Consider the following 114,728-nt stretch of genomic DNA (forward strand, 5'->3'; position numbering starts at 1 on the left):
GGTCTTCGAGGCCGATCTGGAGGCGGACCATCGGGCCTGCGGCGTCGCGCTTTGTGACGCTGCGGTGGCGCTGCGGGTCGGCGGGGATGGCGAGGCTTTCGAAGCCGCCCCAGCTATAGCCTATGCCGAACAGCTGGAGTGCATCGATCAGGGCGGCGCGCGATGCCTCGTCGCCGCCGTTGAGGACGAACGAGAACAGGCCGCTGGAGCCCTTGAAGTCGCGCACGAACAGGTCGTGGCCGGGGCAGTCGGGAAGCGCGGGATGAAGCACCTGCGCGACTTCGGGACGGCCTTTGAGCCAGTTCGCGATCTGGAGCGCGCTCGACTGGTGCTGCGCGAGGCGCACCGCCATCGTCCGCAGCCCGCGGCTGCCAAGCCAGCAATCGTCGGGGCTGGCGACCTGGCCGAGCTGGAAACTCGTCTCGCGCAGTTTCTTGAAATGGCCGGACGCGGCGGTGACCGAGCCGAGCATGACGTCCGAATGGCCGACGACGTATTTGGTGCCAGCGAGGATCGTCAGGTCGACGCCGCGCTCGATCGCGGGGAAGAACAGCGGGGTCGCCCAGGTGTTGTCGAGCAGAGTGGTCACCCCCCTCGCCTTCGCCGCGGCGACGATCGCGGGGACGTCCTGCACCTCGAAGCTCAGCGATCCGGGGCTTTCCATGAAGATCGCCCGCGTGTTCTCGCCGATCAGGTCGGCGATGCCCGCGCCGATCATCGGGTCGTAATAGCGCGTGGTGATGCCGAACCGCTTGAGCAGGCCGCCCGCCATCCCGCGCGTCGGGTCGTAGGCGCTGTCGACCAGCAGCAATTCGTCGCCGGGGGACAGCACCGACAGCAACGCCGCCGCGATCGCCGCGACACCCGAGCAGTAGAGGAACGTGCCCTCCGCGCCGGGCTCGAGCGAGGTCAGCGCGTCGGCGAGGCTCCACTGCGTCGGCGTACCCTTGCGGCCGTAGAACAGCCGGTGATGCGTATCGCGCGTGGCGCTGTCGCGGAGATGGCCGACCGAATCGTAGAGGATCGTCGAGGCGCGCCAGACCGGCGGGCTGACGATACCTTGAGTCCATTCCGGGCGACGACCGGCGAGGACGACCTTGGTCGCGTCGCCGACCGGCTTGTTCGTGTCGCTCATGCCGTGCCTGTCGCCTTGAGTGTCGAGGGATCGCCGCCCCATTCGGACCAGCTGCCGTCGTACAGCGCTGCGTCGTTGCCGAGCAGGTGCGCGCCGAACGCCAGTACCGACGCGGTGATGCCGGAGCCGCAGGTCATCACGATCGGCTTCGCCAGGTCGATGCCCGCCTTGTCGAACTCGGCCTTCAGCGCGTCGCCGGTCTTCCACGTGCCGTCCGCGTTGAACACCGCCCCCTGCGGCAGGTTCTTCGAGCCCGGAATATGCCCCGGCGCGGTGCCCGGCCGCGGGTCTTCCTCCGCACCGGTGAAGCGCGACGCGGAGCGCGCGTCGAGCACCTGCTCCGCCCCGCTTTCAACGTTCGCCTTCATCTGGTCGAGATCGCGCACGCCTTTCAGGTCCGCCCAGGTCGTGAAGTGCCGATGCCGCGGCGTCTCTTTCCCCGTCGCGATCTCCCGCCCCTCGGCCTGCCACTTGGCGAACCCGCCGTCGAGAATCGCCACATTGTGCGCGCCGAACAGTCGCAACAACCACCACGCCCGCGCGGACGTGTGCCAGGGGGAGCTGTCGTACAGTACGATCCGGCTGCCATCGCCGAGCCCCAGCGTCTGCATCCGGCTCGCGAACTTCTCCGCCGACGGCAGCGTGTTAGGCAGGTCGCTGTCGGTATCACGCAACTCGCTGAGGTTCATGAACACCGCACCGGGGATGTGCGCCGCCTCATACTCCGCCGCCGCATCGCGCCCTTCCGCGTAGGTCGCATCGACAATCCTGAGATCGCTCGCGCCCAGTTCGTTCGCCAGCCATTCGGTGCTCACCAACGCGTCCATATGCGGCTCCTTGTGCTCGATCGGTCAGTAGCCAGCCGGGCCGCTCGCGTCGAGGGAGGCGAGGAACCCGGCCGCCTGCGCACGCGTCGCCTCGCGGTCCGCCTCCGACTGTTTCGCCCAGTTGCGATACGGCATCGCCAGCCGGTTGTTGCGGCCGAGCTTGTCCTCGTGCCGCGCGAGGAAATCCCAGTACAGCGCGTTGAACGGACAGGCATCGGGCCCGATCCGCTGCTTCACGTTGTACCGGCACGACCCGCAATAATCGGACATCCGATCGATATACGCGCCCGACGAGATATACGGCTTCGACCCCAACAAGCCGCCATCGCCGAACTGGCTCATCCCCAGCGTGTTAGGGAGTTCGACCCACTCGTACGCGTCAACATACACTTCAAGATACCATTGGTGCACCTTGGCTGGGTCCGCGCCGATCAACAGCGCGAAATTGCCCGTCACCATCAGCCGCTGGATGTGATGCGCGTGTGCCGTCTCCAGCGTCTGGCCGATCGCCTCGCGCAGGCAGTGCATGTCGGTCTCGCCGGTCCAGTACCAGCCGGGCAACTCGCGGTGATGATCGAGGAAGTTGCGCTCGACGTAATCCGGCCCCTCACGCCAGTAGATCCCGCGCATATATTCGCGCCAGCCGATGATCTGGCGAATGTACCCCTCGACCGCGTTGAGCGGCGCTCGACCGGCACGGTATTCCGCCTCCGCGCGCCGGCACAAATCGAGCGGATCGAGCAGCCCCGAATTGATGTACGGCGACAGGATCGAGTGCCACAGATGCCGCTCGCCGGTGAGCATCGCGTCCTCGTAATCCCCGAACTGCGCCAGCGCGTGGCGGAAGAAATTCGCCGCCTGCCGCTCCGCATCCTCCGCGGTCACGGCGTACTCAAATCCGTCGAGGCTCCCCGGATGATCCGCGAACCTTTCCGCCACCAGCGCCAGCACATCCTGCGTGATCGCGTCCGGCGCGAACACCAGCGGGCGCGGCATCAGCAGGTCGTTCTTGGCGGGCTTCCGGTTCTCCTTGTCGAAGTTCCAGCGATCGCCCTCGGGCTTGCCGGCGGCCATCAACAGCCCGGTGCGCGTCCGCATCTGGCGATAGAACCACTCCATCGTCAGCGTTTTCCGCTCCGCCGCCCAGGTCTCGAAATCGGCATGGCTGGCGAGGAAACGATCGTCGCTGCGGATCTCGACGGGGATGCCGAACAGCGTCTCCCAGCTTTCGAGCATCGCCATCACGCGCCACTCGCCGCCCTCGGTCACGACGATCCGCTCGGGGTTATGCCGCTCGATCGCGCGTGCGATCTCGCCGGTGAAGCTGCCCGCATTATCGGGGTCGTCGAGCTGCGTGTATTCGACCGTCCACCCGGCCTCGCGCAGCGCCTCGGCGTGGTGCCGCATCGCCGAGAGGATATACGCGATCTTGCGCTTGTGGTGGCGGACATAGGTCGTCTCCTCGTCGACCTCCATCATCAGCACGATCGTCGTCGCCGGATCGCAATCCCGCAACGAGGCGAGGTCGATCGTGAGCTGGTCGCCGAGGATCGGTACGAGTGTCGTCGTCATATCAGCACCCACTCCGTCACCCCGGACCTGTTCCGGGGTCCACCGTTCCGCACGCTCGCCGCCCGTGGAGTCCGCGGACGGGTGGATGCCGGAACGAGCCCGGCATGACGGAGGAAAGCATCAACCACTTTGCGGCATTCGAATCGCATCCTACATGGCGGCACATGACCGCTCCCCAGAACCCATTGCATCTCGGCCAGAACAGCGCCCTCCCCGCCTCTCCAGAAGAGGCCGTGCTCGATTATGTTCCGAACCCGCGGCCGGGCCGGACGTATCTGGTGCGGTTCGCGGCGCCCGAGTTCACGTCGCTGTGCCCCGTGACCGGCCAGCCCGACTTCGCGCACCTCGTGATCGACTATGTCCCCGGCGAGACGATCGTCGAATCCAAGTCGCTGAAACTGTTCCTGAGCAGCTTCCGCAACCATGCCGGGTTCCACGAGGATTGCACCGTCGGCATCGGCGAGCGCCTGTTCGACGAGATGAAACCGGTGTGGCTGCGCATCGGCGGCTATTGGTATCCGCGCGGCGGAATCCCGATCGACGTGTTCTGGCAATCGAGTGCACCGCCGCAAGATCTGTGGCTGCCGGATCAGGGTGTCGCCCCCTATCGCGGTCGTGGATGAGGGCCCAAGTCGACGACGCGAAATATCGATTTGATTTAGATTGATATTATTCCCGTGCTGCACTGCAGTATGTGATGAAACTTTATGCTACCTGAACCGTTCAAATGAATGCGCGACCGGGTTCTCCGAGAAGTGCGCGCTCAAACGAGGGACAGGGTATGGTGAAACCGGCGGACGGTGGGAATATCGCGCGACTGGCGCTGATCGGTAATTTCCTGCCGAGACAGTGCGGCATCGCCACCTTCACGACCGACGTTTTCACGGCCATGCGCGCGCGCTTCCCCGAGATCGCCGTCGACGTCTATGCGATGGACGATCACCCCGGCAAATACGACTACCCGGCCGAAGTCACCGGTACGATCCCCGAGCCCGAGCTGTCGGCCTATATCGACACCGCGCGGAAGATCGAAGCCAGTGGCGCGCAGGCGATTTGGCTCCAGCACGAATACGGCATCTTCGGCGGCCCGGCAGGCGAGCACATCCTAGCGCTGCTCGATCGCACCACGCTGCCCGTCATCGTCACGCTGCACACGATCCTCGAAAAGCCCAACGCCGATGAGCGCCGCGTGCTCGAAGGGCTGCTGCGTCGCGCCGCGCGCGTGATCGTCATGGCCGAGCGTGGCCGCGACATCCTCCAGCGTGTCTATGGTGCGAACTCGCGCCAGATCGTCATGATCCCGCACGGCGTGCCCGACCGCGATCTGCTCGATCCCGCCGTGCTGAAGGACAAGTTCGGCTGGGAAGGCCGGAAGGTTATGCTGACGTTCGGCCTGCTCGCGCCCAACAAGGGGATCGAGACGGTCATCAACGCGCTGCCCGCGGTGATCGCGAAGCATCCCGACCTGTTGTACGTCGTACTCGGCGCGACGCACCCGAACCTCGTCGCGTACGAGGGCGAGAAGTACCGCGACAAGCTGAAGGCGCTCGCCGCCGAGAAGGGTGTCGCCGACAACGTCTCGTTCGTCGATGCCTTCCTCGAGCATGGCGAACTGCTCGACTATCTCCAGGCGGCGGACGTCTATGTGACGCCGTACACCAACCCGGCGCAGATCACGTCGGGCACGCTCAGCTACGCGATCGGCGTCGGCAAGCCCGTCATCTCGACGCCGTACGTGCACGCGACCGAGATTCTCGCGGATGGCCACGGCGTGCTCGTCCCGTTCGGCGACGTCGATGCATTCGCACGCGAGATCGATGCGCTGATGTCGAACGACCGCGATCGCAACCGTCTGGCCGAGCGTGCCTATGCGCGCGGCCGCACGATGATCTGGCCGAAGCTCGCCGAGGCGATGATGACGGAGATCCGTGCGATCGTGGCGGCGCGCCCTTTTCGCCTCGCCAAGGTGCCAGCCCCGCTGAAGCAGCTGACGCCTGATTTCGCCGCAGTCGAGCGGATGAGCGATTCGACCGGTATGCTCCAGCATTCGATCTACTCGATCCCCGATCGTCGCCACGGCTACTGCATCGACGACAATTGCCGCGCGCTGATGCTGATGAGCGCGCTGCCCGACCTCGACGACGTCACCCGCGACAAGTGGATGACGATCTACGCGTCGTTCGTGCAATACGCCTGGAACCCGGACACGCGCCGGTTCCGCAACTTCATGAACTTCGATCGCACCTGGTGCGAGGATTCGGGGTCGGAAGATTCGAACGGTCGCACGCTCTGGTCGCTCGGCGTCACCGCGCGCGATGCGCAGGCCGCCAAGCATCGCGATTGGGCGACCGCGATGTTCGATTCCACCGCGTCGATGGCCTTGGAGCTCGGCAGTCTCCGCGCGCAGGCGTTCGCGATGCTCGGCGCGGCGGCGATGCTGGAGGCCAAGCCCGGTCACCAGCTGTCGCTGTCGATCCTCGAAGCCTTCCCCAAGGTCCATCTCGACCTGCTCGCCAAGGCGCGCCGTCCAGAGTGGCAGTGGTTCGAGATCGTGCTTGCCTACGACAATACGCGCCTTCCGCAGGCGCTGATCCGCGCAGGCCAGGCGCTCGGGCGTCAGGACCTGATCGACTGCGGCCTCGCCACGCTCGACTGGATCGTCGCGAAGCAGACCTCGCCCGAGGGCCGTTTCCGCGCGGTCGGTTCGGAGAGCTTCAACCGCCCCTATGCCGAGCCGTTGCAGTTCGACCAGCAGCCGCTGGAGGCGCAGGCGACCGTCGACGCATGTGCTGCAGCGTACGACGCGACCGGTGACGTGCGCTGGCGTGACGAAGCGTTGCGCGCCTATGGCTGGTTCCTCGGCGTCAACGACCTCGACCTGCCGCTTGCGAGCGTCGCGGACGGCGGTTGCTATGACGGCCTGATGCCGACCGGGCTCAACCGAAACCAGGGTGCCGAGTCGATTTTGGCGCTCCAACTCGCAAGTTGTGCCATTTCAGGGGTATCAAAGGCAGCGCAAAGCGTGGCAGGAGCGGCGCGCGTCGTCGCCTAGCCACGCTAGAGACAGCCTGACAGGCGACGGTGCGCTGAGTGGAACGACGCGGGGCACTGCTACGATGGATCTGTTCAACCACCAGCTGCGGCTGCACGCGGACCCTTCGCGTGTCGTCGTGCGGCCATTCCATATCGCCTGGGGCGGTCATGGCGGCGCACCGAGCCGCACCGAGCGGCTCGTCGGCGAAGTGCTGGAAATGTCGCCCGCACAGGCGCGCGCGCAGCTCGAGGTCGTGCTGAAGGATTTCGAGGCACGCCACTGGCAGACGCGGCGTGTGTTCATGACGCGCTACGACCAGATCGAGGACATGCTCGGGCTGAACGGCGCGGAGATCGGCGACGAGAAGCGCCAGCTGATCGGCGCGTATTTCTGCCACGAATACAGCTATGCCGCCGCCGCGCTGATGAACCCCAGCGCGGTGCCGCATTTCGACCAGTCGGGCATGCCGCCAGGCTCGATGCGGATTCTGATGAGCCTGCGGGCCGTCGGCGAGGGCCACATCTCGTCGGTCGCCTTCCGCGAGGGCATCATCACCTGCGAAAACCAGATGAAGCTCGCGCCCGAACCTCCGTTCGCGACCGCGACCGATGCGGTCGGCAGCGGCGAGGACGAGATGCCGATCGGCCCCGTCACCGTCTATCGCCACCGCGACAGCACGCTGAGCGGCACGGTGATCTTCCCGATCACGCAGGCGCAGTCGAAGGGCCTCGAGGATCTCCGCATCGTCCGCTTCCAGCACGAGGACGGCGACTACGAGTGGATCGGCACCTACACCGCGTATAACGGCTCGGTGATCCAGTCCGAACTGATGCGCACCCGCGATTTCCGCGCGTTCGACCTCGTGCCGATGACCGGCCCTGCCGCGCGGAACAAGGGCATGGCGCTGTTCCCACGGAAGGTGAACGGCCAGTACATGATGATCGGCCGGCAGGACGGCGAGAACCTGTTCCTGCTGAAATCCGACACGCTGACCGACTGGGACGACGGCGAAAAGATCCTGACGCCCGAATATCCGTGGGAGCTGGTGCAGATCGGCAATTGCGGCCCGCCGATCGAGCTCGACGAGGGCTGGCTGCTGCTCACCCACGGCGTCGGCGCGATGCGCAAATATTCGATCGGCGCGGTGCTGCTCGACAAGGACGATCCGTCGAAGGTGATCGGCCGGACGAGCCAGCCGATTCTGGCGGCGAAGGACCAGGACCGCGAGGGGTATGTGCCCAACGTCGTCTATAGCTGCGGTGCGCTGAAGCATGGCGACACGATCTTCATGCCGTACGGGATCGCCGACAGCTCGGTGGGCTTCGCGTTCGTGCCGATCAAGGACATGCTTGCGGCAATGAAGTGAAGGGGGCGTTCCACGGACGCCATCCTTCTCCCACGTGTAAGCACCAGCCCCGCGTAAGCACCACCCCGGCGAAAGCCGGGGCCCAATTGGGGGACGCAGATAACGGCGAACTGCGCTCCGTTACTCCCACCTTTCCAATTGGGCCCCGGCCTCCGCCGGGGTGGTAGAGTGGGCTAGGTCCTGACCCAATCTTGTTCTCCCGCGAAGGCGGGAGCCCAGTCTGGATCCCCGCCTTCGCGGGGAAACAAGCTTACCGCGAAGCCGCCATAGTCCGCCGGTACATCACCCAGGTCAGCACCGCGAACAGCAGCGTCCCGCCAACCAGCGCCACGCTCGCAAACCCGTCCCCAACGAGCGCCAACGGCGTCTCCTTGTTGGTCAGATACACGATCCCCGCAAAGCCAACGCCCCACAGCGACTCCCCGACGATCATCCCGGTAGCGGTCAGCACGCCCATCCGCTTCGCCAACTCAGGATCGCGAGCGCGGTCCGCCCAACGATCATACGCGAACCCCACAACCGCCCCGATCGTGACCGGCAACGTCACCGACATCGGCAGATACACACCGAGCCCGACCCCCAGCGGCGGCAACCGCAGCTTCCCTGCCTTGCCTAGCAACTCGTCGACCGCGATCACGACCACGCCAGTCAGCGCCCCATATCCGATCATCGCCCAGTTCAGATTGCCCCCCAGCACGCCCTTCGCCAGCGCCGAGATCAACGCCGCCTGAGGCGCCGCGAGCGCATTCGGCCCCGCCCCCGGCGCGCCCGCGAACCCGAGCGTGCTTCCCAGCAAGTTCAGCACCGGCGGCACGACGATCGACCCGAACACCACGCCGATCAGCAACGCGACCTGCTGCTTCCACGGCGTCGCGCCGACCAGCTGGCCCGTCTTCAGATCCTGCAGATTGTCGTTCGAGATCGTCGCAATCCCAAACACGATACCCGTCACGATCAACCCGTAGGCGACCAGCGCCTGCGTCGTCCCCGGCGCGACCGCGCGGCCGAACCACGACACCAGCAGGATCGACGCGGCGAGGATGGCGAGGATGCCGATCCCCGACACCGGCGAATTCGACGCGCCGATCAGCCCCGCCATGTACCCGCACACTGCCGCGATCACGAGACCGATAACGAGGATGAACACGAGGCTCCCCGCGATCAATCCGATCGCCGACGCCTCCAGCGGACCACCCTGAAGCACGGTCCACAACAGGATGCCGATCGGCACCAGCATCGCCAGCGAACCGATCCCGACGATCCCGATCGGAATGTCGCGCTCTTCGAGAGCCAGCACTTCGCCGCCACGCTTCGCCGCCGAAGCCGCCAACGCCGAGCGTACGCCACCCACGACGGGCCCGGCGATCTTCAACAATGTCCAGATCGCCGCGACCCCGATCACGCCTGCACCGAAGAAGCGGACGTCAGAGCGGAACACGGTGTTGGCGATCACTTCCGCGGTCCCGGTGACGCTGCCACCCGAGGTCAGGATCGGCAGCAGGACCCACCAGCCGATCACCACGCCCGCGAACATCGCCATGCCGACCGAGATACCGACCAGATGCCCGGCCCCCAGCAACGCGAACGACAGCCCGCCCGAGATCCCGGTCGCGCCCGCGCCGACGCGGAACCACGTCGCGGCCTCGGCGGCGGCGAGCTTGGTCTGCGTCAGGATCGCGAACCCGGCGGAGACGACCGCGTTGGCGACGATGATGCCGAGCCCGCGCGCGCTCTCCTCGCCACCTTCGCGGCTGCCGGCGCCGACCTTCAGCACTTCGGCAGCCGCGCGCCCCTCCGGATACGGCAGCACGGTGTCGACGACGAGCGCACGGCGCAGCGGCACCGAGAACAGCACGCCGAGCACGCCGCCGAACATCGTGATCGCCGCAGTGGTGAAGAACGGAAAGCCCTGCCACCAGCCGATCATCACCAGCCCCGGCAGCACGAAGATGATCGCCGCCAGCGTGCCGGCGGCGGACGCGATCGTCTGGACGATGTTGTTCTCGAGGATCGTCGAATCCTTGAACAACCGCAGCACCGCCATCGAGATCACCGCTGCCGGGATCGACGTCGCGAACGTCAGCCCGATCTTGAGCCCGAGATACACGTTGGCCGCGGTGAACAGCAGCGTGATGATCCCGCCGAGCACGATCCCGCGAAAGGTCAGTTCGCGCATGCTGGTCTCGGGGCCCGTGTCGGTTACGCCCCGCGTCGCGTCGGTCATCTGATGTGTCCTGAAAATTCAGGTTCCCGAATGCCGCGTAAGCTGTTGGAGCGCAACTACCGCCGCCCCCCCGTCCGTCATGCCGGGCTCGTTCCGGCATCCACCGTTCCACTTGATCGAGAGACGTGAGTTCGCGGAACGGTAGACCCCGGAACGAGTCCGGGGTGACGGAGGGCTGGGGAAGCCGATCGTGCATCAGAAGAATGTTCTCCCGCGAACGCGGGAGTCCAGACTGCGCTGCCGCCTTCGCGAGAGAACAAGGAAGAGCGAGCCCCCCTCCCCGAACCTACCGCGCCGCCATCCGCCGTGCGAAATGCACCTCGACCGCCCGAGTGACACTCTCCGCGATCCGGTGCCGCCCTTCTTCGCTGTCGAGAAACGCCGCATCCTGCGGGTTCGAGATATACCCCGTCTCGAACAGGATAGACGGCATGTCCGGCGCCTTCAGCACCATCAGCGACGCCATCCGGTGGAAGTTCGCCTTCAACGGCATCAACGGCCTGGCCTCGCGCCCGAGCAACCGCGCGAACGTCGCCGAGGCGTTCATCGTCTCGCGCTGCGTCAGGTCGATCAAGATCGACGACACGTCCGCAGGCGCCTCGCCGAGATTGACGCCCGAGATCACGTCCGCCTTGTTCTCGCGCGCCGCCAGCCGCGCGGCTTCCTTGTCCGACGCCACCTCGGACAACGTGTACGCCGTCGCGCCGGTCGCGTTCTCCGACCCAGTGCTGTCGCAATGGATCGAGATGAACAGATCGCCCTTCAACCGCCGAGCAACCCCATACCGCTCGCGCAAGATCAAATAGCGGTCGTCGTTCCGCGTCAGCGCCACGCGGACGCGCCCAGACGCCAGCAGCTCGTCGCGGATCGCCTTGGCGACCTTCAGCGTCACGTCCTTCTCGCGCAGGCCGTTAGGCCCGATCGCGCCGGGATCGACACCGCCATGCCCCGCATCGATCACCACCAGCGGCCGCGTATCGTCGCCCTGCACCCGCGGCAGTTTCATGCCCCGCGCCTTGGGCGGCACCGGCACCGACACCTTGTACTTAGGCCGCGACGCAGCCCCGAAATTGAACGGGAAGAAGTTCAGCGGCCCGGCGATGCCGGCTTCCGCGAACTGGTCGTAATCGACCGTGCGCAGCGCCAGCGTCAGCTCGCGGCCGTCGGAGTCGAACCCGCCGTCGGTGACGATCGCCGGCTCGGCCAGATCGAACACCATCCGCATCCCAGATCGCCCGCTGCGCATCTGCGTGACGCCGGTCACCAACCCGCGCCCGACAACCTCGCGCCCCGGCGTAGCGCCCGACACATCGACCGCGATCTGGCGCGGGCCGGTCAGCACGCGGCTGGCGGCATCGCCGACCGCCTCGTCGAAGCGGATGACGATCCGCCCGTCCCTGATCGCAACGCTCTGCACGGTCGCCGCCCAGGCGGGGACGCTCGCCAGCCAGCCGGCGATGAGGGCGATGACCGTCAACACCTCGCGTCCTTGCCGTGCGGCCCTGCCGCCGGTCCAGCGAAAACCCATGCTACACCCCTTTGATCGATACATCCGATCTCTGTGTGCGAGCGATAGCGCTTCGCATCACAAGACGCGGTTGCGCAGTGCGGTTAATTTGCCGTTTGCCACGTATTGGCCGGCAAGGCTCTGCCGCCCCGGCAAGTCTGCGCCTCGCTGCCCCTATTTCGAGCCGAAACGTCCACGAAAGCGACGGTTCCGGGGCTAGTTGCGAGATCGGGTATGCAGTGCTAGTCCTGTCGTACAGCCGTGTGTCGCCTGGATTTTACCAGCGACGCGCCGGTCTCGACGCCCGCCAGCGGATCCTCGCCGGCGCGGCAATTCAGGTTGACGCTCGAATGACGCATTCCCCCCGCCCCGCACTCCGACCGGCCTTCGCCGACGGACTCGCGGTCGTGCGGGCGCCGCAGGGAGAGTTCCCGCGGCATGCACTTCGCGCAGAGGCAGTTTCGCATACCATCCGCGAGTCCGGGCGTCCGTGCCCGACCGCACCACCATCAAGCGCGCGACGGCTGCCGACAGGCCCGGCGCGCGCGCGGAGAACCTATAATGACAACGCGCATGCTGATCGACGCACGCCACCGGGAAGAGACCCGGATCGCAGTCGTCAAGGGTAACCGGATCGAGGAATTCGATTTCGAGAGTGCCGAACGCAAGCAGCTCAAGGGCAATATCTACCTCGCCAAGGTCACGCGGGTCGAGCCGTCGCTCCAGGCGGCGTTCATCGATTACGGCGGCAATCGCCACGGCTTCCTCGCATTCAGCGAGATCCACCCCGATTACTACCAGATCCCCAAGGAAGATCGCGACGCGCTGCTCCGTGAGGAAGCCGAGCACGCCGCCGAGGAAGCCGCCCTGCGCGCCGACTACGACTCGGACGAAGACGAGGGTGACGACGAGGACGACATCGAGCGCTTCGAGGACGATGGCGGGGTAGATCCCGACGTCGCCGAAGAACTCGAGGGCGGCGAGTCCGGCGACGCCCCGCGACGGAAACGCAAGCCGAGCGCCGACGATGCCGCGGTCGAGGACCTGCGCGAGCGTCGCATGAACCTGCGCCGCCGCTACAAGATCCAGGACGTGATCCATCGCCGCCAGGTGCTGCTCGTCCAGGTCGTCAAGGAAGAGCGCGGCAACAAGGGCGCGGCGCTGACCACGTACCTTAGCCTCGCCGGTCGCTACTGCGTGCTGATGCCGAACACGTCGCACGGCGGCGGCATCTCGCGGAAGATCTCGAACGCGGGCGATCGCAAGCGCCTCAAGACGATCATGGCCGACATGCAGCTGCCGCCGTCGATGGGCTGCATCGTCCGCACCGCGGGCCTCCAGCGCTCGAAGGTCGAGATCAAGCGCGACTTCGATTACCTCGCCCGCCTCTGGGACGGCATCCGCGAAGCCACGCTCAAGGCGTCGGCCCCCGCGCTCGTCTACGGCGACAGCGACCTGATCAAGCGCGCGATCCGCGACATCTACAACAAGGAAATCGAAGAGGTCATCGTCGAGGGCGAGGACGGCTATCGCCAGGCGCGCGAGTTCATGCGCCTGCTGATGCCGACGCACGCCCGCCGCATCAAGCATTACGCCGACCCCGTGCCGCTGTTCCAGCGCGCCGGCGTCGAGGATCAGCTTGCCGCGATGTACCACCCCGTCGTCCAGCTGAAGTCGGGCGGCTACCTGGTCATCAACCCGACCGAGGCGCTCGTCTCGATCGACATCAACTCCGGCCGGTCGACGCGCGAGCATTCGATCGAGCAGACCGCGACCGCGACCAACCTCGAGGCCGCCCAGGAAATCGGCCGCCAGCTCCGCCTGCGCGACATGGCCGGGCTCGTCGTCATCGACTTCATCGACATGGATAACAATTCCAACGTCCGTAAGGTCGAGAAGGCGATGAAGGAGGCGCTCAAGAACGATCGCGCGCGCATCCAGATCGGCCGCATCTCGTCCTTCGGCCTCATGGAGATGAGCCGCCAGCGGCTGCGCACCGGCGTGCTCGAAGCGTCGACGCGCGCCTGCCCGCATTGCGAGGGCACCGGCCTCGTTCGTACCGCTTCGTCGTCGGGCATCTCCGCACTCCGCCTCATCGAGGACGAGGCCGCCCGCGGTCGCGGTTCGCTGCTCACCCTGCGCGCCAGCCAGGAAGCGGCGGTCTACATCCTCAACCGCAAGCGTGCCGACATCGCCGAGATCGAGGATCGTTACGGCGTGATCGTCGAGATCATCCCCGGCCAGGACGAGGAGGGCGCGCACATGACGGTCGAGGCCAGCGGCCCGCCGCCCGCGCACGCGCCGAAGTTCGTCCAGATCATCGAGGAAGACGAAGACGACCTCCCCGAGGAGATCGAGGACGAGATCGAGGAAGAAGAGGTCGAGGAGGCCGAAGCCGAGCAGCCGCGCCGTCGTGAAGCTCGCGAAGGCAATGGCGAGCAGCGTGCACCGCGTGAAAACGGTCGCGATGCGGATGGTGAAGGCGGCAAGAAGCGCCGCCGTCGTCGCGGTCGTCGCGGTCGTGCACGTCCCGGTGAGGAAGGTGCAGCAGAGGGCGTCAACGAGGACGGCACGTTCGAGGACGCCGACACCAACGTCGAGGAGATCGACGAGGTCGAGGGCGACATCGTCGAAGTCGGCGGTGGCGAAATGGTCTCGGCTGGTGCGCCATCCGAGCAGGCCAATGGCGCAGAGGGCGAAGGCCGTCGTCGTCGCGGTCGTCGGGGACGTCGTGGCGGTCGCCGTAACGAGCAGGGCGCCGAGAACGGCCAGTCGGTCGCCGTCAGCAGCGTCGACGACGCCCAGCTGATCGCCGAGGCGCCTGAGCCGGAAGCGTATGAGCCGGTCGAGTCGACCTATGCCGAGCCGCCTTACGAACCGGCGTTCGAACCAGTGGTCGAAGAAACCCCGGTCGCGGAAGTCGCCGAGGGTCCGAAGATGCGCCGTCGTCCACGTGCCCGTGCGGCAGCCGCAGCGGCGAACATCGCCGAGGCGGTCGCCGATGCAGCACCCAAGGCGCGCCGTGGCCGCAAGCCACGCGCGGTCGAGGCAGACGCCGAGACGGTTGCACCGGAGCCAGTGGTTCCGGCGCCGATCGCTCCGGAGCCCGTCGCGGCCGAGCCGGCCGCACCGAAGCCCGGTCGTCGTCGTCGCGAAGCGGTTGCAGAAGCAACGATGGAAGAGGTGAGCGCAACGCCCGCCGAGACCATCGAAGCCTCGGCGCCCAAGCCCAAGCGTGCACGTCGCAAGGCGTCGGACGCGGTGGTGGAAGCGCCAGCGGTTGAAGAGGCGGTCGTCGAGGAAGCCCCCGCCAAGGTCGCCAAGCCCCGCGGTCGTCCGCGGAAAGCAGCCGTGGTCGATGCCGGCGATGCCGCCCCGACCAGCGAGCCCCTCGCCGAGCCGATCGCAACCACCCCGCCCAAGGCCGAAGTCCAGCCCCAGGACGTCGCGACTTCTGACACCAACGACGGCGCTAACGACGACCCCGACGGCGCCCCCCGCCGCGGCTGGTGGCAGCGCACCTTCGGCTAACGCCGGAGCCTAGCCACGACGAACGGGCGCGACCGAAAGGCCGCGCCCGTTTTCGTTTGCGGGGTGGATCGCCCCTAAGATTGTACGGTGTCTGTCAGCAACCGACGCCCTACGGCGACAGCAAGAAATTTGTTTCCCCGCGAAGGCGGGGACCCAGACTGGGCACCCGCCTTCGCGGGTGAACACGACAGGAGGGCGGCCCTGGGTTTGTGTTCTAGCTCCTCTGATGATGCACGCCGAGCTCCCCCCACCAACCACCACCCCGGCGAAGGCCGGGGCCCAATTGGAAAGGTGGCAATAACGAAGCGCCACCCTCAGTTAGCCCGGTCCCCCAACTGGACCCCGGCCTCCGCCGGGGCGGTGCCCTGATAGCCAGGGAGGAAACCAATTGCCGGGGAAGTGGCCGACAGCCGGCGTAGCAACCCGCAATGCCCCTCTCAAACCCCTGTCCTACACACCCAAACCCTGCTCCCCTCCCCCAATGCCACCCACACTCCCAACCGACCGCAAAACAGCTCCCAGCGTCTGCACTTCCTGTACTTCACTCCACCGCACGCCCGACCGCACGACCATTGCCCCCCCGCCCCCAATCGACGATACCCCGTAATATGAAGCGCTTCGTAGCCGCCGCAGCCACCGCCCTCCTCCTCTGGACGACGCCCCTCCAGGCCCAGTCGATCCTCCGCGATGCCGAAACCGAAACCATGTTCGCGGAGATGTCGAACCCGCTGATCAAGGCGGCCGGCCTCTCGACGCGCGACGTGAAGGTCGTCCTCATCAACGACGAATCGATCAACGCGTTCGTCGCCGGCGGCCAGACCGTCTACGTCCACTCAGGGCTGATCCAGGCCGCCGACAACGCCAACGAAGTCCAGGGCGTCATCGCGCACGAGCTCGGCCACATCGCCGACGGCCATGTCGTCCTCGCCGACCGCGGCACCAAGCCGGCAATGGGCATGTACCTGCTCTCGATGGTCCTCGGCCTCGCCGCGATGGCAGCCGGCAGCGGCGAAGCAGGCGCCGGAATCATGGCGGCGGGCCAGCAGGCGGCGATGGGCAGCTACCTCTCGTTCAGCCGCGTCCAGGAATCGACCGCAGACGCGACCGGCGCCAAATTCCTCCGCGAGGCGAACGTCTCGGGCCGCGGCATGCTCAGCTTCTTCAAGAAATTGCAGCAGCAGGAATACCGCTTCGGCACCGCCAACATCGATCCCTTCATGCAATCGCATCCGCTCTCGGGCGAGCGCGTCGCGACGCTCACCGCCGACCTCCAAGCGTCGCCCGCCTGGGCCAACAAGCCCGACGCCGCGCTGGAGGAACGCTTCCGCCGCGTGAAGGCCAAGCTCGCCGGCTACGTCATGCCGGCCGACCAGACGCTGCAAGCCTACCCGCCCAGCAACCAGTCGATCTACGCCCACTACGCCCGCGCCTACGCGTATCACAAGGCCGGCTACCCCGACAAAGCCGACGCCGAAGCCAACGCACTGGTAAAGGCCGAGCCGACCGACCCGTATTTCCTCGAGATCAAGGGGCAGATCCTGCTCGAGGCGGGCAAGCCGACCGAGTCGCTCGTCCCCCTGCGCGAGGCCACCGAAGGCTCGCGCAACAACCCGCTGATCGCCACCACCTTCGGCCACGCGCTGATCGCGACCGAGAACAAGGCGAACTACCCCGAGGCGACTCGCGTGTTGCGCACCGCAGTCGGCCGCGACGACCAGAACCCGTTCGCCTGGATGCAGCTCGGCACGGTCTACGAACTGACCGGTGACACCGCGCGCGCCGCGCTCGCCACCGCCGAGCGCGCCAGCATGGGCGGCGACATGCGGACTGCCTCGGCGAGCGCACAATATGCGCTCGCGAACATCCCGGCGAACACCACCGACTGGATCCGCGCGCAGGATATCGCGATGGCCGCGCAGAACGAGATGGACGACAATCCCAAGCAGTATAAGCGCCGCAAATGAGCAAACTTACATTCCCGGCGATCGCTATTGCCGGCGCCGTCATCGGAGGCCTCGCGGTCTGGGGTTTCGACCGCCAGGGCGGCGGCGTAGAGCGCGCGCAGGTCGAATCCATCGTCCACGACTATGTGCTGGCGCACCCCGAGATCCTCCCCGAGGCGATGGAGAAACTGCGCGACCGCGAGTCGGGCAAGACCGTCACCGCCAACCGCGACGCGATCGTCACCCCGTTCGGCAGCGCCTGGGCCGGCAACCCCAAGGGCGACGTCACGCTCGTCGAGTATTTCGACTATAATTGCGGATATTGCCGCGCGAGCCTGCCGATGATCGCCAAGCTGATCGCCGCCGATCCGAAGGTGCGGGTCGTCTTCCGCGAACTCCCGATCCTCAGCGCCGAAAGCCGCATCGCCGCGCGCGCCAGCCTCGCCGCCGCACAACAGGGCAAGTTCGCCACCTTCCACGACGCGCTCTACGCCGGCGGCCCGGTCAGCGACACCTCGATCGCTGCGGCCGCGAGCAAGGCCGGGGTCGACACGACGCAGGCGAGCTTCACCAAGACCGCCGACGCCGAGATCGCCAAGAACATGGAAACAGCGGCCAAACTCGGCATGACTGGTACGCCAAGCTGGGTGGTAGGCGACCGCGTGTTGTCGGGGGCTCTGCCGCTTGAGGACCTCCAGAAAGCGGTAGCGGCAGCGCGCGCAAGCTAACCCCTCCCACTCCGTCACCCCGGACTGGTTCCGGGGGCCACCGTCCCGCAAACTCTCAGGCCGCTGATACGCGGAAGGGTGGATGCCGGAACAAGCCCGGCATGACGGGGTGGCTGACGGGAATGGGTTTGGCCGCCCCTATCATTACCCCCTCCCCACCCCCATCTTCCCCTCACAAAAAGGGGTGCCAATGACCGAACCGATCCTGTCCATCGCGGGCGTCACCAAGACCTACAAGAGCGGCACCACCGCCCTCCACCCCGTCGACCTAGACATCCAGAAAGGCGAGATCTTCGCGCTCCTCGGCCCCAACGGCGCGGGCAAGACGACGCTCATCAGCATCATCTGCGGCATCGTCACGCCGTCCGCCGGCACGATCAAGGTCGCCGGCTACGACGCGATCCGCGACTATAAGCAGGCGCGCAGTCGCATCGGCTTGGTGCCGCAGGAACTCAACGTCGACATGTTCGAGACGGTGCTCGCCACCGTCACCTTCAGCCGCCGCCTGTTCGGCCGCTCAGGCCACAGCGCGTACATCGAACAGGTGCTCCGAGACCTCTCGCTCTGGGACAAGCGCGACGCGAAGATCCGCGAACTTTCCGGCGGGATGAAGCGCCGCGTGCTGATCGCGAAGGCGCTCGCGCACGAACCCGAAATCCTGTTCCTCGACGAGCCCACCGCAGGCGTCGATGTCGCACTCCGCCGGGACATGTGGAAGCTCGTCCACCGCCTGCGCGAAGGCGGCACGACGATCATCCTGACGACGCACTACATCGAGGAAGCCGAGGAAATGGCCGACCGCGTCGGCGTCATCAACAAGGGCAAGCTGCTGCTGGTCGACGACAAGGCGTCGCTGATGAAGAAGCTCGGCAAGCGCGAACTCGACATCGCCCTCCAGGACCCGATGATGACGATCCCCACCGACCTCGCCGACTGGGATGTGTCGCTAGACGACGACGGCAAGCGCCTGCGCTACGTATTCGACGCACAGGCCGACCACACCGGCATCCCGTCGTTGCTGCGCAAACTCAGCGAACTCGGCATCGGCTTCAAGGACCTCGAAACCAGCAAATCGAGCCTCGAAGACATCTTCGTCGATCTCGTCGGAGAACGCGCATGACCCCCTCGCTGATCAATACCCACGGCATTTGGGCGATCTACCGCTTCGAAATGGCGCGCGCGCTGCGCACCCTGTGGCAGAGCCTCGTCACCCCCGTCCTCACCACCTCGCTGTATTTCATCGTCTTCGGCGGCGCGATCGGCAGCCGGATGCAGCAGGTCGGCGGCGTCGGTTACGGCAGCTTCATCGTCCCCGGCCTGATCATGCTTTCGCTGCTCACGCAGAGCATCTCGAACGCGTCGATCGGCATCTACTTCCCGAAGTTCACCGGCACCATCTACGAGCTGTTGTCGGCGCCCGTCTCGGCGATGGAGATGGTGATCGGCTATGTCGGCGCGGCGACCACCAAGTCGGTAATCCTCGGGCTGATCATCCTCGCGACCGCCTCGTTCTTCGTGCCGCTGCGGATCGAACACCCGTTCGCGATGATCGCGTTCCTGATCCTGACCGCAGTCGCGTTCAGCCTGTTCGGGTTCATCATCGGCGTCTGGGCGAACGGCTTCGAGCAGCTGAACTTCGTCCCCGCGCTGCTGATCACGCCGCTGACGTTCCTCGGTGGCGCGTTCTATTCGATCGACATGCTGCCCCAGCCCTGGCGCACGTTCAGCCTGTTCAACCCGGTTGTCTATCTGGTGAGCGGCTTCCGCTGGAGCTTCTTCGGCGTCGGCGACGTTGCGGTCGGGGTCAGCCTCGCGGTGACGGCGGGCTTCCTCGCGGTATGCCTGATCGCGATCGCGTGGATCTTCAAGACCGGCTGGCGGATGAAGAACTGATCGCGCTAACGACGACCAAGTCGGTAGTGTAAGTTCAGTCGCCCTTGTTCTCCCGCGAAGGCGGGAGCCCAGTCTGGGTCCCCGCCTTCGCGGGGAAACATGGGAGGTTGGTTCACCGCCCTAAACAAGTATCCCACCCCGGCGAAGGCCGGGGCCCAATTGGGGAACGACGGTAACTGAGCACCGCGCTTCGTTACTCCGAACTTCCCAATTGGGCCCCGGCCTTCGCCGGGGTGGTATTGGAAGATCAAGCCGTGCGATGCTCGCCCTTGACCCAGCGCACCGTCCCCGAAGACGCGCGCATCACCACGCTCTCGGTGGTCATCTTGCCCTTCTTCCGCTTCACGCCAGCCAGCAACGAGCCATCGGTAACCCCGGTCGCCGCAAAGATGCAGTCGCCCTTCGCCAGCTCGGACAGGTCGTACTGCTTGTCGAGATCGGTGATCCCCCACTTCGCAGCGCGTCCACGCTCGTCGTCGTTGCGGAACAGCAACCGGCCCTTGAACTGTCCGCCGACGCAGCGCAGCGCCGCGCACGCCAGCACGCCCTCAGGCGCGCCGCCGGAGCCCATGTACACGTCGACCGTGGTCTCGGGATCGGACGTCGCGATCACGCCGGCAACGTCGCCGTCCCCGATCAGCATGATCCCGCAGCCGACCTGCCGCAGCTCGGCGATCAGCGCCTCGTGACGCGGACGATCGAGCACGCACACGATCAGGTCGCGCGCCGGCACGCCCTTGGCGGCGGCGACGGCGTTGATGTTCTCGGTCGGCGTCTTGTCGAGATCGATGATGCCCTCCGGATAGCCCGGCCCGACCGCGATCTTGTCCATGTAGACGTCGGGCGCGTTGAGCAGCCCGCCCTCTTCGGCGATCGCCAGCACGGCGAGGCTGTTCGGCCCCGCGGTCGCGCAGATCGTCGTGCCTTCCAGGGGATCGAGCGCGATGTCGATCTTCGGGCCCTTGCCGATCGCCGAGCCGACCTTCTCGCCGATGAACAGCATCGGGGCCTCGTCGCGCTCGCCCTCGCCGATCACGACCGTGCCGTCCATATACAGCGAGTTGAGCGCCTCGCGCATCGCCTCGACCGCGGCCGCATCCGCCGCCTTCTCGTCGCCACGACCGACGAGCGTGGACGCGGCGATCGCCGCTGCTTCGGTCACTCGGACCATTTCGAGGACGAGAACGCGGTCGAGAACCTGGCTGGCGGCAGCGGTCAAAATATTTCTCCTCGGTATGTTTCGTCCCGGATAGGCAGCGGCCATCCGGTTGTCGACCCGGTCAGTCCCTCAGCAGGTCGTTGATCGAGGTCTTAGACCGCGTTTGCGCGTCGACCCGTTTGACGATCACGGCGCAATACAAGGACGGCTTGCCGTCTCCACCGCCGATCGAGCCCGGCACGACGACGGAATAGGGCGGCACTTCGCCCTTGAACACTTCGCCGGTCGCGCGATCGATGATCTTGGTCGAGGCGCCCAAATACACGCCCATCGACAGCACCGCGCCCTCGCCGACGCGGACGCCCTCGGCGACTTCCGCGCGCGCGCCGATGAAGGCGCCATCGCCGATGATGACGGGGTCGGCCTGCAACGGCTCGAGCACGCCGCCGATGCCGGCGCCGCCCGACAAGTGCACGTTCTTGCCGATCTGCGCGCACGACCCGACCGTCGCCCAGGCGTCGACCATCGTCCCCTCGCCGACATAGGCGCCGATGTTGACGAAGCTCGGCATCAGGATCGCGCCCTTGGCGATGAAGCTGCCGCGGCGAGCGACCGCGCCAGGAACGACGCGGATGCCAGCCGATCGAAACTCGGCTTCACCCCAGCTCGAGAACTTCGACGGCACCTTGTCGAACCCCGGGGATCCCGCCGAACCGCCGTCGATCACGACGTTGTCGTTGAGCCGGAACGAGAGCAGCACGGCCTTCTTCAGCCACTGGTTGACCTGCCAGCCATCAGCGGTCGGCTCGGCAACGCGCGCGGTCCCCGCGTCCAGCATAGCCAGCGCGGACTCGACGGCGTCGCGTACTTCGCCCTTGGTATCCAGGCCAAGGTTCGCGCGGTCGTCCCAGGCGGCGTCGATGATGGTCTGCAAGGTCATGATGTCTCCAGGATGGTTTCGAGCCATGGCGCAAGCACCGGCACGGTAAAATCGATGTGATCGCGCGCTGCGTCGGGCGACTGCTCGGAGCCGTTGTCGATCCAGACGGTCGTCATCCCGATCGCCTTGGCCGGCGTCAAATTGCGCGCCATGTCGTCGGCGAACAGCGACTCCCGCGGATCGATGTCGAACGCCGCGCAGAACCCTGCATAGGCAGAAGCATGCGGCTTCGGCATCAGGTTCATCGCGTGGATGTCGTGGATCGCCTCGAAGCTCTCGCCGAGCCCGAGCCGGTCGAGGATCTTGAGCGCATACGGCTTGTCGCCATTGGTAAAGACGAGTTTCCGCCCCGGCAGCTTGGCGATCGCGGCGACCAGCGGCGCGTCGTGCTCCAACACGTCCATCTCGATGTCGTGGACATGCGCCAGGAACGCGTGCGGATCGACGTGATGCTCGGCCATCAACCCCGACAGCGTCGTGCCGTGATTGTGGAAATACCCCTTCTGCACGCGCCGCGCCTCGTCATGCTCGAGCCCGAGCAGGTCCTGGATGAACCCGGTCATCCGCGCGTCAACCTGCGCGAACAGGTCCGCGCTCGCCGGGTACAGCGTGTTGTCGAGATCGAAGATCCAGTTGCGGACATGGTCGAGGCGGGGGTCAAGGCGGGCAAGCATCGGCCGGAACCTCTACGGACCGCCGCGCGCGGCGACAAGCGGGGTGCGACACTGCCGACCTTTATGGCCGATGTTTACGATCGCGTAAGGCTTTGCATTCCAGTATGTTACGGAAAATCACAAAAGGGCGGATGAATGCGCGGCACGAAGGCGGGGCTGCTGAGAACGGCGGCGGTGGCAAGTGGCCTGCTGCTCGCCGCCTGTGGAGGCGGCGGCGGTGGTGGCGTCAACAGCACGCCCGCCCCTCCCACGGTTTCCACCCCGACGCCGACACCGCTTCCGACACCAGCGCCCACCCCTGCTCCGACTCCCGCGCCGACCCCGACCCCGACCCCGTCCAGCAACGACACCAGCGAATATCGTGCGACCGTCGGCGCGGTCTCGATGAACGCGCTGGCCGCGTACAATGTCGGCGCGACCGGCAGGGGGATCGGAGTCGGCGTGATCGACAGCGGTATCGACCTGCAAAGTCAGGAATTCGGCACCCGAATCTCGTCGGCTTCGCAGGACGTCGCCGGCAATAGCTCGATCGACGACGAAGGCGGCCACGGCACTGCGGTCGCCTTCACGCTGGCGGGCCGGAGGAATGGCGCGGGCTCGCACGGCGTGGCGTTCGACGCGACGCTGATCGTCCTCCGCGCCGACCGCCCCGGGACTTGCGCCACCGCGAGCAAGGACGACGAGGATTCGGGCTGCAAGTTCGGCACCGACGCGATCACCCGCGGGCTCGATGCGGCCCGTACGGCCGGTGCGAAGGTCGTCAACATCTCGCTCGGCGGCTCCGAGATGCCGCAAAGCCTGAAGGATGCGATCGGCCGCGCGACTGCCGCCGGGCTGGTCGTCGTGATCGCGGCGGGCAATGACGGTTCGGTCAATCCCGACCCGTTCACCAACGTCGCAGGCGAAGCGCAGGGCCGCAACCAGGTGATCATTGCCGGCTCGGTCGGCGCAAGCGACGGAATATCCACCTTCAGCGACCGCGCGGGGACCGGCGCCGCGCACTTCTTAACCGCGGTCGGCGAAAGCGTCCGTGCGCCCGACGCGACCGATACCGCCTATCTGTGGTCGGGCACATCGTTTGCCGCGCCGCAGATTTCCGGCGCGGTCGCGTTGCTGGCACAGGCCTTCCCCAACCTCACCGGCGCACAGATCGTCGACATCCTGTTTCGCAGCGCGCGCGATGTCGGCGCCCCCGGAGTCGACGCGGTCTACGGCAATGGCGTGCTCGACCTGACGCGCGCGTTCCAGCCGCTCGGCGCGACGTCGATCGCGGGATCGAAGGCGGTCGTCTCGACGACCGGCAACGCCAGCTTGTCCGCGCCGATGGGCGACGCCGCGCAGGGTGAACTCGGCGCGGTCATCCTCGACGGCTATAGCCGCGCGTTCGCGATCGACCTCGCCAAGACGATCGCGCGTCGCAGCCCCGACCGCTCGCTCGGCGGCGCACTCCAGTCGCGATTTCGCACCGTGGCGCTGGCGCAAGGGGGGATGACCGTATCGATGACGCTCGCGCCGCGCGCCAACGGCGACGTCGCGCTCGATCGCACTTCGCTCTCCACCGCCGACGCGACCAGCGCGCGCGCGATCGCCGGAATGGTGACGCAGAAGCTCGGCAGCACATTGTCGTTCGGGTTCGGCTTCGCGCAAGGCTCGGGCGCGCTCAGCGCACAGCTCTCCGGCCAGTCCGAACCCGCCTTCCTGATCGCCAACACCGGCGGCCTTGGCTTCGATAACAACACGAAAGCCTCGAGCGCGATGCGGCAGAGCTTCGGCGGGTTCGGCTTCACCGCCGGAATCGAAAATGGCGATGTCCTGACGCAGCGCGACGGCGACTTCCGCCTGCGCGACCGCTGGCAGCGCTCGGGCTACAACCGCGCCTCGCTGACCGTCGACCGCCGCTTCGGCGCGCTCTCGACGATGGTCGCCGCCACCCGCATGGACGAGCGCGACACCGTCCTCGGCGCGCGCTTCGACGCGGCGCTCGGCGCGACCCGCGCGGCAACGTGGTTCGTGGATACCAAGGCGCGGTTCGATGCGGGGAGCGGCTGGAGCATCGGCGGATCGATGCGCCAGGGCTGGACCCGCGCGGCCGTCCGCGGCGGTCTCAGCGGCGACGGTCTCGTCCGCACCAACGCCTTCGCGGCCGACATCGGCAAGGACGGCGTGTTCGGCCACGACACGCTCGGCCTCCGCGTCGCGCAACCGTTGCGTGTGGCGCGCGGCGGGATCGACCTCGGGCTCCCGACCTATTTCGACTACGCCAGCAACACCGTCACCGACTGGACCACGCAACGCCTCAACCTCGCCCCGCAAGGCCGCGAGCTCGATGTCGAAATGCGCTACGGCGTGCCCGCGTTTGGTGGCGGCCTCGACACCAACCTGTTCTTCCGCCGCGACCCCGGCAACTTCGCGGCGCTCCCGAACGACTACGGCATGGCGATGCGCTACAGCCTGGGCTTCTGATCCCCCCGCCCCCCAATCCGTCATCCTGACGAAAGTCGGGACCCAGAGTTTCAAGCGCTGCCCTATCTGGCTCTGGGTCCTGACTTTCGTCAGGATGACGGACGTAACAGACCGGCGGGGCTGGATAAGCTACCGCTCGGTACCTATCTCTGCCGCATGACACGCTATTCCCTGCTCGATCTGGTCCCCGTCATCGAAGGCGGCACCGTCTCCCAATCGCTCGCCAACGCGGCCGACCTCGCGCGGCACGCCGAGAGCGTCGGGTTCCAGCGCTACTGGGTCGCCGAACATCACGGCATGACCGGCATCGCGTCCGCCGCAACCGCCGTCGTGATCGCGCACATCGCCGCCGCCACGAAGACCATCCGCGTCGGCTCGGGCGGCATCATGCTCCCCAACCATGCGCCGCTGACGATCGCCGAGCAGTTCGGCACGCTCGACGCGCTGTTCCCCGGCCGCATCGATCTCGGCCTCGGCCGCGCACCCGGTTCGGACCAGCGCGTCGCGCGCGCGATGCGCCGCACACTGGAAACCGACGCCAACGCGTTCCCGCAGGATGTCATGGAGCTCCAGAGCTACTTCGCCAACGACGGCCAGACCGGCATCGTCGCGACTCCGGGCGCAGGCTCGGACGTCGAGATGTGGATCCTAGGCTCCAGCACGTTCGGCGCTCAGTTGGCGGCGGCACTCGGCCTGCCCTACGCGTTCGCCTCGCACTTCGCGCCCGATGCGCTCGATGCCGCGCTCGCGATCTACCGCCGCGACTTCCGCCCGTCGGCACGCCTATCGAAGCCGCACGTCATGGCTGGCTTCAACGTGTTTGCGGCCGAGACCGACGCGGAAGCCGAACTGCTCGCCACCTCGCAGCAACAGTCGTTCGTGGCGTTGCGCACCGGCAACCCCGGCCAGATGAAGCCGCCCCTCGCCGGCTACCGCGAGTCGCTCGGCGCGCAGGGCAACCAGATCCTCGACCACGTGCTGCAATGCTCGGCAGTCGGCAGCCCGGCCAAGGTCGCGCGCGGCATCGCGGCATTCGTCGAGCGGACCGGCGTCGACGAGGTCATGGTGACCAGCGCGATCTACGACCACGAGGCCCGCAAGCGGAGTTTGTCGATCACGGCGGACGTGATGCAGGAACTGAAGATCGCTGCGTAAGTCGGCTGCCACCGTTCCCGCTTAAGACACCACCCCGGCGAAGGCCGGGGCCCAATTGGGGGATGGTGGTAACGGAGGGCAGCACGTCGTTACTGCGACCTCTCCTAATTGAACCCCGGCCTCCGCCGGGGTGGTGCACGCGGGAGGGTCGCGACCTACTCCCCCGCCCATTCCTTCAACAGCGTATACGCAATCGCATAAGGCGGCGGCGCCACGAACGGCCCCTCCTCCCCGCGTAACACCGCACGCACCATCTCGCGCGGTACCCACATCGCATCCTCGAGCTCGTTTACATCGAGCGTGATCGCATCGTCCTCCGCCTCCGCGACGCATGCCATCATCAGCGAAGACGGAAACGGCCAGGGCTGGCTCGCGACGTACCGCACCTTGCCCACCCGAACGCCCGACTCCTCAAGGATCTCGCGCGCAACCGCCTCCTCGATCGACTCGGCCGGCTCGACGAAACCGGCCAGCGCGGAATACCGCCCCGGCGGCCACCCCTTGCCGCGTCCGAGCAGCGCACGCCCGTCATGCTCGGCGATCATGATGACCACCGGATCGACCCGCGGGAAATGCTCGGTCCCGCAGTTCGGGCACTTCCGCGCCCACCCGGCGCGGAACACCTCGGTCGGCGATCCGCACTTCGCGCAGAAGCTATGACGCACATGCCAGTCGATCACACTGCGCGCGCCAGCGTACGTCGCCGCCTCACCGGGCGCGAGCGCGGCCAGCACCGCCATCAGCGCCGGCGAGCGCATCGCCGGCGCGTTGTCGACACGCATCCCGTTCAGCAGCGCCGCGAAATGCGGCCGACCACTTTCGTCGAGCCCGAGCAGGATCGGCTCGGCATCGTCCGGCATATCCGCCATCGACGTCCAGGCGAGATGTCCGTCGTCGGTCGTGCCGGGCAGCAGCCCGTCGAGCACCAGCAACCGAGCACGCCAGTCGCGCTGCGCCGCCGCCAGCCCCTCCGGGTCATGCCGGAGTGCATCCGACCGATCGAGCGTCCCGCCGGTAAATCCAGGTGCCTCCATCACGCTCATCGGCGCAACCTCGCCGCATCCTGGAGCAGCGCCGCGACCACCTGCTGGCGGAGTGGTATCCGGTCCGCCGGGAAATAGTTGACCATCACGTTGCCGCGCGAATGCTTCGACGGATCGACCCATGCGATCGTGCCCGCCGCACCACCCCAGGCATAGGTGCCCTTGCCCGGCCCGTTCGGCGTATCCGCGAGGACCACGGAACCGCCCGCGCCGAAGCCCATGTTGCTCCCCTGCGTCCCCCCGGTACCGCCGCCAACTCCGCCGAACACGACGCCCGCCGGCAACAGGTTCGACGTCGCCAGCGCGATCGTCTCGGGCTTCATCACGCGGACGCCGTCGAGCATGCCGCCGTCCTGGATCATGTGCAGGAACCGATCGTAATCGCGCGCCGACATCACGAGGCCGGCACCGCCATACGGAAAGCTCGGCTTCTGCAGGAACACCGACGTCGCAGCCGGATCGAGCGGCGTCCGCGTGTCACCGACGAACGCATAGTTGGTCGCGAGCCGCCCAACCTCACTCTGTGGCACCTGCCAGAAGCTCGACTTCATCTTGAGCGGATCGAACAGCCGCGTCTGCACGAACCGCTCGAAGCTCATGCCGCTGGCGACCTCGATCACGCGGCCCATCACGTCGAGCCCGATCGAATAGCTCCACTTGGTGCCGGGGTCCGCGATCAGCGGCAGCGTCGCGACGCGGTTGGCGAACTCCTCGAGCGATTTCGGCCGGACGGGCCGCATCTTGGTTTCCATCGCCGCGCTGACCGACAGCGGCAGGATCCCGAGCCGCTCGTATTCCTTGAGCAGCGGCCCCTTGGTAACGATCGTGTAGCCGAGCCCGGCGGTATGCGTCAGCAGGTTGCGGATCGTGATCGGCCGCGTCGCCGGGCGCGTGGCGAGCGACGTGTCGGGGCTGGTCGCGACCTTCATGTCCTTGAACGCCGGGATATATTTGCTGACCGGATCGTCGAGGTTGAGCTTGCCGTCCTCGACCAGCATCATCGCCGACATGCCGGTGATCGGCTTGGACATCGAATAGACGCGCCACAGCGAATCGGGGCCTGCCGCCGGAGCATTGGGGTCGTCGCTGATCTTGCCCGCCGACGGAAACAGCGTCGGACCATCACCAGCCCCGAACGCACCGACGATCCCCGGCATCTTGTTCTGCGCGACATAGCTGTCGAACAACGCGGACGTGGCAGGCAAAAGCGCATTGACCGGGATCGTCATCCGCGGCGTCGGCCGAGCCTGCGGTCTCATTTGCGGACGCGGTTGCGCCTGCTGGGCATAGGCCGTGGCGGCAGCCAATGCGGCAAGTCCGCCAGTCGAAATCCAGTGCATCAGTTTCATGCAGCTCTCCGTATGGTCTTGCCGGCCTTGGCGAAAACGGTCGGGAGGCCGGCGGTATCCAGCTTGTCGATCGGCCACCATTCGCTTGCCGTTGGAACGAGCGGTTGATGCGCCTCGACCGTCGCCACCGCAAGCGTCAGTTGCAGATCGAAATGCGTAAATCCGTGTGCGACGGTTGCGTCCAGCATCCGCCAATCCGCCTGCGCCGGTGCATCCTCGAAACCGGGCGCAACATTACCCCAAGGCCCGGTCGGAAACGCGCGCATCCCGCCGAGCAGACCCTTGTCCGGCCGCCGCACCAGCAACACCTGCCCGTCGCGCTCCAGCCAGAATATCGTCCCGTACCGCTGAGGCTTGGCCGCCTTCTTCGCCTTCACCGGCAACCGCTCGGGCGCGCCCTGCGCAAAACCTTCGCAAAACGCGCGGATCGGACACAGCAGGCACTTCGGCGCGCGCGTCGTGCAGATCCCCGACCCCAGATCCATCATCGCCTGCGCGAAATCACCCGCCCGAGCATCCGGCGTGATCGAATCCGCCGCCACCCGAATCGCCGGTCGCGCAGTCGGCAAGGGCGTCTGAATCGCGAACAGCCGCGCGACCACCCGCTCGACATTCGCGTCTACAACCACCGCCCGCTCGCCGAACGCGATCGCCGCCACCGCCGCCGCTGTATAAGCGCCGAGCCCAGGCAAAGCGCGCAGCTCCACCTCCGTCCGCGGAAATTCCCCGCCATGCTCCGCGACCACGGCTTTCGCCGCCTTCACGAGATTGCGCGCCCGAGCATAATACCCAAGCCCAGCCCAAGCCGCCATCACATCGGCGTCGTCCGCAGCTGCCAGACTCGCGAAATCCGGCCACCGCCTCGTCCACGCGAGGAACCGCGGCGTCACCGCGGCCACCGTCGTCTGCTGCAACATCACCTCGGACAACCACACCCGGTACGGATCGACCGCCTCGCCCGGCTTCGCGCGCCACGGCAGGTCGCGACGATGCGCGTCATACCAGTCGAGCAGGGCCCCGGAGACCGAAGAGCGCTTGGCGTTCACGCGTCGCCTATGGCATGGGTTCGCAGATGAGCAAGCCGCCCGTTTCTGTGCCTAAATCTGCGACGCCCAAGCCGGCGACGAAGCGCATTAAAGGCAGGACCGATCCCGACGCCCCGCGCGAGAACCGCTCGCGCGCGGTCGCCGAACTGCTGCCCGCGATCGGCGGCGCGGCATTCCGGCGATTCGGCTTCGTCCAGTCGTCGATCGTCAGCCGCTGGCCCGAGATCGTCGGCGCGAAACTGGCCGGCGCGAGCGTCCCCGAATCGATCCGCTTCCCGGTCGGCAAGAAGCAGGACGGCGTCCTCACCCTCACCGTCCGCGGCGCGCACGCCCCGATGATGCAGCACATCGCGCCCGAGATCATCGAGCGCGTCAACCGCTTCTTCGGCTATGCCGCGATCGTGAAGGTCGCGATCCGCCAAGGCGAGGTCGCCGCCCCCGTCCCGCGGAAGGCCCCGCCTTCGATCCGCCCGGTCCCCGTCGATCTCGGTATGAGCCTGAAGGGCATCGCCGATCCGGAACTGCGCGCCGTCCTCGAATCCCTCGCCGCCGGCGTCGCCTCGACGCACGGCCTTCCCAGGATCAACTGATGCGCGTCTTGCTTGCCGTCTTCGCCCTCTTCCTGCTGACCGGCGCCGCGCCCAAGCGAGACTGGTCGCAAACCGCGCGCATCCTCCCCTCGGGCGCCTACCTGATCGGCAACCCCGCCGCGCGCGTGAAGCTCGTCGAATACGCCAGCTACACCTGCTCGCACTGCGCCGACTTCTCGATGAAGTCCGAGCCCGTGCTAAAGCGCCAGATGATCGCGTCCGGCTCGACCAGCCTCGAAGTTCGCAGCTTCATCCGCGACCGGCTCGATCTGGCAGCAGCGATCCTCGCCCGCTGCACCGGCCCGAAAGGCTTCTCCGCTACCTCATCCGCGATCTTCGCCGCACAGCCGCAATGGCTCGAACGCGGGATCCAATACCAGCAGGGTAACGCCGCACGCCTGAACATGTACCCGGCGGCCGCACAGATTCGCGCCAACGCCGACGGCTCCGGCCTGACCGCGTTCGTCAAGGCACGCGGGCTGTCGGATGCGGCGATCAACGCATGCTTCGCCAACCAGCCCGAGATCGACCGCATCGTCAAGCTGACCGCCGACGCGCCGAAGGAGATCGATTCGACGCCGACCTTCTACCTCAACGGCAAGATCGTACCCCATGTCGGCTGGGAACAGCTCGAACCCGCGCTCCGCAAGGCCGGCGCCCGTTAATTCACGTGATCCACTGGAGTAACCCGATGAAGTTCCTGACCACGCTCGCCGTCCTGCCGCTCGCGCTCGCCGCCTGCTCGAAGAACGATTCGACCGGTAACGTCGACCAGCCCGCCGCCGCACCGGTAGCAGCCGCCGCAGCCCCCGCCGGCCAGAACTGGACCGAGACGGTCGTGAAGACCCCCGAGGGTTATCTGATGGGCAACCCGAACGCGCCGATCAAGCTCGTCGAATACGGCGCGCGCTCGTGCCCGACCTGCGGTGCGTTCGGTCGCGAAGCGTACAAGCCGCTGACCGAGAAGTACGTCTCGACCGGGAAAGTCAGCTTCGAATTCCGCGACTTCCTCGTCCACGGCGCCCCCGACGTGGCGCTGACCCTGCTCGGCCAGTGCGGCGGCGTCGCGCCGTTCTTCCCGATCCTCGAGCAAATGTACGGCAACCAGATCGCCTTCCTCGACAAGCTCCAGGCGATGACCCCCGACCAGCAGAAGGCGCTCGCCAACCAGCCGCCCACGGTCGTCGCGACCAAGCTCGCCGAGCAGATGGGCGCGATCGATTTCGTCAAGCAGCGCGGGATCCCGGAGGCGAAGGCGCGTGCTTGCCTCGCCGATCAGAAGCAGCTCGAAGTGATGGCCAAGCCGACCGAGAACGCGATGCAGGCCGGTACCGTGACTGGCACGCCGACGTTCCTGATCAACGACAAAAAGCTCGACCAGGTCGTGAGCTGGGATCAGATGGAGAAGGCGCTGAAGGCGGCTGGGGCGTAAGCTAACCGCTCCACAAGTAACTACCACCCCGGCTAACTACCACCCCGGCGAAGGCCGGGGCCCAATTGGGGGACGTTGCTAACGGAGATCAGCGCTTCGTTACCGCGACCTCTCCAATTGGGCCCCGGCCTTCGCCGGGGTGGAGGCAAGGGCGGTAAGCGTGCCCACGGGCAGCACCGCCTTCCTTGTTCTCCCGCGAAGGCGGGAGCCCAGTCTGGGTCCCCGCCTTCGCGGGGACACAAGGTGCAACGGCTCGGTATCAGAACAACATCGCTTACAGCCGGGGGGCGCAAGAATGCAGATCAAGCGCCTCCGCATCACCGGCTTCAAGAGCTTCGTCGACCCCGCCGATCTCCGCATCGAACCCGGCCTCACCGGCGTCGTAGGCCCGAACGGCTGCGGCAAGTCGAACCTGCTCGAAGCGCTCCGCTGGACGATGGGCGAGGCCAGCGCGAAATCCCTGCGCGGCGCCGGCATGGAAGACGTCATCTTCGCCGGCACCGCAACCCGCCCCCCGCGCGACTTCGCCGAAGTCTCGATCCTCGCAGAAATAGCCGGTGACGAACGCGAGATCGTCCGCCGGATCGAACGCGGCGCAGGCTCCGCCTACCGGATCGACGGCCGCGACGTCCGCGCAAAGGACGTCGGCCTGCTCTTCGCCGACGCCGCCACCGGCGCGCACTCCCCCGCGCTCGTCAGCCAGGGCAAGATCGGCGCGGTCATCGCCGCCAAACCCGCCGACCGCCGCGCGATGCTGGAGGAAGCCGCCGGGATCGCCGGCCTCCACGTCCGCCGCAAGGACGCCGAGGGGAAACTCCGCGCCACCGAAGCCAATCTCGCCAAGCTCGACGAGATCATTGCCGATCAGGACGCGCGCGCCGCCACGCTGAAACGCCAAGCCCGCGCCGCCGAACGCTACCGCCTCATCTCCGCGCAGATCCGCGTCGCCGAAGCGCGCACATTGTTCGCCCGCTGGCGCGAAGCCGCTACCGCCGCTGACGCCGCCAAGGCCGAAGCCACCGCCGCCGAAACCCGCGTCCACGCCACCACCGAAGCCGAACGCGCAGCCGCCGCAGACCAGCACCGCGCGATCGAAGCCGTCGCCACCGCCCGCACCGCAGCACTCGCCGCGCGCGACCTGGTCGGCGATCTCACCCACCGCCTCGCCGCGCTCAAAACCGAGAAGGCCAGCGTCGAGCGCAGGATCGCCGACCTGACCGACGCCCGCGCCCGGATCGCCGACGACCGCACGCGCGAAGGATCGCTCGCCAGCGACGCCGCCGCCGCGCTCGCCCGCCTCGCCGACGAGGCCAAGGCGCTCGACACCGCGATCGCAGACGCCACCGCCGCGATTCCCGATCTCGACGCCGCACTCGCCGAAACCGAACGCAGCGCCCGCGACGCCGAAGTCTCCCTCGCCCAGGCGCTCGCCACGCAAGCCCGAGACGCCGCCGAAGTCCGCGTCGCCAGCGCAGCCCTCGCCGCCGCCCGCACCCGCGCCGACCGCGCCGATCGCGATGCCGCCCAGATCGCCGCCGCTCTCCGCGCGCTCGGCGACCCCGCCCCGCTAGCCACAGAGCGCGAAACCGCCGCCGAAGCCCGACGCACCGCGACTGCAGCAACAGAATCCGCCCGCCACGCCATCACACAAGCAGACACCGACGAAGCCGCCGCGACCAGCGCGCGAGACGCCGCCGAAATCACCCGCGCCACCGCCCGCGCAGACCTCGCCGCGATCGACAGCGAAGTGACGGCGCTCACCAAGGCAACGCAGCGCAGCGGCCGCGACCGGCTGCTCGACCATGTCTCGGCCAGCACCGGCTACGAACGCGCACTCGCCGCAGCACTCGGCGACGATCTGGACACCAGCCTCGACGCATGGGCCGGCGCCGAGCCCCGCGAAGACGACCCCGCCCCGCCCGCCGACGCCGAACCGCTGGCAGAGCATGTCGACGCGCCCCCCGCCCTCACCCGCAGACTCGCGCAGGTCTTCGTCGTCGGCACCGATGGCCAGCAACACCTCGCCGTCGGTCAGCGCATCGTCACCCGAAACGGCCAACTCCGCCGCTGGGACGGCTTCACCGCAACCGGCACCGGCGCGGCCGCCGCCGAACGCCTCGTCCGCCGCAACCGCCTCGCCGCGCTCCACGCCGCCCGCCCCGCTGCGGCCGAAGCGCTGAACGACGCCGAACGAACCCGCGCCGCGATCGACGAGCGGATCGCCCAAGCTAGAGGCCAGTCGCAAACCGCCCGCGCCGCCCTGCAACGTGCCGAAACCGCCGCGCGCGACGCCGTTCGCCAGGAAGACCGCGCCGCCGCCGCGCTCGAACGCCTCGCCACCCAGCGCGCAGACCTCGACGTCCGCGCGCACCGCATCGCCGACGACGTCGCCGACGCGCACGCTGATCGCACCCGCGCCGAAGCCGCGATGGCCGCCGTCCCCGACGGCACCGCCAACGCGCGTCAGGTCGCCACGCTCCAATACGACGCCGAACGTGCCCGCGCCGCCGTCGCGCAGGCCCGCGCCGATCGCACGACGCTCGACCGCAGCATTGCCATCCACCGCGAACGCCTGTCCGCCGCCCAGGCCGACGCCCGAAGCTGGCGCGCGCGCGCGGGTGAAGCCGCCAAGCGCATCGCCGCCATGGACGCGCGCGAAACGACGCTGGGCGCCGACCTGGCCGCGATCGCCGCTCGCCCCGCCGCCCTCGACGCTGAAATCGAGACGCTTGACGCCGAACACCAAGACGCGCGCACAACCGCCGACGCGCTCCTCGCCACCGAACGCACGGCGGAAACCGCCGCCCGCACCGCCGACGACGCCCACCACGCCGCCACTGAAGCGCTCGCCGTCGCCCGCGAAGCCCGCGCCGGCGCGATCGCCCGCGTCGAAAACCACGAAGCGCGCCGCCTCGATCTCGGCCGCCTCTCGGGCGAGCGCTTCCAGTGCCCCGCGCCCGTCCTCCCCGAACGCCTCGGCTTCGCGGTCGCCGACGTCCGCGCGCCAGCCGAAGAGTCCGCCACGCACGACCGCCTCACCACCGACCGCGAGCGGATCGGCCCGGTCAACCTCGTCGCCGAAACCGAACTCGCCGAACTCGAAGAGTCCGCGCGGGGCAACGCGGTCGAGCGCGACGAACTCGGGCAAGCCGTCAACCGCCTGCGCGGCTCGATCGGCACGCTCAACCGCGAAGGTCGCCAGCGCCTGCTCGCTGCGTTCGAGGCGGTGAACGGCCATTTCCAACGCCTCTTCACCACGCTGTTTGACGGCGGCGCCGCGCACCTCGAACTGATCGATTCCGACGACCCACTCGAAGCCGGCCTCGAAATCATGGCGCAACCCCCCGGCAAACGCCTCCAGTCGCTCACCCTCCTGTCGGGCGGCGAACAGGCGCTGACCGCGGTCGCGCTGATCTTCGGCCTGTTCCTCACCAATCCCGCGCCGATCTGCGTCCTCGACGAAGTCGACGCGCCGCTCGACGATGCGAATATCGAGCGCTTCTGCGACCTGCTCGACCGCATGTCGCGCGACACAGACACGCGCTACCTCGTCGTCACGCACAACGCCGTCACGATGAGCCGCATGCACCGCCTGTTCGGCGTGACGATGATCGAACGCGGTGTCAGCCGCCTCGTCTCGGTCGACCTGCAAGCCGCGACCGGACTCATTGCAACGGCGTAGGGAGACAATCCCCGTTCGCGACGTTGACCCTTGATGTTCCTCGACGAATCCAGCATCTGGCCGCGCAAGGAGGACCTGCCTCCGCGCAAGCCCGTGTATCGTCACGAGAAGGCGCTCACCCGCCTGATCTTCGTCTATCTATTCCTGTTGCTGCTCCTGCCCGTGAGCCTCGGCGGCATGGTCGACCTGATCCGCTACGTGTTCGACTGACTGATCGCTGTCCTACACGCCCCGATCCTGACAGCGTTCCGACGCCTCGATCGTTAGACTTTCATACCCGAGAAAACGCCCCTGCGAAAACGCTCCCAGCGTCTGCACTTTCTATACTTCACTCTGCCGCCAAGACCGAGAACCGCCCCGCATCAGCGACATAGCAACAAGTTGATCTCCATCACTCGACACCCCTTTTCGCGGAACGTAAGACGAACGAATGGCCCAACTCGACACCCGCGAAAAGCTCGAGATCCTCGCCGATGCAGCCAAATACGACGCGTCCTGCGCGTCGTCCGGCACGACGAAGCGCAATTCGAAGGACGGCAAGGGGCTCGGCTCGACCGAAGGGATGGGCATCTGCCACGCCTATGCGCCCGACGGCCGCTGCATCTCGCTGCTGAAGATCCTGCTGACCAACAGCTGCATCTTCGACTGCCATTACTGCATCAACCGCAAGAGCTCGAACGTCCGCCGCGCCCGCTTCACGGCAAAGGAAGTCGTCGATCTAACCATCGCCTTCTATAAGCGCAATTATATCGAGGGCCTGTTCCTCTCCTCAGGCATCATCGCATCGTCGAACTACACGATGGAGCAGATGGTCGAGGTCGCGCGGTCGTTGCGCGAGGACCATCATTTCCGCGGCTACATCCACCTCAAGACGATCCCCGACGCCGATCCCGAACTCGTCCACCAGGCCGGGCTGTATGCGGACCGCGTCTCGATCAACGTCGAACTCCCGACTGCGAACGGCCTGAAGCGTCTCGCCCCCGAGAAAGACGGCGTCCGCATCGAGACCGCAATGGCCGAGGTGAAGGCCTCGATCATCGACGGCAAGGACGCCAAGGCCAAGTACAAGTCCGCGCCGAAGTTTGCCCCCGCCGGCCAGTCGACCCAGATGATCGTCGGTGCAGACGCCGCGACCGACGGCGACATCGTCCGGAAGGCGTCGACCCTGTACGACCGCTTCGGCCTTCGCCGCGTCTATTATTCCGCGTTCAGCCCGATCCCCGATGCGAGCGCCGTCCTCCCGTTGCAACGCCCGCCGCTGATGCGCGAGCACCGGCTGTACCAGTCCGACTGGCTGATGCGCTTCTACGAGTTCCAGCCGCACGAAGTCGTCGCTGCCGCCGACGACGCAACCGGGATGCTGCCGCTCGACATCGACCCCAAGCTAGCCTGGGCACTGAAGTTTCGCGGGTCGTTCCCAGTAGACGTCAATCGCGCCCCCCGCGAAATGCTTCTCCGAGTCCCCGGACTCGGCGTAAAGGCAGTCAACGGCATCCTAACCAGCCGCCGCTGGCGCTGCCTGCATTTGGCGGACATCGCCCGCTTGACCGTGTCAGTCGCCAAGCTCCGCCCCTTCATCATCGCCGAAGACTGGCGCCCGGTAGCTCTGGCGGACAAAGCCGAGCTCCGCCCCATCATCGCCCCAAAACCCAAGCAAATGGAAATGTTCGCGTGACGCCGACGCATTCCTCCCTGTGCTGGGGAAGATTATGCGCGTCGTAACCCTTTCCGAACCCGACGACTTTGACGGCTGGCGCGACGCCGCGCGTGGCCTGATCGCCGAAGACGTCCCCCCCGACGACGTCGTCTGGCAAGTCGGCGACGAGCCGGTCGACCTGTTCGCAACCGTGGCGGAACCCGCCCCTGCCCCGCCCCCCGGCGCGTTCTCCGTACCCCGCGCCTTCATAGACCTAGCCCGCAGCGCCATTCTCGGCAGCGACCCAGAGCGGTTCGCACTGCTCTACACGCTACTTTTCCGCCTCCGTCGCGAGCAGAAACTGATCGAGGACCGCGCCGATCCGCTCGTCCGCAGGCTCGACCGGATCGCCAAGGACGTCCGCCGCGACATCCACAAGATGCGCGCATTCCTCCGTTTTCGCGAGGTCGAGGAGGACGGCGGAACGCGCTTCGTCGCGTGGTTCGAACCCGACCACCACATCGTCCGCGCCAACGCAGCCTTTTTCGTCAACCGCTTCGCCAGCATGCGCTGGTCGATCCTGACGCCCGAAGTCTCGATCCACTGGGATGGCAAGGCGCTCAACGAAGGCCCCGGCGCGAGCAAGGCCGACGCCCCCGACGGCGACCCAACCGAGGAAGTCTGGAAGACCTATTACGCCAGCATCTTCAACCCGGCCCGCATGAAGATCGGCGCGATGCTGAAGGAGATGCCCAAGAAATACTGGAAGAACATGCCCGAAACTGCGCTGGTGCCGGGGCTACTGGCGGCCGCGCAGGCACGGGAGAGCGGGATGATCCAGCGCGCGCGCGACACGGTCGGCGGCAATAGCCAGATTGCATGGGAAGCGCTACGCGACGAGGCCGCCGGTTGCACCCGCTGCCCGCTCTACAAGCCCGCGACGCAAACCGTGTTCGGCGAAGGCCCAGTCGACGCCCCACTGATGTTCGTCGGCGAACAACCCGGCGACCAGGAGGACATCGCCGGCCGCCCGTTCGTCGGCCCCGCCGGCCAGATGTTCGATAAGGCGATGGCGGAAGCGGGCGTCGATCGCTCCCGCGCCTACGTCACCAACGCAGTAAAACACTTCAAATTCGAACAACGCGGCAAACGACGCATCCACGCCAAGCCCGGCGCTGGCGAGATCGACGCATGCCGCTGGTGGATCGAGCAGGAGCAGATGCTGATCAAGCCGAAGGTCACGGTGGCGCTAGGCGCCACCGCGGCCCGGTCGCTGTTCGGCAAGGTGATGACAATAGGACGGGAGCGTGGACGGGCGCTGCAGTTGCCCGACGGCGGCGAGGCGTGGATTACGGTGCATCCGAGTTACCTGCTGCGGCTGCCGGACCCAGCGCAGGCGGCGGAAGAATATGCGCGGTTCGTCGAAGATCTGCGAATTGTGGGGGGGCGGATCGGCTGATCTTCGGCGGCATATTGTACCAGTTTAATTTCTCCCGCCCGTCATCCTGACGAAAGTCAGGATCCAGTGCCACAACCGCTTTCCCCGTGACCCTGGATCCTGACTTTCGTCAGGATGACGGAGCAAGTAGAGGGGCGTCTCCGCTACTTACATCGCGTTCGGTTCTGGTCCCAATCGGCCAGCAGGATCGTCGAGCGCTTCGATCGCAGCCATGTCCTCGTCATCGAGCGTCAGATCCAACGCCGCGAAATTGTCCGCCAGATGTTCAACATCCGACGCCTTCGGGATGACCGAAAAGCCGTTCGCCAGATGCCACGCCAGGATGACCTGCGCCGCACTCCGACCATGCTTGTCCGCGATCCGAACGATCGCGCCGTCCTGCAACAATGTCTTGCCCTGCCCCAACGGACTCCAGCTCTGCGTCACGATGCCATGCGCTTCATGATAGGCGCACTGCTTGCGCTGCTGAAAATTCGGGTGGAGTTCGATCTGATTGACCGCCGGCGTCACGCCGGTCGCAGCGACAATCGCGTCGATGTGCTCGGGCAGGAAGTTCGAGACGCCGATCGACTTGGCCTTCCCGGCATCGCGCAGCGCGATCATCGCCTTCCACGCATCGACATACTCGTCCTGCTTCGGCACCGGCCAATGCATGAGGTACAGATCGACTGATTCGACACCGAGCAGCGCGAGGCTCTCGTCCATTGCCACTTCGGCATCACCCTGTCGGTCGTTCCAGAGCTTGGTCGTCAGGAACGCGTCAGAGCCCTTGTAGCCGTCACCGACGCCGCGTTCATTCTCGTAGATCGCGGCGGTGTCGACCAGCCGGAAGCCGATATCGAGCCCCGAGCGGACGATCGCCGCAGCCTGACTGTCGGGAATCTGCCACGTGCCCATGCCGAGCTGGGGCATCGTGCGGCCGTCGTTGAGTGTAAGATCTGTCATGCCGCAAACAGCGCACGACACGGCCGACGGTTCCGATTGGCTCTTCCCTTCCGCGCCCGGTTCGCGCAATCGACCGAGCCATGTTCGAAAAGATCCTGGCCGTGCTGGCCACCTTCACGATCGGCGTCATCTCGTCGGGTGGCTATGTCGGCATCGCGTTGCTCATGGCGATCGAGAGCGCGTGCATCCCGCTGCCGTCCGAGATCATCATGCCATTCGCCGGCTACCTCGTCTCGACCGGGCGCTTCGACCTGTATCTCGCCGCCACCGCGGGCGCGATCGGGTGCAACCTCGGCTCGATCGTTGCGTACGAGATCGGCAAGCGCGGGGGCCGGCCGATGGCGGAGCGTTGGGGCCGCTATCTGCTAATCGGACCGGGCGAGCTCGATGCGGCCGATCGGTTCTTCGCCCGCTGGGGCTCGATCGCCGTGCTGATCGGGCGCCTGCTGCCGGTGATCCGCTCGTTCATCGCCTTCCCCGCCGGCGTCGCGCGGATGAAGCTGGTGCCGTTCCACGTCTACACCTTCGTCGGGTCGTGGCCGTGGTGCTTCGGGCTGGCATGGGTCGGCATGAAGCTCGGCGATAAGTGGGACAGCGATCCGCGCGTGAAAGCTGCGTTCCACAGCGCCGACCTGCTGATCGGCGTGGTCCTGATCGCTCTCGTCGGCTTCTACATCTGGCACCGCGTGCGTGGTCTGAAGCGCCACCCTTAAGTCTCTCGAGGGTAACCGCAACGCTTCGCCAGCGCACGCAGATCGTCGTCGCGGGTCGGGGCGAGCGCCCGCACGCGACGCCGATAGCCCGCGACGATCTCGGCACCGGCTTTCTCCGGTGATCCGCTGTCGAACGGCGGTGCTGGATCATATTCGAGACCCAGCTGGACCGCCTTGGCATGCGCCTCGCCGCGGATCATCGCGGTCAGCGTCAGGGCGAAGTCGATCCCGGCTGTGACGCCGCCGCCGGTCACGCGGTTACGGTCGACCACGGTGCGCGCGTCGACCGGGATCGCGCCGAACAGCGGCAGCATGTCGCGCTGCGCCCAGTGGCACCCGGCACGATAGCCGTCGAGCAAGCCCGCCGCACCGAGGATCAGCGATCCGGTGCAGACGCTCGTCACCCACGTCGCCTCGGCCCCGACCGCCTGGACCCACGCCATCGCTTCGTCGTCGGCAATCACGTCGTTGGTTCCGAAGCCGCCTGGGACGCACAGGATGTCGGCGCGCGGGACATCGGCGAAGGTCGCGGTCGGCAGGATCGAGAAGCCGGCGTCGGTCGGGACCGGATCGAGCGTCTTCCAGACGAGATCGAGCCGAGCGTTGCCGAGCCGAGACAGGACCTGCGCGGGGCCGGTCAGGTCGAGCTGGGTCACGTTCGGGAACAGCAGGAAGGCGATGCTGAGCGGTTTAGTCATGCCATTGCGCCTTGCGATGGGCTCTCACGATCGAAAACCGCGACATCGCTCCGGATTGGCTTAACTCGCTGACAAACAACGCGAGTCCGGCACCGAGCAAGGAGCGCGCTCAACCGAAGTGCAGAAAGTGCAGACGCTGGTGCAGCATTTTCGTCGGCACCCGACGCACCGTAGGGGGCGGTTTTAGCGAACGCGCTTCGGATGGTTGCCGACGTCATTCGCGCATCATGCCATCCCCTCTGCCTGTAGGACAGTTACCTCGGGAACAGCGCGCGCGGGTATCAGGCGAACAGCCATGTCCCGAGCATGCGCCCGAACGGGAAGGTGAACACGCCCGCGATGAGCAACGCGCCGGTGACCATCCCGCGCACGCTGGTGCGGTGCCGTGCAAGGTCGTGCGCGCGTGCCGACCACCAGATGATCGGGACCTGGACGAGCGTAAAGATCGACAGGAGGTGGATGATGCCAAAGCCACCCGTGCTGGTCCGGATGCCGAACGAGGCGAGCGCGGTGGCGAGCATCGCGACGACCCAGATCGTGCCGAGCGCGCGGTGCGGACGGTCGCCGCGTTTGCGCAGGAGCATGAGGGGGGTCAGCGCGAGCGCGACGAGGATGGTGGCGAGGTGGAACCAGACGATCGTCGGGACCTCCGGCCAGTGCGGGCGGCCGCGGATCAGCGCGGTCATGACGGCGGCGAGGAGGAGGATCGCGGCGTAGGCGAGAAGCTTTTCGTAACCGTCGGCAGCGATCGGTCGCAGACGGGTTTTTCGTTTTCCGAGTGTTAGTGCCATTCGTGCCCCCTTGTATGTCCCAGGGGGACGGTACGGGGTGCGCAGCGCGGAAGCCAAGGGGCATTTGTGCCGCCGACCTCGCCAGGGTCAAAACGTGCCCCCCTCCCTGGAAGGGAGGGGTTGGGGGTGGGTTGGCCTGCTGGTGCCACTGACTGAGCCGCTTGCGGAACCCGACCCACCCCCTGCCCCTCCCTTCCAGGGAGGGGTGAGTAGCAGAACTGTTTCTCGAATTTCTTATGGGAGGACGGGGACTTCCGCTGCTCGCGTCTTGTTCTCCAGCCGCGATTCCCGCACCCGCTGGCCGAAGCAGCCAGTGGCGCCGCCTGCGCCGACCGCGGAGCAGCTGCCGATGGTGTTCACGCCTGACCCGGCGTCCATCGTGCCTTGGGCCTTGGTCGCCCAGCTGGCATTCTCGGGCGTGACGACGAACTCGCGGAGTTCCTTGGGGACGCGGTATTGCTCCTGCGCGCTGCGGCGGACGCAGACGACGATCTCTTCGCCGTTCTGGTTGGTCGGGCAGCGTTCGTTGCCGAACAGGGTGAGCACGCCGTTGACGGGCGCGCTGCGTGAGACTTCGCCAGGGGCAGAGATCGTGTTCGGCTTGCCGGTAGCGCCGGGCAACGCCGGGGCCAGCGTCGGCGCTTTGGCGGGCAGTTGTGCGAGCGTCGGCGGCGCGCGGCGCACGGGTTGCGACGTCTGCGCCACCGCAGGTCCGGCGACGAGCAACGCCGCCGCAAAAAGCATTTTCATACGCATCACTCCCACAATCCGTATTCTCATCTCAAACGTCGCATCTCAGATCCGCTTGGCGGTAGCGATCGCGACCTTGCAACCGAGCCGGATCGCCGCGCTCAGTACGGGATAACCCGGTGTTTCCTCGGCCCCAGCCGCAATCGCAGTCGCCTTGTGCTCGAGTTCCTCAGCCTGAAAATCGAGGATCGCTGCGGATAGCTCGGGATCGCTGGCGCCAAGCTGAACGAGCTGTTCCTCGTAATGCTTGTCGATCTCGGTCTCGACCGCGGCGGTGCACGCCATCGCCGCCCGCGGGCTGATCGCCGCGGTCACGGCGCCGAGCGCGAAGCCGGCGACTTTCCAGATCGGCTGCAGCACCGTCGGGCGCACGCGGCGATCGACGATCATCTTGTCGAAGAACGCGCGGTGCCGCTCTTCCTGCTGCGCCATGTGATGGATCGAGCGCGATGCCGGGTGACGATCGCCGAGCACGGCAAGCTGGCCCGCATAGATGCGGATCGCGCCGTATTCGCCGGCCTGGTCGACGCGGATCATCGAATCCGTCGCCCGCTTGGCGTCTCCTGGCTTCCAGCCGCTCATCTCGTCTTCCTCATGAGTGCGAATATGGTGAACGCACCGACGAGGGAAAAGATCGCGTTGAACCCGGCGAGCGAAATGCCGAGCAGCTTCCACTGCGGCGAATCGCAGCGCACCATCGGCGCGTTCATGATCGCGGCAAGACGCTCAGCGGCGGTGGTGCCGGCCATCGAGACGGTCGTCGTGCAGGCGGTGAAGCCGTTCCACCAATGATATTCGACACCAGCATGCGCGACGCCGATCAGTCCGCTGAGCCCGATCAGTACCCCGGCGATGATCACCAGCGATGCCCTGAGCGACCGTCCGGGAACGAAGAACGTCGCCCCCGCGATCAGCACGGCGGAATAATGCGGCCAGCGCTGCCAATGGCACATCTCGCACGGATACAGCCCGCCGAGATATTGCGAGCCGAGCGCACCGAGCAGCAGGAACGCTGGCAGCAGGAGCGCGATAGCGCGCGCGATCTCTTCGTTCTTGGTCATGCCCAACCCGCGACGCACGCTCACTTGGTGGCGGCCTTGGCAGCGTCGGAATCAGGCTTGATCGGGCGCGGCTTGGTCGCGGCGGCAACCTGGGTCGGGCCGCCGAGACGCGCGACGGTCTTCAGCGCGTAATAGAGCTGGAAATCGTCGATGCCCTGCTTCTTCAACTGCTCGGGCGTCTGCGAGAAGCGCGGGTCCGTCTTGGTATCCTCCTCCAGCACCGCGTTGTCGGCCTTCACCTCGTTGATCAGATGTTTCCGGAGGTCTGCCTCGCGGAACACCGGGCGCGACTTGTAGTCGGGATCGGTGAGCTGCGGCACCTTGATGTCGGGCTCGATCCCGCCCTCCTGCACCGATCGGCCGGACGGCGTGAAGTAGCGCGCGGTGGTCAGGCGGAGCGCGGTCTGGGGTCCGAGCGGGAGCACGGTCTGGACCGAGCCCTTGCCGAAGCTGCGCTCACCCATGATCAGCGCGCGGTGATGATCCTGAAGCGCGCCGGCGACGATCTCGGACGCGGACGCGGTGCCGGGATCGGTGAGAACGACGACCGGCAGGCCGTGCGCGTCGTCGCCGGGCTTGGCGTAATAGCGCTCGATATCGGTCTTCTCGCGGCCACGCTGCGAGACGATCTCGCCGTGATCGAGGAATGCGTCGCTGACCTCGATCGCCTGAGTCAGCAAGCCACCGCCATTCTCGCGAAGGTCGACGACATAGCCGAGCGGACGATGGCCAAGCGATTTGTCGATCGCCATGATCGCCGCGCGGGTGTCGGCGCCGGTGTTCTCGCTGAAGGTGTTGATGTTGATATAGCCGACGTCGCCGCGGACTTCCCACTTCACCGGCTTCTGGACGATGATCTCGCGCATCATCGTCACGTCGAGCGGCTTGTCGCGGCCCGGGCGGACGAGGCCCAATGTGATCTTGCTGCCGGGCTTGCCGCGCATCTTGCCGACCGCCTCGTCGAGCGAATCGCCGTAGATCAGCTTGCCGTCGATATGCGTGATGTAGTCGCCGGACTTCACACCCGCACGGGCGGCGGGGGAGTCTTCCTGCGGCGAAACGACCTTGATCGCGCCGTCTTCCATCTGGACGGTCAGGCCGAGGCCGCCGTAATTGCCCTCCGTCATGATCCGAAGGTTTTCGTAGTCGAGCGCGTCGACATATGAGCTGTGCGGATCGAGGCTGGCGAGCATGCCCTGGATCGCGCCCTTGATCAGCGTCTTGTCATCGACCTTGTCGACATAGTCCGCCTTCACGCGGTTGAACACGTCGAGGAACTGGTCGAACTCGCGGTACGTGTCGGTGTCGACCGCGGCCATCGCCGAGGTGGCGAGCGGGATCAGCGTCAGTGCGCCGACGATGGCGGTCGCGGTAAGCAACGGGGTACGCAGTATAGGACGAGGCATCGATGGTCCTGCAACCTGAGAAAAGACGTGTCGTACGGTCGTGACGGCGTAGCGTAGCGGAACGCTGGCGGCAACGCGCGGAGCAAAGCGGGGCCGGGGTTAATGGCGGCTGACTGGGGGTTTGGTCGTTAACGATCGCGTATTGGATCGATCCTCCCCCGCAAGGGGGAGGTGGCGCCGAAGGTGACGGAGGGGGAGGACACGGAACAGCGGTTGCCTCTTCCTCCCCCTCCGTCCGGCAAGCGCCGGCCACCTCCCCCTGGCGGGGGAGGATTGAAACCAGGCGCCCATCGGGTTGGCCGATCAGCGCGATCCTATCAACGCGGCGACGTCGACCGGCCGCCCGCGGCGGCGAAGTTCGACGGTGATGCGGGGGTCTTCGCTGGGAGCGGTGCCGATCGTTGTGCCCATCGTGACGCGGTTGCCGGGTTTTGCGATCGTTGAGGCAAGGCCGGTGACCAGGGTGGTCCAACCGTCGGCGTGGTCGATGATGACGATCGTGCCGTAGTCGCGGAAACGACGTGCGTAGCGGACCGTGCCGGCGGCGGGGGCGACGACGCGCGCGCGCGGGGCGGTGGCAAAGGTCAGGCCGCGCGATCGGACGCCGGAGTCCGAAACTTCGTCGAAGCCGGTGACGAGCCTGCCCGCTACCGGCGTACGGTACACGCCGCGCAAGGGCGCCGGGCGCGTGGTGCCGGGCGCGATCGGGCGGGGGATCGGACCGGCGAGCGCGATCAGGCTGGCTGCGGTCGCCTTGGCATTGGTGGTGGCGGCCATGCCATCGACGAGATCGCGCGCGCGTTCGCCGAGTGCCAGCGCGCGGTCGGACTCGCTGAGCGCACCGCGGCCGAGCGACCGGCTGCGCTGGCGATGGCGTGCCTCCAGGGTGGCCAGCGCGATGCGGTCGCTCTCCAGGCGCGCGCGGCCGTCGGACAGCGCCTTGGCGGCGAGCGTGGCGCTGGTCTGCAGGCGACGCGTTTCGGCGAGTTCGGTGCGGACGGCTTCGGTGCGCTGGCGGACGACGGGGAGCGCGCTGCCGAGCACCGCGCGGACGTGGACGAGGTCGTCGACCGATCCCGGCTGCGCGACTGCGACGATCGTCGGGCGGCGGGCGAGGGATTCCAACGCTGCGAGGAGCCGGGCGACAGGGGCTTGCGCGCGGCCGAGCTTGGCGCGTTGATCGGACAGCAGGCGCTCGACCAGCGTTACGCGCGCACTAGCAGTGGCCAGGTTCGCTTCGGCGGCGGTCACGCGGGCGGCGAGCGCCTGCTCTTCACGGCGCGCCTTGTCGGCAGCGTTGCGCTCCTGCGTGGCAGCAGCGGCGAGCTTGGCGGCGCGGGCGGCGGCGAGTGCGGCGTCGCGTTTCGCCGCGACCAGGCGTTGCTGCTCGGTCGCCAACTCGGGCGCGTCAGTCTGTGCGGTTACGCCCGCAGCCGCGAACAGCGCCGCGATCGCGAGAACGCCCCCTACCCTCATGCATCACCCTTCGCGGTGATAGGGGTGGTTGGCAAGGATGCTGGTGGCGCGGAAGAGTTGTTCGGCGAGCATCGCGCGGGCGAGCAGATGCGGCCAGGTCGCGCGGCCGAACGAAAAGAGCAGGTCCGCCTCGTCGCGCGCCGCATCGTCGAAGCCGTCGGCGGCGCCGATCATGAACCGCGCCTCACGCACGCCGTCGTCGCGCCATCGCTCGAGCTTTTGCGCGAACTGCGTCGACGACAGCGTCTCACCCTTTTCGTCGAGCAGGATGCGTTTGGTCTGGTCGCCGACGAGCGGGATCTTGCCGCCGGTGTCGGGGAGCTCGCTGACCTTGGTCGGCCAGACGATCCGCTTCAGATAGCGGTCGACGAGATCGGCCTCGGGCGAGCGTCCGATCCGACCGCGGGCGACGATGTGGAGCAGCACCGCCGCCTCGAAGTCGGTTTAGTCTTCGTCGGTGAAGGTCGGCAAGGGTGGCGGCGCGGGTGCGTCGCCGAATGCCCACATCCGCTCCAGATTGTAGAAGCTGCGGACTTCGGGGCGGAACAGGTGGACGATGACGTCGGTCGCGTCGATCAACACCCAGTCAGCCGTGGGGAGCCCCTCGATCTTCACCGGGCGCTTGAACTCGGCCTTGATCCGCTCGGCCAGCTTCTGCGCCATCGAGGCGACCTGGCGGGTCGAACGACCGCTGGCGATCACCATGTAATCGGCGATGCTGGTCTTGCCCGCGAGCGGGATCGAGATGGTCTCGACCGCCTGGTCGTCGTCGAGCGACGCGAGGATCAGGCGATGCAGCGCCTCAACCTCTTCGGGGTCGGTCGCGCGAGGGGCAGTAGGGGAAGTGGCCAAGTCAGCTCCTGGGTAAGACTACCGGGTCAGCAACTTGCTGAACCCAGTCGGGATTTTTGGCGCGCAGGCCGGTTGCGGAGGTCGGGTCGGGTCGGAAGCGCAACAGCACGAGGGCCGGCAATCTCCACGTCGTCCAGCTCTTCGCATGGTCTGTGCGCCGTTGGAAGCGCCGCAGCCAACCCATCGCGGGGGCCGCGAGGGCGCGCCCGTCATATCCCGGACGCGCGATTACCGCAATCGGAACCTCGCGGGCGATCTGCCGCCAGTTCTTCCAGCGGTGAAAGTCGGCGAGATTGTCCGCGCCCATCAGCCAGATGAAGCGGATTTTGGGGTACCGCCGCTTGAGCTTGCGGATCGTGTCGAGCGTGTAGCGGGTATGCAGCCGCGCCTCGATATCGGTCGCGCGGATCGGCGCACGACGAGCCATGCGTCGCGCCGAGGCGAAGCGCGCGGGGAGCGGCGCCATGTCGTTGGCCGCATCCTTGAGCGGGTTGCCGGGGGACACCAGCCACCACGCCTCGTCGAGTGCAAGCGCGTCGATCGCCGCAAGCGTGATGCCGCGGTGGCCGCGGTGCGCAGGATTGAACGACCCGCCGAGAATGCCGACGTGGGTCAAACCTCGGCAGGACAAGAGCGGATGCTGGAAAGCCGAGGCGCGCAAGACATCGACCGACGGTATGACCGGATTCGTCGGTTATCAACATGGCAGCGCGCCTGGCGCCTCAGTTGCAGGGGAACCGCTTCGCGAGCACTCGCGCGTACCCGTCCTTTAGCGGGCGCTTCTGATCGGCGGCGGGGAGCTGCGACAGGCCATCGAGCATGTCCATGATGCCGACGCTCTCGCCCTCCGGCACGCACGCGATCGGCGGCTTACCCGCGGCGGCGCGCGCGGCGCGATCCGCCTTCAACTGCGTGGTCGCCGCCTTTGCTTCCGCCTTGAGCACCGGCAGGTCGGGCGACATCAACGCCATCGGCCCCTGATCGCGGAGCGCATTGGCGCGCGCGAGAAAGGTCTGGACGGTCATCGCCGCATTTGCCGGGACGGCGGCCGCTACGATCGTCGCGGCGGCGATCAGAGCCACAGGAAATGATTTGGGCAGATACGACATGGGCAGCCTTTCCGGAGAACGACTGCCCATACACATCAATGGCTTACGCCTCGATGAACCGATCAGGCCCCAAGCGGCGACGGCGTACCGAACGGACCGTTCGGGCGACGCGTCTTGGGGATCGACGTCCCCGCACGTGGCACGGTCGATGCCTTCGCACCTGGATCAGGACGATCGATGTCCTCACCCGCGATCAACTGCTTGATCTCGTCGCCGGTCAGCGTCTCGAACTCGAGCAACGCGCCGGCCACAGTGTGGAGCTGATCGACGTGATCGCTCAACACCTGCTTGGCGCGGTCGAGACCACCTTCGACGATCCGCTTGATCTCGTCGTCGATCAGCTGCGCGGTCTGGTTGGACATACGCGACGGACGGCTCGACGAGTATCCGAGGAACGACTCACCCTCGGGCTCGCCATATTCGAGCGGACCAACCTTGTCCGACATGCCCCAGCGCGTGACCATGTCGCGCGCCAGACCCGTGGCGTATTGGATGTCGCCCGAGGCTCCGCTCGACACCTTGTCGTAGCCGAAGATGACTTCCTCGGCGACGCGACCGCCCATCGAGACCGCGAGGTTCGCGTACATCTTGTCACGGTGATAGCTGTACGAGTCGCGCTCGGGCAGACGCATGACCATGCCCAGCGCCCGACCGCGCGGGATGATCGTCGCCTTGTGGATCGGATCCGACGCCGCCTCGTGCATCGCAACGACGGCATGACCGGCCTCGTGATACGCGGTCATCCGCTTCTCGTCGTCGGTCATGACCATGCTGCGACGCTCTGCGCCCATCATGACCTTGTCCTTGGCCTCCTCGAACTCGGCCATCGCCACCAAGCGCTTGCCCTTGCGCGCGGCATGCAGTGCAGCCTCGTTAACGAGGTTCGCGAGATCGGCACCCGAGAACCCAGGCGTACCACGAGCGATGACTCGCGCGTCGACATCGGGTGCGAGCGGCACCTTCTTCATGTGGACTTCGAGGATCTTTATGCGGCCCTCGATGTCCGGACGCGGCACGGTGACCTGGCGATCGAAACGGCCCGGCCGCAGCAGCGCCGGATCGAGCACGTCGGGACGGTTGGTCGCGGCGATGATGATGATGCCTTCGTTCGCCTCGAAGCCGTCCATCTCGACCAGCAGCTGGTTCAGCGTCTGCTCGCGCTCGTCGTTACCGTTGCCGAGGCCTGCGCCACGGTGACGACCGACCGCATCGATTTCGTCGATGAAGACGATGCACGGCGCGGACTTCTTGGCCTGCTCGAACATGTCGCGGACACGGCTCGCACCGACGCCGACGAACATCTCTACGAAGTCGGAGCCCGAGATCGTGAAGAACGGCACGCCGGCCTCACCCGCGATCGCGCGGGCGAGCAGCGTCTTGCCGGTACCCGGCGAACCGACCAGCAAGGCACCCTTGGGGATCTTGCCGCCGAGACGCGCGAACTTGGTCGGATCCTTCAGGAACTCGACGATTTCTTCGAGCTCTTCGCGAGCCTCGTCGATGCCAGCGACATCCTGGAAGGTGACCTTGCCCTCCTTCTGAGTCAGCATTTTCGCGCGGCTCTTGCCGAAGCCCATCGCGCCGGAGCCCGAATTCTTCTGCATCTGCTTCAGCACGAAGAACGCGATGCCAAGGAACAGCAGGAACGGCAGCGACTGATACAGGAGCAGCGCCAGCATCGACGGGCCCTCTTCGGGCTTCGCGCTGATGGCAACGCCCTTCTCGCGCAGCTTCGGCACGAGCGTCGAGTCTTGGATGGGGTACGACTTGAACTTCTCGCCCGACGACAACGTGCCCGAGATCATGTCGCGCGAGATGTTAACGTCCTTGACGGTGCCCTCGTCGACCTTGTCGAGGAACGCTGAATACGCGATCGTGTTGCCGCCCGACGTGGCCGTACGGCCGTCGAACATGGTCACGAACAGCGCCAGCGCGAGCAGGATGCCGACCCAGATCAACAGGCTCTTCATCCAAGGATTGCCGCCGCCGCCATTGTCAGGACCGCCGTTGCCGGGGCCCTGGGGCTTCTGCCCGCGGTTCTCGTTGTCGTTCATGGGTGCACGATACCTTTCAGCGCACAAGATAAGCGCGCGCAGGTTAATGGCAATGGAACAACGCGCGACTTGCGTTGATCAGTGTGAACGGGCGGTCATGTTACCGGACGCAGAGGCTCTGGTTTGGCCGTGAACGCAGGTTAGTCAAGAACGCGGCGGGGCGGTGCTTCGCGGAACCGCCAGACATCGCCGCGGACGCTGGCGATGATGCCGGCCTGAGTCGTGCGCTTGCCGGTCGTGAGCGAGTCGAGCAGCTTTTCGATGTTGGCGGCCTCGGTCCATTCGGGCGCGACGATGCCCGCCTCGGTGCGGACCGTGCCGATCGCGCGGCGGGCAAGACGGCGGAGAATTTCGCGTGGCAGATTCTCGACCGCGAGCTTGACCTCGCCACCGCCGACCTTGGCGCGTTCGGTCCAGACCCAGTCGACCATCGCGCGGACGTCGGTGTCGGTCTCGGCCAGCGCGGCGGCGGCGCGCGCGAGATTCGGCGTGCCGAGCCATTCGTTCTCCCCGAGCAACCGGCGGAACCGCGTGCGATCATGGCGATCGTCATGGTTCGAGGGATCGTCCAGGAACGGCACCTCGGCACGACGGACGATCGCGCGGAGTTCGGCGCGGCGCCAGTCGAGCAATGGACGAATCACGATGACGCCGTTGACGTGGGTGCGCGCCCGCACGCCGGCGAGACCGGCCAGACCCGAACCGCGCGCCGCCCGCATCAGGAAGGTCTCGGCCTGATCGTCGGCGTGATGTCCGGTGACGAGAGCCCCCGCCCCGATCGCGCGAGCGTGCTCCGTCAGCAGCGCATAGCGCGTGGTGCGGGCTTGCGCCTGGATGCTGGCACCGGTGATCGGTTCGCTTGGCGCGAGCGTGGCGTGAGAAATGCCGAGCGTCGCGCAATACGCGGCGACCATCGCGGATTCCTCGACCGCTTCGGGGCGGAGGCGGTGGTCGATGCTGGCGACCGTGAAGCCGGGGGGGAGCGATTCGTGCGCAAGCGTCAGCATCGCCATGCTGTCGGGGCCGCCGGATACCGCGAACAGCGGGTTGGCGATGTCGCTGGCGAGCCGCGCGAAGTCGGCGGCGAACCGGCGTCCTTCTTCGGTCATGCGGCAGGGGCCCTGACCGTCGAGCGGCCACCACCCCGGCGGAGGTCGGGGCCCAATTGGCGAGCGGTAATGACTGAGCGCAGCCCGCCGTTACGCTGGCCTTCCCAACTAGGCCCCGGCCTCCGCCGGGGTAGTGCTGGTGTGCGACGTGAAGTCACGAACAGGGAATCTCGCACACGCATCGAGGGATCGCTTACTTGCACTTCGCCGCGCTGCGTCCGGCAGCGACCTGCCCCTTCATCGCCGCGGCCATCTTGGCGCCGTAGACGTCGTTCAGTTCGTCATAAACCTTGCACGCATCGGCAGGCTTGTTGAGCTTGGTCAGCGCCTGCCCCAGATACAGCAGGCTGTCGGGCGCGCGTTCGCCATCGGGCATCTTCTTGTAATTGTCGTAGAACGCCATCGACGCGAGGCTCGGCTTGCCCTCGTCGAGATACGACCGGCCGAGCAGATTCTGCGCATAGCTGGCGCGCTTGCTCTTGGGATAGTCCGCGACGACCTTCTTCAACTGCGCCTCGGCCTGCGGGTATTGCTTGGCCGCCCACAGGCGATAGCCGTACATATAGTCGTCTTCCGCAGCGTCGCCGGTGGACGGCTTCTCGACCGAGACCTTGGCCGGTGTCGGCGCAGTCGCGCCTGGCTTGGCCGCCGTATCGGGCCGCGGTGTCGGGCGCGAGGGACCGCCGTTCGACGCGTCGTCAGGCTCGATCGGACCGCCCGCCGCGATCGTCGCGGGGCCGGTTTCGAGTGCTTTCAGCCGCGCATCGTTGGTGCGCCGATAGCTGTCGAACGCATCCTGCAACTGGCGCACGCGGTTCTGGTTCTGCTCGATCTGCTCGGTGAGCGAGGTCATCTGCTGTTCGAGCGAGGTAACGCGCTGCGTCACATCGATGATCGCGCTGTTCACGGGCGAGCCCGGACCGGGGCCCTGTTCGCCTTGCGGCGCGCGGACCTCGGGCTGGAGCATCTGGCCTGCGCCACCGGGAAACACCTTGCGCTGCACCGCGCGCATCTCGCTCTCGAGCTTGCCGACGCGGCCCTCGACGTTCTGCGCCTGCGCGGTCGCCGGCAACAGAGCCGCGAGGCAGACGCCGACCAGAATTGACTTACGCATGGGCCACGCCCCCCGGTGAATTGGTTAATCGTCCGGGTATAGCTACACTACCCCTCCTGTCGCCAGCCTTAAGACCCTGGCGATGCCTGCCGTTGCTCACGGGTTCGTGGTGGCCCGCGCGGGGGTCTCAGCCGAGTCGAGGTTCGCGCGCTGCGTTTCGCTGAGCGGACGGCGGGGCGTATTCGGGCGACGTGAGCGCGACCGCTCGGTGGTCGCGGACGAGGCCGTTGGCGTGGCCTGTGGCTCGGGTGTTCCCGCGATCCGCGCGGCGATCGCCGTCGCACCGACGGGAACGTCCTTGATCGCACGCTCGCCGGTACCGAGCGCCGGCGCCGCGGCGCCGTTGAGCGTCACCGCCAGCTTATCGGCACGACCGATGTTGATCTTCGGGTCCTTCGCATCGCGCGGCACATCGAACTTCTCGCCCGGCTTCATCGTCCCCAGGTACAGCGTCTTGTTATCGGCGTCGTAGACCCGCATCCAGACCTCGTCCGAAGCGGTCAGCGTCACCTGCCCGTTCGCCGGGCGCGGCGCGGCGGGCACCGACTGCGCGGTCTTCGCTGCGGGCGCGGCCGGAACCTGCGCGACGGATACGTCGGCGGGCGACGTCCGCGATCCGCGGAACATGTCGGTACCGTACCAGAGGCCAACCAGCACGAGCACGGCGATCGCGATCCCGAGCGCGACGATCGTGATCCCGCGCGACGGCACGCGCGACGGGTCGGTCATCTCATACGGTTCGTATTCGGGCGTCCGGCGACCGAGCTTGGCGACGTCTTCGCGGACCATCTGCGCGATCGGCACCTCGTCGACGCCGACCGCGCGCGCATAGGCGCGCGCGAAACCGATCGCATAGGTCGCGGACGGCAAGACGCTATAGTCCGAAGCCTCGATCGCCTCGAGATGGCGGAGCGGTACGCGGGTCCGCGTCGCGATATCGGCAACGCTCAACGCCTGCGCCTCGCGTGCGGTACGAAGAATGTCGCCAGCACGCTCGGTCGGAGCGGGCACAGCGTTCTGGCCGGGTTCGACCTCGTCCATTCTTATCTCCGAAACCGGGCTCTCAAAGCGTCGCCCGCTATGGTTTCCGTTTCTACGACGGTCCGTGTCCTGTCAACGCGCAGCCGGCAGGCAAACGCGGTTCAGGTGAGTTCGACGCCGTTTTCCACCGCCCATGCGGTCAGCGCGGCGCGCATGTCGCGCGGCGGGTTGGCGAGCAGCGCTGTTATGACCGGCGCCAACGCCGACCGATCGAGCGAGCGCGTCATCGCCTTGATCGGGCCGACCGCGGCCGGCGTGATCGACAACCGCTCGATCCCGAGACCGATCAACGCCATCGCTTCCAGCGGCAACCCGCCCATCTCGCCGCAGACCGCCAGGTCGACGCCCGCCGCACGAACCGGCGCGATAAGCCGGGCGATGAAGCGCAGGATCGACGGGCTGAGCCAGTCGTAACGCTCGGCAAGCTTGGGGTTCGCGCGATCGGCGGCGAACAGGAACTGCGTCAGATCGTTGGTGCCGATCGACAGGAAATCGATGTTCGGCAGCAGGATGTCGAGCATCTCGGCAAGCGCCGGCACCTCGAGCATCGCACCATAGCGGATCGCGAGCGGCATCTTTCGGCCGCGGCCCTCGAGCCAGTGACGTTGCGCCTCGAACAGTGCGCGCGCCTCGTCGAACTCCCACGGCTCGCTGACCATCGGGAACATCACGTTGAGCGTGCGACCCGCCGCGGCTTCCAGGAGCGCGCGGGCCTGCACCTTCATCAACCCGTCGCGCTCCAGGCCGAGACGCAGCGCGCGCCAGCCCATCGCCGGATTCTCCTCGTCCGCATCGTGCTTGTTGAGATACGGCAACGCCTTGTCGCCGCCGATATCGACGGTGCGGAAGATCACGGGACGATCACCCGCCGCATCTAGCACTTCGCGGTAGAGCCGCTGCTGGCGCTCGCGCTGCGGCAGCGTGGCGGAGACGAGGAACTGGAACTCGGTGCGGAACAGGCCGATGCCGTCCGCGCCGGTGATGTCGAGCGCGGCCACGTCGTCGCGCAGGCCGGCGTTGACCATCAGCGTCAGCCGGTGGCCGTCCTTGGTGATCGGGGGCACGTCGCGCAGCGCCGCGAACGCCGCCTTGCGCTTCTGCCGCATCGCGAGCCGCGCCTCGAACGCCTCCTCCATCGCCGCCGACGGCCGCGCGAAGACGTTGCTCTCGGCGCTGTCGAGCAACAGCATGTCGCCTTCCGCCACGAGCCTGCGGATATCGCGGACGCGGCCGAGCACGGGTACGCCCATCGCGCGCGCGACGATCGTGACGTGCGCGGTGAGCGAACCTTCCTCGAGGATCACGCCCTTCAATCGCCGCTTGTCGTATTCCAGCAGTTCGGCGGGGCCGAGATTGCGCGCGATGAGGATGGTGTCCTGGCGCAGGCCCATCTGCGCAGCGGTGCCCATCTGGCCCGAGACGATGCGAAGCAGCCGGTTCGACAGGTCCTCCAGATCGTGCATCCGGTCGGCGAGCAGCGGATCGTCGATCTGGCGCATGCGCTGACGGGTGCGTTGCTGGACGCGTTCGATCGCCGCCTCGGCGGTCAGGCCGGAGTCGATCGCTTCGTTGATGCGCCGCGCCCAACCCTCGTCATAGGCGAACATCTTGTAGGTCTGGAGCACTTCGACATGCTCGCCGCCGACGCCGAATTCGGCATCGCGCGTCATCCGGTCGATGCCTTCGCGCATCTTGTCGAACGCGGCGTAGACGCGGTGGCGCTCGGCGTCGGTGTCCTCGGCGACGGTGTGCTCGATATGGATGCGCGGCTGGTGATAGACCGCGTAGCCCGCGCCCATGCCGTCGACCAGCTTCTGGCCGGGGATCCGCATCGCCGCGGTCGACTGCGGCCGGTCCGCGCCGCCGCCGGTGGTGTCGATCAGCCCGGCGTTGGCGATCAGTTCGGACAGCACCATCGCGACCGTCTGCAACGCCTCGATCTCGACGTCGGCATATTTGCGACGATCGGTGTGCTGGACGGCCAGCACCCCCACCGAGCGCTCGCGGCGGATGATCGGCACGCCCGCAAAACTGTGGAAGCGGTCCTCGCCGGTCTCGGGCTTGTAGGCGAAATCGGGGTGGCTGGCGGCTTCGTCGAGGTTGAGCACCTCGATGTCCTCGGCGATCGTCCCGACCAGCCCCTCGCCCATCGCCAGCTTGGTGACGTGGACCGCGGCCTGATCGAGGCCACGCGTGGCGAACAGTTCGAGCACGCCTTCGCGCAGGAGGTAGATCGAGCACACCTCGCTATCGATCGCGGTGGCGATGATGCCGACGACCGAATTGAGCTTGGCTTGCGCGGACGTGCGCGACGCCATCACGTCGTGAAGGCTGGTGAGGATTTCGCGGGCGGAGGCGGCGGCCGAAAGGGGCATTCGGGTTGGCTATCAGATGAAGCGCTTGGGTGCCACGCAACAAAAGCAGTGTCGCACCCAAGTTCGATCGATCTCTGGGTGTGGTTTCTTACAAGTGTTTGTGAATGGCGACTTCTCCCCTCCCTGAAAGGGAGGGGTTGGGGGTGGGTCGGCCAGTTTAGCCCCCGAGGTCTGGAATGTGCGGACGCCGACCCACCCCCTGCCCCTCCCTTCCAGGGAGGGGGGAGAAGTCAGGTGTCGAACAAGCCGTCCTGGCTGCCGGTGGGTGGGTTGAGGCCCAGATGTTTCCAGCCGCCCGCGTTCAGGAACCGCCCGCGAGCGGTGCGCGCGATCAGGCCGAGCTGGATCAGATACGGCTCGATCACTTCTTCGATCGTGTCGCGCGGTTCGCTCAGCCCTGCGGCAAGAGTCTCCACGCCGACCGGGCCGCCGCGGTAGATGTCGGCGATCATCATCAGATAACGCCGATCCATCGCGTCGAGCCCGAGCGAATCAACCTCCAGCCGGTTCAGCGCCGCATCCGCCGCCCGCGCGTCGACCGTCTCGTGTCCCGCGACATTGGCGAAATCGCGCACCCGGCGGAGCAGCCGGCCGGCGATACGCGGCGTTCCGCGGGCACGGCGCGCAATCTCCATCGCGCCGTCCTTGGCAATGCCCAGGCCGAGCAACCCTGCCGCTCGCGTGACGACGCGCTCGAGTTCCTCGACGGTGTAGAATTGCAGCCGCAACGGGATGCCGAAGCGATCCCTCAACGGCGTCGTCAGCAGGCCTTGCCGCGTGGTCGCGCCGATCAGCGTGAACCGCGGCAGGTCGATCCGCACCGATCGCGCGGATGGCCCCTCGCCGATCATCAGGTCGAGCGCACGATCCTCCATCGCCGGGTACAGCACTTCCTCGACCGCGGGCTGCAACCGGTGGATCTCGTCGATGAACAGCACGTCGCCATCCTCGAGATTGGTCAGCAGCGCGGCGAGATCGCCCGACTTGGCGATGACCGGCCCCGAGGTGGCACGAAACCCCACCCCCATCTCGCGCGCGACGATCTGCGCGAGCGTGGTCTTGCCGAGCCCCGGCGGCCCGAAGAACAGCACGTGATCGAGCGCATCACCGCGCGATTTCGCCGCCTGGATAAAGATCCGCAGATTCTCGCGGGCGGCCTTCTGCCCGACGAATTCGTCGAGCGTCTTGGGGCGCAGCGCGGCGTCGATGTCTTCGGGGCGCTTGGCGGCAGTCAGGATGCGGTCGTCTGTCACCGCGCCGACCCCTCACATAGCACTGCGCCGCTCTGCGGGCCGTCGCCGTCCAGACCCTTGTCGATGATAGAATAATCCCAGTTTGCGCCGACAGCGACGAGCGGAGGTGCGGTAGCGAAATCAACGACGATAATACGTGGCATGGTCACCTTGCCGCCTCTACGAACTCTTCGCGGCTTACATGCGCCTGTCGCAAAATGCCGGCCATCGTGCCTTTTTTAAGCGGATCGTGGATCGGTACGACGCAGCCGACTGTGCCGCGGCGCAGGATCACGTGACTACCGCGTTGCCGTATCTGCTCGAACCCGAGCCGTTCCAGCCGCTTGATCATTTCAGCGCCGGAAAGAACAGGAAGCTCAGGCATGTTCGGCGACGGTGAAGCTCGTCACCAAAGGCGCGCCGACTATCCGCATCGGAAAGACGTCGAGGTAGAGTTCGACCGCCTCGCGCAGATTGCCGATCGCCTCCTCCACCGTTTCGCCCTGGCTGGTCGTGCCGGTTTCCGGATTATAGGCGACGAACCCGCCTTCCTCCGCAACGGTAAGAACAGCAGTGACCTGCATGGCACATTCCTTCTTGAACGATCCGGCTCTACCGCGACGCCTTGCGCAGCGCCAGTCGGACTAACGCGTCGAGCGTGGCGTCCGTCCCCAGTTCCTCTTCCGCCGCGGCGACGGCGGTGGAGGCTTCGGCGGGGCGGAACCCGAGGTTGAGCAGTGCCGACACCGCATCCGCGCCGGCGCCGACGACAGGCGCCGCGGTGGTGCCGCCTGGCCCGAGCACGATACCGCCGGTCTTGTCCTTCAATTCCATGACGATGCGCTGCGCGAGCTTGGGTCCGACACCATTGGCGCGCGCGACCATCGCCTTGTCGCCGCTGGCGATCGCGCGCGACAGATCATTGGGTTCGAGCGCGGACAGGATCGCCAGCGCAACGCGTGCGCCGACACCCTGCACGCCCGTCAGCAATCGGAACCAGTCGCGTTCGGACCCGCTCGAAAACCCGACGAGACGGATCGAATCCTCCGACACGAGCATCTCGGTGAAGACGGTCGCCGCCTCGCCGATCGGGCCGAGTGTCGACAGCGTCCGCGCGGAGGCGCCGACCAGATAACCGACTCCGCCGACGTCGATCACCGCATGATCGATACCGGTCGAGTCCAGACGTCCTTTGAGATGCGCGATCATGATCGATGGCGGTAGAACAATGCCGCGGGCGCGTCATCCCGGCAAAACAAGACCGTCATGACCGGTTCGATCGCCTCACCCTCGCAATTGGCTCGCCGCGGGTTCGCTGGCCTGGGAACGCGATGCCGTGGACGGCGCGGGCTTGTGCACACCGTGGAGCGCCTGGGTAGGCGCACCGATGACCGCGGCGCGCGCGCGCAGGCTCGCCTTCAGGAACACCGTCTCCGATGCGACGAACCGCCGCGGCGTCGTGCCGAGAAACGTGCCGGCATCGCGCAGAAAGTGCGAGGCATCGAAATAGCTGCTGTCGATCTTCGAATAATCGTTCAGCCCCGCATCGGTGATCAACCGGATGAACGATCGCAGGAACCGCGCTCGCCGCAGCAGCAGCTTCGGCGGCATCCCGAAATAGCGCGTCGCCATCCGCCTGAGTTCGTGCGTCGGGATATCGAGCCGATCGGCGACATCCTTCATCTCGATCACGCCGTCGGTCACGGTGAGCGCACCGAACGCGCGGATCAGGTCTTCGCGCGGGTGGGGTCGCCGGAACAGCGAGGGAAGGATGGAATCGAGCAGCGGCTTGATCTTGGCGTCGTCGTCCAGCAGGTCCAGCCCGTCGGCCAATCTGGTCGATATGGCGGGCCCCGCCACGCCAGCGAGCGGTACGACGCGGTTATGGAAATCGCCCGCCGATCGCACCGTCATCCGTGCCCATCCGAGCGCGCTCAAGCCGATACCGACGGCGATGCCACCGTGCGTCTCGGTGCGGAACGCCCTGCTGGTCGGACCATAGAGACTCGCGCGATCGAGCGGGCCGAAGCGGTGGTTGCCGATCGACACGTCGAGAGGGCCGGCGTCGACGAGCACCGAGATCATCGCCGGTGCAGGCAGATACCAATTGATCATCGGTGCGCGGTCGACATTGCTATAGATCGCGTAGCCGGTCACCAACTCCGCCAGCGCCGGATCGGGAAGGTCGTAGCGCATGCGCATGCCGGGTGGCATCGCAAAGGCCTCGATGGGCACGGCCGGGCTATTGGTGCCCCCGCGCACGTGATCTACGAGCATCATTCCCCCTGAACGGCGTAGCAAAGTTTCTTTTCGGCACCGAAAACCCACGGCGATTGAACCGCGGCAGCCGAACCCCGCACGATCCTTAGCCCATCGTTACGCGGCAGTGCGAGCTTTATTCAAGTTAAACGGGGCGGGCTACTGTAGCGACGATCCATACAACACGCGCAGCCCTGCAAGGCAGCGGCCCGATCGAAAGGACGTGAACGCGGATCCGAGCTGCCATCTCGGGCAGGAACGGGCAGGTCAGAGGCCGAAGCCGCTCCGTCGCGACATCGCCGCCGCGCTGGCGACATGATGCGCATGCGTGATCGCTACCGCCAGCGCGTCGGCGGCATCGGGGCCGGCGAGTTTCGCGCCCGGCAGCAGTACCGCCATCATCGCCTGGATCTGTTTCTTGTCCGCGCCACCGGTGCCGACGACGCCTTTCTTGACGGTCGAGGGATGATATTCGCCGATATGCAGCCCGGCGCCGGCCGCAGCGAGCAGCACGACGCCGCGCGCCTGGCCGAGCTTCAGCGTCGACTGTGCGTTGGTGTTGCCGAGCACCTCCTCGACCGCCGCGCCGTCGGGGCGTTCGGTGCGGATGACGTCGATCAGCGCATTGTACAGCGCGGTGAGGCGGCGGGGGAGCGCCATCGACGGATCGGTCTTGATCTGGCCGTTGGCAATATGGCTCAGGCGGTTGCCATCGGCGCGAATGACGCCCCAGCCGGTGGTGCCGAGGCCGGGGTCGAGTCCGAGGATGATCATGAGAAGAAAGAAGATTGGTTCGCGCGGAGGCGCGGAGGCGCGGAGGTGGTGCGTTCCTGGCGATCGTCTCGCGTCAGCGGGACTTTCGATTCTCCGGGCCGGCCGACAGAAATGAGGCCGCTGGCGCGGAGGACGTAGCCACGAAGCGCCACTCTCCGCGCCTCCGCGCCTCCGCGCGAACAAACCTTCTTCATCTCAACCCAAGGTCTCCATGATCTCGTCGGAGATCTCGTAATTGCCCCACACCGTCTGCACGTCGTCGTCGTCGTCGAGCGCGTCGATCAGCTTGAACAGCGTCGCCGCATCGTCAGCACCGACCGCGACCATCACCTGCGGGCGCCAGGCGAGCTTTGCGCCTTCGGCCTCGCCGAGCTTCGCTTCCAGAGCCTTGGCCACCTCGTGCAGGTCGCCCTGCGCGGTCCAGACCTCATGGCCGTCCTCGCTCGACGTGACGTCCTCGGCGCCCGCTTCGAGCGCGGCTTCGAACACCGTGTCGGCATCGCCCGCGCTTGCCGGATACGAGATCAGCCCGACGCGGTCGAACGCGTGGCTGACCGAACCGCCCGCGCCCAGATTGCCGCCGTTCTTGCCGACCGCGACGCGCACGTTGGTCGCGGTGCGGTTGCGGTTGTCGGTCAGCGCCTCGATGATCAGCGACACGCCGCCGGGACCGAAGCCCTCGTACCGGATCTCTTCGTAATTCTCCGCATCCCCGCGGCTCGCCTTGTCGATCGAGCGCTGGATGTTCTCCTTCGGCAGCGACGCCGCCTTGGCCGCATTGACCGCCGCACGCAGGCGCGGGTTCATGTCGACATCCGGCAGGCCCATCTTGGCCGCGACCGTGATTTCCCGGCTGAGCTTGCTGAACGCCGACGAGCGCTTCTTGTCCTGCGCGCCCTTGCGGTACATGATATTCTTGTATTTGGAATGGCCTGCCATCGGTGCCTCTAATAGCCTGATGCGGTGGCTTTAGGACGGTGAGGCCGTTTTCGCCAGAGCGTCGATCTTCTGCTCGATCGCGTCGAGCCGCGCGAGCACCAGGTGATCAATCTTGTGATGCACGCGCAGGATATCGAGTTCGGCGCGCAGATTGGTCTCGTAGTCGAGACTGGCCGCGAGGCGGTCCTTTGCCGATTGCCGGTTCTGGCTCATCATGATCACCGGCGCCTGGATCGCCGCCACGGTCGAGAGCAGCAGGTTGAGGAAGATGTAGGGATACGGATCGAACGCGCGGCCGAAATGCGCGAGGATGTCCGAATTCAGCAGCATCCAGCCGATCAGCACCGCGCTGAACGCAATGATGAACCCCCACGACCCGCCGATCGCCGCGACGCGGTCCGACAGTCGCTCGCCGAAGGTGGCGCGCTCGTCGGACACGTCGGCGGCATCGCGACTGACGGTGGTCCCCGCCTCGATCCCGGCGAGGACGCGACGCTCCTCTTCGTCGAGATCGCTTGGCGCCTTGCCGAGCAGTCGCTGCGAGAGATCGGCGAGCGGGGAGGATTTCGTGGCCATGTTTGCGCCCTAGCCCGGAATGCGGATTATGCCAGCGCGCAAAGCCGGCGTTGCGACCGAACTCACAAAGACTCCTTGCTCCCACACGCCCGCACCTGCCAAACGCGCGGCATGACGGTTAGCGTGAATATGGGCACCGACGGCAATGGTACTGCCGTCGGCGTCGACCTGGAGGAACTACTCGCCACCCGCCTGTTGGTGCAGGGCAATTCGGGCTCGGGAAAATCGCATCTGCTGCGCCGCTTGCTCGAGCGATCGGCGGGGCATGTCCAGCAGATCGTGATCGATCCGGAGGGCGATTTCGTGACGCTCGCGGGGCCGCACGGTCATGTCGTGATCGAAGCCGGCGACTATAGCGAACGCGAAATCTCGCGCATCGCGACGCGGTTGCGCGAACACCGGACGTCCGCGGTGCTCAGCCTCGAAGGCCTCGAGGTCGAGGGCCAGATGCGTTGCGCCGCGTCGTTCCTCTCCGCGCTGTTCGATGCGCCGCGCGAGCATTGGTACCCGGTGCTGGTGGTGGTCGACGAAGCGCAGATGTTCGCGCCCGTCACCGGCGGCGAAGTCTCGGAAGAGGTCCGCCGGGCGTCGCTGGCGGCGATGACCAACCTGATGTGCCGTGGCCGTAAACGCGGCCTCGCCGGGGTGATCGCGACGCAGCGTCTCGCCAAGCTTGCTAAGAACGTCGCGGCGGAAGCGTCGAACTTCCTGATGGGCCGCACCTTCCTCGACATCGACATGGCGCGCGCGGCGGATCTGCTCGGGATGGAGCGACGCCAGGCCGAAGCGATTCGCGATCTCCAGCGCGGCACGTTCATGGCGCTCGGGCCGGCGGTGTCGCGCCGGCCGATCACGGTGAAGATCGGCGACGTCGCGACCTCCGCGCGCAGCGGCAGCCCAAAGCTCACCCCCCTCCCCAGCGCCGCGCCCATGGACCTTCAGGACCTGTTGTCCGAGCCGGTGGTCGACGCGCCCGAACTCGGCCTGATGTTCGATTCGCGCCCGCGTCGCGTGCCGGCGGAAGAACTGCTCGACGGCATCGCCCGCCCGCCCGAGCCTCGCACCGCCGCACCGCCGCCGCCCGAGAAGACCGACGACGAGGTCGAGGCGGTCTACGCCGACGTGTTCCGCGCGATCGTCGAGGATCCGGAATCGACGCTGCGCCCGCCATCTGTGCTGTTCCAAGACTTCCAGGTGCGGTGCCGGATGGGCGGTCTCGCCAAGCCGCCGCTCGACCTGCCAGGTTTCGTGCGGCGGCTGAGTTGCGCACGCGCCGGCATCTTCGACATGACCGACGAGGCTTGGACCGCCGCGCTCGACGTGGCGAGCGGGCTGCCCGACGACATGCTCGGTGCGTTCTTGCTGGTCGCGCGTGCTGCTCGGGAAGGCGAGCCGTGTCCGTCGGACGCGCGCATTGCGGCCACGTACGGTACGAGTTCGCTGGGTCGGGTGAAGCGTCTGATCGGCTATATAGAAAGCCGCGAACTGATCGTCTGCCGCACCGATCTCGCCGGCAAACGCTCGATCACGATCCCCGGGCTGGGCTGGACGACGCTGCCGGCGGAAGCGGCCTAGCGGATCGGCGTGAACTGCGCCGACACGAAGCGCCACTCCTTGCCGATCCGCCGCGCGACGAAGCCGGCGCGCAGCGCGCGTGACTGTGGCTGGCCGTCCTTGCCGGGTACCGCATAAGCGATCCGCATCGTGACGACACCGATCGTGCCAGCAGGGCGCGCGACGGTTTCGGTGATCGTCATCGGCGGCGCGGGCTTCTTCTTGTCGGGCGCATAGAACCCGATCACGCGCTCGCGGGAATCGACCTCGCCGACGGGCGACACTTCCTGGTATTCGGGCGCCATCATCGCGATCATCGCCGCCTGGTCGAACCGGTTGCGGACCTGGACGAACGCCTCCGCCCGCTGAGCGAGGTTGTGCGCATCGGTCTCGACCGATTGCGCCGCAACGGGAGCACTGACCAATGCCGCCGCAATTCCCAGAAATACCCGCATGCTTGCCCCCGGTGCAATGTTGCATAACGGCAATACACCTAAGCTTGAGGTGCGGCAATGAAGCTGCGAGTTGTCGAACCTAGAATGCGAAAGCGATGGCGAGACCTGCGACGACGCCGACTTGTACCATCGCGATCAGTTGAAGCCGGCCGACGAACGGTTGCTTCCGTGTCTTGTGCCGGTAGCGATTCCGCGCCCAGAACGCACCGGGGCTACCGCCGAGCGCCGCGAACCAAAGCAAGCGGGACTCCGGAATCCGCAACGCGACGGTCGACGATCGCCGTTTGTCGATCGCGAACGCAGCGACGGTGATCATGTTGATGATCAGGAACAGGACGGATACCGCGAAGATCGGGAGAAACATTCTCTACCGGTACATCGAGCGGTTTAACGCGGTGCCCCCTCGCGACCCGACACCATATCGGGGGAGGCACCGCGCGAGATCAGAATCCTCAGATCATCCCCAACGCCTGGAGATACACTTCGAGGATCGCTTCCTCCTCCTGATATTCTTCCTTCTTCTTCTTCCGGATCGACAGGATCTTGCGGATCGCCTTGGGGTCGTACCCGCGGCCCTTGGCTTCGGCCATCACGTCCTTGATGTCGTCCGAGATACCCTTCTTCTCTTCTTCGAGACGCTCGGCGCGCTCGATCAGCAGGCGCAGTTCGTCCGCTGCGACCGCGCCGCCGCCCATGCCGTGTTGCCGTTCGTCAGACATCGAAAATTCCCCACTCGCCAGCGCCCACGCGCCGGTCAAAAGCCAATCAAGATACAAGCCCGCACCGGTGATCGTCGTCCGGAGACGTCCTGAATCATGCCGAATTGGGTGCGGGCCCGCGTCTAGGCGTTTACCGTGTTAGGCTCAATCGCCTGAATCAGACGGCCCCGTTTTTGGGCGCGTTCTTTGCAACGCTCGCCTTCATCCGTTCGAGCTGCTCGGGTGTCGCGTCGCCCTGATGATGCGCCTTCCATTCCGCATACGGCATTCCGTACACCGTCTCGCGTGCCGCATCCTTCGACAGGCCGCCCGCTTCCTCGACCCAGTCGGACAGGCAGTTGCGACAGAAACCGGCCAAACCCATCAGGTCTACGTTCTGCGCGTCCTCGCGGTGTCGGAGGTGGCGGATCAGGCGACGAAAGGCCTGTGCCGCCACGGCATCGTCGAGCGTATCAAGCGAGCCGGTTTCGGGGTTCATTACTGTGCTCCGTGGTTGATCCCGCGGAGATAGGGTTTAAGGCCCATCGCGGCAAAGATCTCCCCCAGGAAACGCCGAGGAAAACGCACCGCATGACCAAGGCCATCGCACCCCGTTCGCGGAAAGTCCGCATCCTCGCGACGCTAGGCCCTGCCAGCAGCACGCCCGAGATGATCGCGACGCTGTTCCGCACCGGCGCCGACGCGTTCCGAATCAACATGAGCCACGGCGACCAGCAGTCGAAGATCGCCGTGATCCAGGCGATTCGCGCGCTAGAGAAGGAATTTGGTCGGCCGTCGACGATCCTCGCCGATCTTCAGGGGCCGAAGCTGCGCGTCGGCAAGTTCGAAGGCGGCCGCACGGTACTCGAAACCGGCTCGACCTTCCTGCTCGATCGCGACCCGACGCCGGGCGACGCGACGCGTGTCGAACTGCCGCACGACGAGATTTTCGCGGCGATCGAGCCGGGCGCGCGCCTGCTGCTCGACGACGGCAAGCTAGTCCTTCGCGTCGTGTCGCATAGCCCGCGAGAGATCACGACGCGGGTCGAGGTCGGCGGCGCGTTGTCGAACAGCAAGGGTCTGAACGTCCCCGACGTCGTGCTGCCGATGGCGGCGCTGACCGAGAAGGATCGCAGCGATCTCGACTTCGCGGTCGACCAGGGCGTCGACTGGATCGCGCTGTCGTTTGTCCAGCGCCCGGAAGATCTGTGGGAAGCGCGGAAACTGATCGGCGGCAAGGCGGCGCTGATGGCGAAGATCGAGAAGCCCGCGGCGATCGAGCGGCTCGAGGAGATCGTCGAGGCGTGCGACGGCGTGATGGTCGCCCGCGGCGATCTCGGCGTCGAGCTGCCGCCGCAGCAGGTGCCGCCGCTGCAGAAGCGCATCGTCGAGGTCTCCCGCCGGATGGGCCGCCCGGTGGTGGTCGCGACGCAGATGCTCGAATCGATGATCACGTCGCCCTCCCCGACGCGGGCGGAAGTGTCGGACGTCGCGACGGCCGTGTATGACGGCGCCGACGCGATCATGCTGTCGGCGGAGAGCGCGGCAGGCGCGTGGCCGGTCGAGTCCGTCGCGATGATGGATGCGATCGGCGTGTCGGTCGAGTCCGATCCCGAGCATGGCGACCGCATGCACTTCACCGTGATGAAGCCCGATCCGACGACCGCGGATGCGCTCGCCGAGGCCGCGAAGACCATCGCCGCGACGGTGTCGGCGGTGGCGATCATCTGCTTCACGACGTCGGGCTCGACTGCGCGCCGAATCGCACGCGAGCGGCCTTCGGTGCCGCTACTGGTGCTGACGCCGAGCCAGGAGACCGCGCGCCGGCTCGGACTGCTGTGGGGGACGCATGCGGTCCACACGCGCGACGTCGAATCGTTCGAGGACATGGTCGCGAAGTCGAAGCGGATGGCATTGCGGCATGGGATGGCGAAGGCGGGCGACCGGGTGATCGTGCTCGCGGGCGTGCCGTTCCGGACGCCTGGGTCGACCAACGTGCTGCATGTGGTTCGGATTGTTGGCGATGAGCTCAAGGGGCATCATTCGCAGGTTTGAGCTTTGGGGGCGGTGGGGGCGACGAGCCAAGGTGCGGCTCCCCCTTCTCCTCCCCTCCCTGGAAGGGAGGGGTCGGGGGTGGGTCGGCTTCACACGGTCCAACGCTAGTGGCCTAAACCGGCCAACCCACCCCCAGCCCCTCCCTTCCAGGGAGGGGAGCAAAGTGGATAGCGGCGTTGGTTTGCCCCTTGTCGTGAAGCTGCGGCGGTAGGTGTTTCTCTCGAATTGGGCTCGCGTCGGTAGCCCGATCTTCCGTGCGGTTTTGACGGCCGAACACCCTAATTGCGGCACCACCAAGCGCCCGCGCCCCAACCCGTCATGTCGGGCTAGTTCCGGCATCCCCCCGTGCCGCAGGCCAACCGCGTTGGATCGTGCGGGACGGTGGGCCCCGGCGTCCGCCGGGGTGACGGGAGGGGGTTTGAGCCTCTTGGGTGTTCTGTGATGACTCTCGGTTCGGTACGAAGCCCGCCGTCCAAGGCTCGTGTCGAACCGCGCCATCCTGGGCGACAGACGGCGCGCAACCGGACAGATTTTCCGGCACGCCAATGGAGCGAAGAACTGTTCCCCAATCGCCACCACCCCGGCGAAGGCCGGGGCCCAATTGGGGGACGGTAACGGCAATGCGCTCCGCTCCGTTACGACCACCTTTCCAGTTAGACCCCGGCCTCCGCCGGGGCGGAGCCTTATCGCGCTGAAGCATGACCCGAATGCGTGTCGATCTTCAGCATAGTGCCCCGCAGATAGGCGTCACCGCAATGGCGCGTCACAACCCGATCTAGGCTAGCGCTCCGCGCGGGAATACGCGATGCCGCGCATGACGGACCGCACGGGAGGGCGCACGGATGACACTACGCGAGAAGATCGGTTGGGGCGCACTCGCGCTCCTCGCAGCCTGCGCGCTCGCGGTCGTCGCGTTCGAGCGCGGCGAGCATGTCAACGCGCTGTGGATCGTGACCGCCGCCGTCTCCGTCCAGCTAATCGCGTACCGGTTCTACGCGCGGTATATCGCGCGGCATGTGATGCAGCTCGATCCGTCGCGCGCCACGCCAGCCCTGCGCCGCGCCGACGGCCTTGATTACGTCGCGACCGACCGCAATGTCCTGTTCGGTCACCACTTCGCCGCCATCGCCGGTGCTGGTCCGCTCGTCGGCCCTGTGCTTGCCGCGCAGATGGGTTACCTCCCCGGCACTCTCTGGATCCTCGCCGGCGTCGTGCTGGCCGGCGCGGTGCAGGACTTCATGATCCTGTTCATCTCGATGCGGCGCGACGGGCGGTCGCTCGGTGAGCTGATCCGGATGGAGATGGGCGCAGTCCCCGGCGTGATCGCGCTGATCGGTGCATTCGCGATCATGGTCATCATCCTCGCCGTGCTCGCGCTGATCGTGGTGCGCGCGCTCGCCGGCAGCCCGTGGGGGCTGTTCACCGTCGCCGCGACGATCCCGCTCGCGTTCCTGATGGGCATCTACACGCGCTGGATCCGGCCCGGAAAGGTGGGCGAAGTCTCCGTTCTCGGCGTCATCGGGCTGCTCGCCGCGATCGTCTATGGCGGCACCGTAGCCGCCTCGCCGACGCTCGCGCCGCTGTTCACGCTGACGCCGGTGCAGCTCTGCGTGCTGATGGTCGGCTATGGCGCGGTTGCCTCCGTCCTCCCCGTTTGGCTGCTGCTCGCACCACGTGACTATCTGTCGACCTTCCTCAAGATCGGCGCGATCGTCGCGCTCGCGATCGGCATCGCGGTCGTCGCGCCGCCGTTGCGGATGCCTGCGCTCACCCCGTTCATCGACGGTAGCGGCCCGGTCTGGTCGGGCGGGCTGTTCCCGTTCCTGTTCATCACCATCGCGTGCGGCGCTGTGTCGGGCTTCCATGCGCTGATCGCCAGCGGCACCACGCCCAAGCTGATCGCCAGCGAAGGCGATGCGCAGTTCATCGGCTATGGCGCGATGCTGATGGAAAGCTTCGTCGCGATCATGGCGCTGGTCGGGGCGTCGATCCTCGATCCCGGCGTGTATTTCGCGATGAACAGCCCGGCGGCGGTGGTCGGTACCGACTTCGCGTCGGCTGCGACAGCGGTCACCGCGATGGGCTTCCCGATCACGCCCGAACTGCTCGCGCAGACCGCGAAGGACGTCGGCGAGACCACGATCGTCAGCCGCACGGGCGGCGCGCCGACGCTGGCGGTGGCGATGTCGGAGATCTTCAGCCACCTCGTCGGCGGGCAGGCGATGAAGGCGTTCTGGTATCACTTCGCGATCCTGTTCGAGGCGCTGTTCATCCTGACGGCGGTCGATGCGGGGACGCGTGCCGGGCGGTTCATGCTGCAGGACCTGATCGGGCTCGCGGTGCCGTCGTTCCGCAATGCCTCGGCGATCGTGCCGGGGCTGATCGCGACCGCGCTCTGCGTGATCGCCTGGGGCTTCTTCCTGTACCAGGGCGTTACCGACCCCTTGGGCGGCGTGAACACGCTGTGGCCGCTGTTTGGCATCTCGAACCAGATGCTGGCGGCGGTTGCGCTCGTGCTGGCGACGGTGGTGCTGTTCCGGATGAAGCGCCAGCGTTATGCGTGGGTGACGATCCTGCCCGCCGCATGGCTGTGCCTGTGCACGATCACCGCCGGGCTGATGAAGCTGTTCGCGAGCGATCCGAAGGTCGGCTTCCTCGCACATGCGTCGAAGTTCGCCAATGCGGCGGCGCGGGGGGAACTGCTCGCGCCGGCCAAGACGATGGCGGAGATGGAGCGGATCGTGCTCAACGACCGGATCGATGCGGGGCTGTGCGCGCTGTTCCTGGCGGTGGTGCTGTCGATCGTCTTCTTCGGGATCCGTACCTGTCTCGCGGCGCTGAAGATCGACCGACCGACGGTGACCGAAGTCCCGCCTCAGCTGGTGGCTGCGGAATGATCCGCGCGCTCTACGCAAAGGCACGCGAGACCGCGCTGCTGATGGTCGGCGTGCCGTCCTATGCTGCGTATTGTCAGCACATGGCCGAGCGCCATCCCGACCACGCGCCAATGGACGAACGCACGTTCTTCCGCGATCGGCAGGAGGCGCGATACGGCAGCAAGGGCGGGGGACGCTGCTGTTGACCGATGTGGTTTCCACCGTCGCGCGATTGCGGAGCGCGACGGCAGCGGATCACGACGCGGTCGATGCGGGGTTCGGGCGCTACGACCTGACCGATGCGGACGACTACCGCGCGTTCCTGATCGCGCACGCGAAGGCCTTGCCCGCGGTCGAGGCTTGGCTGACCGCTATTCCGGGGCTGGCGACGGTTCGGTCGCGCGGGACAGAGCTTGCCGCGGACCTCGCCGCGCTGGGCGAAGACATGCCCGCGCCGATGGCGTTCGACGTCCCGGCGAGCGCTGCCGCCGGGTGGGGTGCGATGTATGTGGTCGAAGGGTCGCGGCTCGGTGGTGTCATGCTGTCGCGGTCGGTCCCCGAAGGGATGCCGTCCGCGTATCTCGGCGCTAAACATCTGTCGGGCGAGTGGCGCGCATTGCTGACCGCGATCGACGGCGAGACCGCCGACGAGGCCTGGGTCGAGCAGGCCATCGTCGGCGCCAAGGCGGCGTTCGACCTGTATCGGCGCGCGCCGGCTTGATCTCCCTGAGCTCCCTGGCATCCCTAGCCCCCTGATCTCAGCGCAGGAGTTTCGGCGCTTCCTTGCGAATCATGTCCTGCACCTTGCTCGCGAACAGGCCGAGGATGCCGGGCAGGTCGACGACCGCGTGGACGTTGGTCTCGAACACGGTGACCGCGCTGGCGATCGTCTGGCCCATCGCCTTGACGGTGAAGTGCAGCGTGTCGCCGTCCCAGCGGTGATCGGTCACCGAGCCGCCGGGAATGTTCGCGCCGATCTTGTCGATGCTGCCGTCGAGCCGCGCGCGAACCGCCGCCTTGCCGAGCTGATGGGGTACGTCGACGGTGATGGGAGTGCCCATGTGCGTTCCTTAAGTCGCGAAAATCATGTCGTCGTTGGCGAACGCCTTGAACTCCAGCGCGTTGCCCGACGGGTCGAGAAAGAACATCGTCGCCTGCTCGCCGGGCTCGCCCTTGAAGCGGATGTACGGCGCGATCCCGAACCGGACGCCGGCGGCGGTGACGCGTTCGGACAGCGCGGTCCAGTCGTCCATCGTCAGGACGACACCGAAGTGCGGGACCGGGACGGCGTGGCCGTCGACCGCGTTCTCGACCGCGATGGGTTTTGCGGCGGGGTCGAGGTGCGCAACGATCTGGTGGCCGAACAGGTCGAAGTCGATCCACTGGTCGCTGGAGCGGCCTTCGCGACAGCCGAGGGTCGCGCCGTAGAAGGTGCGCGCGGCGGCGAGGTCGTGGACCGGGAAGGCGAGGTGGAAGGGGCGTAGGGTCATAGAGGGAAGATAGGTTGGGATGGAAGGTTCGTCGACCCGGAGGATTGTGTGGGTGCTTTCACTCACCGGGACGGTGGCCCTTCCTTGTTCTCCCGCGAAGGCGGGAGCCCAGTCTGGGTCCCCGCCTTCGCGGGGAAACAAGTATTGGTGAGGATGGCCTTCCCCCACCCCAAACCACCCCGGCGAAGGCCGGGGCCCAATTGGGGGATGTCGCTAATGCAGGGAAGCGCTTCGTTACGACTACCTTTCCAATTGGGCCCCGGCCTTCGCCGGGGTGGTGCTAGACGTCGTTGGGGGCGCTCTTCATGCCGCCACCCCATCACACCGAAAACATTGCCCCCCCTTCCCCGCCACGGCATAGCGCGAGCGTGAACCGTTACCCTGCCCTCGCCTGCCTCGTGCTCGGTGCGCTCGCCGCGACCGGGTTCGCCCCGCTCGATCTCTGGCCGCTGACTCTCGTCGCCTTCGCGCTATGGATGAAGCTCGTCCACGATGCGCCGACCCAGCGCGGTGCACTATGGCGCGGGTGGGTGTTCGGGGTCGGACATTTCACCGTCAACAACAACTGGTTCAAGCACGCGTTCGACTTCCAGGATGCGATGCCGCCGGTGCTCGGCTATTTCGCCGCGGTCGGCCTGGCGCTGTATCTCGCGCTGTTCCCGATGCTCGCCGCAGGGCTGGCCTGGCGGACCGCACGTCGCCCCGGCACGCCAGACGCGACGTTCGTGCTCGTCTTCGCCGCGGCCTGGATCGCGACCGAATGGCTCCGCGCGACGCTGTTCACCGGCTATGCCTGGGATCCGCTGAGCGTCGTCTGGCTCCCCGCGATCGGCATCGCGCGGCTGTCCGCCTGGATCGGCACCTACGCGCTGTCCGGCGTGACCATATTGGCGGCAGGCGCGCTGCTGATGCTCGCGGTACGTCGCTGGACCCTCCCCGCCATCGCCATTCCAGCCCTCAGTCTCGCGGCGCTGTCCGCGCTCTGGACCAATGCACCGCCCCCCGCCCCCGGCACGCCGCTGGTCCGCGTGGTCCAGCCCGACATCGGCCAGGAAGACCGGAGCGAAACCGACGGCGAACGTGTCCTTACAGCGCTCGAAAAGCTGAGCGGCCAGGGCGGCGCCACCCCGCGTCTCGTGGTCTGGCCGGAGGGCGTGGTCCGCGATTATGTCGAGGATGGCTACCCGTTCTACGCCTATGGCTGGTCGAGCCCGCTCTACCTGCGCCGCCGGATGGCAAGACTGCTGGGTCCCCGGGATATTCTGCTGATCGGCGGCACCGCGCTGGAGTTCAACGCCAGGGATCAAATCTCCGGCGCGGCCAATTCGGTGTTCGCCCTCGACGCGCAAGCCCGGCTCCGTGGCCGCTACGACAAGGCGCACCTCGTGCCATATGGCGAATATCTGCCGATGCCGTGGCTGCTGAAGCCACTCGGCCTCGCCCGCCTCGTGCCCGGCGATATCGACTTCACCTCGGGCAAGGGGCCTGCGAACCTGACGCTGCCCGGCTTCGGTTCGATCGGCATACAGATCTGCTACGAGATCATCTTTTCGGGCGACGTGGTCGATCGCACGCACCGCCCGCGGATCCTGTTCAACCCGTCAAACGACGCGTGGTTCGGCAAATGGGGGCCGCCGCAGCATCTCGCACAAGCCCGGATGCGCGCGATCGAGGAGGGCCTGCCGATCCTCCGCGCGACCCCGACCGGGATCTCGGCGATCATTGCCGCCGATGGCCGCCTCGTCGCGACCGTCCCACACGAGACCGCCGGCGCGATCGAGCAGCCGATGCCGTCCGCTTTGCCCCCGACCCTGTTCTCGCGCGTCGGCAATGCGATGGCGGCGATCGTTGCCGTGCTCATGCTCGTCATCGCTGGGGTTGTCCGCTCGCGAGCAAGCGCGGTTGCCCTGCGCCCTCGCCAGCGCTAGAAGGACATATAAAGCTTTCCTTATATGTCGCTCCCCGGCGCTTTGCCGGCGAGCCTTTGCGAAGAGGTTTCATGCGCAAGTCCTTTCTCTTCACCTCCGAATCGGTCTCCGAAGGCCATCCCGACAAGGTCGCCGACCAGATCAGCGACACGATCGTCGATCTGTTCCTCGCCAAGGATCCCCAGGCACGCATCGCTTGCGAGACGCTGACGACCACGCAGCTCGTCGTCCTCGCCGGTGAAATCCGTGGCAAGGGTATCTACGAGAACGACCAGTGGGCCGATGGCGTACTCGACGAGATCGAGGCGGCTGTCCGCAACACCGTCAAGGAAATCGGCTACGAGCAGTCGGGCTTCCACTGGGAGACGTTCCGCTTCGAGAACAACCTCCACGGCCAGTCCGCGCACATCGCGATGGGCGTCGACGAGAGCGGCAACAAGGACGAGGGCGCCGGCGACCAAGGCATCATGTTCGGCTATGCGACCGACGAAACCCCCGGCCTGATGCCCGCGACGCTGTATTACAGCCACAAGATCCTCGCCAAGATGGCCGAAGATCGTCACTCGGGCGCCGCGCCGTTCCTCGAGCCCGACGCCAAGAGCCAGGTCACGCTGTCGTACGAGAACGAAGTGCCGGTCGGCGCGACCGCACTGGTCGTCTCGACGCAACACGCACCGGGCTATTGCGAGAAGGGCGACAACGCTGATCCCGCCAAGTACGCCGTGCTGCGCGACTACGTCATGGGCGTGTTCCAGGACGTGCTGCCCGACGGCTTCATCACCGACGAGACCGCGATCTACATCAACCCGACCGGCCAGTTCGAGATCGGTGGCCCCGATGGCGACGCCGGTGTGACCGGGCGCAAGATCATCGTCGACACCTACGGCGGCGCTGCCCCGCATGGCGGCGGCGCGTTCTCGGGCAAGGATCCGACGAAGGTCGATCGTTCGGCAGCCTATGTCGCCCGCTATCTGGCGAAGAACGTCGTTGCGGCCGGCCTCGCGCGTCGCTGCACGATCCAGCTGAGCTACGCGATCGGCATCGCCGAGCCGCTGTCGGTCTATGTCGACACGCATGGCACCGGCACCGTTGACGAAGCCAAGCTCGAGGCGGTCCTGCCGAAGCTCGTTCGCCTGACGCCCAAGGGCATCCGCGAGCACCTCAAGCTCAACGCGCCGATCTACAAGAAGACGGCGGCGTACGGTCACTTCGGTCGCGAGCCGCAGGGCGACACGTTCACCTGGGAAAAGACCGATCTGGTCGATGCGCTGAAGGCTGCCGTCGCCTGATAACGACGCCTTTGATGATATGAAAAAGCCTCCCGCGGATCGGTCCGCGGGAGGCTTTTTTTTGTTCACTCGGTCATCCTGACGAAAGTCAGGATCCAGGGTAACAGGCGGCGTCCATCATGGCTCTGGATCCTGACTTTCGTCAGGATGACGGGAGGGGTTGGTTCGCACCGCGGAAATTGAGCCTTACTAGTCCCTCTCCCCGCCGGGGAGAGGGAGGGAGGAGCCGCTTGGCGACGGAAGGGAGAGGGGCGTTGGGGAGAGGGTCGGAGCCTCACTCCCCCTCACCCTCCCACCCGGCTTCGCCGTGCGAGCCCCTCCCTCTCCCCGAGGGGAGAGGGGTCATCAAGGGCGAGGCACGTACCAACCCATTTTTCGATACGCCGCTTCGAAGAGCTCAGCGGCTACTCAGGACGAACGGCGTCGGTAACCTGAGCATGCCGCTGCTCGGTGAGGATCTGCCACGCGGTCAGGAACAACGCCGCGACCAACGGACCGACGACGATGCCGCTGATCCCGACCGCTTCGATTCCGCCGAGCGTCGACACCAGCACGATATAATCCGGAATCCCGGTGTCCCGCCCGACCAGGATCGGGCGCAGGATGTTGTCGGCCAGACCGATCACCACGACGCCAGATACGACAACCACCACGCCCTGCCAGATCGCGCCGGTCGCCAGCAGATAGACCGCGACCGGGACCCAGACGAGCGCGGGGCCCAACGCCGGCAGCAGCGACGTCAGCGCCATCAACAGCCCCCACAGCAGCGCGGCCGGCACCCCGACGATCCAGAACGTCACCGCGCCGAGTGCGCCCTGGGCGAGACCGACGATCACCGATCCCTTGATCGTCGCGCGCACCACCGCGACGAACTTGTCGACCAGTTTCACCGCCACCGAATGCTCGAACGGCAGCGCACGGCGGATCGCGGGTCCCACCTTGTCGCCGTCGCGCAACAGGAAGAACGTCACGTACAGCCCGATCCCGAACGACAGCACGAACGCGGCCGCGTTGCGACCGATCGACAGCGCCTGCCCAGCGATCGAGCGGACGCTGTTGCCGAGAATGGTCGACACGCGCGACTGTGCCTGTTCGAAGCTGTTGAGCCCGGCCTTGTCGAGCGCACCCTGGATCCGGCGCGGCAACGCGTCGTGGATCTGCTGGAAATACGCGCCGAAGTTGATCTGGCCGCTTTGCAGCCTGGCATAGACCGAGGCGGACTGGTCGATCATCAGGCTGCCGATGATCAGCGTCGGCACGATCACCGCGACGAAGATGATCAGCAGCGTCATCGCCGCCGCGAGATTGCGGCGGCCCGGCCAGCGCTTGAGCAGCCACTGGTACAGTGACTGGAACAGGATCGCCGCCAACCCGCTCCACAGCAGGGCCACCGCGAACGACGACACGACCACGCATAGAGCAATCGTGATCGCCACCAGGAAGACGATGAAGCCCCCCGATTCCAGTCGACGCCTGTCGATCATTGCCGTGTCCCCTTCATCGTATCGACCGGACGCATCCGGTCATTCAAAACGTCAAAACCGCCCCCCGGTGGGTACCGGGAGGCGGCCATGACGTCGGCGCCGATACGCGCCTAGTGGATCAACGGAGCTTTTCGCTGCCGTTGATCAGGGCATCCTTCTGCGCCTGCGGCATCGCCTGCGCGTTCACGTCGGCATCGTCGATCGCGTCCGACTGGCGATCGCCGTCCTTGCGAACAGCCTTGGCCTGATCCTCGAGATTGTCGGCAGCGGCGTCGAGCGCGTCGGCGCGGTTGTCGGCGGCCTTCTCGACCTGGCTGCCGAGCTTGTCGTCACCCTTGCCGCCGCAGGCGGCGAGCGGAAGTGCGATGGCGGCGATCATCGTGGCGATGGCGAGTTTCTTCATGATGCGGATTTCCCTGTTATGACGAGATCGCAAACCGTCACGGGCTCGTAACGGTTCCGCGGGAAGCCGCGTACTGTAGAAAAAAGTCGGGCTAATCAGGCTTTAACCACCGGTGCGTCGAGAACCACTGGCGCGCCGAGCAAAGGCAGCTTTTCCGCGGCGACGCTTTCGATCACCGGTGCGACCCGGTCGAACACCGCGCTGACCATCGCCTCGGCGATCCATCCGACCGCCGCACCGACGACCAGATCGGACAGATAATGCTTCCCGTTCACCGGTTGCGCCGCTGCGACTGCGCCGGAAATCAATGCCGCCGGACCGCCCGCGCCGGTAATGTCGCGCGACGCGGCACGCGCGACCGCAACCGCACCCGCGGTGTGGCCCGAGGGAAACGACGTCTGTTCGTGCTCATCGCTCTTGCCCGGTTCGAACCGCGCCTTGCCGTCCTCGATCGCCTTTTCGGGGCGTGTGCGATCGATCGACGCCTTGATCGCCGACTTGACGAAGGTTGCCGCCGCGTGTGCCGCCAGCATGCGAACGCCCCCGCGTATCACCTCCGGCCTGCGCGCGATCAGGCCGATCACGACCGTGCCGATCGACGTCGCCACGAGCTGCGGCTGGTCGCCGATCTCGGCGAGGAACCCGGTCGCCTTGACCAGCGGTTCGTCGCGGTGCTCGGCGGCCTTGTGCGTCGCGTCGCGGTCCACTTTCTCGACAGCCTTTGCGGCTTGCTTGGTCTTGCCCATCACGTCTCGCCCTGTCCGTCCATCTCGCCGCGCACCTGTGCATGCGCTAGCAAGGCGAACAACCCCGCACCGCCCAGCAAGTTGCCGAGCACCGCGGGCAGGATCAATGCGCCCAACGCCTGCCAGACGCCGACATTGCCGGAGAACAGCAGCAGGAACGCCTCGTCCGAACCGACGATCGAATGGCTGAATCCGCCGATCGCAACGACATAGGTGATCGCGAAGATCACCATGAACGCCTGTTGCCGCGCGTTGGGCAGCGACCAGGCGAGGATCGCGATCATGAACCCGGCAGGAATCGCGTTGACGAACGTCGCCCAAGCCGAAAGCTCGGTGATCCGCATCGACACCTCGATCATCGCGCCGCGCAATTCGCTGTTGCCGAGCACCCCTGCCGCGATCGCACCGCCGGTAATCGCCGTCCCGATCAGATTGGCGAGGAGCACCACGCCCCACAGCCGCAGCGTCCGCTTCAGCGCCCAGCCCGATGGCTTCGTCACCAGCGGCAGCATCGCGCTGATCGTGCTCTCGGTGAACAACTGCATCCGCCCGAGGATCACGACGAGAAAGCCAATCGGATAGCCGAGCGACACGATGATCGTCCGCCACGGCGTCTCGGGCAGTGCCTGATGCAGCGCGCCCTCCGCAATCAGCGAACTGGAGATCGCCATGCCCGCGGCAAGCCCCGAGAAGAACAGCGACGACACCGGGCGGTCGAGTTCCTCCTCGCCCGCCTCGCGCACGGCCTTGTGCAGGTCCTGCGCATCGGCGGCCTTGAGGTCCTCGACGTCTTCGCCGGGCGGATTGGAAGCGTTGTCGACCATTACGAGCGTGCAACGGTTCGCGTCATGCTTTGCTCCGACGCAATCGCCCGCTAGGGCACGCGCGATGAACGATCCTTCTGTTATCCGCCGCCTCTATGGCCGTCGCCAGGGCCACAAGCTGCGTCTCGGGCAGGCTGCGCTCGTCGAGGAAACGCTTGCCGACCTGTCGGTGCCCGAAGAGGGTCCGATCGATGCGATGACCCTGTTCGGCGAAGACCGCCCTCTTCACGTCGAGATCGGCTTCGGTGCGGGCGAGCATCTGGCGGGACAGGCCGCGATGAACCCGGACGTCGGCTTCATCGGCTGCGAGCCGTTCCTCAACGGTGTCGTCGGCGCGCTGACGCACATCCGCGACGGCGGACTGACCAACGTCCGGTTGCACATGGGCGATGCGCTCGAGGTGATCGAGCGCCTGCCCGATACGAGCCTCGACCGGCTGTATCTTCTCCATCCCGATCCGTGGCGGAAGGCACGCCACGCCAAGCGCCGCATGGTCAATCACGGCCCGCTCGACACGATCGCCGCCAAGCTGAAGCCGGGCGCGGAATTCCGGCTCGGCACCGACGACCCGACCTATTGCCGGTGGTCGATGATGATCATGAACGCCCGCCGCGATTTCGAATGGCAGGCAAACACCCCGCACGACTTCCTGACTCGTCCCGACGACTGGCCCGAGACGCGGTACGAGCGGAAAGCGCGGCGGCAGGGGCACGAGGTCTGGTATTATCGCTACCTGCGGGTGTGATCCGCGCGGGCGCTAGCTGCGGGTGTGATGCCCGCTGCGGCGCCAGAGCCAACCGAACGCGCGACCGGCGAGCGAGGGTAACCCCGGCCTGAGCAGCAGCCAGTCGCGGATCGGGGCGTCGACCCGCGCGCCGATCACGCGCTTGTAGCCGCTGTCGCCCGCCCCCCAGTCGATCCGGCGCGTGCCACGCGCGAGCGCGGCGGCGATATTGCGCCAGTAGAGAAGCTTGCCGGGCGAATGCTTGGCGAAGCGCGGATCATAGCTGTTCGCGATCGCATACAACAGGTCGCCGGTGTCGATGTCGAACGAGAAGGCGGCGGGCTTGCCATCGACGCCGAGCAGCGCCGCGCGGAACATCGCGGCCAGGACCGGGTCGGCGACGGCGGCCTGCCAGAAGGCGAGGTGACCGTCGCGCGTGAATTTCATGCCCGTGCGATCGGTTGCATGCGCGATCCAGCTGCTCTCCTCGATCGTGCCGAGCGCTTCGAACGCGGCAGGCCAATCGCCGCCCGACAGGAACCGCCACTCGAGCGCACCATGGTCGGCAAGATGTTTTTCGTGGAAGCGGTTCTTGCGCTGCGTCGAACGGCGCGGCCAGGGCTTCCCATCGACGACCGGGTGGAGATCCAGCGACCAGCTCTCGCCGATCGGGCGATCGATCACCACCCAGCCGTTTGCGCGGGCGGTGGCGATCAGCGCGGTGGCGGCGAAATCATCGTCATAGACCGGGCCGATGCGCAGGCCGTTGATGTGCGCGGACAGCGTCGACAGCGCGGTCTTCAGCGCGGCGTCGCCATGTTCGAGCGCGAGGCCGAAGCTGCGGAACGGCCAGTAGCATCCGGGGATCGCCGCGATCCCCAACGCGGGCGGGCCACGCGGGACGAACGGCAGCGTCAGCACCGGCGCATCGTCCTGTTCGACGACCAGCGTGCGGGCCTGCCCGCCATAGGCGGCGAGCGCGGCGGCGTACCAGCCGAAGCGGAGGAAGCGATGGCTCGGCGCGCCTCGTTCCGCCACGCTGTCGATCGCGGCGGCCAGCCCCTCGACCACGTCGCTGCGCACGATCGGCGGCAGCCGGACGAAGTCGGCCAGAAGCATCGGCTTGGACATTCGCCGTCGATACCGCGGAGAAGGTTACGATTGCATGCTCTTTTGCGGCCGGCCCTTTTGCAATCGGCGACGTTCCCCAGCATGGTGGCCGTCATGCCGACGATCCCCGCCATTTCGACCATCGCCCAGACGATCCAGCTCTCGCTCGCGCCCGTGTTCATGCTCGCGGGCATCGGCCAGTTGCTCAACGTGCTGGCCGGGCGGCTGTCCCGCGTGATCGACCGCGCGCGAAAACTGGAGCAGCTGCACCCCAATTTCTCGGCCGCCGATCGGACCCGCTACGGCTGGGAACTGCGGTTGCTCGACCGTCGGATGACGATCATCAACGCGGCGCTGTTCCTGGCGGTGTCAAGCGCGATCATGACCTGCGTGCTGATCGCGCTGCTGTTCATCGCCGAACTCGCCAAGCTTCATTTCGGTACGGCGGTCGCGCTCTGTTTCATTCTCGCGATGATCCTGCTGATCGCGGCCTTGGTCTCCTTCATCTTCGAGGTCAGAATGTCGTTGAGAGCCTTCCGGATCCGGCCTGAATTGCTGAAGGACCTGTTGTGATCGAGAAACGCATATTGCAGGCGGTGATCGCGGTCGCGTGCCTGTTGCCGCTGATCGTCGGCGGCCAAGGCGTGCTGCACGGGCCGGCCCCGTTCGGGCATCTGAGCGATGTGCCGCGCGATCTGGACAGCCATTTCCGGTATATCTCGGGGATCTTTTTTGCGACCGGGTTGGGGTTTTTGAGCTGCATTCCGCATATCGAGCGCAAGGGGCCGCGGTTTCGGCTGCTTGGCGGGTTGATCTTCGTCGGAGGCGTATCGCGCGGGATCTCGCTGATCGCGGTGGGCGTGCCGTCGCAGGGGCACGTGCTCGGGCTGGTGATGGAGACGGTGGTCGTGCCGTTGCTGATGCTCTGGCAGTGGAATTTCGCGAAGCGGGCTATCGGTTCGCCGTCATCGTGACGAAAGTCAGGATCCAGGGTCACGCAGTACGGACCGCCTGGCTCTGGATCCTGACTTTCGTCAGGATGACGGAACGTGTGCGGCATCGCGGTCTGGCGGCCAACAGACTAACCGGGTCATACTAGCGGGAAGCCTCCATCCCTGCGCCTACATCGGCGGTCGGCAGATACCGTGGCGCGACCCGCACCTTCGCCCGTTGTTCGTACACATAGCCCGCGCCCAGCACCGCCGCGTCGCCATACTTCGTCGCGATGAACGACAGCCCGACGGGCAACCCGCGGACCAGCCCCATGGGCACGGTCAGGTTCGGATAGCCCGCCACCGCCGGCAGTCCGCTCGAGCTCGGCCCGCCGTACTGATCGCCGTACACAGGCTCGCTCAGCCACGCGGGGCCATAGGTCGGCTCGACCAGTAATGTAGCGCCCGCCGCCTTGAGCATCGCGTCGACCCCCTCCGCACCCGCGAGCCGCAGCGATTTGGCGCGCGCTGCCTTGTACGCCGGATCGTTCAACCCCTTGGTCTTCGCCGCAGCCTCGAACGTCTCCTGCGCGAAGAAGGGCATTTCGGTCGCCGCGTTGGCAGTGTTGAACGCGATGACCTGATCGAGCGTCCGCGTGCCGACCGCCGCTGGCGTGGTCGCGAGATAGGTGTCGAGGTCGGCCTTCAACTCGGTCTGGAGCACCAGCAGTTCCGCCTCGCCAAGCCCGTCGAGCTTGGGCTGCTTGACCTCGACCAGCACCGCGCCCGCAGCCTTCAGCACATCAAGCGAGGCCTGGTATTTCGCGGCAAGGTCCGCGGTCATCTCCGGCCGGATCACGCCGATGCGCAGACCCGACAGCGCGCTGGTCGACAGCCCGGCCGCATAGTCGCGCTTGTAAGCCCCTGCCCCCGCGGTCGCGGCATCGGCAGGATCGGCCGCGATCATCGCCGAGAACAGCGTCGCGACGTCACGGACGCTGCGCGCCATCGGTCCCGGCGTATCCTGGCTGTGACTGATCGGGACGACATGCGTGCGGCTCACGAGGCCCAGCGTCGGCTTCAACCCAACCAGCCCGTTGAGCGACGACGGACACACCACCGAGCCATCGGTCTCCGTGCCGATCGCCGCCGCCGCGAAGCTCGCCGCGACCGCCGCGCCCGACCCGCTCGACGATCCGCACGCAGTACGGTCGAGCGCGTAAGGGTTGCGCACCAGCCCGCCGACCGCGCTCCAGCCGCTCATCGACCGGGTCGAGCGGATGTTCGCCCATTCGCTGAGGTTGGTCTTCCCCAGGATCACCGCCCCCGCCGCGCGAAGCTGCGCGACCACGGGCGCATCGCGGCGCGTCAGATTGTCCTTCAGCGCGAGGCTGCCGGCCGTGGTCGGCATCGCGTCCGCGGTCTCGACATTGTCCTTGATCAGCACCGGCACGCCGTGGAGCGGACCACGGATGCGCCCGGCCTTGCGTTCGGCGTCGAGCGCCTTGGCCTGCGCAAGTGCATCGGGGTTGAGCGCGATAACGGCGCGGAGAGTCGGGCCCTTGCGGTCCATCGCCGCGATCCGCGCGAGATAGGCGCGGACGAGATCGACGCTGCTCGCCTTGCCCGCGGTCATCATCGCCTGGAGCTGGTCGATCGACTGTTCCTCGACCGCGACCGTCTTGGCGCTCGCGACGGCTGGAATGGAGCTTGCGAGCAATAGGCCGATGATAAACTTACGCATTTTGCGAATCCCCTTTGGCGCGAGGCTATCGGGGTTGCGGGCCTGCGCCAAGCGGTCTGAACGATGCTCGACACGATGCGTTACGGATCGGCAACGGATAGGGGAATGGCGTGCGTCTCGTGTTGAAGATCGTCGGGGGCATCGTGCTGCTGGCGGTCGTGGCCGTCGCGCTGGCGGTGACGATCGTCCCACGCTTCCTCGACCGCATTTACTATCGTGGGCCCGCGAGTGGCCATTTCGACGGCGCGCACTTCGCCAATCCCGACAACGACGCCGACACGCAGCAGATCCAGCCGGCCGGCGGGGGGCGTGCGAGCTTCTTCTGGCGCTATTTCACCGGCTGCGATGGGCGGCCTGCGTGGCCGACATCGGTCGCGGTAAACCGCATCGCGCCGCCCGCCCGCGTCGAGGGCGAGCGGATGGTCGTGACGTGGGTCGGCCATGCCAGCGTGTTGATCCAGACGCAGGGTCTCAACATCCTCACCGATCCGGTCTGGGCGGAGAAGGCCGGGCCGCTCGGCACGGGTCCGCGTCGTGTCGCCGAGCCGGGGATCGCGTTCGATGCGCTGCCCAGGATCGACGTCGTGCTGGTCAGCCACAATCACTACGACCATCTCGACAAGGCGACGCTGAAGCGGCTGTGGGAGCGCGATCGGCCGCGCATCGTCACGAGCTTGGGCAACGACAGCGTGATCGGCCAGACCGGGGCGCAGGCGACTGCGCTCGACTGGGGGCAGCGGGTGGCGATCAAGCCGGGCGTCGACGTCGTCGTGACGCGCAACCATCATTGGGGCAGCCGGTGGTTCACCGATCGCAATCGTGCCTTGTGGTCGAGCTTCGTCGTCACGCTACCGGGCGGGAACGTGTTCTTTGCGGGCGATACCGGGATGGGCGACGGCCAATGGCCGGTCGAGGCGGCGGCGCTGGGGCCGATCCGGCTGGCGCTGATCCCGATCGGTGCGTTCCGGTTCGTTGACGGGCAGATGGAGTCGGGCAGCCATATCGGGCCGGTCGATGCGGTCGAGGTCTATCGCCGACTGGGCGCGGCGCACGCGATCCCGATTCACTGGGGGACGTTCCGGTTGTCGTTCGAGGGGTATGATACCCCGCCGAAACTGCTGGCGGCGGCGATGCGGTGCACGGGGCAGACTGGGTTCGCGCCCGTGGCGATCGGGCGGCCGACGGAGGTTGCGGGGTATGTGAAGCCGGTGACGGTAACGCCGATGGCTCGGGCGGCCTTGTTGCAGTGCCTCGATACGCCGGTGGTGCGGGACCTGCGCTAAATTCTCCGTCACCCCGAAGCTGTTCGTCGGGTATCCCCTGCGACCAAGTAAGCCTGTTTCCCCGCGAAGGCGGGGACCCAGACTGGGCTCCCGCCTTCGCGGGAGAACAACGATAGAGAAAAGTGACGCCGGCCACACGTCCGACCACCCCGGCGAAGGCCGGGGCCCAATTGGGGAAGGCTGTTAATGGTGGACAGCCCCTCGTTACTGCCACCTTTCCAATTGGGCCCCGGCCTTCGCCGGGGAGGTGTACCCGCTCGGACGCGATAGGCGGCGAACACAGCCCGTCCCTCACCCCATCTTGAACACGCAAAGCTTGTTGCCGTCCGGATCACGGAAATACGCGCCGTAGAACCCCATCTGCTCAGGCCCTCGCGACCCCGGACCACCCTCGTCCGCGCCGCCCAGTTCGATCGCCTTGGCGTAAACCTGATCTACCTGCTCGCGCGAATCCGCCGCCAGCGCGACCATCGTGCCGTTGCCTGCGGTCGCCGCCGCGCCGTCATAGGGCCTGCCGATCACCAGCATCGGCTTGTCCGCACCCGCGCCATAGAAGGTCAGCTTCCGCTCATCTGACATCTGCATGAGCCGCTTGCCGCCAACCGTCGCGAACAGCGCGTCGTAGAACGCCAGCGCCGAGTCGATGTCGTTGGTGCCGAGCGTCGCGTAACCGATCATGTGTCTCTCCTGTTTGGTGGAGAGGCCTATCGGCCCGTTCAGCAACGGAGACAATCCATCCGCATGCTGCCATCCACCCAAACCGTCATCCTCGACTTGATCCAGGAGCCAGAGCCACGATCGAAACCGCATGGGGCTCTGGATCCTGACTTTCGTCAGGATGACGGACCGTCAGCCGACGAAAGCGCGCTCGATCACGAACGTACCCGGCTTCGAATTCGCGCCCTCCTCGAAGCCATTCGCCTCGAGCATCACCGCGAACTCCTTGATCATCTCGGTCGAGCCACACAGCATCGCGCGGTCGGTCTCGGGGTTGAGCTTCTGCTCGCCGCGGACCGGGTGGCCGAACAGCGACGCATCCTCGATCAGCGCACCGATCCGCCGCGTGGTGCGGAACGGCTCGCGCGTCACGGTCGGGATATAGTGGAACTGCGTCTGCGCCTCTTCGGCGATCAGCGGATCCTCCGCCAGCAGCCCAACCATCTCGTCGTGATAGGCGAGATCGCTCACGCGCCGCACGCTGTGCACGACGATCACCTGCTCGTACGCCGCATACACATCGGGATCGCGCATCAGGCTGAGGAACGGCGCGAGGCCGGTGCCGGTCGAGAACATGAATAGCCGCTTCCCCGGCAGCAGCGCGTCGAGCACCAGCGTACCCGTCGGCTTCTTGCCGAGATACACCTCGTCGCCCGGCTGGATCAGCTGGAGCTTCGAGGTCAGCGGGCCGTCCTCGACCTTGATCGACAGGAACTCGAGCTCCTCCGAATAATGCGGGGACGCGATCGAATAGGCGCGCATGATCGGCTTGCCGCCCTCCTGCGGAAGACCGATCATCACGAACTCGCCCGAGCGGAAGCGGAAAGTGGATGGCCGCTCGATCGCGAAGCTGAACAGATGTTCGTTCCAGTGACGCACCCACAGCACCTTGGCGTTGAGGAACGCGGGGGTCTCGGGGATCAGCGCGGGCGCGCGGGTTGCTTCGACGGTCGGGGCGGTCATGCGTCTATTCCTTGGCCTGCGCGCGGGCGCTGGCGGATCGATGGCTTGCGAGACGGTCGCATTATGGGCGCGAGCCGGACGGGTCAACAACAGCTAAACTTGGCATCGGCCAAACAGGTCCCGTGGCCGTTGCCGACTCAGGCCATGTTCCCCATATTCCCCCTCGATGGCCATTCAGATCCGCACCAGTCTCGCCGAGCCCGAAACCGGCGAAAGCTTCGTCCCGCACCGCCCGACCGCGCGCCCCGACAAGGTCGAGGGCGGCAAGCGGTTCAACCTCGTCAGCGAATACGAACCCGCGGGCGACCAGCCGACCGCGATCGCCGAACTCGTCTCCGCGATCGGCGACGGCGAGAAGGACCAGGTGCTGCTCGGCGTCACCGGCTCGGGCAAGACCTTCACAATGGCCAGCGTCATCAACCGCGTCCAGCGACCCGCGCTGATCCTTGCGCCGAACAAGATCCTGGCCGCACAGCTGTACGGCGAGATGAAGTCCTTCTTTCCCGACAATGCGGTCGAATATTTCGTTAGCTATTACGATTATTACCAGCCCGAAGCGTATGTCGCGCGCTCCGACACGTACATCGAGAAGGAATCCTCGACCAACGAGTCGATCGACCGGATGCGGCATTCCGCCACCCGCGCGCTGCTCGAACGCGACGACGTCATCATCGTCGCGTCGGTGTCCTGCCTGTACGGCATCGGCTCGGTCGAGACCTATTCGGCGATGATCTTCGACTTGAAGAAGGGCACGACGGTCGACCAGCGCGAGATCGTGCGGAAACTCGTCGCGCTCCAGTACAAGCGCAACGACGCGGCGTTCCAGCGCGGCAATTTCCGCGTGAAGGGCGACACACTCGAGATCTTCCCGTCGCATTACGAGGACAGTGCGTGGCGCATCTCGTTCTTCGGCGACGATATCGAGGAGATCATCGAGTTCGATCCGCTGACCGGCAAGAAGGTCGCGTCGCTGAACTCGGTTCGGGTGTATGCAAACTCGCATTACGTGACCCCCGGTCCGACGCTCAAACAGGCGGGCGAGGCGATCAAGCATGAGCTGGCCGAGCGGTTGAAGGAGCTGGTGCTGGAGGGCAAGCTGCTGGAGGCGCAGCGCCTCGAGCAGCGCACCAACTTCGATCTGGAGATGATCGCCGCGACGGGCTCCTGCGCGGGGATCGAGAATTACAGCCGCTTCCTGACCGGACGCATGCCCGGCGAGCCGCCACCCACATTGTTCGAATATCTCCCCGACAACGCATTGCTCTTCGTCGACGAGAGCCACGTCACGATCGGCCAGATCAATGGCATGTCGCGCGGCGATCACCGGCGTAAATTAACGCTCGCCGAATACGGCTTCCGCCTGCCGAGCGCGATCGACAACCGCCCGCTGCGCTTCAACGAATGGGACGCGATGCGGCCGCCGACGACCTATGTCTCGGCGACTCCCGGCAGTTGGGAGATGGAACAGACCGGCGGCGTGTTCGCCGAGCAGGTCATCCGCCCGACCGGGCTGATCGATCCCCCCGTCGAGATCAAGCCGGTCGAGGAGCAGGTCCAGGACCTGATCGTCGAGGTCGGCAAGACCACGGCGCTCGGCTACCGCACGCTGGTCACCACGCTAACCAAGCGGATGGCGGAGGACTTGACGGAATACATGCACGAGGCGGGCATCAAGGTCCGCTACATGCACAGCGACGTCGAGACGCTGGAACGCATCGAACTTATCAGAGATCTCCGTCTGGGCGTGTACGACGTGCTGATCGGCATCAACCTGTTGCGCGAAGGGCTCGATATTCCCGAATGTGGACTGGTCGCGATCCTCGATGCGGACAAGGAGGGCTTCCTGCGCTCCGAGACATCACTGATCCAGACGATCGGTCGCGCGGCACGCAACGTCGATGGCCGCGTGATCCTGTACGCCGACCGCGTCACCGGATCGATGGAGCGCGCGATGAACGAGACGTCGCGTCGCCGCGAGAAACAGGTCGCGTACAACGCCGAGCACGGCATCACCCCGACGACGATCCGCCGCAACATCGGCGACATCATCGCGCACGTCGCGAGCCAGGATCAGGTGACGATCCCGATCGACGAGGACCGCCCGCACATGGTCGGCCACAACCTGCGCGCGTACATCGAGGACCTCGAAAAGCAGATGCGCAAGGCTGCGTCGGATCTGGAGTTCGAGACCGCCGGGCGCCTGCGCGACGAAATCCGACAGCTGGAGAACGAGGAACTGGGCCTGCCGGTCGACCAGCAGAAGGCGCCGGTCATGGGCCGCTCTAACGAGGGCAAGCCGGGCACGCGGAAGACACGCTACGGCAAGAGCCAGAAGATGCGGATGGGGGGCTCGCGGTCGCGATAATCGGTCGAACTTCGGTCGCCCCGCCCCTTGGCGTCCGCCCGGATCCACGGTAGCGTCGCTGATCCGGCGGGGGCCGGGTTCTGGGGAGTAACGATTATCGCTACCATCAAAGCCGTCACGCGTTCGCGCGGCGCATCGCGTCCGTGGGCAGCAGTTGCCGCGATCACGGCGCCGATCGCGGCCTTACTGCTGACGGCCTGTGGCGGTAGCGATTCGGCAAGTTCGCCGACCGTTCCGCCCACGGCCCCGACGCCGCCCCCCGCTCCTGTGAACGCGCCCCCGGTCTTCACATCGGCCAATGCCGTGAGCGTAGTCGAGAATACGACGGCCATCGTCTATCAGGCTGCTGCAACCGATCCCGAGGGCGCCCCGGTCGCCTACGCGATCAGCGGCGGCGCGGATGCCGCGAAATTCACGCTGAACGGAACCGGCCAGCTCGGCTTTGTGGCACCGCCGAATTTCGAACTGCCGACCGACCTCGACGGAAACAACGTCTATCTGGTCCAGCTGACCGCAAGCGACGGTCAGGCAACCAGCACGATCGCACTCCAGGTCACCGTGACGAACAGCAAGGAGGGGATCGCCGTCCATCGTGTCGCGACCGGTTTCATCCACCCTGTCGCGATCGCCAGCCTGAGTGCGACGCGGATGCTGGTCGTGGAACGATCCGGCGCGATTTACGATTTGAACCCGCAGACCGGTGCGCGGACGTTGTTCTATCAGGTCGCCAATGTCGGAACCGGCGACCGCGGGGTGATCGCACTGGCGGTTGCACCGACGTTTGCCACCACCGGTATCTTCCACGTGATGTTCACGAACCCCAACGGATTCCTGATCGTTCAGCGCTATCTCCGCAACCAGGCGGGGCCGACTGTCCCGGATAATAGCGGTCCGCTGCTGGCAGTGTCCGCACCCCAATATCCCGGCGGGGGTTGGCTGGGCTACGACGCCGGCAACCTGATCATCGCGACGGGCGATGCCGGTGGCGCCGGCGACCCGGCTGGCAGCGCGCAGGACTCATCGTCAAGATTGGGGAAGATCCTTCGCGTGACGAACAATCCGGATCCCTATGCCGGAGCCTCTCCGCAGTTCTTCCTGGTTTCGGCGATTGCGAAAGGCCTGCGAAATCCGAACGGCGGCGCGTATTACAGCGGTGGCCTGCTGATCGCCGACAGCGGACAGGATGTCGCCGAGGAGGTCGACTTCCTGGCGCTCGGCGCACCCGTGACGAATTTCGGCTGGCCGTTCAAGGAAGGGACCAAGATCGTCCGCGGCACCCCTCCGGCCGACGTCGTAGACCCTTCGATCCAATATCCGCACACCGGCGGCACGCACTTCGGCCAAGCGATCGTGGGCGGATTCGTCGGCTCGCCAACGATCGCCTCGCTATCGGGCGTCTATGTTTTCGCCGATCGCAACGGCGCCCTGTTCACGACGCCCGCCGATCCACTGCGCCGTGCCGGGACGATCGAGGGGCCGATGCTAGAGCGGCGCAACGAGGATTTTGCGCCGGATCAGGGCACGATCGATCGCCCGGTTTCGTTTGGCGTGGCCAGCGATGGTCAGGCCTATATCGTCGACGACGATGGCGAAATCTTCAGCATCGACCAAGGCTAGCGCAAGGCTCAGCCGACGACGAGGTCTTCGCTGCTCGACCCGTAATAGCTCGCGACGCGGTCCGCATAGGCCTGGTCGAACACCGGTGCATTGTTCGCCCAGCTTGGGCCGCCTTCGAGGACGCGCTTGTCGATCGTTACGACGTAGAGGTCGCGGACGGCGTCGAACTGGAGCAGCGAGAACGGCAGCGGGTAGAAGCTCTTGCCCATGCCGAGGAAGCCGCCGAGGCTGAGCACGGCGTGGGTGACGCGGCCGGTGCCCTTGTGGACCATGAACGCGTGGACCGAACCGACATTGTCGCCGTCGCGGCTCTCGACCTTCATCGTGCCGGAGATGTTCGACTGGACGAGCAGCTGGGTCGGCGTCTGGGCGGCGGTATCGGACATGGACGTTCTCCTGATTTCTTCCGTCGCTGAACCGGTATCACCGTGCGGCGGTTCCCGGCTAGCGCGCTTCGTCGTACTTGAGCGACCGCCGGTCGTGCCGCATAGCGATGTGATGCGCATCCCGTCTCCTTCCCTCGTCGGCTTTCGATCGCTTGCCAACCCCCGCGTCCTGGCGCGTCTTGCCGGTCTGGCGGCGCTCGCGTCGATCGCCGGCTGTGTCCCGCCGCCGCGGGCCGAAGCGCCGCCGCCTCCGCCGCGCACTGTGGCGGCCCCGCCCGCGCCGACGCCGCGCCCGGTACCGATCGCCGCTGATTGGCGCGACTGGCCGTATTCACCGGGGACATGGGTGTATCGCCGCGATGCGCGCGGTTCGATCGCACTGTTCGGGCCGGCCAATGCCGATGCGTCGCTGACGCTACGCTGCGACACGGCGGCGCGCGCGATCTATCTGTCGCGCGCGGGAAGCATGGCGACGCCGCTGACGATCCGCACGTCGAGCGTGACGCGCGCGGTGTCGGTCCAGCCGACCGGGGGCACGCCGCCCTATGTCGCGGCCGCGCTGATGCCGAACGATTCGTTGCTGGAGGCGATGGGGTTCAGTCGCGGACGGTTCGTTGTCCAGCAGCCCGGCCTGCCGCCGCTCGTCGTGCCCGCCTGGGCCGAGATAGAGCGGGTCACCGAGGATTGCCGCGGCTGATTTCGATCGAGTCAGCGGGTGGCTGGCAGTCGCACAGGATTGCCCGAAAACTTCCGTAAAACAAGGCTTGTATCGCAGGCGCGGTCGGCACACATTGGCGTTGCGGTCAGGCTTGGCCGCGTTGTTTCAACAAGCGAAAGGAGGTGATCCGATGTCTCATGGTTCAGCAGTGAGTTCGGTTCGGTTCGTTCGGGGGACGCACCGCTAAGTCCGCCGGTCCGCGTGGGGAGTATCCTCTCCCAGTCAACACGTGGTCCATAGGATAGGCGGTACGCATGGTCCTCCGGGCTGGAGCTCTCCGGCCGCTGACCATGTCAGGAGGTTGTCGGGTCGTCGGGAGACGATCCGGCAGCCTCTTTTCGTTTGTGGGGTGTCGGGGTGGCGGTGGTCGACCCAGTTGCCGTCTACGACGACATTGCGTAGGCTGACGATGTCCACCGTCGTCGAAGTCAGCCCGGCCCTCATAGCTGACCATGTTGGTAGGAGCAGGCTGAGCGGGTGACTTGCTTCTTCGCTGTGCCAGCTACTTCTTGTGTTCCGCCTCAAGGTAAGGACCTGGAAAGTAAGCTTGCGTCAGACGACGGTGAAGCAGCCTGGGGGAAACAATGCGTGCCAACTCCTCCACCGTCATCCTGACGAAAGTCAGGATCCAGGGTCGCATGGGCCGTACCTGATTACTCTGGATCCTGACTTTCGTCAGGATGACGTGAAGTAGCCAGGGCTAAGAGCGCCGCCAATGCACTCTCTCGATCCGCCATGCGGCTTGCGACCGTCCCCCCTTATCCGCCCCCTACAGGAACGACTTCGCCCGATTGAGGACGATGCTGCACATCCGCGTCTTCACCTGCCCGCCGAGATCGTCGAGCGAAAACGCCTGTCCGTTCGGCGCCTGCACTTCGCCGTCTTGCCCGGCGGCATAGCCCGGCGACGTCTGCACACCCTGTCGTCCGGTCAGTCGCTGGAGGATCGATTGCGCGCCGGTCGCCGGGGCTTTCGTGGTGCTGCCCGCTCGCGGTGCATTCCGCCCACCGGTCAGCGCGCCAAGCGCACCACCCTGCCCGAGCAGATTGTTCTTCAGGCAATAGCCGAGCAGGCCGGCGGCGTTCCCGGCACCGATCGATCCGACGCTCGGCAACGCACCACCGAGCAGGCCACCCAGGCCGCCAAGTCCACCCAGACCGCCAAGACCGTTTTGCGTCGACGCCGATTCCGGTGCGCTGGTCTGGGCCGATGCGGAAGTCGCGAGGGCGAAGGCTGCGACGAGGGCGATTGCGGTCTTGGGCATGATGAGCGTGCTCCGATGAGGTCGTATCACCAACAGGACTGGCCGGGGTGCGTTCCGGGCTCGGCTTCGTTCAGCCGCCCGTGAAGAACGCGTCGACCGATCCGCGCCTGGCGCCCAACGCCGCCGCGACCCGTCGGCGGGCATCGTAATATACCAGTGCCGGCGCGGCCGGATCGGTCCTGCGAAGGCGTGCGGCCTCCGCGTCCGTCAGGCTGCTCTCGCGCGCAACATGATCCGCATACCCCTCCTGCTGCCAGGTCGGGAGCATCGCGCTACGTACTTCGCCAAGATGATTGGCGATCATGATGTGCGTCGTCTCGTGCGCAATCCCGCCGGACAGCGTGCGAATGCCGCCGACCGCACGATCGTTCGTCACGCGGTCGGCGGCGACGTCGCTGCAGTTGAAGACGATCGCCGAACTGAAGGGCCGGCGGAACGCGAAGGCGCCCGGCGACTGGATCGCCAAAAGGCGCCACCGCCAGCCACCGTCCGTCAGGAACAGCGACCGATCGAGCGGCCCGGTGTAGATCGGGCTGGCGCGCAGCAACCCTTCCGCGCGCGCCAGTTCGCTGGCGATACGCGGATCGATCGGACGCTCGGCATAGACGGTGACGGTGCCGACGTGCTGCTTATACGGAAACGCGAGCAACTGCGGCGCGTAGACAACCGCGACGGCAAGCAGAAGGAAGACGGTCACGATCCATCGGACGGGCCCCCGCCCCCTTCTGCCTGCGCGCATCGTCATGCCGGCGTCAGCAACCCCTCACGCGCGATCTTCTCACGCCAGACCAAAGGTGCGAGCTGGTGGACGTTCTCGCCTGCAGAATCGACCGCGACGGTCACCGGGAAGTCGCTGACCTCGAATTCGTAGATCGCTTCCATGCCAAGATCGGCGAAGCCGACTACCTTCGAGCCCTTGATCGCGCGGGCGACCAGATACGCCGCACCGCCGACCGCCATCAGATACGCGGACTTGGCCTCGGCGATCGCCTTGGTCGCATCGCCCCCACGCTCCGCCTTGCCGACCATCGCCAGCAGGCCCTGATCGAGCATCATCCGCGTGAACTTGTCCATCCGCGTCGCCGTGGTGGGGCCGGCAGGTCCGACAACTTCCTCGCCGACCGGATCGACCGGCCCGACATAATAGATCACGCGACCCTTGAAATCGACCGGCAGGGGCTCGCCCGCGTCTAGCATGTCCTTGATCCGCTTGTGCGCCGCGTCGCGCCCGGTCAGCATCTTGCCGTTGAGCAGCAGGCGGTCGCCATGCTTCCACGTCTGCACGACTTCGGGCGTCAGCGTGTCGAGATCGACGCGGATCGCGGCCTTGTCGGGTGTCCAGTTGACGTCGGGCCATTCCTCCAGCTTCGGCGCTTCCAGATACACCGGACCCGAGCCGTCGAGCACGAAATGCGCGTGGCGCGTGGCGGCGCAGTTGGGGATCATCGCCACCGGCTTCGACGCGGCGTGGGTCGGCCAGTCGAAGATCTTCACGTCGAGGATGGTGGACAGCCCGCCCAGCCCCTGCGCGCCGATGCCGAGCGCGTTGACCTTGTCATAGATCTCGATCCGCAGCGCCTCGATGTCGTTCTTCGGGCCGCGCGCCTTCAGCTGCGCCATGTCGATCGAGCCCATCAGCGACTGCTTGGCGAGGATCATCGACTTCTCGGCGGTGCCGCCGATGCCGATCCCGAGCATGCCGGGTGGGCACCAGCCGGCGCCCATCTGCGGGATCATCTCGAGCACCCAGTCGACGATCGAGTCGGATGGATTCATCATCTTGAACTTCGACTTGTTCTCGCTGCCGCCGCCCTTCGCCGCGACGTCGATCGAGACGGTGTTGCCGGGCACCATCTCGACATGCATCACGCTCGGTGTGTTGTCCTTGGTGTTGCGCCGGGTGAAGGCGGGGTCGGCGAGGATCGACGCACGCAGCTTGTTCTCGGGGTTGAGATACGCCTTCCGCACGCCCTCATCGACGACCTCCTGCAAGGAGCGGGTCGAGTCGAGGCGGCAATCCTGGCCCCATTTGACGAAGATCGTGACGATCCCGGTGTCCTGGCAGATCGGGCGGTGGCCCTCCGCGCACATCCGGCTGTTCGTGAGGATCTGCGCGATCGCATCCTTGGCGGCGGGGCTCTGCTCGGCCTCGTACGCGACGCCCAGTGCGCGGATGTAATCCATCGGGTGGTAGTAGCTGATGAACTGGAGTGCGTCGGCGACGCTTTCGATCAGGTCGGCTTCGGTGATGACGGTCATGCAGCGCCTTTAAGATACGGATATACGCGCATCTTAACGGCGTTCGCGACGCGAAGGAAGCACGCGGGCTCCGCTCATATCCCATCTCGTAGATAGGGTATTGCGCGCGATGTCGGTCCCTTGTAGCCTTTGCTACCGAAACACCCTGTTGCACACAGCAACACGACGCTCGGCCCGGATCAACACGGAGATTATCCATGAAGAAGATCGTATTCGTACCGATACTTGCAGTCCTCGGCCTTGGCCTCGCTGCCTGCAACAAGACCGCAGATACGGCCAACACGAGCTCGGTCGAGACGAACACGGTGGTCGAAGAGTCGGATGCAAACTTCTCTGCGGTCGATGGCATCGATACCGCTAATGATACCGATCTCGGCAATGCCGAGCTGTCGAATGGTACGACGAACGCCCAATAATCGCGTAAGTCAGCGAGCGAAGCAATACGACTGCTGATTTATTTGGGAGTTTAGCAATATTACTCCCCCGCCTCGGGGGAGTTTTAGTCGTTTTACAAACAGGGCAACGAACAGATTTATCCTTTACTTGCCTGTTTGTAATCTTGTCTTGTTTTTAAGGCGGCTCGTCGCCGATCAATAGTTCAGCGTATTCCTATCACGGCGATGTGGATTACAAAGTCGCAACGTCAAGGCGAAGTGAAGCTCCCTGGACGGACCCTCGGCGGCTCGGCGGATCTCCCGCCGAGCCGCTTTTTTGGTCGTCGGTCGCGCTCGGCGCTGCAACACGCATACGCTGGCGACAGACTTACAGTATGAAACGAGAACGGGCTGGAATGACCCTGCGATCATTCCAGCCCGCTTTCATTGCCAGCGCCCCTGCATGACTGCCGGGGCACATCCTGCATCGGTGCGATTACATCGGTGGCGTCAAGCCATCCTTGCCGACGGCGACCGACCTGGCGCCCTTGGCGTCCGCCGAGATGATCGCGAACAGCTTCTGGCCCTTGGCGAGGACGGTGCGCTCGGCCGGCTCGAACCGGACGATCGGCGTGCCGACGGGAACGACGACTTGGGCCTTGCCACCCTTGTACGAGATGCTCAGCTTGGTCTCGCCGGGCTTGCCTGCGCCGCCGGTAACGGTGCCATTGGTCATGCCGCTCTGCTGCGCGACCGTGCCGTTCGTCATCGCGCTCTGCCCGTCGACGGTGCCGTTGGTCATCGCGCTGGACCCGTTCGTGCCGCCGCCTGCAGCCGCAACCGCGCCGGGGACGTCCCAAGGATAATGACCCTCGCCGGTGCCGCGCATCGCCTCGGGGAAGATGACCAGTTCGACCGCGCGCAGGGCGTCGTCGGGACCGGTCGTCGCGGTGCCGATGAAGTCGCCGTCCTTGAGCGTCGACAGGTCGGACTTCACCACCCAGGCAAACTTGGTGTTGGCGTCGAGCGGCACGGCGGCCGACTTGCCGTCATAGGTCTGGACCGTGAGCGCGTCGGCGCCGATTGCGGTGATCACGCCGCGGACGCGGTTGACAGCCGGGGTCGCGCTCGCCGTTGCGCTGGTGTTGCCCATGGCGATGTTCGCAGTCGTGGTGTTCGAGTCCGTCGAAGTCGTCTGACCACAGCCGGCGAGGACCGCGACCACGCCGCTCAGCAGCATCAGCTTTTTCGTCAACATCGCAGTAAATCCTTCACAATATCAAAGCGTAGCGCCGAAATGGCACCGGCGATCGGTTCGCAGACGGCCATGATGATATGGTCGATGTACCTCAACGCCGGAAGGGACAATCGGTCGCATCGGATGGACAGGGCGTGCGGGCGACTGGAAGGCCATTTTGGCGGCGGCAGGGCGACTTCGGCTTTCCGCGCGACGCTGCTCCGCCTAGAATGCGCCGATGCAGGATATCAGAAACATCGTCGTCCTGACGGGCGCGGGCATCTCGGCGGAGAGCGGGATCGCGACGTTTCGCGGACCGGGTGGCTTGTGGGAGGGGCACCGTGTCGAAGACGTGTGCACCCCCGAGGCGCTCGCGGCGGATCCGGAACTGGTGCACCGGTTCTACGATCTGCGGCGCGCGGCTCTGGCGACGGTCGAGCCCAACGCCGCGCACCACGCGCTGGCGCGGCTGGATGCGGCTTGGGAGGGCGAGTTGCTAATCGTCACGCAGAATGTCGACGATTTGCACGAGCGGGCGGGGGCGACGCGGATGCTGCATATGCATGGGGAATTACTGTCGGCCTTGTGTGCCGTTTGCGGTGCGCGTGAGGCTTGGACGGGGGCTTTGCCGGAGGGATCGGTTTGCGGCGCGTGCGGGGCTGCGACGTTGCGGCCGGACATCGTGTTCTTCGGCGAGATGCCGTACCAGATGGAGCGGATCGAGGCGGCGCTGGCCAAGGCCGATCTGTTCGTTTCGATCGGGACGTCGGGCGCGGTGTATCCGGCGGCGGGGTTCGTGCAGACCGCGGCGTATCATGGGGCGCGGACGCTGGAGCTGAGCCTAGATCCGTCGATGGGGAGCGTGTTTTTCGAGCAGACGCGGATCGGTGCGGCTGGGGTGTTGGTGCCGGCTTGGGTTGAGGAGGTGCTGAGCCGATAGTCAGGCAGGCACGGGCGTGACGGACGATCGTGTATAGGACCGCCCCCAGAACCAGATACCCGCAACGATCATCGGCACGCTCAACGTCTGCCCCATCGTCAGGCCCCACCACAGGTGATCCAGCCCGGCGTCGGGCTGGCGGACGAATTCGAGCAGGAACCGCGCTGTGCCGTAGAGGATCAGTCCGGTGCCGAGCAGCCGCCCCGGACGAAGCCGCGCGTTGGTGCGCCAGAACAGATATGCGAGCACGATCATGGTGACGCCGCCCTCGAGCGCGGCTTCGTATAGCTGGCTGGGGTGGCGGGGGATGCCGTCCTGCGTGCCGGGGAAGATCACCGCCCAGGGCAGCGAACTCGGCCGGCCCCATAATTCTCCGTTCACGAAATTGGCGATCCGCACCAGAACGAGACCGAACGGCGTCGCGCACGCGACATAATCGCAGACGCGGAGCAGCGAGAGGCGATGGCGGCGGGTGAACACAATGAGGCTGACGATCACGCCGAGGAACCCGCCATGCAGCGACATGCCGCCCTGCCAGAGTTTCAGCACCTCCAGCGGATCGCGCAAGATTTCGGGCCGGTAGAAGAGGCAATAGCCGAGGCGGCCGCCGAGTATGATGCCGAGCGCCAGGTAGAAGACGAGGTCGTCAACGTGGCGTTCGGCCATCGGCGCAGCGGATCGCCGGAGCATTTTCCGTAGATACCACCAGCCGAGGGCGATCATCGCGATGTAGCTGAGCGCGTACCATCTGAGCTGGAACAGGCCGAAATCCCAGGCGACCGGGGAAAGAGGAAGCTGGTCGTAGCGGATCGCTGAGGTCGCATCGATCATGGTCGGCATCGTGGGATCCTCGTCCGGCTGAGCGGGCGTTGGGACGATAGCATGCGCGGCCGAGAGGACGGCGCGATTTCGACCAGGCGATCAAGTAACGGTTTGACTATTGCGGGATCGGATCACGAAATACTGACCCGAGATTGTTCCCCCGCGAAGGCGGGGGCCCAGACTGGACCCCCGCCTTCGCGGGGGAACATCCTTCTTTTATTTTAACGCTACGCCACACAACTCCGCTCCCACCCCGGCGAAGGCCGGGGCCCAATTGGAAAGGTCGCAGTAACGGAACGCTGTCCGTAGTTACAAACGTCCCCCAATTGGGCCCCGGCCTTCGCCGGGGGGGGGGGGATATTTTCGCGGGATCAGTCGACCCAGTCGAGGCCCATGTCGCGATAGACTTCGCGGTCTTCGTCCCAGCCGGGTTTGACCTTTACGTGCAGGTACAGATGCACGGGCTTGCCGGTGATCGAGGCGAGTTCGATGCGGGAGCGAGCGCCGATCTCCTTGATGCGGACGCCGCCCTTGCCGAGGACGATCGCGCGCTGGGTGGGGCGTTCGACGAGGATCTGCTGGTGGATCTCCAGCGACCCGTCCTGGCGTTCGATATACTGCTCGGTCTCGATCGTGCTCGCATAGGGGAGTTCGGCGTGGAGCTGGAGGTAGAGTTGCTCGCGCGTGACTTCGGAGGCCAGTGCGCGCTCGGTCGAGTCGGAGACCTGGTCCTCGGGGTAGTGCCACGGGCCTTCTGGCATCGCCTTGGCGAGCTGTGTCTTGAAGTGTGCGAGGCCGTCGCCGGTGCCAGCGCTGATGAAGAACGTCTCGGCGAACGGGAGCAGCGCGTTCAGTTTCTCGGCGTGGATCAGCAGCTTGGTCTTGTCGGCGAGATCGACCTTGTTGAGGATCAGCCAGATCGGCTCGGTGCGGCCGACCAGCGACTCGACGATCGTCGTGACCTTGCCGCCGATGCCGCCCTTTGCGTCGACCACCAGCGCGATGATGTCGGAACCTTCCGCGCCCCCCCAGGCGGCGGCGACCATCGCGCGGTCGAAGCGGCGTTTGGGCTCGAAGATGCCGGGGGTGTCGACGAGCAGGATCTGCGTGTCGCCTTCGATCGCGACGCCCATCAGTTTCGCGCGCGTCGTCTGCGCCTTGGGGCTGACGATGGCGACCTTCTGGCCGACGAGCGCGTTGACGAGCGTCGACTTGCCCGCGTTCGGCGCGCCGACGATGGCGACTAGGCCGCAATGCTTGGGGGTGGAGATTTCAGGCGTGGTAGGTTCGGTCACTTAGGCTCTTTTCGGCATCGGGATATTCGGAGACGGTCATACAGACAAAACGCCCTCGCGTCATTCCCGCCGAACTGTGGCCCTGCCTGTCATCGCGCGGTTCACGGTTTAGGAAAGAGAAGTTGGTTCACGCGGAGGCGCGGAGATGGTGTGGATGGGGCTCGCGCCGTCTGCGATCATGCGCCGCCGATTAGCTCGGAGGCGTTCGGGGCAAGGCCAGAGTTCCAACCGCATCACCTCCGCGGCTCCGCGTCTCCGCCTGAACCAACCTTCTCAGCCGAGCTTATCGAGCAATGCCTTGGCCGCTGCGGTTTCGGCTTCTTGTTTGCTGGAGCCCGTCGCGGTGGCTTCGGCGAGTTTGCCGACCGACACCAACATCGTGAATTTCGGGGCGTGGCCGGGACCGGTGCGCTCTACGATGGTGTATTCGGGGGGCTTGCGGTTGTGCGCGGCGGCCCATTCCTGGAGCGCGGACTTGGGGTGTTGGGGGGCCTTTGCGCCGGCTTGGACGCGATCGCCCCAGGCGCCACGGACGAACTTGCGGGCGGCGTCTAGGCCGGCTTCCTGGTACCAGGCGCCGATCAGCGCTTCCATCACGTCGCCGAGCACGTTGTCGCTGTCGCTGGCGCCGTCGTCGCGGGCTTGCTTGCCGAGCTTCAGATGCGCGCGGACGCCGAGTTCGCGGGCGACGTCGGCGCAGACCGGGCCGGTGACGAGCGCGTTGAGGCGTTTCGACAGGGAGCCCTCGGGATCGGTGGCGAAGAGTTCGTACAGCCATTCGGCGATGATCAGGCCGAGGACGCGGTCGCCGAGGAACTCGAGTCGCTCATAGTTCGCCGCGGCCTGGCTGCCGTGGGTCAGCGCGCGCTCATAGGGGGCGAGGTCGGTTGGTACGCGGCCGAAGAGCGTCTTCAGCCAGCCGGCGAGGTCGCTCAAAAGCCTTCCCCGATACGGCTCCAGCGCGCGGCACTGACCCAGGTCCAGGGCTTTAGCCATTCGGCGTCGCCGTCGGTCGAGAAGAAGTTGACGACCGCCTTGCCCTCGACGTTCTCGAGCGGGACGTAGCCCATGCCCTGCGGTGCGGGGAACCGGCTGTCGCCGCTGTCGTCGCGGTTGTCGCCCATCACGAAGATGTGGCCGGCGGGGATCGTGTAGAGACCGGTGTCGTCGCGGTCGGGGAGTTCGGCCTGGTCGAGGACTTCGTAGCTGCGGCCGTTTGGCAAGGTTTCGCGGAAGCGGGGGTAGCGGCAGATCTGCACGTTGTTGAGCACGTCGACGAACGGCGCACCGCATTTTTCGGCGTTGAAATTGGCGGTCAGCGGGATCGTGAAGTCGGCGATGCGGAGCTTCGGGATTGCCTTGCCGTTGAGGTAGACGGTGCCCTGGCGCATCTGGACGGTCTCGCCGGGGAGGCCGATGACGCGTTTGATGACGTCATGGTCGAGCACTTCGGGTGCGCGGAAGACGACGACGTCGCCGCGCGTCGGCGTGCTGCCGAAGACGCCGCCGGGGATCAGCGGCACGCCGGCGGGGAGCGACCAGCGTGAATAGCCATAGTTCCACTTCGAGACGAAGAGATAGTCGCCGATCAGCAGCCGGGGCAGCATCGATTCGGACGGGATGCTGAACGGCGCGAAGATGAAGCTGCGCAGGATCAGCACGACCACCGCCAGCTTGAGCAGGAAGCGGAAGGTTTCGCTCGTTTCGGACCGCTGGGGTTTCGTCTTCACGTCATTTGCCATGTGCGCGGGTTTGCCCAGACCGCGCCTATCGTCAAGCGTGTGCGGGATACCAGTCACCGAAAGAGCGTTGTCGCGGTCTCGCGCTTGCAGCATGACCGGCGCGCACGTCTATTCGGAGAAGTAGCATGACCGCCGACTGGTCCAAGATCGAAGCCCTGCCCGCCACCAAGCTGACCGACCTGTTCGCGGCGGACTCGGAGCGCCTCTCGAAGCTGAGCCTCGACGTCGCGGGGATCCACTTCGACTGGTCGAAGACTCACCTGACGACGGACATGGTCACCGCGTTCGAGGAAATGGCGAAGGCGCAGGACCTGGCGGGCAAGCGCCAGGCGCTGTTCTCGGGCGAGGTCGTCAACGTCACCGAGGGCCGCGCGGTCGAGCACACTGCCGAGCGCGGCGAGGGCAAGCCCGAGAGCGTCGCGATCGCGCAGGCGAGCCACCAGCGCATGCGGACGCTGATCGATGCGATCGAGGCGGAAGCGCTCGGGCCGGTGCGGCATATCCTGCACGTCGGGATCGGTGGGTCGGCGCTGGGGCCGCAGTTGCTGGTCGATGCGCTGGGGCGTGACGACAAGCGCTACGACGTCGCGATCGTGGCCAATGTCGATGGCGTGGCGCTGGAAGACGTGTTCGCGAAGTTCGATCCGGCGGCGACGCTGCTGGTGGTCGCGTCCAAGACCTTCACCACGACCGAAACGCTGATGAACGCCGAAAGCGTGCTGCAGTGGATGACCGAGCATAATGTCGAGGATCCGTATGGCCGCGTGATCGCGCTGACCGCGTCGCCTGAGAAGGCGATGGAATGGGGTGTCGACGAGACGCGTATCCTGCCGTTCGCGGAGAGCGTCGGCGGGCGATATTCACTGTGGTCGACGATCGGGTTCCCGGCGGCGATCGCGCTGGGGTGGGACCGGTTCGAGGAGCTGCTCGAGGGGGCGGCCGAGATGGATCGGCATTTCCGGCTATCGGCGCTTCACGAGAACGCGCCGGCGCTCGCGGCGTTCGCGGACCTGTATTACACGCAGATCCGTCATGCCGAGACGCGCGCGCCGTTCGCGTATGACGAGCGGTTGCGGTTGTTGCCGAGCTATCTCCAGCAGTTGGAGATGGAGTCGAACGGCAAGTCGGTGACGGTCGACGGGCAGCCGCTCGGGCGTCCGTCGGCGGCGATCACTTGGGGTGGCGTCGGTACGGAGGCGCAGCATGCTGTGTTCCAGTTGCTCCATCAGGGCACGCATCTCGTGCCGGTCGAGTTCATCGCGGTGATCGAGCCGGGCGATACGCTGCCCGAGGAGCATCATCGGGCGCTGTTGCTCAACGCATTCGCGCAAGGGGCTGCGCTGATGGCGGGCAAGCAGGTCGAGGATCCGGCGCGGAGCTATTCGGGCGACCGGCCGTCGTCGACGGTGCTGCTGGACGATCTGGATGCGCGGACGCTGGGTGCGCTGATCGCATTCTACGAGCACCGGGTGTTCGTGAATGGCGTGCTGTTGGGGATCAATTCGTTCGATCAGTTCGGGGTCGAGCTGGGGAAGGAAATGGCGAAGGCTGCGGAGAAGGGCGGGCAGACGTTCGATCCTTCGACGGACGATCTGATCAAGCGCGCGTTTGGGTGAGGGTTTGGGGTGGGGTAGCGACCCCACCCCACTACACCACCCCGGCGAAGGCCGGGGCCCGATTGGGTGAACCGCGGTGGATCAAACCCCAGTTTTCCCAATTGGGCCCCGGCCTTCGCCGGGGTGGTATTGGAGAGGAGCGCTCGCGTTACTCGCGCGTTTCACCTTCATGTCGATCTTCCTCGCCGTAGCGCTCGCCGCCTCTCCCACCATCGCGCAGATGAAGTGGGAGCGGCGGGTGTTGATCGTTGCGGCACCGACCGCCGGAGACGCGTCGCTCGCCGCGCAACGTCGCATCCTCGCCGGTTGGAAAACCAGGGGCGACGCGCGCGACCTCACCGTCGTCGAGGTTGTGGGCGATCAAATCCGCGGGGCGGGCGACACCGCCGCATCGATCCGCCACAAATACCGCCTTCCCGATGGGTTCACCGCGATCCTGATCGGCAAGGATGGCAGCGAGAAACTGCGCAGCGGCACGCCCTTCCCCGCCGCCGTTCTCGAACAGACGATCGACGCGATGCCGATGCGCAAGGCTGGCCAGCGCTAGGAAACCGATCACACCGATCGCCTCGACGGGGTTGTTCCGGCCTTCGCCGTGCCCCAAGTGGCACCCGAACCGATGGCACGGTGGACCCCGGAACGAGTCCGGGGTGACGGTGAAGGAATACGCGTGACTGACTCGACATTCGACTATGACCTCTTCGTCATCGGCGCAGGCTCAGGCGGGACACGTGCGTCGCGTGTCGCCGCCGCGCACGGCGCACGCGTCGCGGTCGCGGAGGAGTATCGGGTCGGTGGGACCTGCGTGATCCGCGGCTGCGTACCGAAGAAGCTGCTGATCTACGGCGCGCACTTCGCCGAGGATCTGAAGGACGCGAAGCGGTTCGGCTGGCAGGTGCCCGACGACTGCGCGTTCAGCTGGCCGACGTTGCGCGACAACGTGATGGAGGAGGTCGACCGGATCAACGGCGCCTACACGCAGACGCTCCAGAACAACCATGTCGACATCATCCACCAGCGCGCGGTCGTCTCCGGGCCCAACGAAGTCACGCTGGCCGATGGCACCGTCAAGACCGCCGCGAAGATCCTGATCGCGGTCGGTGCACATCCGCTGGTGCCCGAATTCCCGGGCGCCGAGCACGGCATCACCTCGAACGAGGTGTTCCACCTCGACGACGTGCCGAAACGCGTACTGATCGCCGGTGCGGGCTATATCGCCAACGAGTTCGCCGGGATCTTCCACCAGTTCGGTTCGCACGTGACGCTGGTCAACCGGACCGACGTGATCCTGCGCGGCTATGACGAGTCGATCCGCGACCGGTTGCTCCAGATCTCGATGAGCAAGGGCATCGATTTCCGCTTCAACGCCGCGTTCGAGCGAATCGAGAAGGGTGAGGATGGCTGCCTGACGGTCAGCATGAAGGGCCACGAGCCGATCGTCGTCGATCTCGTGATGTTCGCGACCGGCCGCTTGCCCAACACCAAGGGGCTCGGGCTCGAGAGCGCTGGCGTCGAGATGGACGCGGCGGGCGCGGTGATCGTCGACGAGGACAACATGTCGAGCTGTGCATCGATCTTCGCGGTCGGCGACGTCACCAACCGGATCCAGCTGACCCCGGTCGCGATCCGCGAGGGGCAGGCGTTCGCGGACACGTTCTTCGGCAACAAGCCGACACGGGTCGATTACGCGAACGTTCCCGCGGCGGTGTTCAGCCACCCGCCGATGGCCGGCGTCGGCATGACCGAATCGCAGGCCAAGCAGGCGCTGGGATCGGTGAAGGTCTACACGTCCGACTTCCGGCCGATGAAGAACGTGCTGGCGGGCCGCAACGAGCGCTCGCTGTACAAGATGATCTGCGACGGCGAGACCGACCGGGTGGTGGGTATCCACATGATCGGGCCCGACTGCCCGGAAATCCTGCAATCCGCCGCGGTGGCGGTAAAGGCCGGACTGACCAAGGCGGACTTCGACGCGACGGTCGCACTGCATCCGACGATGGCGGAAGAATTAGTCCTTATGAAATAAGGGATTCTCTGCTTTCGGCGAGCAAACGTCGAGGCGGATCACCGTCCTGATAGTCACAGGTGAGCAGCAAATACCTGCCACACATGGGTTGTTGCGGAAAAGACACGTCTTGTCGCGCAACGACCACGCCCCCTGGCCGAAGGCTGGATGCTGGCCAAAACGCGGCGTAAGCCCCCTCTCCCGGCAGCATACGCAAACATGCGCGGCGCCGGGACCGTCTCCATGAGGAGCGGTTCGCGGGAGTGGATCAGGGCATGGAAGCGCGGGAAATCGCGACGCAGGATACCGACAGTCGGCGCACAGCCCGACCTGACGGTGCGATGCGCGTACCGTCTGTCCCGATGCGCCTTCCAACAGGGGACTTTGGGACATGAAGACGATGATGGCCACGGCGTTGCGCGCCGCACTGGCGACGACGACGATACTCGGCACTGCGGCTGCACTGGTTGCCCCCGCATCGGCGCAGACCACGACCGCGGCGATCCGCGGGCAGGTGCGCGATGCGACCGGGGCGACGGTCGCCGGCGCGACCGTGGTCGCGGTCAATGACGGGACCAACCAGACGTTTCGCGCGACCACCAGCACGACCGGCAGCTATGTGCTGAACGGCCTGCGCCCCGCCACATACACGATCACGTTCACCGGTCCCGACGGCAAGATTTCGGCGCAGCGTATCTCGGTCGGCGTCGGCCAGTCCGCGACGCTCGACGCGGTGCTCGCCGCACCGACCGCGGCGGCCCCTGCTGCCGGCGCGACCGCCGAGGGTGGCACGACCACCGGCGGGGCCAACGAAGGCGGCGAGATCGTCGTCACCGCGGGGAAACTGGTCGAGACCAAGACCTCCGAAGTCGCGACCAACGTCAGCCAGAACCAGATCCGCATCCTGCCGCAGGGCGATCGCAATTTCCTGACGTTCGCCGCGCTCGCACCTGGCGTCCGCTACAACGACAGCGAGACCAACAAGGGCATCACCGCCGGTGCCTCGCCCGCGAGCCAGGTCAACGTCTTCATCGACGGCACCAGCCTGAAGAGCCAGACGCTGGGCGGCATCGCCGGCCAGACCGACAGCCGCGGCAACCCGTTCGGACAGCTCGCGGTCGGCGAATTCCGCGTGCTGACGCAGAACTACAAGGCTGAGTACGAGCAGGCCGGGTCGGCGATCATCACCGCGATCACCAAGTCGGGCACCAACGATTTCCACGGCGAGATGTTCGGTCAATATACCGACCGCAGCCTGACCGCCGCGAACATCATCGACGAGCGCGCCGGTCGCGGCAAACCGAAGTTCGAGCGCAAGCAATACGGCATCTCGCTCGGTGGCCCGATCATCAAGGACAAGCTGTTCTTCTTCGGCGCGTACGAAGGCAACGACCAGGATCGCGCGTCGAGCGTGACCGTCGGCAACCCTAACCCGGAAACCCTCGCGCGCTTTGGCCAGTATGAAGGCACCTATGTCAGCCCGTATCGCGGTGATTTCTACTTCGGTAAGCTGACCTTCACGCCCGACGAACGCCAGGTGTTCGACCTCTCGTTCAGCCGCCGCCAGGAGACCGACATCACCGGGTTCGGCGCCAATTTCGGCTCGGCCAACATCGCGTATTCGGCGGCGGTCAACAAGATCAACAAGACCGACACCTACATGTACAAATGGACCTATACCGGGGACAGTTTCGTCAACGAATTCAACGCAACCTATCTCGATACGGTCTACAACCCGTCGTCGCTCAACCCCGACGATCCGAGCTTCCAATATGAGGGTGTGATTACCTTCGGCGGCAAGGATTCGACACAGCGGATCAGCCAGCAGAGCTACACGCTACGCGACGACCTGACGTATAACGGTCTGGACAACCACGTGATCAAGGGCGGCATCCGCTTCGCCTTCCAGGATTACGACTTTACCAAGAACTTCTACGTCCAGCCGAACTACTTTTTCCAGAACGACGCGAAAAGAGGGCTCGATTTCAGCTTCCCGGCGACCGCGCAGCTCGGCGTGGGCAATCCGCGGATCATCGCGTCGAACTCGCAGCTCGGCGTATATCTGCAGGACGACTGGGATATCACCAACAAGCTGCAGCTCAACCTCGGCCTGCGCTGGGACTATGAGAGCAACCTGTTCAACAACAAGTATCGCACGCCCGCCGCGGCGGTCGCGACGTTGAACGCGCTGCCCCGGACCGATTATTTCGATCCCGCGAACTACATCACCGACGGCACCGATCGCCCGACGCGCAAGGACATGTTCCAGCCGCGCGTCGGCTTCAGCTACGACTTCAACGACGACCAGCGCACCGTCCTGTTCGGCGGCTACGGCAAATATTACGACCGCAACGTCTTCAACAACACGCTCGACGAGCAATTCCGCCTGCAATACCAGACTGGCATCTTCTATTTCTCACGCGATGGCCAGCCGCGCGACGGCAATCCGACGGTGGTGTGGAACGAAAGCTATCAGACGCGGGAGGGCCTGCTCGCGCTGCGCCAGACCGCGCAGACCGGCCTGCCCGAACTGTTCGCCGTCAAGAACAACGCCAAGGCGCCGTCGACCGACCAGTTCAGCCTTGGCCTGCGCCAGAAGTTCGGCATCTTCCGCGCTTCGGTGACCGGGTCGTATGTCCGCGGACAGAACGGCTACACGCACCTGTTCGCGACGCGCAATGCGGACGGATCGTGCTGCGACACGTCGATCCCGCGCGAGAACGGCTTCGGCAACGTGCTGATCGGCTATGATGGCCTGCGCACGCGCTACAAGGCGCTGCTCGTGACGATCGACAAGGATTACACCGTGTCGTCGGGCTGGGGCTTGAACCTCGCCTACACGCTGTCGAAGGCGGAGCAGGACGGCGGCGATCTGTTCAGCCTCGATAAGGTGACGCCCGACAAATATGGCTGGCGGCCGATCGCCGATCAGGACGAGCGCCACCGGATCGTCCTGTCGGGCATCGTCGACCTGCCGGTCGGGTTCCAGTTCTCGACGCTGACGACGCTCGGCAGCGGCACCGCGTTCCAGCTGCTCGACCAGTCCGCGGGCACCAGCATCAACCAGCAGACCATCCGATCGCTGTACCGGCCGAAGAACTGCCTCGGCAGCGTGTTCGCGTTCTGCGAGGTCAATCTGACGCTGCAGAACAACATCAAGGTGTTCAACACGCACAATATCAACGTCGCGGTCGACCTGCTCAACGCCTTCAACAACAAGAACTATACCGGCTATTCGGGCAACCTCGGGGTCGGCGAGACCTATAGGTTCGGCGGGCCGACCAACCTGCCGACCGGGCTGCTCACCCTGCCGCGTCGCTTCCAGTTCAGGGTCGGATATCGTTTCTGATGCGTTAATCGACGGGCGGCCATGTTGGTCGCCTGCCGCCATCGGCGGTCCCCGATCAGGAGTATCCATGCTCGACAGACGGCAGTTTCTGGGCACCGGCGCACTATCACTTGGCGGACTGACAGCAGGGTGTACATCGGTCGGACGACCGATCGTCAAAGCGTTTCAAGAGGTTACGGGCTTTACCCCTTCGCCGGCGCCGTCCGCCAACCCGCTCATCGACAATCTGCAGGAGCGCGCGTTCCTGTATTTCTGGGATACGACGAATCCGGTGACCGGGCTCGCGCTCGATCGCTGGCCGACGCCGTCCTTCTCGTCGATCGCCGCGGTCGGCTTCGCGCTGACCGCCTATCCGATCGGCGTCGTCAACGGCTGGATCACGCGCGAACAGGCGCGCAAGCGGACACTCGCGACGTTGTCGTTCTTCGCCGACGCGCGGATGGGTCCCGAGCCGACCGGCAACAGCGGCTACAAGGGCTTCTTTTACCACTTCCTCGGCATCACCAAGGGCCAGCGGTTCGCGCGCGCGGAAGTGTCGACGATCGACACCGCGCTGATGCTCGCCGGCATGCTGTTCGCGCAGAGCTGGTTCGATGCGGATCACTCCGAGGAACAACGGATCCGGGCGCTGGCCGACCAGATCTACGGTGCGGTCGACTGGACCTGGATCACGCCGCGCGCGCCGTTCCTGTCGATGGGCTGGCACCCCGAGAGCGGGTTCATCGCGAGCGACTGGAACATCTACAACGAGGGGATGCTGATGTACCTCCTCGCGCTGGGCTCGCCAACGCATCCGCTGCCGCCGTCGACCTGGACCGCGCTGACCGCGAAGTTCGAGCCGAGCTGGACCGATCGGTACGGTGCGGCCTATCTCCATTACCCGCCGCTGTTCGTGCACCAGTACAGCCATGTCTGGGTCGATTTCCGCGGCATTCGCGACGCGTATATCGCGACCAAAGACATCGATTATTTCGAGAACAGCAAGCGCGCGACGATCGCACAGCGCGACTATGCGATCGCCAACGGCGGCAGCAACGGCGCCGGGTTCGCGGGCTATGGACCGGACATCTGGGGGCTGACGGCGTGCGACGGGCCCGGCGATTTCAAGGCGACGATCGGCGGGCGGCAACGCGAATTCTTCAGTTATTCCGAGCGCGGCCCCGGCGCGCGCGACGACGGGACGCTCGCGCCGACCGCCGCGGTCGGATCAATCGTGTTCGCGCCCGATCTCGTCATTCCGGCGATCACCGCGATGCACGATCGCTATGGGAAGGGCATCTACGGGAAATACGGGTTCTTCGACGCGTTCAACCCGACGCTGACCGAGATGGGCGAACCGTTGAAGCACGGCCGGATCGTCCCCGACGTCGGCTGGGTGGACTCGGACTATCTCGGGATCGACCAGGGGCCGATCGTCGCGATGATCGAGAACTGGCGGACCGGCATGGTCTGGAACACGATGCGGAAGAACCCGCATATCCGTCGCGGGCTGGATCGTGCCGGGTTTACCGGGGGATGGCTCGCCCGCGTCCCTTGAGGGGTTTCCCCGCCACGCCGGACCGCCTAGAGGAATGGCATACCCGATCCTCGAAAGGTTCCAGCATGCGTGAAGCCGCCATCGTCTCGACCGCCCGTACCGCCATCGGCAAAGCGTATCGCGGCGCGTTCAACGCGACCGAGGCGCCGGTACTCGCGGGCCATGTGATGAACGCGGTCGTCGAACGTGCAGGGATCGATCCGGCGCGGATCGACGAGGTGTTCTGGGGCGTCGGCAACCAGCACGGCACGCAAGGCGGCAATGCCGGGCGGATGGCGATCTTCGTGGGCGGGCTTCCGGAGTCGGTGCCGGCGTTCACGCTCGACCGGAAATGCGGGTCGGGGCTGACCGCGGTGGCGCTCGCGGCGCGGACGATCATCTGCAATGAGGCCGACGTCGCGCTGGCCGGCGGGATGGAGTCGATCAGCTTCACCGTGACCAAGGATGCGCCGCGCTACGTCAATGCGAGCGTGATCGCCAAGGAGCCGGCAGCGTATATCCCGATGATCGAGACCGCCGAGATCGTCGCGGAGAAATACGGCATCAGTCGCGAAGCGCAGGACGAATATGCCGCGATGAGCCAGCAGCGTGCCGCGGCCGGGTTGGCTAGCGGGGCATTCGCCGAGGAGATCGTGCCGATCACGGTCGAGAAGGCGCTTTACGACAAGCAGGGCGCGCATGCCGGGATCGAAAGCGTCACCTTGTCGCAGGACGAGGGCATTCGCGGGGGGACGACGCTGGAGGGTCTGCGCGGACTGAAGACGGTGTGGCCGGGCGGCGAGTTCTCGGGGCCGGGATCGAGCGTGACTGCGGGCAATGCGAGCCAGCTTTCCGATGGCGCGTCGGCGCAACTGCTGATGGATCGCAGGACCGCCGAGGCCGAGGGGAAGGACATCCTGGGGATCTATCGCGGGTTCCAGGCGGCGGGGTGCAGCCCGGCGGAAATGGGCATCGGGCCGATCTTCGCGATCCCGAAACTGCTCGACCGCGCGGGGCTGTCGGTGGCCGATATCGGGCTGTGGGAGCTGAACGAAGCGTTCGCGTCGCAGTGCCTGTATTGCCGCAATTTCCTCGGGATCGATCCGGACAAGTACAACGTCAACGGCGGCGCGATCGCGGTCGGGCACCCGTTCGGGATGACGGGGTCGCGGCTGGTCGGCCATGCGCTGATCGAGGGGCGCAAGCGCGGGGTGCGCTATGTCGTGGTGTCGATGTGCACCGCGGGGGGCATGGGCGCGGCGGGGTTGTTCGAGATCGTTTGACGCGGGGGCTGATGGAGCCGTGCCCTCACCCTTCCCACGGCGAAGACGCCGCGGGCCCCTTCCCTCTCCCCGATGGGAGAGGGTGTAGTTGCCAAGACATCAGCGGCGGCGCAGGTTCGTGGCTTCTCGGATGGGGATGCGGGCTATGACGACGGCATTGATCACCGGCGCATCGGCGGGTTTGGGCGAGGGTTTTGCGCGGGCGCTTGCGGCTGAAGGCAATGCGCTGATCCTGACGGCGCGTCGGGTTGATCGGTTGGAGGCGCTGGCGGCCGAACTGCGTGCGGCGCACGGCGTCACGGTGCATGTCTTCGCCGCCGATCTTGCGGATCAGGCTGGTCCGGACACACTCATTGCTGCCATCGCAGCCGCCGCGTTGCCGGTCGACATACTCGTCAACAATGCCGGGTTCGGTGCGCGGGGTGATTTCGCGGAGCTGGATAGCGCGCTGCAACTGGGCATGATCGACCTGAATTGCCGTGCGCTGGTGGCGCTGACGCATGCCGTGCTGCCGCAGATGATCGCGCGTGGGTCGGGCGGGATCCTCAACCTTGCCTCGGTCGCGTCGTTCCAGCCGGGGCCGTGGATGGCGGTCTATTACGCGAGCAAGGCGTTCGTGCTGAGCTTTTCCGAGGCGTTGCACGAGGAGGTGAAGGGCAAGGGCGTGCGCGTGGCGGCGCTGTGCCCCGGGCCCACGCGGACCGAGTTCGCCGATGTGGCTGGGCTCGGCGATACCGCGCTGTTCGAGCGACTGGCGAGCGATCCGGCGGCGGTGGTGCGTGACGGGTTGGCGGCGCTGGCCGCAAACCGGGCGGTGAAGGTGTCGGGTGCGCTGAACTTCGCGATGGCCGAGGGGATACGGTTTACGCCGCGGAGTCTTGCGCGGCGGATTGCGGGGTCCTTGCAGAAGGCTCGTAGGTAAGGCGCGACCTAAACAGCGGTTCCGCTTGCCGCCCCCTCCGTCAGGCTTTGCCTGCCACCTCCCCCTGACGGGGGAGGATTGTTTTGGCACTTCACGTCTGCGGCGTCGTTGCGCGACGGTTAGCGGCTGACCATGCCGGTTACGGTGATCTGCCCGCCGCGATCGACGATCTCGCCGTCGATCATGCCGCTGACGAGCACGGTTGCGCCGGGTTCGACGATCAGCGTGCCGTCGATCATCCCGGCGATCTCGGCGGTGGCGCCGGCCGGGACGATCGCGGTGCCGTCGAGCATGCCCTCGAATTTACCCTCGATCGTCAGGTCGCCGCGGTGCATGCCCTTCATGCGCGTTCAGTCGGCGAAGAGCAGGACGGGGGTTTCGAGGTACTTCTTGAGACCCTGGACGAAGCTTGCCGCGTCCCAGCCGTCGACGACGCGGTGGTCGCAGCTGATCGACAGGTTCATCAGCTTGGCGCGTACTACCTCGTCACCCTTGAAGACCGGGCGTTCGACGATCTTGTTGGGGCCGATGATCGCGACTTCGGGGCGGTTGATCACCGGGGTCGTGGCGATGCCGCCGAGCGGGCCGAGCGAGGTCACGGTGATCGTGCCGCCGCCCATCTCGCTGGGGGCTAGCTTGCCGGCACGCGCCGCTTCGGCGAGGCGCGTGATCTCGGTGGCGAGCTGCCAGACGTTGCGGTCCTGTGCGTCGCGGATCACGGGGACGGTGAGCCCGGCGTCGGTCTGCGCGGCCATGCCGAGATGGATGGCGCCGTGGCGCGTGACCACGCCCGCCTCGTCGTCATAGCGCGCGTTGAGCATCGGGAAGTCGGGGATCGTCTTGCAGATGGCGACGATCATCAGCGGGAGCATCGTCAGCTTGGGACGACCGCCGCGGTTGGCGTTGAGGTCGGCGCGCATCGCTTCGAGCGCGGTGACGTCGATCTCGTCGACATAGGTGAAGTGCGGGATCGCGCGCTTCGACGCGGCCATGTTTTCGGCGATGCGGCGACGCATGCCGATGACCTTGATGGGCTGGTCCTCGCGGGCGCGTGATGCGTGCGGGGCGTGGTAGCCTTCGCCCGAGCCGTAGCGGAGATAGGCGTCGAGGTCGGCGTGGCGGACTCGGTCGGAGTCGGTTTTTACCGAGGCGAGGTCGATGCCGAGATCGCGGGCGCGGGCGCGGACTGCGGGGGATGCGAGCGCGTGCGCCTTTTGCTCCGCGTTGCCTGCGGGAGCGGCGCCCTTCTGCTCCCTCTCCCCTGCGGGGAGAGGGCTGGGGTGAGGGGTTGGGGCAGTTGCTGGCGTTTCCGCCTGGGGCTGCCCCTCACCCCGACCCTCTCCCCGGAGGGGAGAGGGAGTTTCTGTTGCCACCTCTTCGACGCCCGGGTTTTCGGCTTCGTATTGTTCGGCGGTTTCGGCCTGCGCCGAAGTGAGCGGCGCGGCGACGACTTCGTCCGCGGCGTCCACCGCGTCCGTCTCGATCACCACCAGCGCAGCGCCGATCGACACCTGGTCGCCGACTTCGCCCGCGAGTTCGACGACGACGCCGGTCACCGGCGACTCCATCTCGACAGTGGCCTTGTCGGTCATCATGTCGGCGATCGGCGAATCCTCCTCGACGCGGTCGCCGATGGCGACGTGCCATGCGACGATCTCCGCCTCGGAAATGCCTTCGCCGATGTCCGGCAGCTTGAAGGTGAAGCGGGCCATTATGCGTCCTTCATGATCTTTTTCAGGGCTTCGCCGATGCGGACCGGCCCCGGGAAATACGCCCATTCGAGGCTGTGCGGGTACGGCGTGTCGAACCCGGTCACGCGCTCGATCGGCGCCTCGAGATGGTAGAAACAGCGTTCCTGGACGATCGCCGACAGCTCCGCGCCGAACCCGCTGGTGCGCGTCGCCTCGTGGACGATCATGCAGCGGCCGGTCTTCTTCACCGACGCCTCGATCGTTTCGATGTCGAGCGGCACCAGCGTGCGCAGGTCGACGATCTCGGCGTCGATCCCGGCTTCGGCGACGACGGCCGCGCAGACATGGACCATCGTGCCGTAGGCGAGGATGGTGAGCGCCTCGCCCGCGCGGACGATCTTCGCCTTGCCGAGCTCGATCTTGTAATAGCCGGTCGGGACTTCGCCGGCCGGGTGCTTCGACCAGTTCTGCGACGGGCGATCCCAATAGCCGTCGAACGGGCCGTTATAGATGCGCTTGGGTTCGAAGAAGAGCGTCGGGTCATTGTCCTCGATCGCGGCGATCAGCAGGCCCTTGGCGTCATACGGCGTCGACGGGATGACCGTCTTGATGCCGGACATGTGGGTGAAGAGCCCCTCCGGCGACTGGCTGTGCGTCTGGCCGCCGAAGATGCCGCCGCCGAACGGCGAGCGCACCGTGATCGGCGAGGTGAACTCGCCAGCGGAGCGGTAGCGGAGGCGCGCGGCTTCGGAGACGAGCTGGTCGAGCGCGGGGTAGATGTAGTCGGCGAACTGGATCTCGGGGACGGGGCGCAGGCCGTACGCACCCATGCCCACCGCGACGCCGATGATGCCGCATTCGGTGATCGGCGTGTCGAACACGCGGGTCTTGCCGTGCTTGGCCTGGAGCCCGGCGGTCGCGCGGAAGACGCCGCCGAAATAGCCGACGTCCTCGCCCATGACGATCACGTCCGGGTCGCGCTCCATCATGATATCCATGGCGGAGTTGATCGCCTGGATCATGTTCATGCGGGTGGTGGGCTCGGCGTCCGCTGCTTTGGACTCGGGTGCCTCGATCATGTCGCTCATGCCTTGCGATCCCATGGACGGCCGCTGGCCGTTTCCTCGTCGAGCATCTGCTGGCGTTGCTCCTTCAGATGCCACGGCAGTTCCTCGAACACGCCGTCGAACAGCGACTCGAGCGGCTGGTGGAGTCCGTGGCCGAGGATGCCGTTCTTCTCGGCTTCCTTCTGCGCGGCCTTAACCTGCTCAGCCAGTTCCTTGTCCTGCGCGGCATGACGCTCGTCGTCCCATTCGCCGATCGCGATCAGGTGATCCTTCAGGCGCTTGATCGGGTCGCCGAGCGGCCAGGCATTGGGTTCGCCTTCGCTGCGATACTGACCGGGGTCGTCCGAGGTCGAATGGCCTTCCGCGCGGTAGGTAAAGTGCTCGATCAGCGTCGGGCCCTGGTTGGTGCGCGCGCGTTCGGCGGCCCATTCGGTCGCTGCGTAGACCGCCAGTGCGTCGTTGCCGTCGACGCGGAGCCCCGCGATGCCGTAGCCGACCGCGCGCGCCGCGAAGGTCGTCGCCTCAGCGCCCGCAAACCCGGAGAAGCTGGAGATCGCCCACTGGTTGTTGACGACGTTGAAGATCACCGGCGCGCGGTAGACCGCGGCGAACGTGCACGCCGAGTGGAAGTCGCCTTCGGCGGTCGAGCCTTCGCCGCACCAGGTCGCGGCGATCCGCGTGTCACCCTTGGCGGCGGACGCCATCGCCCAGCCGACCGCCTGCGGATACTGGGTTGTGAGGTTACCCGAGATCGAGAAGAACCCAGCTTCCTTGACCGAATACATGATCGGCAGCTGCTTGCCGCCGAGCCTATCGGCCGTGTTCGAATAGATCTGGTTCATCATGTCGACGAGGCTCCAGCCCCGTGCGATCAACAGCCCCTGCTGGCGGTACGAGGGGAAGCACATGTCCTCGTAATCGAGTGCATAGGCCGCCGCGACCGCGACCGCCTCCTCACCGAGCGCCTTCATGTAGAAGCTGGTCTTGCCCTGGCGCTGCGCGCGGAACATCCGTTCGTCGAACGCGCGGAGCAGCGCCATGCTGCGCAGCATGCGGCGCATCACGTCGGGCGACAGCTTGGGGTCCCAGGGGCCGACCGCGTTGCCGTCGTCGTCGAGCACGCGGACCAGCGTGTAGGCGAGATCGATGAAGTCGGACGCCTTGTCCGCGGTGTCGGGACGGCGCGCTTCGCCGGCGGGCGGCACGTCGACTTCGGCGAAGTCCACCGCGTCGCCGGGGCGGAACTTCGGCTCGGGGATATGCAGCGTAAGTGGCTGCAAATTGGCGCGCGGATGCTCGCTTGCCATCGTCATTCCATCTCCA

Annotated in this window: 104 protein-coding genes (1 of these 104 running past the window's edge); 41 read left to right on the forward strand and 63 right to left on the reverse strand. The window is 66.3% G+C overall.

Annotated elements, in window-relative coordinates; all coding sequences use genetic code 11:
• The 3 genes in view from metC to ASG20_RS10215 are tightly spaced (at most 24 nt apart) and all read right to left on the reverse strand, a layout consistent with a single transcriptional unit that may run on beyond the window.
• On the reverse strand, positions 1-1,135 hold the 5' portion of the coding sequence (metC, locus tag ASG20_RS10205; protein ID WP_056051622.1) for a cystathionine beta-lyase. Its footprint begins 62 nt before the window's first position; 1,135 of the gene's 1,197 nt are visible here — the first part of the coding sequence; it begins with the start codon at positions 1,133-1,135; its stop codon lies beyond the left edge, outside the window.
• The gene (locus ASG20_RS10210; RefSeq protein WP_056051623.1) at positions 1,132-1,962 is read right to left on the reverse strand and encodes a sulfurtransferase; all 831 of its coding nucleotides are present in this window, start codon (positions 1,960-1,962) and stop codon (positions 1,132-1,134) included. Before ASG20_RS10210 ends, metC begins: the two co-directional genes overlap by 4 nt.
• A gap of 24 nt (positions 1,963-1,986) precedes the next feature.
• Positions 1,987-3,534: a cryptochrome/photolyase family protein gene (locus ASG20_RS10215; RefSeq protein ID WP_056051626.1), complete on the reverse strand. Its 1,548-nt coding sequence runs from the start codon at positions 3,532-3,534 to the stop codon at positions 1,987-1,989.
• Between the two features lie 164 nt (positions 3,535-3,698).
• Here ASG20_RS10215 and queF point away from each other — a divergent pair, with 164 nt between their 5' ends.
• The 3 genes from queF to ASG20_RS10230 all read left to right on the forward strand — a co-directional run bounded on the left by queF (position 3,699) and on the right by ASG20_RS10230 (position 7,934).
• Positions 3,699-4,157: a preQ(1) synthase gene (gene queF, locus ASG20_RS10220; protein ID WP_056053016.1), complete on the forward strand. Its 459-nt coding sequence runs from the start codon at positions 3,699-3,701 to the stop codon at positions 4,155-4,157.
• A gap of 158 nt (positions 4,158-4,315) precedes the next feature.
• Positions 4,316-6,586: a glycosyltransferase family 4 protein gene (locus ASG20_RS10225; protein ID WP_056051628.1), complete on the forward strand. Its 2,271-nt coding sequence runs from the start codon at positions 4,316-4,318 to the stop codon at positions 6,584-6,586.
• Between the two features lie 64 nt (positions 6,587-6,650).
• Complete coding sequence (locus ASG20_RS10230; protein ID WP_056051630.1) at positions 6,651-7,934, forward strand: glycoside hydrolase family 130 protein; 1,284 nt, start codon at positions 6,651-6,653, stop codon at positions 7,932-7,934.
• A 250-nt stretch (positions 7,935-8,184) separates the two neighbouring features.
• On the opposite strand, the gene ASG20_RS10235 is transcribed toward ASG20_RS10230, so the two are convergent.
• Positions 8,185-10,158, reverse strand: coding sequence for an OPT family oligopeptide transporter (locus ASG20_RS10235; RefSeq protein ID WP_056051633.1), 1,974 nt, complete (start codon positions 10,156-10,158; stop codon positions 8,185-8,187).
• Positions 10,159-10,444: 286 nt separating this feature from the next.
• Entirely contained in the window at positions 10,445-11,686 is a 1,242-nt protein-coding gene (locus ASG20_RS10240) for an N-acetylmuramoyl-L-alanine amidase (protein WP_056051635.1), read from the reverse strand.
• Positions 11,687-12,226: 540 nt separating this feature from the next.
• On the opposite strand from ASG20_RS10240, the gene ASG20_RS10245 reads away from it, so the two are divergent.
• The 5 genes from ASG20_RS10245 (at position 12,227) to ASG20_RS10265 (ending at position 19,760) form a co-directional block, all read left to right on the forward strand.
• Complete coding sequence (locus ASG20_RS10245; protein WP_231420244.1) at positions 12,227-15,196, forward strand: ribonuclease E/G; 2,970 nt, start codon at positions 12,227-12,229, stop codon at positions 15,194-15,196.
• 608 nt (positions 15,197-15,804) lie between these two features.
• Positions 15,805-17,160 carry a M48 family metalloprotease gene (locus ASG20_RS10250; RefSeq protein WP_056051639.1) on the forward strand — a complete coding sequence of 452 codons (1,356 nt, stop codon included), beginning with the start codon at positions 15,805-15,807 and terminating at the stop codon, positions 17,158-17,160.
• Positions 17,157-17,867, forward strand: a complete 711-nt coding sequence (locus tag ASG20_RS10255) for a DsbA family protein (RefSeq protein WP_056051640.1) — start codon at positions 17,157-17,159, stop codon at positions 17,865-17,867. The genes ASG20_RS10250 and ASG20_RS10255 overlap by 4 nt, the downstream gene beginning before the upstream one ends.
• A gap of 190 nt (positions 17,868-18,057) precedes the next feature.
• Positions 18,058-18,987: an ABC transporter ATP-binding protein gene (locus ASG20_RS10260; RefSeq protein WP_056051642.1), complete on the forward strand. Its 930-nt coding sequence runs from the start codon at positions 18,058-18,060 to the stop codon at positions 18,985-18,987.
• A complete protein-coding gene (locus ASG20_RS10265) occupies positions 18,984-19,760 on the forward strand; it encodes an ABC transporter permease (protein WP_056051645.1) in 777 nt (258 codons plus the stop codon). The genes ASG20_RS10260 and ASG20_RS10265 overlap by 4 nt, the downstream gene beginning before the upstream one ends.
• A 247-nt stretch (positions 19,761-20,007) precedes the next feature.
• On the opposite strand, the gene glpX is transcribed toward ASG20_RS10265, so the two are convergent.
• The 3 genes from glpX to ASG20_RS10280 form a co-directional block, all read right to left on the reverse strand.
• Positions 20,008-20,979: a class II fructose-bisphosphatase gene (gene glpX, locus ASG20_RS10270; protein ID WP_056051647.1), complete on the reverse strand. Its 972-nt coding sequence runs from the start codon at positions 20,977-20,979 to the stop codon at positions 20,008-20,010.
• Between the two features lie 61 nt (positions 20,980-21,040).
• Positions 21,041-21,859: a 2,3,4,5-tetrahydropyridine-2,6-dicarboxylate N-succinyltransferase gene (gene dapD, locus ASG20_RS10275; RefSeq protein ID WP_056051649.1), complete on the reverse strand. Its 819-nt coding sequence runs from the start codon at positions 21,857-21,859 to the stop codon at positions 21,041-21,043.
• Positions 21,856-22,533 (reverse strand): pyrimidine 5'-nucleotidase, encoded by a 678-nt coding sequence (locus ASG20_RS10280; RefSeq protein WP_056051651.1) that lies wholly within the window; start codon positions 22,531-22,533, stop codon positions 21,856-21,858. Before ASG20_RS10280 ends, dapD begins: the two co-directional genes overlap by 4 nt.
• Before the next feature lie 135 nt (positions 22,534-22,668).
• On the opposite strand from ASG20_RS10280, the gene ASG20_RS10285 reads away from it, so the two are divergent.
• Together ASG20_RS10285 and ASG20_RS10290 are read left to right on the forward strand one after the other, a co-directional pair.
• Positions 22,669-24,996: a S8 family peptidase gene (locus ASG20_RS10285; RefSeq protein ID WP_082470883.1), complete on the forward strand. Its 2,328-nt coding sequence runs from the start codon at positions 22,669-22,671 to the stop codon at positions 24,994-24,996.
• 156 nt (positions 24,997-25,152) lie between these two features.
• Complete coding sequence (locus ASG20_RS10290; protein ID WP_056051654.1) at positions 25,153-26,151, forward strand: LLM class flavin-dependent oxidoreductase; 999 nt, start codon at positions 25,153-25,155, stop codon at positions 26,149-26,151.
• 155 nt (positions 26,152-26,306) lie between these two features.
• Here ASG20_RS10290 and nudC read toward each other — a convergent pair whose 3' ends face one another.
• From nudC to mutY, 3 genes are read right to left on the reverse strand one after another with little or no spacing between them, the layout of a single operon-like run.
• The gene (nudC, locus tag ASG20_RS10295; protein ID WP_056053023.1) at positions 26,307-27,185 is read right to left on the reverse strand and encodes an NAD(+) diphosphatase; all 879 of its coding nucleotides are present in this window, start codon (positions 27,183-27,185) and stop codon (positions 26,307-26,309) included.
• A 5-nt stretch (positions 27,186-27,190) separates the two neighbouring features.
• Positions 27,191-28,543, reverse strand: coding sequence for a serine hydrolase domain-containing protein (locus ASG20_RS10300; RefSeq protein WP_056051655.1), 1,353 nt, complete (start codon positions 28,541-28,543; stop codon positions 27,191-27,193).
• Positions 28,540-29,589, reverse strand: a complete 1,050-nt coding sequence (gene mutY / locus ASG20_RS10305; protein ID WP_056051656.1) for an A/G-specific adenine glycosylase — start codon at positions 29,587-29,589, stop codon at positions 28,540-28,542. The genes ASG20_RS10300 and mutY overlap by 4 nt, the downstream gene beginning before the upstream one ends.
• Before the next feature lie 26 nt (positions 29,590-29,615).
• Between mutY and ASG20_RS10310 the strand changes: the two genes are divergently transcribed.
• From ASG20_RS10310 to ASG20_RS10335, 7 genes are all read left to right on the forward strand, one after another.
• Positions 29,616-30,179 (forward strand): DUF721 domain-containing protein, encoded by a 564-nt coding sequence (locus tag ASG20_RS10310; RefSeq protein WP_156364214.1) that lies wholly within the window; start codon positions 29,616-29,618, stop codon positions 30,177-30,179.
• The gene (locus ASG20_RS10315; RefSeq protein WP_056051658.1) at positions 30,179-30,844 is read left to right on the forward strand and encodes a thioredoxin domain-containing protein; all 666 of its coding nucleotides are present in this window, start codon (positions 30,179-30,181) and stop codon (positions 30,842-30,844) included. Before ASG20_RS10310 ends, ASG20_RS10315 begins: the two co-directional genes overlap by 1 nt.
• 26 nt (positions 30,845-30,870) lie before the next feature.
• On the forward strand, positions 30,871-31,611 hold the full coding sequence (locus ASG20_RS10320; protein ID WP_056051660.1) for a thioredoxin domain-containing protein: 741 nt from the start codon (positions 30,871-30,873) through the stop codon (positions 31,609-31,611).
• Positions 31,612-31,906: 295 nt separating this feature from the next.
• Positions 31,907-35,293 (forward strand): chromosome segregation SMC family protein, encoded by a 3,387-nt coding sequence (locus ASG20_RS10325; RefSeq protein WP_056051662.1) that lies wholly within the window; start codon positions 31,907-31,909, stop codon positions 35,291-35,293.
• Positions 35,294-35,326: 33 nt separating this feature from the next.
• Positions 35,327-35,503: a hypothetical protein gene (locus ASG20_RS19670; protein WP_168371622.1), complete on the forward strand. Its 177-nt coding sequence runs from the start codon at positions 35,327-35,329 to the stop codon at positions 35,501-35,503.
• Between the two features lie 220 nt (positions 35,504-35,723).
• Complete coding sequence (locus ASG20_RS10330; protein ID WP_056051664.1) at positions 35,724-36,968, forward strand: putative DNA modification/repair radical SAM protein; 1,245 nt, start codon at positions 35,724-35,726, stop codon at positions 36,966-36,968.
• 34 nt (positions 36,969-37,002) lie between these two features.
• Positions 37,003-38,388 (forward strand): UdgX family uracil-DNA binding protein, encoded by a 1,386-nt coding sequence (locus ASG20_RS10335; RefSeq protein ID WP_056053031.1) that lies wholly within the window; start codon positions 37,003-37,005, stop codon positions 38,386-38,388.
• Positions 38,389-38,535: 147 nt separating this feature from the next.
• Here ASG20_RS10335 and ASG20_RS10340 read toward each other — a convergent pair whose 3' ends face one another.
• On the reverse strand, positions 38,536-39,333 hold the full coding sequence (locus ASG20_RS10340) for an aldo/keto reductase (RefSeq protein ID WP_056051667.1): 798 nt from the start codon (positions 39,331-39,333) through the stop codon (positions 38,536-38,538).
• An 80-nt stretch (positions 39,334-39,413) separates the two neighbouring features.
• Here ASG20_RS10340 and ASG20_RS10345 point away from each other — a divergent pair, with 80 nt between their 5' ends.
• Entirely contained in the window at positions 39,414-40,046 is a 633-nt protein-coding gene (locus tag ASG20_RS10345) for a DedA family protein (RefSeq protein ID WP_056051668.1), read from the forward strand.
• On the opposite strand, the gene ASG20_RS10350 is transcribed toward ASG20_RS10345, so the two are convergent.
• The 24 genes from ASG20_RS10350 to ASG20_RS10465 form a co-directional block, all read right to left on the reverse strand.
• Positions 40,043-40,744, reverse strand: a complete 702-nt coding sequence (locus tag ASG20_RS10350; protein ID WP_056051670.1) for a DJ-1/PfpI family protein — start codon at positions 40,742-40,744, stop codon at positions 40,043-40,045. The two genes, ASG20_RS10345 and ASG20_RS10350, sit on opposite strands and share 4 nt — an antisense overlap.
• Positions 40,745-41,025: 281 nt before the next feature.
• On the reverse strand, positions 41,026-41,535 hold the full coding sequence (locus ASG20_RS10355) for a DUF2306 domain-containing protein (RefSeq protein ID WP_056051671.1): 510 nt from the start codon (positions 41,533-41,535) through the stop codon (positions 41,026-41,028).
• Between the two features lie 234 nt (positions 41,536-41,769).
• On the reverse strand, positions 41,770-42,285 hold the full coding sequence (locus ASG20_RS10360; RefSeq protein WP_056051674.1) for a hypothetical protein: 516 nt from the start codon (positions 42,283-42,285) through the stop codon (positions 41,770-41,772).
• Positions 42,286-42,330: 45 nt separating this feature from the next.
• Entirely contained in the window at positions 42,331-42,867 is a 537-nt protein-coding gene (locus ASG20_RS10365) for a demethoxyubiquinone hydroxylase family protein (RefSeq protein ID WP_056051676.1), read from the reverse strand.
• Positions 42,864-43,346, reverse strand: a complete 483-nt coding sequence (locus ASG20_RS10370; protein ID WP_056051678.1) for a disulfide bond formation protein B — start codon at positions 43,344-43,346, stop codon at positions 42,864-42,866. Before ASG20_RS10370 ends, ASG20_RS10365 begins: the two co-directional genes overlap by 4 nt.
• Before the next feature lie 20 nt (positions 43,347-43,366).
• A complete protein-coding gene (locus ASG20_RS10375; protein WP_056051680.1) occupies positions 43,367-44,752 on the reverse strand; it encodes a S41 family peptidase in 1,386 nt (461 codons plus the stop codon).
• Positions 44,753-45,055: 303 nt separating this feature from the next.
• Positions 45,056-46,228: a murein hydrolase activator EnvC family protein gene (locus tag ASG20_RS10380; RefSeq protein WP_056051682.1), complete on the reverse strand. Its 1,173-nt coding sequence runs from the start codon at positions 46,226-46,228 to the stop codon at positions 45,056-45,058.
• A 3-nt stretch (positions 46,229-46,231) separates the two neighbouring features.
• Entirely contained in the window at positions 46,232-46,654 is a 423-nt protein-coding gene (locus ASG20_RS10385) for a 23S rRNA (pseudouridine(1915)-N(3))-methyltransferase RlmH (protein WP_056051684.1), read from the reverse strand.
• An 18-nt stretch (positions 46,655-46,672) separates the two neighbouring features.
• A complete protein-coding gene (rsfS, locus tag ASG20_RS10390) occupies positions 46,673-47,080 on the reverse strand; it encodes a ribosome silencing factor (protein ID WP_056051686.1) in 408 nt (135 codons plus the stop codon).
• 1 nt (position 47,081) lies between these two features.
• Positions 47,082-47,696, reverse strand: a complete 615-nt coding sequence (locus ASG20_RS10395) for a nicotinate-nucleotide adenylyltransferase (RefSeq protein WP_056051688.1) — start codon at positions 47,694-47,696, stop codon at positions 47,082-47,084.
• Positions 47,697-47,802: 106 nt separating this feature from the next.
• Positions 47,803-48,162 (reverse strand): hypothetical protein, encoded by a 360-nt coding sequence (locus tag ASG20_RS10400; RefSeq protein ID WP_231420242.1) that lies wholly within the window; start codon positions 48,160-48,162, stop codon positions 47,803-47,805.
• Between the two features lie 89 nt (positions 48,163-48,251).
• On the reverse strand, positions 48,252-50,243 hold the full coding sequence (gene ftsH / locus ASG20_RS10405) for an ATP-dependent zinc metalloprotease FtsH (protein ID WP_056051689.1): 1,992 nt from the start codon (positions 50,241-50,243) through the stop codon (positions 48,252-48,254).
• A gap of 140 nt (positions 50,244-50,383) precedes the next feature.
• Positions 50,384-51,352 (reverse strand): tRNA lysidine(34) synthetase TilS, encoded by a 969-nt coding sequence (tilS, locus tag ASG20_RS10410; protein WP_056051692.1) that lies wholly within the window; start codon positions 51,350-51,352, stop codon positions 50,384-50,386.
• A 193-nt stretch (positions 51,353-51,545) separates the two neighbouring features.
• Positions 51,546-52,466 carry a tetratricopeptide repeat protein gene (locus tag ASG20_RS10415; RefSeq protein ID WP_056051693.1) on the reverse strand — a complete coding sequence of 307 codons (921 nt, stop codon included), beginning with the start codon at positions 52,464-52,466 and terminating at the stop codon, positions 51,546-51,548.
• A 96-nt stretch (positions 52,467-52,562) separates the two neighbouring features.
• On the reverse strand, positions 52,563-53,507 hold the full coding sequence (locus tag ASG20_RS10420; RefSeq protein ID WP_056051695.1) for a helix-turn-helix domain-containing protein: 945 nt from the start codon (positions 53,505-53,507) through the stop codon (positions 52,563-52,565).
• A gap of 101 nt (positions 53,508-53,608) precedes the next feature.
• Positions 53,609-55,882 (reverse strand): phosphoenolpyruvate--protein phosphotransferase, encoded by a 2,274-nt coding sequence (gene ptsP / locus ASG20_RS10425; RefSeq protein ID WP_056051697.1) that lies wholly within the window; start codon positions 55,880-55,882, stop codon positions 53,609-53,611.
• A gap of 230 nt (positions 55,883-56,112) precedes the next feature.
• Positions 56,113-57,135, reverse strand: a complete 1,023-nt coding sequence (gene ruvB, locus ASG20_RS10430; RefSeq protein WP_056051700.1) for a Holliday junction branch migration DNA helicase RuvB — start codon at positions 57,133-57,135, stop codon at positions 56,113-56,115.
• A 145-nt stretch (positions 57,136-57,280) separates the two neighbouring features.
• Positions 57,281-57,466: a type II toxin-antitoxin system HicA family toxin gene (locus tag ASG20_RS10435; protein WP_231420241.1), complete on the reverse strand. Its 186-nt coding sequence runs from the start codon at positions 57,464-57,466 to the stop codon at positions 57,281-57,283.
• A 25-nt stretch (positions 57,467-57,491) separates the two neighbouring features.
• Positions 57,492-57,698 carry a type II toxin-antitoxin system HicB family antitoxin gene (locus ASG20_RS10440; RefSeq protein WP_056051703.1) on the reverse strand — a complete coding sequence of 69 codons (207 nt, stop codon included), beginning with the start codon at positions 57,696-57,698 and terminating at the stop codon, positions 57,492-57,494.
• Positions 57,699-57,726: 28 nt separating this feature from the next.
• Positions 57,727-58,323, reverse strand: coding sequence for a Holliday junction branch migration protein RuvA (gene ruvA / locus ASG20_RS10445; RefSeq protein WP_056051705.1), 597 nt, complete (start codon positions 58,321-58,323; stop codon positions 57,727-57,729).
• 75 nt (positions 58,324-58,398) lie between these two features.
• The gene (locus tag ASG20_RS10450; protein WP_168371623.1) at positions 58,399-59,391 is read right to left on the reverse strand and encodes a hypothetical protein; all 993 of its coding nucleotides are present in this window, start codon (positions 59,389-59,391) and stop codon (positions 58,399-58,401) included.
• A 249-nt stretch (positions 59,392-59,640) separates the two neighbouring features.
• Positions 59,641-60,147, reverse strand: coding sequence for a crossover junction endodeoxyribonuclease RuvC (ruvC, locus tag ASG20_RS10455; RefSeq protein ID WP_056051710.1), 507 nt, complete (start codon positions 60,145-60,147; stop codon positions 59,641-59,643).
• 195 nt (positions 60,148-60,342) lie between these two features.
• Entirely contained in the window at positions 60,343-61,086 is a 744-nt protein-coding gene (locus ASG20_RS10460) for a YebC/PmpR family DNA-binding transcriptional regulator (protein ID WP_056051712.1), read from the reverse strand.
• Positions 61,087-61,116: 30 nt separating this feature from the next.
• Positions 61,117-61,662, reverse strand: a complete 546-nt coding sequence (locus ASG20_RS10465; protein ID WP_056051714.1) for a DUF1003 domain-containing protein — start codon at positions 61,660-61,662, stop codon at positions 61,117-61,119.
• Between the two features lie 111 nt (positions 61,663-61,773).
• On the opposite strand from ASG20_RS10465, the gene ASG20_RS10470 reads away from it, so the two are divergent.
• Positions 61,774-63,237, forward strand: coding sequence for an ATP-binding protein (locus tag ASG20_RS10470; protein ID WP_056051716.1), 1,464 nt, complete (start codon positions 61,774-61,776; stop codon positions 63,235-63,237).
• Here ASG20_RS10470 and ASG20_RS10475 read toward each other — a convergent pair.
• The 4 genes from ASG20_RS10475 to ASG20_RS10490 all read right to left on the reverse strand — a co-directional run bounded on the left by ASG20_RS10475 (position 63,234) and on the right by ASG20_RS10490 (position 64,868).
• Complete coding sequence (locus ASG20_RS10475; protein WP_082470885.1) at positions 63,234-63,671, reverse strand: nuclear transport factor 2 family protein; 438 nt, start codon at positions 63,669-63,671, stop codon at positions 63,234-63,236. The two genes, ASG20_RS10470 and ASG20_RS10475, sit on opposite strands and share 4 nt — an antisense overlap.
• Positions 63,672-63,750: 79 nt before the next feature.
• Positions 63,751-64,035, reverse strand: a complete 285-nt coding sequence (locus tag ASG20_RS10480; RefSeq protein WP_056051720.1) for a DUF1294 domain-containing protein — start codon at positions 64,033-64,035, stop codon at positions 63,751-63,753.
• Between the two features lie 88 nt (positions 64,036-64,123).
• A complete protein-coding gene (locus ASG20_RS10485) occupies positions 64,124-64,366 on the reverse strand; it encodes a DUF2312 domain-containing protein (protein WP_197942503.1) in 243 nt (80 codons plus the stop codon).
• 181 nt (positions 64,367-64,547) lie between these two features.
• Positions 64,548-64,868: a DUF1244 domain-containing protein gene (locus tag ASG20_RS10490; RefSeq protein ID WP_056051721.1), complete on the reverse strand. Its 321-nt coding sequence runs from the start codon at positions 64,866-64,868 to the stop codon at positions 64,548-64,550.
• 92 nt (positions 64,869-64,960) lie between these two features.
• Between ASG20_RS10490 and pyk the strand changes: the two genes are divergently transcribed.
• The 4 genes from pyk to ASG20_RS10510 all read left to right on the forward strand — a co-directional run bounded on the left by pyk (position 64,961) and on the right by ASG20_RS10510 (position 70,021).
• On the forward strand, positions 64,961-66,424 hold the full coding sequence (gene pyk / locus ASG20_RS10495) for a pyruvate kinase (protein ID WP_056051723.1): 1,464 nt from the start codon (positions 64,961-64,963) through the stop codon (positions 66,422-66,424).
• Between the two features lie 842 nt (positions 66,425-67,266).
• Positions 67,267-69,321 (forward strand): carbon starvation CstA family protein, encoded by a 2,055-nt coding sequence (locus ASG20_RS10500; protein WP_056051725.1) that lies wholly within the window; start codon positions 67,267-67,269, stop codon positions 69,319-69,321.
• On the forward strand, positions 69,318-69,506 hold the full coding sequence (locus ASG20_RS10505; protein ID WP_056051727.1) for a YbdD/YjiX family protein: 189 nt from the start codon (positions 69,318-69,320) through the stop codon (positions 69,504-69,506). Before ASG20_RS10500 ends, ASG20_RS10505 begins: the two co-directional genes overlap by 4 nt.
• A 5-nt stretch (positions 69,507-69,511) precedes the next feature.
• Positions 69,512-70,021: a biliverdin-producing heme oxygenase gene (locus ASG20_RS10510; protein ID WP_056053038.1), complete on the forward strand. Its 510-nt coding sequence runs from the start codon at positions 69,512-69,514 to the stop codon at positions 70,019-70,021.
• 37 nt (positions 70,022-70,058) lie between these two features.
• Here the strand turns inward: ASG20_RS10510 and ASG20_RS10515 are convergent, their stop codons facing one another.
• Together ASG20_RS10515 and ASG20_RS10520 are read right to left on the reverse strand one after the other, a co-directional pair.
• Positions 70,059-70,361, reverse strand: a complete 303-nt coding sequence (locus ASG20_RS10515; protein WP_056051730.1) for a polyhydroxyalkanoic acid system family protein — start codon at positions 70,359-70,361, stop codon at positions 70,059-70,061.
• Positions 70,362-70,370: 9 nt separating this feature from the next.
• On the reverse strand, positions 70,371-70,790 hold the full coding sequence (locus ASG20_RS10520) for a VOC family protein (RefSeq protein ID WP_056051732.1): 420 nt from the start codon (positions 70,788-70,790) through the stop codon (positions 70,371-70,373).
• Positions 70,791-71,158: 368 nt separating this feature from the next.
• On the opposite strand from ASG20_RS10520, the gene lnt reads away from it, so the two are divergent.
• Both lnt and metK read left to right on the forward strand, forming a co-directional pair.
• A complete protein-coding gene (gene lnt / locus ASG20_RS10525) occupies positions 71,159-72,718 on the forward strand; it encodes an apolipoprotein N-acyltransferase (protein WP_056051733.1) in 1,560 nt (519 codons plus the stop codon).
• A gap of 71 nt (positions 72,719-72,789) precedes the next feature.
• Entirely contained in the window at positions 72,790-74,007 is a 1,218-nt protein-coding gene (metK, locus tag ASG20_RS10530) for a methionine adenosyltransferase (RefSeq protein ID WP_056051735.1), read from the forward strand.
• 404 nt (positions 74,008-74,411) lie between these two features.
• Here metK and ASG20_RS10535 read toward each other — a convergent pair whose 3' ends face one another.
• The 4 genes from ASG20_RS10535 to ASG20_RS10550 all read right to left on the reverse strand — a co-directional run bounded on the left by ASG20_RS10535 (position 74,412) and on the right by ASG20_RS10550 (position 77,464).
• The gene (locus ASG20_RS10535; protein WP_056051737.1) at positions 74,412-75,491 is read right to left on the reverse strand and encodes an AI-2E family transporter; all 1,080 of its coding nucleotides are present in this window, start codon (positions 75,489-75,491) and stop codon (positions 74,412-74,414) included.
• A 118-nt stretch (positions 75,492-75,609) separates the two neighbouring features.
• A complete protein-coding gene (locus tag ASG20_RS10540; RefSeq protein WP_056051738.1) occupies positions 75,610-75,894 on the reverse strand; it encodes a hypothetical protein in 285 nt (94 codons plus the stop codon).
• Between the two features lie 95 nt (positions 75,895-75,989).
• Positions 75,990-76,640 carry a phosphatase PAP2 family protein gene (locus ASG20_RS10545; protein ID WP_056051740.1) on the reverse strand — a complete coding sequence of 217 codons (651 nt, stop codon included), beginning with the start codon at positions 76,638-76,640 and terminating at the stop codon, positions 75,990-75,992.
• A complete protein-coding gene (locus tag ASG20_RS10550) occupies positions 76,640-77,464 on the reverse strand; it encodes a formate/nitrite transporter family protein (RefSeq protein WP_056051742.1) in 825 nt (274 codons plus the stop codon). The genes ASG20_RS10545 and ASG20_RS10550 overlap by 1 nt, the downstream gene beginning before the upstream one ends.
• Positions 77,465-77,528: 64 nt before the next feature.
• On the opposite strand from ASG20_RS10550, the gene trmB reads away from it, so the two are divergent.
• Positions 77,529-78,209: a tRNA (guanosine(46)-N7)-methyltransferase TrmB gene (gene trmB / locus ASG20_RS10555; RefSeq protein ID WP_056051744.1), complete on the forward strand. Its 681-nt coding sequence runs from the start codon at positions 77,529-77,531 to the stop codon at positions 78,207-78,209.
• A gap of 12 nt (positions 78,210-78,221) precedes the next feature.
• On the opposite strand, the gene ASG20_RS10560 is transcribed toward trmB, so the two are convergent.
• Entirely contained in the window at positions 78,222-79,319 is a 1,098-nt protein-coding gene (locus ASG20_RS10560; RefSeq protein ID WP_056051746.1) for a GNAT family N-acetyltransferase, read from the reverse strand.
• Between the two features lie 93 nt (positions 79,320-79,412).
• Between ASG20_RS10560 and ASG20_RS10565 the strand changes: the two genes are divergently transcribed.
• Together ASG20_RS10565 and ASG20_RS10570 are read left to right on the forward strand one after the other, a co-directional pair.
• Positions 79,413-79,871: a DUF2721 domain-containing protein gene (locus ASG20_RS10565; protein WP_056053043.1), complete on the forward strand. Its 459-nt coding sequence runs from the start codon at positions 79,413-79,415 to the stop codon at positions 79,869-79,871.
• Positions 79,868-80,272, forward strand: a complete 405-nt coding sequence (locus ASG20_RS10570; RefSeq protein ID WP_082470887.1) for a DUF4345 domain-containing protein — start codon at positions 79,868-79,870, stop codon at positions 80,270-80,272. The genes ASG20_RS10565 and ASG20_RS10570 overlap by 4 nt, the downstream gene beginning before the upstream one ends.
• Before the next feature lie 121 nt (positions 80,273-80,393).
• On the opposite strand, the gene ASG20_RS10575 is transcribed toward ASG20_RS10570, so the two are convergent.
• Positions 80,394-81,974 (reverse strand): amidase, encoded by a 1,581-nt coding sequence (locus ASG20_RS10575; RefSeq protein WP_056051750.1) that lies wholly within the window; start codon positions 81,972-81,974, stop codon positions 80,394-80,396.
• Positions 81,975-82,093: 119 nt separating this feature from the next.
• Here ASG20_RS10575 and ASG20_RS10580 point away from each other — a divergent pair, with 119 nt between their 5' ends.
• Positions 82,094-83,257 carry an MBL fold metallo-hydrolase gene (locus ASG20_RS10580; RefSeq protein WP_082470949.1) on the forward strand — a complete coding sequence of 388 codons (1,164 nt, stop codon included), beginning with the start codon at positions 82,094-82,096 and terminating at the stop codon, positions 83,255-83,257.
• Positions 83,258-83,548: 291 nt separating this feature from the next.
• Here ASG20_RS10580 and ASG20_RS10585 read toward each other — a convergent pair whose 3' ends face one another.
• Both ASG20_RS10585 and ASG20_RS10590 read right to left on the reverse strand, forming a co-directional pair.
• Positions 83,549-83,935 carry a VOC family protein gene (locus ASG20_RS10585; RefSeq protein WP_056051754.1) on the reverse strand — a complete coding sequence of 129 codons (387 nt, stop codon included), beginning with the start codon at positions 83,933-83,935 and terminating at the stop codon, positions 83,549-83,551.
• Positions 83,936-84,106: 171 nt separating this feature from the next.
• Complete coding sequence (locus ASG20_RS10590; protein ID WP_056051757.1) at positions 84,107-84,937, reverse strand: ferredoxin--NADP reductase; 831 nt, start codon at positions 84,935-84,937, stop codon at positions 84,107-84,109.
• Positions 84,938-85,103: 166 nt separating this feature from the next.
• Between ASG20_RS10590 and uvrB the strand changes: the two genes are divergently transcribed.
• Both uvrB and ASG20_RS10600 read left to right on the forward strand, forming a co-directional pair.
• Positions 85,104-87,302: an excinuclease ABC subunit UvrB gene (gene uvrB, locus ASG20_RS10595; protein ID WP_056051759.1), complete on the forward strand. Its 2,199-nt coding sequence runs from the start codon at positions 85,104-85,106 to the stop codon at positions 87,300-87,302.
• Positions 87,303-87,605: 303 nt separating this feature from the next.
• A complete protein-coding gene (locus ASG20_RS10600; protein ID WP_156364220.1) occupies positions 87,606-88,919 on the forward strand; it encodes a PQQ-dependent sugar dehydrogenase in 1,314 nt (437 codons plus the stop codon).
• Positions 88,920-88,927: 8 nt separating this feature from the next.
• Here the strand turns inward: ASG20_RS10600 and ASG20_RS10605 are convergent, their stop codons facing one another.
• Positions 88,928-89,305 (reverse strand): PRC-barrel domain-containing protein, encoded by a 378-nt coding sequence (locus ASG20_RS10605; protein WP_056051762.1) that lies wholly within the window; start codon positions 89,303-89,305, stop codon positions 88,928-88,930.
• A 94-nt stretch (positions 89,306-89,399) separates the two neighbouring features.
• On the opposite strand from ASG20_RS10605, the gene ASG20_RS10610 reads away from it, so the two are divergent.
• Positions 89,400-90,002, forward strand: a complete 603-nt coding sequence (locus ASG20_RS10610; protein ID WP_330218669.1) for a hypothetical protein — start codon at positions 89,400-89,402, stop codon at positions 90,000-90,002.
• Positions 90,003-90,792: 790 nt separating this feature from the next.
• On the opposite strand, the gene ASG20_RS10615 is transcribed toward ASG20_RS10610, so the two are convergent.
• From ASG20_RS10615 to ASG20_RS10625, 3 genes are all read right to left on the reverse strand, one after another.
• Complete coding sequence (locus ASG20_RS10615) at positions 90,793-91,287, reverse strand: DUF2501 domain-containing protein (RefSeq protein ID WP_056051766.1); 495 nt, start codon at positions 91,285-91,287, stop codon at positions 90,793-90,795.
• A 70-nt stretch (positions 91,288-91,357) separates the two neighbouring features.
• Positions 91,358-91,984: a hypothetical protein gene (locus ASG20_RS10620; RefSeq protein ID WP_056051769.1), complete on the reverse strand. Its 627-nt coding sequence runs from the start codon at positions 91,982-91,984 to the stop codon at positions 91,358-91,360.
• Positions 91,985-92,028: 44 nt separating this feature from the next.
• On the reverse strand, positions 92,029-93,546 hold the full coding sequence (locus tag ASG20_RS10625) for a fumarate hydratase (protein WP_056051770.1): 1,518 nt from the start codon (positions 93,544-93,546) through the stop codon (positions 92,029-92,031).
• A 197-nt stretch (positions 93,547-93,743) separates the two neighbouring features.
• Here ASG20_RS10625 and ASG20_RS10630 point away from each other — a divergent pair, with 197 nt between their 5' ends.
• The gene (locus ASG20_RS10630; RefSeq protein WP_056051772.1) at positions 93,744-93,962 is read left to right on the forward strand and encodes a hypothetical protein; all 219 of its coding nucleotides are present in this window, start codon (positions 93,744-93,746) and stop codon (positions 93,960-93,962) included.
• Between the two features lie 454 nt (positions 93,963-94,416).
• Here ASG20_RS10630 and ASG20_RS10635 read toward each other — a convergent pair whose 3' ends face one another.
• A complete protein-coding gene (locus tag ASG20_RS10635; RefSeq protein WP_056051774.1) occupies positions 94,417-95,178 on the reverse strand; it encodes a hypothetical protein in 762 nt (253 codons plus the stop codon).
• 217 nt (positions 95,179-95,395) lie between these two features.
• Between ASG20_RS10635 and ASG20_RS10640 the strand changes: the two genes are divergently transcribed.
• A complete protein-coding gene (locus ASG20_RS10640; RefSeq protein ID WP_056051775.1) occupies positions 95,396-96,097 on the forward strand; it encodes an NAD-dependent deacylase in 702 nt (233 codons plus the stop codon).
• On the opposite strand, the gene lgt is transcribed toward ASG20_RS10640, so the two are convergent.
• From lgt to lepB, 4 genes are all read right to left on the reverse strand, one after another.
• Positions 96,098-96,937 (reverse strand): prolipoprotein diacylglyceryl transferase, encoded by an 840-nt coding sequence (lgt, locus tag ASG20_RS10645; protein ID WP_056051778.1) that lies wholly within the window; start codon positions 96,935-96,937, stop codon positions 96,098-96,100.
• A gap of 353 nt (positions 96,938-97,290) precedes the next feature.
• Positions 97,291-98,214 carry a GTPase Era gene (gene era, locus ASG20_RS10650; protein WP_231420238.1) on the reverse strand — a complete coding sequence of 308 codons (924 nt, stop codon included), beginning with the start codon at positions 98,212-98,214 and terminating at the stop codon, positions 97,291-97,293.
• Positions 98,215-98,487: 273 nt separating this feature from the next.
• A complete protein-coding gene (gene rnc / locus ASG20_RS10655; RefSeq protein WP_056051779.1) occupies positions 98,488-99,150 on the reverse strand; it encodes a ribonuclease III in 663 nt (220 codons plus the stop codon).
• Positions 99,147-99,956, reverse strand: a complete 810-nt coding sequence (gene lepB / locus ASG20_RS10660; RefSeq protein WP_056051781.1) for a signal peptidase I — start codon at positions 99,954-99,956, stop codon at positions 99,147-99,149. Before lepB ends, rnc begins: the two co-directional genes overlap by 4 nt.
• A 125-nt stretch (positions 99,957-100,081) precedes the next feature.
• Between lepB and pgi the strand changes: the two genes are divergently transcribed.
• The 7 genes from pgi to ASG20_RS10695 all read left to right on the forward strand — a co-directional run bounded on the left by pgi (position 100,082) and on the right by ASG20_RS10695 (position 110,647).
• Positions 100,082-101,572: a glucose-6-phosphate isomerase gene (pgi, locus tag ASG20_RS10665; protein WP_056051783.1), complete on the forward strand. Its 1,491-nt coding sequence runs from the start codon at positions 100,082-100,084 to the stop codon at positions 101,570-101,572.
• Positions 101,573-101,741: 169 nt separating this feature from the next.
• Positions 101,742-102,119, forward strand: a complete 378-nt coding sequence (locus ASG20_RS10670) for a DUF4174 domain-containing protein (protein ID WP_056051785.1) — start codon at positions 101,742-101,744, stop codon at positions 102,117-102,119.
• 123 nt (positions 102,120-102,242) lie between these two features.
• A complete protein-coding gene (gene gorA, locus ASG20_RS10675) occupies positions 102,243-103,598 on the forward strand; it encodes a glutathione-disulfide reductase (RefSeq protein WP_231420235.1) in 1,356 nt (451 codons plus the stop codon).
• Between the two features lie 370 nt (positions 103,599-103,968).
• Positions 103,969-106,926, forward strand: a complete 2,958-nt coding sequence (locus tag ASG20_RS10680; protein WP_056051789.1) for a TonB-dependent receptor — start codon at positions 103,969-103,971, stop codon at positions 106,924-106,926.
• A gap of 67 nt (positions 106,927-106,993) precedes the next feature.
• Positions 106,994-108,463: a glucoamylase family protein gene (locus tag ASG20_RS10685; RefSeq protein WP_056051791.1), complete on the forward strand. Its 1,470-nt coding sequence runs from the start codon at positions 106,994-106,996 to the stop codon at positions 108,461-108,463.
• A 65-nt stretch (positions 108,464-108,528) separates the two neighbouring features.
• On the forward strand, positions 108,529-109,725 hold the full coding sequence (locus ASG20_RS10690) for a thiolase family protein (protein ID WP_056051793.1): 1,197 nt from the start codon (positions 108,529-108,531) through the stop codon (positions 109,723-109,725).
• A gap of 145 nt (positions 109,726-109,870) precedes the next feature.
• Positions 109,871-110,647, forward strand: a complete 777-nt coding sequence (locus ASG20_RS10695; protein ID WP_056051796.1) for an SDR family NAD(P)-dependent oxidoreductase — start codon at positions 109,871-109,873, stop codon at positions 110,645-110,647.
• A gap of 119 nt (positions 110,648-110,766) precedes the next feature.
• Here ASG20_RS10695 and ASG20_RS10700 read toward each other — a convergent pair whose 3' ends face one another.
• From ASG20_RS10700 to ASG20_RS10715, 4 genes are read right to left on the reverse strand one after another with little or no spacing between them, the layout of a single operon-like run.
• On the reverse strand, positions 110,767-110,991 hold the full coding sequence (locus ASG20_RS10700; RefSeq protein ID WP_056051799.1) for a hypothetical protein: 225 nt from the start codon (positions 110,989-110,991) through the stop codon (positions 110,767-110,769).
• Positions 110,992-110,997: 6 nt separating this feature from the next.
• Positions 110,998-112,359, reverse strand: a complete 1,362-nt coding sequence (locus ASG20_RS10705; protein ID WP_056051801.1) for a dihydrolipoamide acetyltransferase family protein — start codon at positions 112,357-112,359, stop codon at positions 110,998-111,000.
• Positions 112,359-113,366 carry an alpha-ketoacid dehydrogenase subunit beta gene (locus ASG20_RS10710; protein ID WP_056053047.1) on the reverse strand — a complete coding sequence of 336 codons (1,008 nt, stop codon included), beginning with the start codon at positions 113,364-113,366 and terminating at the stop codon, positions 112,359-112,361. Before ASG20_RS10710 ends, ASG20_RS10705 begins: the two co-directional genes overlap by 1 nt.
• Before the next feature lie 56 nt (positions 113,367-113,422).
• A complete protein-coding gene (locus ASG20_RS10715) occupies positions 113,423-114,712 on the reverse strand; it encodes a thiamine pyrophosphate-dependent enzyme (RefSeq protein ID WP_056053050.1) in 1,290 nt (429 codons plus the stop codon).
• Between the last annotated feature and the right edge of the window lie 16 nt (positions 114,713-114,728).

The sequence above is a fragment of the Sphingomonas sp. Leaf198 genome, from assembly GCF_001424005.1.
Taxonomy (GTDB): domain Bacteria; phylum Pseudomonadota; class Alphaproteobacteria; order Sphingomonadales; family Sphingomonadaceae; genus Sphingomonas.

What these genes read in the sequence shown, in the direction of transcription:
- ASG20_RS10210 (WP_056051623.1), bottom strand. Translation starts at nt 1,962, where the DNA reads ATGGACGCGTTGGTGAGCACCGAATGGCTGGCGAACGAACTGGGCGCG.
- ASG20_RS10215 (WP_056051626.1), bottom strand. Translation starts at nt 3,534, where the DNA reads ATGACGACGACACTCGTACCGATCCTCGGCGACCAGCTCACGATCGAC.
- queF (WP_056053016.1), top strand. Translation starts at nt 3,699, where the DNA reads ATGACCGCTCCCCAGAACCCATTGCATCTCGGCCAGAACAGCGCCCTC.
- ASG20_RS10225 (WP_056051628.1), top strand. Translation starts at nt 4,316, where the DNA reads ATGGTGAAACCGGCGGACGGTGGGAATATCGCGCGACTGGCGCTGATC.
- ASG20_RS10230 (WP_056051630.1), top strand. Translation starts at nt 6,651, where the DNA reads ATGGATCTGTTCAACCACCAGCTGCGGCTGCACGCGGACCCTTCGCGT.
- ASG20_RS10235 (WP_056051633.1), bottom strand. Translation starts at nt 10,158, where the DNA reads ATGACCGACGCGACGCGGGGCGTAACCGACACGGGCCCCGAGACCAGC.
- ASG20_RS10240 (WP_056051635.1), bottom strand. Translation starts at nt 11,686, where the DNA reads ATGGGTTTTCGCTGGACCGGCGGCAGGGCCGCACGGCAAGGACGCGAG.
- ASG20_RS10245 (WP_231420244.1), top strand. Translation starts at nt 12,227, where the DNA reads ATGACAACGCGCATGCTGATCGACGCACGCCACCGGGAAGAGACCCGG.
- ASG20_RS10250 (WP_056051639.1), top strand. Translation starts at nt 15,805, where the DNA reads ATGAAGCGCTTCGTAGCCGCCGCAGCCACCGCCCTCCTCCTCTGGACG.
- ASG20_RS10255 (WP_056051640.1), top strand. Translation starts at nt 17,157, where the DNA reads ATGAGCAAACTTACATTCCCGGCGATCGCTATTGCCGGCGCCGTCATC.
- ASG20_RS10260 (WP_056051642.1), top strand. Translation starts at nt 18,058, where the DNA reads ATGACCGAACCGATCCTGTCCATCGCGGGCGTCACCAAGACCTACAAG.
- ASG20_RS10265 (WP_056051645.1), top strand. Translation starts at nt 18,984, where the DNA reads ATGACCCCCTCGCTGATCAATACCCACGGCATTTGGGCGATCTACCGC.
- dapD (WP_056051649.1), bottom strand. Translation starts at nt 21,859, where the DNA reads ATGACCTTGCAGACCATCATCGACGCCGCCTGGGACGACCGCGCGAAC.
- ASG20_RS10280 (WP_056051651.1), bottom strand. Translation starts at nt 22,533, where the DNA reads ATGCTTGCCCGCCTTGACCCCCGCCTCGACCATGTCCGCAACTGGATC.
- ASG20_RS10285 (WP_082470883.1), top strand. Translation starts at nt 22,669, where the DNA reads ATGCGCGGCACGAAGGCGGGGCTGCTGAGAACGGCGGCGGTGGCAAGT.
- ASG20_RS10290 (WP_056051654.1), top strand. Translation starts at nt 25,153, where the DNA reads ATGACACGCTATTCCCTGCTCGATCTGGTCCCCGTCATCGAAGGCGGC.
- nudC (WP_056053023.1), bottom strand. Translation starts at nt 27,185, where the DNA reads ATGGAGGCACCTGGATTTACCGGCGGGACGCTCGATCGGTCGGATGCA.
- ASG20_RS10300 (WP_056051655.1), bottom strand. Translation starts at nt 28,543, where the DNA reads ATGAAACTGATGCACTGGATTTCGACTGGCGGACTTGCCGCATTGGCT.
- ASG20_RS10310 (WP_156364214.1), top strand. Translation starts at nt 29,616, where the DNA reads ATGAGCAAGCCGCCCGTTTCTGTGCCTAAATCTGCGACGCCCAAGCCG.
- ASG20_RS10315 (WP_056051658.1), top strand. Translation starts at nt 30,179, where the DNA reads ATGCGCGTCTTGCTTGCCGTCTTCGCCCTCTTCCTGCTGACCGGCGCC.
- ASG20_RS10320 (WP_056051660.1), top strand. Translation starts at nt 30,871, where the DNA reads ATGAAGTTCCTGACCACGCTCGCCGTCCTGCCGCTCGCGCTCGCCGCC.
- ASG20_RS10325 (WP_056051662.1), top strand. Translation starts at nt 31,907, where the DNA reads ATGCAGATCAAGCGCCTCCGCATCACCGGCTTCAAGAGCTTCGTCGAC.
- ASG20_RS19670 (WP_168371622.1), top strand. Translation starts at nt 35,327, where the DNA reads ATGTTCCTCGACGAATCCAGCATCTGGCCGCGCAAGGAGGACCTGCCT.
- ASG20_RS10330 (WP_056051664.1), top strand. Translation starts at nt 35,724, where the DNA reads ATGGCCCAACTCGACACCCGCGAAAAGCTCGAGATCCTCGCCGATGCA.
- ASG20_RS10335 (WP_056053031.1), top strand. Translation starts at nt 37,003, where the DNA reads ATGCGCGTCGTAACCCTTTCCGAACCCGACGACTTTGACGGCTGGCGC.
- ASG20_RS10340 (WP_056051667.1), bottom strand. Translation starts at nt 39,333, where the DNA reads ATGACAGATCTTACACTCAACGACGGCCGCACGATGCCCCAGCTCGGC.
- ASG20_RS10345 (WP_056051668.1), top strand. Translation starts at nt 39,414, where the DNA reads ATGTTCGAAAAGATCCTGGCCGTGCTGGCCACCTTCACGATCGGCGTC.
- ASG20_RS10350 (WP_056051670.1), bottom strand. Translation starts at nt 40,744, where the DNA reads ATGACTAAACCGCTCAGCATCGCCTTCCTGCTGTTCCCGAACGTGACC.
- ASG20_RS10355 (WP_056051671.1), bottom strand. Translation starts at nt 41,535, where the DNA reads ATGGCACTAACACTCGGAAAACGAAAAACCCGTCTGCGACCGATCGCT.
- ASG20_RS10360 (WP_056051674.1), bottom strand. Translation starts at nt 42,285, where the DNA reads ATGAAAATGCTTTTTGCGGCGGCGTTGCTCGTCGCCGGACCTGCGGTG.
- ASG20_RS10365 (WP_056051676.1), bottom strand. Translation starts at nt 42,867, where the DNA reads ATGAGCGGCTGGAAGCCAGGAGACGCCAAGCGGGCGACGGATTCGATG.
- ASG20_RS10370 (WP_056051678.1), bottom strand. Translation starts at nt 43,346, where the DNA reads ATGACCAAGAACGAAGAGATCGCGCGCGCTATCGCGCTCCTGCTGCCA.
- ASG20_RS10375 (WP_056051680.1), bottom strand. Translation starts at nt 44,752, where the DNA reads ATGCCTCGTCCTATACTGCGTACCCCGTTGCTTACCGCGACCGCCATC.
- ASG20_RS10380 (WP_056051682.1), bottom strand. Translation starts at nt 46,228, where the DNA reads ATGAGGGTAGGGGGCGTTCTCGCGATCGCGGCGCTGTTCGCGGCTGCG.
- ftsH (WP_056051689.1), bottom strand. Translation starts at nt 50,243, where the DNA reads ATGAACGACAACGAGAACCGCGGGCAGAAGCCCCAGGGCCCCGGCAAC.
- tilS (WP_056051692.1), bottom strand. Translation starts at nt 51,352, where the DNA reads ATGACCGAAGAAGGACGCCGGTTCGCCGCCGACTTCGCGCGGCTCGCC.
- ASG20_RS10415 (WP_056051693.1), bottom strand. Translation starts at nt 52,466, where the DNA reads ATGCGTAAGTCAATTCTGGTCGGCGTCTGCCTCGCGGCTCTGTTGCCG.
- ASG20_RS10420 (WP_056051695.1), bottom strand. Translation starts at nt 53,507, where the DNA reads ATGGACGAGGTCGAACCCGGCCAGAACGCTGTGCCCGCTCCGACCGAG.
- ptsP (WP_056051697.1), bottom strand. Translation starts at nt 55,882, where the DNA reads ATGCCCCTTTCGGCCGCCGCCTCCGCCCGCGAAATCCTCACCAGCCTT.
- ASG20_RS10435 (WP_231420241.1), bottom strand. Translation starts at nt 57,466, where the DNA reads ATGATCAAGCGGCTGGAACGGCTCGGGTTCGAGCAGATACGGCAACGC.
- ASG20_RS10440 (WP_056051703.1), bottom strand. Translation starts at nt 57,698, where the DNA reads ATGCAGGTCACTGCTGTTCTTACCGTTGCGGAGGAAGGCGGGTTCGTC.
- ruvA (WP_056051705.1), bottom strand. Translation starts at nt 58,323, where the DNA reads ATGATCGCGCATCTCAAAGGACGTCTGGACTCGACCGGTATCGATCAT.
- ASG20_RS10450 (WP_168371623.1), bottom strand. Translation starts at nt 59,391, where the DNA reads ATGCTCGTAGATCACGTGCGCGGGGGCACCAATAGCCCGGCCGTGCCC.
- ruvC (WP_056051710.1), bottom strand. Translation starts at nt 60,147, where the DNA reads ATGATCATCCTCGGACTCGACCCCGGCCTCGGCACCACCGGCTGGGGC.
- ASG20_RS10460 (WP_056051712.1), bottom strand. Translation starts at nt 61,086, where the DNA reads ATGGCAGGCCATTCCAAATACAAGAATATCATGTACCGCAAGGGCGCG.
- ASG20_RS10465 (WP_056051714.1), bottom strand. Translation starts at nt 61,662, where the DNA reads ATGGCCACGAAATCCTCCCCGCTCGCCGATCTCTCGCAGCGACTGCTC.
- ASG20_RS10470 (WP_056051716.1), top strand. Translation starts at nt 61,774, where the DNA reads ATGACGGTTAGCGTGAATATGGGCACCGACGGCAATGGTACTGCCGTC.
- ASG20_RS10475 (WP_082470885.1), bottom strand. Translation starts at nt 63,671, where the DNA reads ATGCGGGTATTTCTGGGAATTGCGGCGGCATTGGTCAGTGCTCCCGTT.
- ASG20_RS10480 (WP_056051720.1), bottom strand. Translation starts at nt 64,035, where the DNA reads ATGTTTCTCCCGATCTTCGCGGTATCCGTCCTGTTCCTGATCATCAAC.
- ASG20_RS10485 (WP_197942503.1), bottom strand. Translation starts at nt 64,366, where the DNA reads ATGGGCGGCGGCGCGGTCGCAGCGGACGAACTGCGCCTGCTGATCGAG.
- ASG20_RS10490 (WP_056051721.1), bottom strand. Translation starts at nt 64,868, where the DNA reads ATGAACCCCGAAACCGGCTCGCTTGATACGCTCGACGATGCCGTGGCG.
- pyk (WP_056051723.1), top strand. Translation starts at nt 64,961, where the DNA reads ATGACCAAGGCCATCGCACCCCGTTCGCGGAAAGTCCGCATCCTCGCG.
- ASG20_RS10500 (WP_056051725.1), top strand. Translation starts at nt 67,267, where the DNA reads ATGACACTACGCGAGAAGATCGGTTGGGGCGCACTCGCGCTCCTCGCA.
- ASG20_RS10505 (WP_056051727.1), top strand. Translation starts at nt 69,318, where the DNA reads ATGATCCGCGCGCTCTACGCAAAGGCACGCGAGACCGCGCTGCTGATG.
- ASG20_RS10515 (WP_056051730.1), bottom strand. Translation starts at nt 70,361, where the DNA reads ATGGGCACTCCCATCACCGTCGACGTACCCCATCAGCTCGGCAAGGCG.
- ASG20_RS10520 (WP_056051732.1), bottom strand. Translation starts at nt 70,790, where the DNA reads ATGACCCTACGCCCCTTCCACCTCGCCTTCCCGGTCCACGACCTCGCC.
- metK (WP_056051735.1), top strand. Translation starts at nt 72,790, where the DNA reads ATGCGCAAGTCCTTTCTCTTCACCTCCGAATCGGTCTCCGAAGGCCAT.
- ASG20_RS10535 (WP_056051737.1), bottom strand. Translation starts at nt 75,491, where the DNA reads ATGATCGACAGGCGTCGACTGGAATCGGGGGGCTTCATCGTCTTCCTG.
- ASG20_RS10540 (WP_056051738.1), bottom strand. Translation starts at nt 75,894, where the DNA reads ATGAAGAAACTCGCCATCGCCACGATGATCGCCGCCATCGCACTTCCG.
- ASG20_RS10545 (WP_056051740.1), bottom strand. Translation starts at nt 76,640, where the DNA reads ATGGGCAAGACCAAGCAAGCCGCAAAGGCTGTCGAGAAAGTGGACCGC.
- ASG20_RS10550 (WP_056051742.1), bottom strand. Translation starts at nt 77,464, where the DNA reads ATGGTCGACAACGCTTCCAATCCGCCCGGCGAAGACGTCGAGGACCTC.
- trmB (WP_056051744.1), top strand. Translation starts at nt 77,529, where the DNA reads ATGAACGATCCTTCTGTTATCCGCCGCCTCTATGGCCGTCGCCAGGGC.
- ASG20_RS10560 (WP_056051746.1), bottom strand. Translation starts at nt 79,319, where the DNA reads ATGTCCAAGCCGATGCTTCTGGCCGACTTCGTCCGGCTGCCGCCGATC.
- ASG20_RS10565 (WP_056053043.1), top strand. Translation starts at nt 79,413, where the DNA reads ATGCCGACGATCCCCGCCATTTCGACCATCGCCCAGACGATCCAGCTC.
- ASG20_RS10575 (WP_056051750.1), bottom strand. Translation starts at nt 81,974, where the DNA reads ATGCGTAAGTTTATCATCGGCCTATTGCTCGCAAGCTCCATTCCAGCC.
- ASG20_RS10585 (WP_056051754.1), bottom strand. Translation starts at nt 83,935, where the DNA reads ATGATCGGTTACGCGACGCTCGGCACCAACGACATCGACTCGGCGCTG.
- ASG20_RS10590 (WP_056051757.1), bottom strand. Translation starts at nt 84,937, where the DNA reads ATGACCGCCCCGACCGTCGAAGCAACCCGCGCGCCCGCGCTGATCCCC.
- uvrB (WP_056051759.1), top strand. Translation starts at nt 85,104, where the DNA reads ATGGCCATTCAGATCCGCACCAGTCTCGCCGAGCCCGAAACCGGCGAA.
- ASG20_RS10605 (WP_056051762.1), bottom strand. Translation starts at nt 89,305, where the DNA reads ATGTCCGATACCGCCGCCCAGACGCCGACCCAGCTGCTCGTCCAGTCG.
- ASG20_RS10615 (WP_056051766.1), bottom strand. Translation starts at nt 91,287, where the DNA reads ATGCCCAAGACCGCAATCGCCCTCGTCGCAGCCTTCGCCCTCGCGACT.
- ASG20_RS10625 (WP_056051770.1), bottom strand. Translation starts at nt 93,546, where the DNA reads ATGACCGTCATCACCGAAGCCGACCTGATCGAAAGCGTCGCCGACGCA.
- ASG20_RS10630 (WP_056051772.1), top strand. Translation starts at nt 93,744, where the DNA reads ATGAAGAAGATCGTATTCGTACCGATACTTGCAGTCCTCGGCCTTGGC.
- ASG20_RS10635 (WP_056051774.1), bottom strand. Translation starts at nt 95,178, where the DNA reads ATGTTGACGAAAAAGCTGATGCTGCTGAGCGGCGTGGTCGCGGTCCTC.
- ASG20_RS10640 (WP_056051775.1), top strand. Translation starts at nt 95,396, where the DNA reads ATGCAGGATATCAGAAACATCGTCGTCCTGACGGGCGCGGGCATCTCG.
- lgt (WP_056051778.1), bottom strand. Translation starts at nt 96,937, where the DNA reads ATGCCGACCATGATCGATGCGACCTCAGCGATCCGCTACGACCAGCTT.
- lepB (WP_056051781.1), bottom strand. Translation starts at nt 99,956, where the DNA reads ATGGCAAATGACGTGAAGACGAAACCCCAGCGGTCCGAAACGAGCGAA.
- pgi (WP_056051783.1), top strand. Translation starts at nt 100,082, where the DNA reads ATGACCGCCGACTGGTCCAAGATCGAAGCCCTGCCCGCCACCAAGCTG.
- ASG20_RS10670 (WP_056051785.1), top strand. Translation starts at nt 101,742, where the DNA reads ATGTCGATCTTCCTCGCCGTAGCGCTCGCCGCCTCTCCCACCATCGCG.
- ASG20_RS10680 (WP_056051789.1), top strand. Translation starts at nt 103,969, where the DNA reads ATGAAGACGATGATGGCCACGGCGTTGCGCGCCGCACTGGCGACGACG.
- ASG20_RS10685 (WP_056051791.1), top strand. Translation starts at nt 106,994, where the DNA reads ATGCTCGACAGACGGCAGTTTCTGGGCACCGGCGCACTATCACTTGGC.
- ASG20_RS10690 (WP_056051793.1), top strand. Translation starts at nt 108,529, where the DNA reads ATGCGTGAAGCCGCCATCGTCTCGACCGCCCGTACCGCCATCGGCAAA.
- ASG20_RS10695 (WP_056051796.1), top strand. Translation starts at nt 109,871, where the DNA reads ATGACGACGGCATTGATCACCGGCGCATCGGCGGGTTTGGGCGAGGGT.
- ASG20_RS10700 (WP_056051799.1), bottom strand. Translation starts at nt 110,991, where the DNA reads ATGAAGGGCATGCACCGCGGCGACCTGACGATCGAGGGTAAATTCGAG.
- ASG20_RS10705 (WP_056051801.1), bottom strand. Translation starts at nt 112,359, where the DNA reads ATGGCCCGCTTCACCTTCAAGCTGCCGGACATCGGCGAAGGCATTTCC.
- ASG20_RS10710 (WP_056053047.1), bottom strand. Translation starts at nt 113,366, where the DNA reads ATGAACATGATCCAGGCGATCAACTCCGCCATGGATATCATGATGGAG.
- ASG20_RS10715 (WP_056053050.1), bottom strand. Translation starts at nt 114,712, where the DNA reads ATGGCAAGCGAGCATCCGCGCGCCAATTTGCAGCCACTTACGCTGCAT.